The sequence below is a fragment of the Streptomyces sp. NPDC057253 genome (genome assembly GCF_042669125.1).
Classification (GTDB): Bacteria; Actinomycetota; Actinomycetes; order Streptomycetales; family Streptomycetaceae; genus Streptomyces.
The window spans coordinates 1-110,310 of the sequence record NZ_JBHUXV010000023.1 but is presented as its reverse complement, the minus strand read 5'-3'; the positions used below and the strand labels follow the sequence as shown (position 1 = coordinate 110,310).

Here is a 110,310-nt window from a genome sequence, read left to right as displayed (position 1 = left end):
CCCAGACCCCCATCGGCCCGAAGGGCCTCGTCCTCAAACGCCGGACGGGCTGGATCCAACTCCCGTCGTCGCCGTCGCCGGCGGACCCGCCTTCACCTTCTCCTACGCCGAGCACTCCGAGCTGCTCGCCGCCGCCGGTGCCGAGGTCGTCGTCTTCGACCCCCTCCGGGACGAGCAACTGCCCGACGGGACCGCAGGGTTGGTCATCGGCGGTGGTTTCCCCGAGGTCTACGCCGCCGAGCTGTCCGCCAACGAACCCCTCCGCAAAGCCGTCTCCGCCCTCGCGGAGACCGGCGCTCCCGTCGCCGCCGAGTGTGCCGGTCTGCTGTATCTGTGCCGGGAGCTGGACGGGCAGCCCATGGCCGGGGTCCTCGATGCCGACGCGCGGATGACGGACGCGCTCACGCTCGGGTACCGCGACGCCGTGGCCGTCAGTGACAGTTCGCTCGCCGTGGCCGGGACCCGGATGCGGGGGCACGAGTTCCACCGGACCGTGGTGGAGCCCGGCGCCGGGGACGTCGCCGCCTGGGGCGTGCGCACGCCTCAACGGCGGCTCGAAGGATTCGTACAGCGCGGTGTGCACGCGAGCTATCTGCACACGCACTGGGCCTCGGAGCCCGGTGTCGCCCGTCGGTTCGTGGAGAGGTGCCGGACGTCATGAGCAGCAGCAGGTTGATCGGGGTCGGGGTCGGGCCCGGGGATCCGGAGCTGGTGACCGTCAAGGGGGTCAACGCCCTGCGCGCCGCCGACGTGGTCGTCGTACCCGTCATGGCTGCATCTGATGGAAAAGACGGCGGGGAGCGGGGGCGGGCCGAGGCCACCGTGCTGCACTACGTGCCGCGGGAGAAGGTCCTCCGGGTCGTCTTCGCCCTCAACGAGCGCAGCGACCACGGCCGGCGCGAGGCCGCCTGGGACGCCGCCGGAGAGCGGGTCGCCGAGCTGCTGCGGGCCCACGGCCGCGTCGCCTTCGCCACCATCGGCGACCCCAACGTGTACTCCACCTTCACCTATCTCGCGCACACCATCGGCGAGCTGGTCCCCGACGTGGTCGTCGAGACCGTGCCCGGCATCACCGCCATGCAGGATCTCGCGGCCCGCTCGGGTGCCGTGCTGACCGAGGGCACCGAGCCGCTCACGCTGGTGCCGGTCACCGCGGGGGCCGCCGTGCTGAAGGACGCGCTCAACGGTCCGGGGACCGTCGTCGCCTACAAGTTCGGGCGGCAGGCCGCCGAGGTGGCCGAGGCGCTGCGGCAGACCGGGCGGATCGAGGACGCCGTATGGGGATCGGCGCTGGGGCTGGACGGCGAGTCCATCCGGTCGGCCGCCGAGCTCGACGGGGCTCCCCTGCCGTATCTCTCCACGCTCATCGCGCCCGCCCGGCGCGACGGCACCCGGGGTGGGAAATTGTGATCCCCCTCAGAGTCCCGGCGTCAGCCCGCCAGGCCCACCACCAACCAGATGAAGCCCACCCCCGCGACCGTGCACAGCAGGGTCGAGCGGGCGGGGTGTTCGTGGTGGGCCTCCGGGAGGATCTCGGCCGCGGCGAGGTAGAGGAGCGCGCCGCCGAAGAGGCCGAGATAGCAGCCGAGCAAGGTCTCCGGGATGGTCACGAAGGTGGTGGAGGCCGCGCCCAGCACCGGGGCCACCGCGTCCGCGAACAGCATGATCAGGGCTTTGCGGCGGGCGTTCCCGTACAGGCTCGTGATCGTGTACGTGTTGAAGCCGTCCGCGAAGTCGTGGGCGACGACGGCCAGCGCGACCGCCGTGCCCATGCCGCCGCCCACCTGGAAGGCGGCGCCGATCGCCACGCCGTCCATCGCGCTGTGGCCGACCATCGCGGCGGCGGCCGTCAGCCCCACCTCGGGGACCCGGCCGTCGTGCTCGTCGCCGCCGTGCGCGGCCTGGCGGGCGGCCAGCAGACGTTCCACCAGATGGGCCAGCAGGAAGCCGGCCACGAACAGCAGCAGGGCCGCGGGCACGCCGAAGACCTCGTCGCCGGCCGCGTGCAGCGCCTCCGGCAGCAGGTCCAGGCCGACCACACCGAGCATCAGTCCGCCGGCCAGGCCCAGGACCAGGTGACGGCGGTCGGTCACCCGCTGTGCCGTCCAGCCGCCGGCCAGCGTCATCAGGAACGCGCCGAGCGCTACGAAGACCGCCATAGGGCCTTGGTATCCGATCAACCCCCGTTCGCGCACATCCGGCCACCGCGCCGACCGCAGCCGTAAGACCTTTCCCGACCTTTTGTGATGAGAGGACCGATTTCCATGGCCGATGCCCCCACCGGCAAGGTGACCTTCGTCGGTGCCGGCCCCGGCGCCGCCGACCTGCTGACGTTCCGTGCCGCGCGCGCCATCGCCGAGGCCGACGTCGTGATCTGGGCCGCGAGCCTGGTGCAGGCGGAGGTCCTCGAACACGCCCGCGAGGACGCGGAGATCCTCGACTCGGCGACCATGTCGCTGGAGGACGTCGTCGCGGTCTACGAGCGGGCCCACGGGGCCGGGCTCAAGGTGGCGCGCATCCACTCCGGCGACCCCGCCCTGTGGGGCGGCACGCAGGAGCAGCTCGACCGGTGCGCTGCGATCGGCGTGGCGACCGAGGTCGTGCCCGGGGTCTCCGCCTTCTCGGCCGTGGCCGCGCTCGCGCAGCGGGAGCTGACCATCCCCGAGGTCGCGCAGTCCGTCGTGCTCACCCGGCTCGGCGGCGGCAAGACGCCGATGCCGCCCGGCGAGGAGGTGCGGGAGTTCGCCAAGCACGGCACCACGATGGCCGTCTTCCTGTCCGCCGCGCGCAGCGGGCAGCTGGTGCGGGAGCTGCTGGAGGGCGGCTATCCGACCTCCACCCCGGTCGTGGTGGCCTACCAGGCGACCTGGCCGGAGGAGCTGATGGTGCGCTGCACGATCGGCACGCTGGAGGAGACGGTCAAGGAGCACAAGCTCTGGAAGCACACGCTGTTCCTGGTGGGCCCGGCGCTGGACGCCGAGGGGACGCGGTCGCACCTCTACCACCCCGGGCACTTCCACGGGTACCGCAAGGCCGACCCGGAGGCGCGGCGGGCGTTGCGGGCGGCGAAGGGTGCCGGCACGTGATCACGATCGTGGGTACGGGGGTGTCGGCGGCGCCCGCGGAGGCGCTCGCCGGGGCCGGGCTGGTCGTGGGCGGGCGGCGGCATCTGGACGCGGCGGCGATTCCCGCGGAGGCCGAGCGGGTCGTTCTCGGGCCGCTGGCACCGGCGTTGGACGTCATCGAACGGCATTTCGACAAGGGGAGCCGGGTCGTCGTGCTGGCTTCCGGTGATCCCGGGTTCTTCGGGATCGTGCGGGTGCTGGCGGAGCGGTTCGGTTCCGGTGCGTTGGATGTGCGGCCGGGGGTGTCCTCCGTGGCCGCGGCGTTCGCTCGGGTGGGGGTGCCCTGGGATGACGCGGTGGTGGTCAGTGCGCATGGGCGGGATATGCGGACGGCGGTGAATGTGTGCCGGGCGCGGGGGAAGGTGGCGGTGCTTACGGGGCCGGGGGCCGGGCCTGCGGAGCTGGGTGCCGCGTTGGGTGATCGGGCGGGTGCGGCGCCGTTGGGGCTGGTCGCGCAGTTCCCCGCGCCCCTGAAGCGCGTTCTCGTGGTCGCCTCCGACCTTGGTACCGGCGATGAACGGGTCGAACGGGTCAGCCCTGCTGAAGCTGCCGCTCGGGACTGGGGTTCCGGTGTGAGTGTCGTTCTCTGTCTCGACGAGTCTCGGGCTCTCGGCGGTGTGCGCACCGTCGCCGGGCCTCCCCCAGCCCCCTCTCAATGGGCCCTGGAAGAAGGTGAGTTCGCTCACCGTGACTCCATGATCACCAAGTTCGAGGTGCGGGCGCTCGCGCTGGCCCGGCTGGGGCCCCGGCTCGGTGAGCTCGTCTGGGACGTCGGGGCCGGGTCCGGGTCCGTGGCTGTGGAGTGTGCGCGGCTGGGGGCCGCCGTCGTCGCCGTCGAGAAGGCCGCCGACGGAGTCGAGCGCATCCGGGCCAACGCGGCCGCGCACGGGGTCGACGTACAGGTCGTCCACGGGTCGGCGCCGGACGCGCTCGCCGAACTCGACGACCCCGACGCCGTGTTCATCGGCGGTGGCGGGCGCGAACTGCCCGGGATCGTCGCCGTGTGCGCGCGGCGGGCTCGGCGCAGTGTCGTCGTCGCCATGGCCGCGCTCGACCGGGTGCCGGCCGTGCGCGCGGCCCTCACCGACACCGGGTTCGACTGCGAGGGTGTCCTGTTGCAGTCGTCCCGGCTCGCGCCGCTGCCGGGTGACGTGACCCGGCTCGCCGCGACCAATCCGGTTTTCCTGCTGTGGGGCGTCAGAAACCCCGCGTATCGAGAGGGAGTTGCTCAGTGATCGGCCTTATTTCCGCCACCGCGGCGGGGGCGGCGGCGTGCGACCGGCTGGCCGCGGCCTGGCCGGACCGCACGCGCGGGTACGACGGACCCGTGGGGGACGCCGTGCGCCGGGCGTTCGCGGAGTGCGAGCAGCTGGTGTGTTTCCTGGCGACGGGAGCGGTCGTCCGGCTGATCGCGCCGCTGCTCGGCGACAAGGTGTCCGACCCGGGTGTGGTGTGTGTCGACGAGGGCGGCCGGTTCGCCGTGTCCCTGGTCGGCGGACATGGCGGCGGTGCCAATGAACTCGCCCGCGAGGTCGGTGGGTTGCTGGGTGCCGAGCCCGTGGTGACGACGGCGACCGACGCGGTGGGGGTGCCGGGGCTGGACACCCTCGGACTGCCCGTGGAGGGCGCGGTGGCGGCAGTGTCGCGGGCTCTCCTGGACGGCGACCCGGTCGCCCTGCACAACGAGTCGGGCTGGCCGCTGCCTCCCCTGCCGGTCACCGGGGAGGGCGCGTACGGCATCCGCGTCACGGACCGGCTCGTCGAGCCCTCCGAGCGGGAGGTCGTGCTGCGTCCGCCCACCCTCGTGGTCGGCGTCGGCGCCTCCAAGGGCGCGCCCGCCGAGGAGGTGCTGGAGCTGATCGAGGGCGCGTTGCGCGAGGCCGGGCTGTCCGCCCGTAGTGTCGCCGCACTCGCCACCGTGGACGCCAAGGCCGAGGAGCCGGGGATCGTGGCGGCGGCCGAACGGCTCGGGGTGCCTCTGGTCACCCACTCCGCCGAGGAGTTGGCGGCCGTCGAGGTCCCGAACCCGTCCGAGGCGCCCCTCGCCGCCGTGGGCACTCCCTCGGTAGCGGAGGCCTCGGCGCTCGTGGGGGGCGGTGAACTCCTCGTCCCCAAGCGGAAGTCCGTCCGCGCGGACGGGGCGCCCGCCATGGCGACCTGTGCGGTCGTACGGCGTCCCGCGCGCGGGCGGCTCGCGGTCGTCGGGCTCGGTCCCGGCGCCCGGGACCTGCTGACGCCCCGCGCGAAGGCGGAACTCCGGCGCGCTGCCGTGCTGGTGGGGCTCGACCAGTACGTCGACCAGATCCGCGATCTGCTGCGGCCCGGCACCCGGGTCCTGGAGTCGGGGCTCGGCGCCGAGGAGGAGCGGGCGCGCACGGCTGTCGAGGAGGCCCGCAAGGGTCAGGCGGTCGCGCTCATCGGCAGCGGGGACGCGGGGGTGTACGCGATGGCCTCGCCCGCGCTCGCCGAGGCCTCCGACGACATCGACGTGATCGGCGTCCCGGGGGTGACCGCGGCGCTCGCGGCGGCCGCGATCCTGGGGGCCCCGCTGGGCCACGACCACGTGTCCATCAGCCTGTCCGACCTGCACACCCCCTGGGAGGTCATCGAGCGGCGGGTGCGGGCGGCGGCCGAGGCGGACATCGTGGTCACCTTCTACAACCCCCGCTCCCGGGGCCGGGACTGGCAGCTGCCAAAGGCGCTGGCGATCATCGCCGGGCACCGGGAGCCGGCCACGCCGGTCGGTGTCGTACGGAACGCGTCGCGGCCGGACGAGTCCGCGCGGCTGACGACCCTGGCCGCGCTCGACCCGGCGACGGTCGACATGATGACGGTCGTGACCGTGGGCAACACGGCGACCCGTGACATCGCGGGGCGCATGGTGACCCCACGCGGCTACCGCTGGCAGGAGGGCACCAAGTGAACCGTGTCGTCCACCCGATCGAGGTGGAGTCCTACCGGCGGCTGCGCGCCCGTCTGGACACCTCGCACTTCCCGCCGCTGACCCGGGCGGTGGTGGAGCGGGTCATCCACTCCGCCGCGGATCTGGAGTACGCCACCGATCTCGTCATGGACGAGGGCGAGTTGGAGAAGGCGCATGCCGCGCTGCACGCCGGCGCGCCCGTCGTCACGGACGTGGAGATGGTCGCGGCCGGGATCACCCGCCGGGAGACCGTCTGCCGTCTGAAGGACGCCAAGTCCGGCCCGGGGCTGACCCGTTCGGCCCACGCCATCCGGCTGGCCCACGAGCAGGTCGGCCCGGGGGCGATCTGGGTGATCGGCAACGCCCCCACCGCGCTGGAGGAGTTGCTGACCCTGGACGCGGCCCCGGCGCTCGTCATCGGGCTGCCCGTCGGCTTCGTCGGCGCGGTCGAGTCCAAGGCCGCGCTGCGCGCGAGCGGGCTGCCCGCCGTGAGCAACGTGTCCGAGAAGGGCGGTTCGGCGGTCGCCTCGGCCGCGCTCAACGCCCTGCTGTACCACCCCACCCACCCCTCTGAGGAGACATCGTGACCACCCCGCCGCCCGCCCTGCTCATCGCCGGTCATGGCACCCGGGACGACGCCGGGGCCGAGGCGTTCCGCGACTTCGTCCGGCAGCTGGGGGACCGCCGTCCCGATCTGCCCGTCGCGGGCGGCTTCATCGAGCTGTCCCCGCCGCCGCTCACCGAGGCGGTGGGCGAGCTGGTGGAGCGCGGGGTCCGCCGGTTCGCCGCGGTACCGCTGATGCTGGTGTCCGCCGGACACGCCAAGGGGGACATCCCCGCCGCGCTGGCCCGCGAGAAGGAGCGGCACCCCGGGATCTCGTACACCTACGGCCGTCCGCTGGGCCCGCACCCGGCGCTGCTGAACGTGCTGGAGCGCCGCCTCGACGACGCGCTGGGCGCCCCCGGGGGCCGCGCGCCCGGCGACCGGGCGGAGGTGACCGTGCTGCTCGTCGGCCGCGGCTCCACGGATCCCGACGCCAACGCCGAGGTGTACAAGGCGGCCCGGCTGCTGTGGGAGGGGCGCGGATACGCGGGCGTGGAGACGGCGTTCGTGTCGCTGGCCGCGCCGGACGTGCCGAGCGGGCTCGACCGGTGTGCGGCGCTGGGCGCGAAGCGGATCGTGGTGCTCCCCTACTTCCTGTTCACCGGGATCCTGCCGGACCGAGTGAAGCAGCAGACCGAGGGGTGGGCGGCCGCGCACCCGGAGGTCGAGGTGCGCTCGGCGGAGGTGATCGGTCCGGAGCCGGAGCTGCTCGACCTGGTGCTGGAGCGGTACGAGGAGGCCGTCAAGGGCGACCTCCGGATGAACTGCGACACGTGCGTGTACCGCATCGCGCTGCCCGGGTTCGAGGACAAGGTGGGTATGCCGCAGCAGCCGCACTTCCACCCGGACGACGACGGCCACCATCACCACCACGGACACCACCACGGCGCGCACACCCATGCGCACTGACCGGACCGGGGGGCCCGACCTGCGGCACCACGGCGACGCCGAGGTCCGTGACGACGGGGCCCGGCTCACGGACCTCGCCGTGAACGTCCGTGCGGACACTCCCCCGGCGTGGCTGCGGGAGCGCATCGCCGGGGCGCTGGCCGGGCTGGCCGCGTATCCCGACGGGCGTGAGGCGCGGGCGGCGGTGGCGGCCCGGCACGAGGTGCCGGTGGAGCGGGTGCTGCTGACCGCGGGGGCCGCCGAGGCGTTCGTGCTGCTCGCCCGCGGCCTGACGATCCGTCACGCGGTCGTGGTGCACCCGCAGTTCACCGAGCCGGAGGCGGCGCTGCGGGACGCCGGGCACGCGGTCGAGCGGGTGCTGCTGCGGGAGGAGGACGGCTTCCGGCTCGATCCGGCGGCCGTCCCCGAGGACGCCGACCTGGTGGTCGTGGGCAACCCGACCAATCCCACGTCGGTCCTGCACCCGGCCGCCACGATCGCCGAACTGGCGCGTCCTGGGCGGACGTTGGTGGTGGACGAGGCGTTCCTGGACGCGGTGCCGGGTGAGCGCGAGGCGCTGGCCGGGCGGACGGACGTGCCCGGTCTGGTCGTCCTGCGCAGCCTGACGAAGACCTGGGGTCTGGCCGGTCTCCGGATCGGTTACGTCCTCGCCGACCCGGAGACCGTCGCCGCCCTGGAGCGGGCCCAGCCCCTGTGGCCGGTCTCCACCCCGGCCCTCGCCGCTGCCCGGGCCTGCATGGAGCCGCGGGCCCTGGCGGAGGCCGCCCACGCGGCCCACCGCGTCGCCACCGACCGGGCCCATCTCGTCGCCGGGCTAAGGGAGTTCGCCCCGGACGGGCTCCGGGTGACCGAGCCGGCGGCGGGCCCCTTCGTCCTCGTACGACTGCCCGGGGCGGTGGCCGTACGACGGCATCTGCGCGATCTGGGTTTCGCGGTGCGGCGCGGAGACACGTTCCCGGGGCTCGGCGAGGAGTGGCTGCGGCTCGCGGTGCGGGACCGGGCGACGGTGAACCGGTTCCTACAGGCGCTGGACCAGGCGGTGACGCTGAGCAAGGGCTGAGGGCGGGGGTCTCAGGAGCTCACCGGCTGCTGAGGGCAGGGGCCTCAGGAGCCTGCCGGTACCGCCCGGCACCCTTCGTGGTCAGCCCCGGCGCCGGGCCACGGCCACCGCTCCCCCGCCTGCCACCAGCAGGGCGACCGCGCCGCCCGCCAGGTACGGGGTCAGGGAGTCGCCGCCGGTCTGGGCCAGGCCTGCCTCCTTGACGGGGCCGCCCTGGGGCTTGACCTCGTCCGGGGAAGCCGCCGACCCGGCGGGTGCCTCCGATGCCGCGGCTGCCGCCGGGGCCTCGCACGTGGCCTTCGCGAGGGTGAGGGTGCCCTCCACCTCGGCTACGCCCAGCTTCAACGGGTTGACCCAGACGCGGAGTTGGAGTGCCGTGGCGGCGGCCGCGTGCGACGTGGTCGCGCTCGTGGACAGGTCGAGGCGGACCTCGCCGACGCCCGGGACCTTGACGTCGGTCGGACCGCCCGCGGTCACCGTGACCTTCTTGCCGAGCACCGTCACCGCACCGAGGACGTTCGTGGAGGCGGTCGGGGTCCTTCCGGCCTCGCAGGTCGCCTTGGAGGTGACGCCCTCGATCTCGACGAGGGACAGCAGCGGCAGACCGGGGACGTGCACCTTCGCGTGGGCGAGCTCGGTGGTGGCCTCGGCCTTCTGGTCGGTGACCGTGGCCTTCGCGTCGGCGGTCTCGGCGGCGAGCACGCTGAACGGCCGGCCGCCGTCCACTCCGTCCAACGTGGCGGTGAGGGCGGTCTCCTGGGCGCTCCGGGGTGCCTGGACCTCGTTCAGGGCGACCGCGAGCGGGACGTTCACGGTCTTGTCGAGCAGGGAGACGTCCAGCCCGGTACGCAGGACGACGGCGCTCGCCCGCCCCTGCTCGCCGGTCGCGTGCGCGGCGCTCGCGCCCCCCAGCGCCGCGGGACCGGCGGCCAGGGCGGTGGCCGCCGCCACGGTGGCGAGACGGCGTGCGGGCATGCGGAAGTTGGTGCTGTTCAAGGTGGTGGGACCCCCAGAGAGAACTGGCTCGGGACCTCGAAAGGATGTCGCACCGCCCGTCGTTCGACAGCGTTCCCACCGGAGTTCACACGATCGTGGCGCATCCGTGCACGCTTTCGATCACGCCTTCACCGTCCTGGGCGCTACCCCACCACCCGGCCGTTCAGCACGATCCGCGCCGGGTCCGCCAGCACGCGTACGTCGGCGCGGGGGTCCTGTCCGTACACCACCAGGTCCGCCGGTGCGCCCTCGGTGAGGCCGGGGCGGCCGAGCCAGGCGCGGGCGCTCCAGGTGGTCGCGGCCAGGGCGTCCGGCGCGGGGATCCCGGCCGTGACCAGTTCCGCGACCTCCGCCGCGACCAGGCCGTGCGGGAGCGTGCCGCCGGCGTCGGTGCCGACGAAGACCGGGATGCCGGCGTCGTAGGCGCTCCGGACGGTGTCGTAGCGGCGTTCGTGGAGCCGGCGCATATGGGCCGACCAGCGGGGGAACTTCGACTCGCCGCCGTCGGCCAGCTTGGGGAAGGTCGCGATGTTGACCAGGGTGGGGACGATCGCGACGCCTCGGGAGGCGAAGAGGGGGATCAGGTCCTCGGTGAGGCCCGTCGCGTGCTCGACGCAGTCGATGCCCGCCTCCACCAGGTCCTTCAGGGAGTTCTCGGCGAAGCAGTGCGCGGTGACGCGGGCGCCGAGGCGGTGGGCCTCCGCGATGGCCGGCTCGACCGCCTCGCGCGGCCAGCTGGGGGCCAGGTCGCCCACCTCGCGGTCGATCCAGTCGCCGACCAGCTTCACCCAGCCGTCGCCGCGCCGGGCCTCCTGGGCGACGTACGCGACGAGCTCCTCGGGCTCGATCTCCCAGGCGAAGTTCCTGATGTAGCGGCGGGTGCGGGCGATGTGCCGGCCCGCCCTGATGATCTTCGGGAGGTCCTCGCGGTCGTCGACCCAGCGGGTGTCGGAGGGCGAACCGGCGTCGCGGATCAGCAGGGTGCCGGCCTCCCGGTCGGCCAGGGCCTGCTTCTCGGCCACGTCCTGGTCGACCGGGCCGTGCGGGCCGAGGCCCACATGGCAGTGGGCGTCGACGAGGCCGGGCAGCGCCCAGCCCGACACCGTGCGGACGTCACGGGCGGCGACGGGACGGTCGTAGGAGATCCGCCCGTCGACCACCCACAGCTCGTCCCGGACCTCCTCGGGGCCGACCAGGATCCGGCCCTTCACGTGCAGCACCGTGTGATCGTTCATGGACCGCACCCTAGTCAGCCGGAGGCCGGGTCTCCCAGGGCGGTGGGCCGTCGAAGGCGAGCTGGTGCACGTCGAAGAGGACCGCCGCCTCGACGCCCAGGGCGGGGCCGCCCCGGCGGGCCGCCCAGGTCAGAAAGGGGCGTGGTTCGAAGGCTCCCGCGCCGAGGCCCTTGGTGTACTCGGCGTGCGCGGCCAGGGAGGCGATGCCGCGCTCCAGGGGTTCGCCGGTGACGTCGACGCCGTGGGTGGGGCGGTCGGTGCCGGCGACGGCCACGAAGCGCACCCCGCCCCAGGGTTCGAGGCCCTCCGCGGCGAGTTCGGGGAAGATCCACCGGTTGCCCGCGTCGCGGGCCGCGTCCAGCGCGGCCAGGCCCACCACGCGGTGGTCGGCCTGGTTGACCACCCCGGCCACCATCCGCACGGTGTACGCCCCGGTCACCACCACCTCGGGCCGGTGCCTGCGGATCGCCCGCACGATGTCGCGGCGCAGGGCCGGGCCCTCCTCGATCATCCCGTCGCGGTGGTCGAGGAACTCGACGGTGTCCACGCCCACTTCCCGTGCCCCGGCCCGCTCCTCGGCCTCCCTGAGCGGGCCCGCCTCGTCCGGGTGCAGCCCGTCGATGCCGGCCTCGCCGCGGGTGACCAGCAGGTAGGTGACCCGCTTGCCCTGGGTGGTCCAGCGGAACACCGCGGACGCCGTCCCGTACTCGATGTCGTCGGGATGCGCGGCCACGGCCAGACATCGCTCCCAGTCCTCCGGCAGCGGGGGCAGTGCGGTGCCGCCCATGTCATGGAGAGTCGTCATGTCCCGAATGATGCAGGTCCGCACCCCCTTGCCGACAGAGGAACGTATGTCCCCGCTTCAGCCGTCTTCGCCCACCTGGTCCGAGGTCTCCTCCTCCACGTCGGCCATGGCCGGGTCCAGCAAGCGGGACAGGAAGTGACGCGTGCGCTCGTGCGACGGGCTGCCGATGACCCGGGCCGGGGTGCCGTCCTCGACGATCACCCCGTCGTCCATGAAGACGACCCGGTCGGCGACCTCGCGGGCGAAGGTCATCTCATGGGTGACGACCATCATCGTCATGCCCTCCTGGGCGAGCATCCGCATGACCGCGAGGACGTCGCCGACCAGTTCCGGGTCGAGGGCCGAGGTCGGCTCGTCGAAGAGCATCACCTCGGGGCCCATGGACAACGACCGTGCGATGGCGACCCGTTGCTGCTGGCCGCCGGAGAGGGAGGCGGGGTAGGCGTCGGCCTTCTCGGCGAGGCCGACCCGCTCCAGGTTCTCGGCGGCCACCTTCGCCGCCTTCGCCTTGTCCCGCCTCAGGACCCGGCGCTGCGGCAGCGTGAGGTTCTCGGTCACCGTGAGGTGCGGGAAGAGGTTGAACTGCTGGAAGACCATGCCGATACGGCGGCGTGCGGCGTCGATGTCGACGTCGGGATCGGTGAGTTCGGTGCCGCCGACGAAGACCTGGCCCTTCGTCGGCTCCTCCAGCAGGTTCACGCACCTGAGCAGCGTGGACTTGCCCGACCCCGAGGGGCCGATCACACAGACGACCTCGCCCTGGCCGATCTCCAGGTCGATGCCCTTGAGGACCTCGTTGGCGCCGAACGACTTGTACAGGCCCCGTACTTCGATCTCCGGGCGGCTCGCGTCAGGGCTCATCTCACGGCCTCCTGGGCCTTCGCCTCCATACGGCGGACCACGAATCCGAGCGGGATCGTCACCAGCAGGTAGCACAGGCCGGCGACGAGGATCGGCGTGGAGTTGGCGGTCGTACTGGCCAGGTCGCGGCCGTACTTGGACAGTTCGCGCTCCTCCAGGGTGACACCGAGGAACAGCACCAGCGAGGAGTCCTTGAAGAGCAGGACCAACTCGTTGGTGAGCGGCGGGAGGATGATCCGGAACGCCTGCGGGATGATGATCGAGATCATCGCGCGGGCCGGGGAGAAGCCGAGTGAACGGGCCGCCTCCATCTGGCCCTTGGGGACGGCCTGGATGCCCGCGCGGATCGTCTCCGCCATGTAGGCGGCCGCGACCAGGCCGAGGGCGAGGGCGACCTTGCCGTAGGTGCCGCCGACGATCTCCGTGCCGGGGAACGCGAGCGGTACGGCGACGCCGATGAAGATGAAGATCAGCAGGGCGGGCAGGCCGCGGAAGATCTCGATGTAGACACCGGCGAACCAGCGGTAGGGGCCGACCGACGACAGCCGCATCAGCGCGATGACCATGCCGAGCACGAGTCCGACGGCGAAGCCGGACAGCGTGTAGAGCACGGTGTTCTTCAGCGCCAGGGTGATGACGTCCGGGAACATCTGCCGGGCGATGTCCCCTTGCGCGAACTGGTTCTTCAGCCGTCCCCAGTCCGCCGAGACCGCGAAGGCGATCACGACGGCCACGAAGAGGACGTACTGGATTCCGCGCGAGACGCTGCGCTTCTGACGCCGGGTCAGGCCCTTCCTGCGGGGCTGGACCGGCGTGTCGGCGGCGGTCATGAGGCGGACGGGGACGCCGCGGACTCGTCGTAGGGACCGATCCACTTCTCGTAGAGCTTCTTGTACGTGCCGTCGGCCTTGGCGTCCGCGATCGCCTTGTTGATGGCGGCGAGCAGCTTGGTGTTGCCCTTCTTCACCGTGAAGCCGTACTGCTCACCGGTGTTGATGTTGTCGGCCACCTGGAAGGCGTCGGCGTTGGCCTTGTTCTTCAGCCAGCCCTGGACGACCGGGTAGTCGATGACGACGGCCTTGACCTGGCCGGAGCGCAGGCCGCTCAGGACGGCGTCGGAGGACTCGAAGGAGACCGGGTCGAAGCCCTGGCTCTTGGCGTAGTCCTCGCCGGTGGTCTGCGCCTGGGCGCCGAGCTTGATCTTCTTGGCCTTGGCGTCGGCCAGCGAGGTGATCCCGCTGCCCTTGTCGACCAGGAGGGCCTGCGTGGCGTCGAAGTAGGGGTCGGAGAAGTCGACGTTCTTCTTGCGTTCCTCGGTGATGGTCATGCCGGCGGCGGCCAGGTCGCACTCGCCGGAGTTGAGGAAGGCGCCGGTCTTGAAGTTCTCGAAGGGGGTGTCGAGGATCTCCTGCTTCACGCCGAGGTCCTTGGCTACCAGGTCGATCAGCGAGACGTCGAAGCCCTGGACCTTGCCGTCGATCTCCGACTGGAAGGGCGGGTAGGGCAGGTGGGTGCAGGTGGTGAGCTGTCCGGCCTTGACCAGTTCGACCCCGCCGGCGGCGGTCTTGGAGCCGCTGCCGCCGTCGTCGGTGGAGGTACAGGCGGTCAGGAGCAGCAGTCCGGCCGTGGCGGTGGTGGCGGCCAGGAGACGGGCCGTGGTGTGGGCTCTGCGGCCGGGGACGGTGTGCACGAGGACCTCCGGTGGGGCGGACGATGTGGTCGCCGGTCGGGTTGGGGCGCCGGTTACTCTCGTCACCTCTACCCCATCCGAGAAAAAGGCACCGCCGTGACACACCCGCTCCTGGACCTGGCCCCGCTGAGCGCAGCCCGCTTCGCCGAGATCGAGGACCGGGTGGCGCGTCTGCTGGACACCCGGCAGGACGTCGTGATCATGCAGGGCGAGGCGCTGCTGCCGCTGGAGGGGGCGATCCGGGGGACCGCCGGTCCGGGGACGACCGCGCTGAACGTCATCACCGGTCCGTACGGGCAGACCTTCGGGAACTGGCTGCGGGACTGCGGGGCGAGGGTGATCGACCTGGCGGTGCCGTTCCGCACGGCGGTGACGGCCGAGGAGATCGCCGCGGCGTTCGAGGAGCACCCGGAGATCGACTTCGTGTCGCTGGTGCACGCGGAGGCGGCGACCGGCAACACGAACCCGGTCGCGGAGATCGGAGAGGTCGTACGGCGGCGGGGTGCCCTGTTCTACCTGGACGCGGTCGCCTCCGTGGGCGCGGAGCCGGTGCTGCCGGACGCGTGGGGTGTGGACCTGTGCGTGATCGGGGCGCAGAAGGCGATGGGCGGGCCGGCGGGGGTGTCGGCGGTGTCGGTGAGCCCGCGGGCGTGGGAGCGGATGGCCGCGAACCCGGGGGCGCCGAGGCGCTCCTACCTGTCTCTCCTTGACTGGAAGGAGCGCTGGATCGACGGCGGCCGTCGGGTGCTGCTGCACGCGCCGGCGCAGTTGGAGATGCTGGCGCTGGAGGCGTGCGTCGAGCGGATCGAGGCGGACGGACTGGAGACCGTGATGGCCCGGCACCGGGGTGCGGCGGCGGCGACGCGGGCGGGGGTACGGGCTCTGGGCGGGGGCCTCGAACCGTACGTCCACGAGGACCGGGCGGCGGCCCCGGTCGCCACGACGCTGCGTACGCCGACGGGCGTCGTGGCCTCGGACCTGGTGTCCCGGGCGCTCTCCCTCGACCCCGCGCTGCCGCTGGCCGCGGGCGGGGGTGCGCTGGCCGCGGAGATGATCCGGGTCAACCACTACGGGGTGGACGCGACGCGGGAGGCCGTACGGGCCTGTCTGACGGCGGTGGGGGCGGCACTGGCGGAGACGGGTGCGGCGGTGGACGTGGAGCGTGCGCTGCGCGCCGCGGAAGAGGCTTGGCGCTGAGGGCTTCGCGATTGCGCAGTTCCCCGCGCCCCTTTAGGTGGGTAATCTTCAGGGTAATTCACGAGTTTATCCGAGCGTAGCTTCCCGTATTCTTCTGCCCGGTTTTTCTTGGGCTAAACGCAAAGATTATGCGAACACCCGGGGGCTGAATTCGGGGAGATCTCGTGGGGGTTACACGGCTGTGACGCGTTACACATCTTGATCAATTTGCCCCCTTATTTGCGGGGCGTAATGGTTTATATCGGGCATCTCTCGCGCGGTGGTGCGCGCACGCGTGATAACACATGGGGCGGCCGTCCGTAACCCCACCCGGCGATGCGATTTCGAATTTCGCTGGGTAAATTCAATTCGCATGACTGCCGCACAAGCAGACCTGCAAATCGACCGACCGACGGTCGCGGACGGAGCCGCGCTGTGGCGGATCGCCCGCGACTCCGAGGTCCTCGACCTGAACTCGTCGTACAGCTATCTGCTGTGGTGCCGCGACTTCGCCGCCACCTCGGCCGTCGCACGGAACGACAGCGGGGAGCCGGTCGGCTTCGTCACCGGGTACGTCCGCCCGGATCGGCCCGGCACCCTGCTGGTCTGGCAGGTGGCGGTGGACTCCGCGTACCGCGGCCGCGGTCTCGCCGCCGCCCTGCTGGACGGCCTCACCGCCCGGCTCACCGCCGAGCGCGGGCTGACCACCGTCGAGACCACCATCACCCCGGGCAACACCGCCTCCGAACGGCTGTTCACCTCGTTCGCCGAACGCCGTGGCGCCGCCCTGGAGCGCGAGGTGCTGTTCGACACGAGCCTGTTCCCCGACGGGCCGCACGACCCCGAGGTCCTCTACCGCATCGGCCCCCTCGCCCCCTGACAGCGGCCGGACCACCGAACGCAGACCGACCACCCCGCACGTCCCTCCCCCACGCACCCGAGGAGCGATTCGTCGTGACCATCACCCAGCCCGACCTCAGCGTCTTCGAGACCCTCGAGTCCGAGGTGCGCAGCTACTGCCGCGGCTGGCCCACCGTCTTCGACCGCGCGCAGGGCAGCCGTATGTACGACGAGGACGGCCACGCGTACCTGGACTTCTTCGCCGGCGCCGGCTCGCTCAACTACGGCCACAACAACCCGGTCCTGAAACGCGCGTTGATCGACTACCTGGAGCGGGACGGCGTCACGCACGGGCTCGACATGTCGACCACCGCCAAGCGCGCCTTCCTCCAGACCTTCCAGGACCTGGTGCTGCGCCCGCGCGACCTGCCGTACAAGGTCATGTTCCCGGGCCCGACGGGGACGAACGCCGTGGAGTCCGCGCTGAAGCTGGCGCGGAAGGTGAAGGGCCGCGAGGCGATCGTGTCGTTCACCAACGCCTTCCACGGGATGTCACTCGGGTCGCTGGCCGTCACCGGCAACGCCTTCAAGCGGGCCGGCGCCGGGATCCCGCTCGTCCACGGCACCCCCATGCCGTTCGACAACTACTTCGACGGCACTGTCGAGGACTTCCTGTGGTTCGAGCGGCTCCTGGAGGACCAGGGCTCCGGGCTCAACAAGCCCGCCGCCGTGATCGTGGAGACCGTGCAGGGCGAGGGCGGCATCAACGTGGCCCGCAAGGAGTGGCTCAAGGCGCTCGCCGACCTGTGCGAGCGGCAGGACATGCTGCTCATCGTCGACGACATCCAGATGGGCTGCGGACGGACGGGCGCCTTCTTCTCCTTCGAGGAGGCGGGCATCACCCCCGACATCGTCACCGTCTCCAAGTCCATCAGCGGCTACGGCCTCCCCATGTCCCTGTGCCTGTTCAAGCCCGAGCTGGACATCTGGGAGCCGGGCGAGCACAACGGCACCTTCCGCGGCAACAACCCGGCCTTCGTCACGGCCACCGCCACCCTGGAGCAGTACTGGGCGGACGGTTCCGCGATGGAGAAGCAGACCCGCCAGCGCGGTGAGCAGGTCGAGCAGGGGCTCATCTCCATCACGGAGGAGAACCTGGCCGACATCAAGGAGTACCGCGGCCGCGGGCTGGTGTGGGGCCTGGAGTTCCACGACAAGGAGCGCGCCGGCAAGGTGGCGCACCGGGCCTTCGAACTCGGGCTGCTCATCGAGACGTCGGGCCCCGAGAGCGAGGTCGTGAAGCTGCTTCCGGCGCTCACGATCACCCCGGCGGAACTGGACGAGGGGCTGAGCATCCTCGCCCGCGCCGTACGAGAGACCGTCTGATCTAGGAGGCATCGCAACACCGTGATCGTCCGTTCGTTCAAGGACATCGAAGGCACCGACCGGCATGTGAAGGCCGCGTCCGGGACGTGGGAGAGCAAACGCATCGTCCTCGCCAAGGAGCGGGTCGGCTTCTCCGTGCACGAGACGATTCTCTACGCGGGCACGGAGACGTCGATGTGGTACGCGAACCACATCGAGGCCGTCGTGTGCGTCGAGGGCGAGGCCGAACTCACCGACGACGAGACCGGGCGGAAGTACACGATCACGCCCGGGACCATGTACCTCCTCGACGGGCACGAGCGGCACACGATGCGGATCAAGGAGGACTTCCGCTGCATCTGTGTCTTCAACCCGCCCGTGACCGGACGGGAGGACCACGACGAGAACGGCGTCTATCCCCTGCTGACGGAGGAGGGCTGACCATGGGCACCACCATCACGGACCTGTACCCGAGCCGCGGCACCACCGAGGTGTCGACGCCCCGCAAGGACCCGGTCGTCTGGTCGGCCCCCGGTGCGCCGGGACCGATCGCCACGGCCGAGCTGGAGTCGTTCGAGCGCGACGGCTTCCTCGCCGTCGACCAGATCATCGGACCCGACGAAGTCCCGGTTTACCAGCGTGAGTTGGAGCGGCTCGTCACGGACCCGGCGATCCGCGCGGACGAGCGCTCGATCGTCGAGCCGAAGTCCAAGGAGATCCGCTCGGTCTTCGAGGTGCACAAGATCAGCGAGGTCTTCGCGAACCTGGTGCGCGACGAGCGGGTCGTCGGCCGGGCCCGGCAGATCCTCGGCTCGGACGTCTACGTCCACCAGTCGCGGATCAACGTCAAGCCCGGTTTCGGGGCGAGCGGCTTCTACTGGCACTCCGACTTCGAGACCTGGCACGCCGAGGACGGCCTGCCGAACATGCGCACGGTGTCCGTCTCGATCGCGCTGACCGAGAACTACGACACCAACGGCGGGCTCATGATCATGCCGGGGTCGCACCGCACCTTCCTCGGGTGCGCGGGGGCCACGCCGAAGGACAACTACAAGCAGTCCCTCCAGATGCAGGACGCGGGCACGCCCTCGGACGAGGCGCTGACCGCGATGGCCTCCGAGTACGGCATCAAGCTGTTCACGGGCAAGGCCGGTTCGGCGACCTGGTTCGACTGCAACTGCATGCACGGCTCCGGCGACAACATCACGCCGTTCCCGCGCAGCAACGTGTTCATCGTGTTCAACAGCGTGGAGAACCAGGCCGTGGAGCCGTTCGCGGCTCCGATCCGGCGGCCGGAGTTCATCGGCGCGAGGGACTTCACGCCGGTGAAGTGACGTCACAGCCACGACAGCGACGCGGTCCGCTCCAGTACGTTCCGTACGGCGGCCGCGTCGCCTGTCGCGTTCCGGGGCACCGCGTCCGGGGTGTACCGCCCGCCTACCAGCAGGCAGAAGTCCACGGGATCCAGGGTGAGTTCGGCGGTCACCGGGTCGCTCTGCGAGCCCAGGACCCACTCCTCGCCGCCCTCGACCGCGAACAGCACCGGCGGCGCGTCGGCCCCGAGGGCGCCCCCGAGAATCCGCACGGCCAGCCGCACCAGCTGCCACAGGTGCTCCTCGGGCGGCGGCGGGACGGCGATCCCCAGGGCGCGGCCGAGGTCGTCGGTGTGGATCCACGCCTCGAAGCCGCGCACCAGGAAGTGCTCGGTGACCGGCAGCCTGACGCCCATCGACAGCGAGGTCCCGGCGGCGAGTTCGGGGTCCCGGGCGTAGGGGGTGGCGAGCAGGTCGGACGCCTGCGCGGACCAGGCGGCCACGGTCTCCTCGGGCGTACGGCCGTACTCGTGGGCGATCACCTCGGCGGTCCGCCGCTCCCAGGCGGCCCCCCACTCCGCGTCCTCGTCGATCCGCGCCCCCGGCACCCTGGCCCCGACACCGAGCCGCAGGGCCAAGTGCTCGTCCGCGGCGAGGAGATGGGCGACGGTCGCGTGCACGTCCCAGTCGTGCACCACGGGCGTGGACCAGCGCCCCGCCAACTCGGGCAGCAACGCCCCGAGCCCGGCGACGGCGGCCGCGTAGGGAGCGGCGTGCCGGGCCACGGACGCCGCCGCGGAACGGGTGCCCCGGGCGCGGGTGAGGAGGGCGTCGAGGGGGGACACCACGACGCCGTTGCCCGCAGCCTCCGCCGGTTCCAGTGGTGGGGCGTCCAGCAGACGTACGGTCGCGCGCAGGCGTGCCGCCTCTGTCGCGCAGCTCTCGCAGGCCGCCAGGTGTGGTCGGACCGTCTGTTCCTCGGCCGGTTCCAGGGCGCCGAAGGCCCAGGCGGCCAGCAGGTCTCGTACGTCGTCGTGATCGGTCACCGGATGCCCCCTTTCCCTGTGTTCCCCTGTCGCCGCCCCGCCACGGGCGGCGTCATGCGTGTGGAGCCCTCATGCGTGTGCTGCCATCATGCGCCTCTCTCCAGGGCCGGATCCGGTGGGTCGGCCAAAGTCTCCGCCAAGGTGCGCAGCGCGGTCCGCAGCCGGGTCTTCGCGGTGCCCTCGGGGATGCCGAGTTCGACCGCGGCCTGTCGGTAGGTGCGGCCGGCGAAGTAGGCGAGGTGCACCACCTCCCGCTGCGGCTGCGGGAGTTCGGCGAGGGCGGTGTGCAGCCGCAGGGAGCGCTCCCGGTCGACGACCGCCTCGGCGGGGCCCGGCGAGGCGTCCGGGATGGCGTGCAGCGCGAGGTCGTCGGCTAGGGCGTCCTTGCGGTGCCGGGCCTCGCTGCGCACCCAGTCGACGGCCCGCCGGTGGGCGAGCAGCGACAGCCAGGTGCGCAGGCTGCCCCGGCCCGCGTCGAAGGCGTACGGCCTGCTCCACAGGTGCGCGAAGACCTCCTGCGCCACGTCCTCGGCCGCGGCCCCGCTGCGGGTCACGCGCACCGCGACGGCCCGCACCAGCCCGCTGTACACCCCGTACGCCTCGGCCAGCGCCGACTCGTCGCCGTACACCAGTCGCCGGTGCAGCTCCGCGTCGGCGGATCGCTGTACGGACGTCGTCCCGTCCGTGGACTCCACGGCACCACCACCCCTTGGTGCCTTTCCTAGCGTCCCGGGCGGCCCGGCGCCAGCGGTTCTGGAAGACAGACGTTCGGTCGCCCGGGGCTTCAGGGGGTCAGGGCCGCGAGGAGCCGGTCGACATCGGCGGCGGTGTTGTAGAGGTGGAAGGAGGCGCGCAGATTGCCCGCGCGGTCGGAGACCTCGATGCCGGCGGCGCTCAACTCGCGCTGCCGGTGGCCGAGTCCCGGCACCGACACGATCGGCGAGCCGGGCGCGGGCAGCGGGGCGTGGCCGAGATCCGCGAGCCCTGAGCGGAAGCGGTCCGCGAGGGCGAGGTCGTGGGCGCGCACGGCGTCCACACCGAGCTCCTCCAGGAGTTCGAGGGAACGGCGTGTTCCCGCGTAGGTGAACAGGGCCGGACTGACGTCGAACCGCCGGGCGGAGTGGGCCAGTTCGGCGACCGGGCCGTAGCAGCTGTCCCACGGCACCTCCCCCGCGACCCAGCCCGCGAGCACGGGCTTGAGATCGCCGAAGCCCTCGGGCTCCGGCGGCACCACGAGGAAGGCGGCGCCGTGCGGGCCGAGCAGCCACTTGAAGGTGGTGGAGACGGTGTAGTCGTACGACTCGGCGTCCACCGGGAGCCAGCCCGCGGCCTGCGAGAAGTCGACGTAGGTGCGGGCACCGTGGGCCCGCGCCGCCTCCCGCAGGGCGGGCAGGTCGGCGATCCGGCCGTCGGCGGACTGGGCGGCGCTGACCGCGACGAGGGCGGTGCCGGGGCGGACGGACTCGGCGAGCCGCTCCAGCGGCACGATCCGCACCTTGAGGTCGCCGCGGGTGTGGAAGGGGTTCACGACGGAGGTGAAGTCGTCCTCGGCGGTGAGGACCTCGGCGCCCGGCGGCAGCGAGGCGGCGACCAGACCGGAGCAGGTGGACACGGACGGGCCGGCCGCGACCCGGGTCACCGGGACACCGGCGAGCCGGGCGAAGGCGGCGCGGGACGCCTCGACGTCCTGGAACAGCGGGTCCAGGGGCCGGCCCTCGGCGCGGATCAGCGCGGCCTCCTGGAGGGCGGTCACGGTACGGGCCGGGAGCAGACCGCTGCTCGCGGTGTTGAGGAAGGTGTTCTTCGGGGCGAACTCGGCGCGGACGAGGCTCTCGAAGGTCTCCATGGGTCCACTGTGGGGCCGGGAGACCTGTCGGTCCATTGCGATTCTTTACGTGGTTCCGCTAAGGAACGCTTATACGTCCGCGCCGACCTGCGCCTTTGTCAGTGCTGCGGTACGGCGCACCCGTCGGGGCCGCAGGCCTCCGCGTCCGGGGCGCCCTGGTCGATCAGCTGGAGAGGGGAGCGCTCGCCCCAGGCCTGGGTGAGTGCCTGGGTGAAGACCTCGGCGGGCTGGGCGCCGGAGACGCCGTACTTGCGGTCCAGGACGAAGAAGGGGACGCCGTTCGCGCCGAGCTCGGCGGCCTCGCGCTCGTCGGCGCGGACCTCGTCGGCGTAGGCGGTGGGGTCGGCGAGGACCTTGCGGACCTCGCCGGCGTCGAGACCGGCCTCGACGGCGAGCTCCACGAGCCGCTCGTCGCCCTCGCTGAACAGGGACCGCTCCTCGGCGAAGTTGGCCCGGTAGAAGATCTGGACGAGCTCGTCCTGCTTGCCCTGCTCCTTGGCGAGGTGCAGGAGGCGGTGCAGGTCGAAGGTGTTGCCGTGGTCGCGGTCACGGGTGCGGTAGTCGAGGCCCTCGGCGGCGGCCTGGGCCCCCAGGTTGTCCTCGCCGGCCTGGGCCTGGGCCTGGCTCATGCCGTACTTCTTGCTGAGCATGGCGAGCACGGGCTGCACGTCGCCCTTGGCCCGCCCGGGGTCCAGCTCGAACGACCGGTGCACCACCTCGACCCCGTCACGGTGCGGGAAGGCCTCCAGCGCCTTCTCGAAGCGGGCCTTGCCCACGTAGCACCAGGGGCAGGCGATGTCGCTCCAGATCTCGACGCGCATGTCTACGGCTCTCTCCAGGTCGGACGGATACGGAGACTCCCTCCGCTCAGTGGGTGAACATTCAAGCAGCGGGTCTCATTCCCGGGTGAGATCAACTTCCGTCACGGAGGTCGGCCGGCCAGTCCGGGCGGTACTCGAGGTGGTCGTACGTCACCACACACCCCTCCCCCATCGGCGACTGGGCCATGAAGCCGACCAGGGCCGCGCCGGTCTCCTTCTCGTCACCCAGGGTGAACAGGCGGACGAAGATCCAGTGCTTGCCGTCGCGGGAGGCGTGGAAGGCGAAGGCGCGGCCGGTGCGACTGATCCGGAGCCAGACGGAACTGCCGTCCACGGTGAAGGAGTTGCAGTCGTCGGAGTGGCCGCGGGTGACGACCGTGCAGACGGTGGGCACGTCCGGGGAGTTCTCCAGGCAGAGCTTGGCCCAGGCCCGCTCGCCGACATGGACGTACAGCACCCCCGCGTCGAAGGATCCGTTGAAGCCCACGGTGACGCGGGCTATCAGCTGGAAGTCCCCCTCGGGCGCGCCGAGCAGCCGGGGCGCGTCGGCGGCGGGGTCGAGGGACTCCCCGGTGGGCGGCACGAAGCGGTCCTGCCGGGGGCCGGCCCAGCCGGAGAGTATGCCGTCCTCGTACGCCCAGTGTCCGTCGGGGCCGTAGGTGCGGAGAGGGAAGGGGAGTTGGGGGAGTTCGACGTCCATCCTCAGAGTTTTCCAGTTCCCTCTCCGCGGGTGACCCTCGGGTCCTAGCGCTCGAGAGTGTTGTTGAAACGGCGGGGCAGACCCAGCGGGTTGTCGTCCCTCAGCTCGGGCGGCAGCAGGGCCTCCGGCGCGTTCTGGTACGCCACCGGCCGCAGCCAGCGCTCGATCGCCGTGCCGCCCACCGACGTCGACGTGGAGGTGGTCGCCGGGTAGGGGCCGCCGTGGTGCTGGGCGGGGGCCACCGCGACACCGGTCGGCCAGCCGTTCACGAGGACCCGGCCGGCCAGCGGGGTCAGCTCCGCCAGGATCTCCGCGCCGCGGCCCTGGCCCGCCGCCTCCGCGTCGGACAGGTGGACCGTGGCCGTGAGGTTGCCGGGCAGCCGGGACAGCACGGTGCGCGCCTGGGCGTCGTCGTCGTAGCGGACCACCACGGTCACCGGGCCGAAGCACTCCTCCAGGAGCAGGTCGTACGCCCCCTCCTCGGTCAGCTTCTCCGCCGGCACCGTGAGGAAGCCGGGGCTGACCGTGTGCTCGCCGCCCGCTCCGGGCGTCACGGGCGACTCGACCTCGGGAAGCCGCACGCGCTCGGCGACCCCGGCGACGAAGTTGTCCCGCATGCGGTGGTCGAGGAGGACGCCCGCGTCGGTGTCGCTGACGGCGTCGGTCAGAGACTTCACCAGGCCGTCGCCCGCCGCGCCGGACGGCACCAGGACCAGGCCCGGCTTCACGCAGAACTGGCCGACGCCGAGGGTCATGGAGCCGGCGAGCCCGGCACCGATGGCCTCCGCGCGCTCGGCGGCCGCCTCCTCGGTGATCACGACGGGGTTCAGCGAGCCCAGCTCGCCGTGGAACGGGATCGGCACCGGACGCGCGGCCGCCGCGTCGAACAGGGCGCGGCCGCCCTTCACGGAGCCGGTGAAGCCCGCGGCGGCGATCAGCGGGTGCTTGATCAGCTCGATGCCCGCCTCGAAGCCGTGGACGAGGCCGAGGACGCCCGCGGGGATGTCGTGCCGGGCGGCGGCCCGGCGCAGCACGGACGCGACCAGCTCGGACAGGGCCGGGTGGTCGGGGTGGGCCTTGACGACGACCGGGTTGCCGGCCGCGAGGGCGCTGGCGGTGTCGCCGCCGGCCACCGAGAAGGCGAAGGGGAAGTTCGAGGCGGAGTAGACGGCCACGACGCCCAGCGGGACCTTGTAGCGGCGCAGGTCCGGGATCGGCGGGGTCGCGGTGTCGTCGGGGTGGTTGATCACCACACCGAGGAACTCGCCCTCGTCGACGATGTCGGCGAAGGCCCGCAGCTGGTAGCTGGTGCGGGCGAGTTCACCGGTGAGCCGGACCGGGCCGAGCGCGGTCTCGGCGTCGGCGGCCTCGACGAGGTGGTCCTTGGAGTCCTGGAGCAGGTCGGCGGCGGTGCGCAGGAAGGCGGCGCGGACGGTGCGGTCGGCGAGGGAGGCGCGCGCGTCGTACGCGGCGCGGACGGTGGCGTCCACCTCCTGGGCTGTGGCCTCCACCGCAACCTGTTCGCGCTGCTTCCCGGTTCGGGGGTCGACACTCCAGACTGGTGCTGCTGCCACCGCAGGTCCCTCCACGTGTATCTGGGTCATTCACCAGGTTCGTTCGATATACTGAACGCTGTCTCTGATGGTGAACGTACTGTCGGAGACTATAACTCTGGTTCTCGTCCAACGAAGGGGTCAAGGGCGATGTCGGCAGGCGAGACGGGCGGCGGGGCACAGGTCAAGTCCGCGGTACGGACGGTTGAACTGCTCGAGTACTTCGCCGGGCGCCCCGGCATGCACTCCCTGGCGGCCGTCCAGGAGGCCGTCGGTTACCCCAAGTCCAGCCTCTACATGCTGCTGCGCACGCTGGTGGAGCTGGGCTGGGTGGAGACGGACGCGACGGGCACGCGGTACGGCATCGGGGTGCGGGCGCTGCTCGTCGGCACCTCCTACATCGACGGCGACGAGGTGGTCGCGGCGGCCCGGCCCACCCTGGACCGGCTCTCCGACGACACCACCGAGACCATTCACCTGGCCCGCCTGGACGGCACGAACGTGGTGTACCTCGCCACCCGGCAGTCCCAGCACTACCTGCGCCCCTTCACGAGGGTCGGCCGGCGTCTGCCGGCGCACTCCACCTCCCTCGGCAAGGCGCTGCTGAGCACCTACTCCGACGAGCAGGTCCGCAAGATGCTGCCGGAGACCCTGCCCGCGCTGACCGAGCACACCATCACCGACCGCGAGAAGCTGATCGAGGAACTGCACCAGATCCGCGAGCAGGGCTTCTCGGTCGACCGCGAGGAGAACACCCTGGGGCTGCGCTGCTTCGGCGTGGCGATCCCCTACCGCACGCCCGCGCGGGACGCGATCAGCTGCTCGGTGCCGGTCGCCCGCCTGACCCCGGCCCACGAACAGCTGGTGAAGGACGCCCTGTTCGACGCCCGGGACCGGCTGACCCTGGCAACTCGCAGACTCTGACCCACCGGCCCCCTAGGCTCGGGGTATGCAGATCGTTCTCCGCGAAGTCCATGACAGCGATCTGCCGGTCTTCTTCCGGCAGATGAACGACCCCGAGGCCGTGCACATGGCGGCCTTCACCCCGAAGGACCCGACCGACCGGGACGCCTTCGACGCCCACTGGAAACGGATCCTGGCCTCGGACGCCGTGAACCGCACGGTCCTGGCCGACGGGGACGTGGTGGGCAGCGCGGCGGTGTACGGCGATCCCGGCGAGCGCGAGGTGACGTACTGGATCGACCGCGCCTACTGGGGACGCGGGATCGCCACCGCGGCCCTGCGGGAGCTGATCGCCCAGGTGCCCGATCGCCCCCTGTACGCCCGGGCCGCCGCCGACAACGCCGGTTCCCTGCGGGTGCTGGAGAAGTGCGGTTTCCGGGTGACCGCCCACGCGTCCGGATTCGCCCACGCGCGCGGGGCGGAGATCGACGAGGTCGTGCTCACGCTGGACGCCTGAGGCCGCCGTAGCAGCGGCGTTGTATGAGCGTCCGATGAGAAAACCGGCCGTTCGGGAACGACTCGCTCGCGTCTGATCGTCTTCTGGGTGGGATGAACAAGACGATCAGGCGCGCATCGGTCTTCGCGCTGCTCCTGGTGTTCGCTCTGCTGATTCGGGCGACCTGGGTGCAGTTCTACGACGGCCAGGCACTCGCGGACGACAACGACAACCGGCGGAACGCGATCGAGACGTACTCCTCGCCGCTCGGGAACATCATCGTGGCCGGAAAGGCGGTCACGGGGTCCGAGCGGACGACGGACAGCGACCTCGCGTACAAGCGGACGTACACGAACGGCAAGCTGTACGCGGCGGTGACGGGCTACGCCTCGCAGTCCTACGCCCCGACCCAGCTGGAGGGCATCTACGCCGATCTCCTCAACGGCACGGACAGCCGGCTGAAGACCGTCATGGACACCATCACCAACCAGCGGGCCGAGCCCGGTGATGTGATCACGACGATCGACCCGGCCGTGCAGAAGGCGGCCTACGACACGCTCGGCGACAAGAAGGGCGCGGCCGTCGCGATCGACCCGACGACCGGCAAGATCCTGGCGGTGGTGTCGACACCGTCGTACGACCCGTCCTCGCTGACGGACGCCAACACCGCGGGCAGCGCCTGGAAGCAGCTCAACGCCGACTCCGACAAACCGCTCACCAACCGCGCGCTGCGCCAGCCGCTGCCGCCCGGTTCGACGTTCAAGCTGGTGGTGGCCGCGGCCGCGCTGGAGGACGGCCTCTACTCCTCGGTGGACGACAAGACCCGCAGCCCGGACCCGTACACCCTGCCGGGCACGGTGACGCCGCTGGGGAACGAGAACTCCTCGGCGCCCTGCAAGGACGCCTCGATCCGGGTGGCGCTGGAGTACTCCTGCAACACCGTCTTCGCGAAGATGGCCGTCGACCTCGGCCAGGACAAGGTGCGGGCGATGGCCGAGAAGTTCGGCTTCAACAACGCCTCGCAGGACATCCCGGTACGGGCCTACGAGAGCGTCTACCCCTCCGACATGAACAAGTCCTCGACGGCTCTGACCGGCATCGGCCAGTACGACGTCACCGCGACCCCGCTCCAGATGGCCATGGTCTCCGCGGCCATAGCCAACGACGGCAAGCTGGTGACGCCCCACATGGTCTCGACGATCACCGACAACGGCGGCGACGTCCTGAAGAACTACGACGACGAGGCGAGCACCACGCGGATCGTCAGCTCCCGGACGGCGGAGCAACTCCAGTCGGCCATGCAGTCGGTGGTGACGGACGGCACCGCCACCAACGCCAGGATCGACGGCGTCACGGTGGGCGGCAAGACGGGCACCGCCCAGCACGGCGAGAACAACAGCCAGACGCCGTACGCCTGGTTCACGTCGTACGCGAAGGCCGGTGACAAGGAGGTCGCGGTGGCGGTCGTGGTGGAGCAGTCGAACGCGGCCCGCTCGGAGGTCAGCGGCAACGGTCTGGCCGCCCCCGTGGCCAAGGCCATGATGGAGGCGGCCGTCAGGAACTGACCCGTCCCGGTGGTTACTTGGCCCCGAGCACCTGCTCGATGGGGTCGATCGCGAAGTAGATCAGGAACAGCGCCGAGGTCCCCCACAGCAGCCAGTGGATGTCCTTGGCCCGTCCGAGCACCGCCTTGATCACCACGTAGGCCAGGAAGCCCGCCCCGATGCCGTTGGTGATCGAGTAGGTGAACGGCATCACCGCGATGGTCAGGAACGCCGGGATCGCGATCTCGTACTTGTCCCAGTCGATGTGCTTGACCTGCGTCATCATCAGGAAGCCCACGGCGACCAGGGCGGGCGCGGCGGCCTGGAGCGGCACGATGGTCAAAAGCGGCGTCAGGAACAGCGCGAGGCCGAACAACCCACCGGTGATCAGGTTCGAGAAGCCGGTGCGCGAGCCCTCACCGACCCCCGCCGCCGACTCGATGTACGACGTGGCGGAGGACGCGGACGCGGCGCCGCCGGCCACCGCCGCCGCCCCGTCGATGAGGAGCACCCGGCCCAGGTTGGGCACCTTGCCCTCCTCGTCGAGCAGCCCCGCCTCCGCGCTGATGCCGACGACCGTGCCCATCGTGTCGAAGAAGTCGGACAGGATCAGCGTGAAGATCAGCAGGACGACGGTGATCACACCCACACCGGGCGCGCTGAAGGAGCCGAACAGACTGAAGTGACCGATCAGTCCGAAGTCGGGGGTGTCGACGATCTTGTCGGGCCAGGCCGGGGTCGTCAGCCCCCAGGTCTTGATGTCGGCGATCGAGTTGATGATCATCGCGAGGACCGTCATGGTCACGATGCTGATCAGGATCGCGCCCTTGACCTTGCGCGCGAGCAGCGCGATGGTCAGCAGCACGCCGAGACAGAACACCAGGATCGGCCAGCCGCTGAGGGCGCCGGTGCCGCCGAGCTGCACCGGCACGGTGGTGTTCGCCGCGTCGGGGATCCGGCTGACGAATCCCGCGTCCACGAAGCCGATGAACGCGATGAACAGCCCGATGCCGACGCTGATCGCCTGCTTGAGCGGTTGCGGGATCGCCCGCATGACGGCCTCCCGCAGGCCGGTGACCACGAGGACGCAGATCAACAGCCCTTCCAGGACGACCAGTCCCATCGCGTCGTCCCAGCTCATCAGCGGGGCGATCTGGAAGGCGACCACGGCGTTCAGCCCGAGTCCGGCGGCGAGCGCGAGCGGCAGGTTGCCGCCCACGCCCATGATGACGGTCATCACCGCGGCCACCAGGGCCGTAGCGGTGGTCAGTTGGACCGCGTCCAGCTGGTGCCCGAACTTGTCCTTCGCGCTGCCGAGGATGATCGGGTTCAGGACAAGGATGTAGGCCATCGTGAAGAACGTGGCGAATCCGCCTCGTATCTCCCGGGTGAAGGTGGACCCCCGTTCGGAGATCCTGAAGTACTGGTCGACCGACATGCCGGCTGCTCCCTGATGCCTGAATGATCTGTGTGCGGATGCTCGCTGGATTGTCCTCGCGTCGAACCCGGTTCGGGTGTTCCCCGTGTTACGGAATCGGACCCGAGGAACCGGACCTCGTTCGAAGACCCGTACGAGACCTGCACACCATCCACTGCTACGCTTCCGGATCTCACACCGGCCCGCCCGGAACAACCACATGTCATTCACATGACACGCACCGTGAGCGAGGTAGTCCGTGGGCACAGTCGTCGACGACGACGCCTCCGTGGAGTTCCATGCCTTCTTCGAGCGCCATCACGCCGAACTGTCCCGTCTCGCCCATCTGCTGACCGGCGACGCGGACGCCGCCGACGATCTGGCGGCGGACGCCCTGCTGGCGCTGTGGCACCGCTGGGACCGGGTGCGCGCGGCCGACCACCCGGCGGCCTACGCACGCGGGGTGGTCGCCAACCTGGCCCGCACCCGCATCCGCAGCGCGGTCCGCGAGCGCCGCCGGATCGCCCTGTTCTGGTCCCAACGCGAGGAGAAGGTCGAGAACCCGGATGTGGCGGGCGTGGTCGATGTCCAGGAGGCGCTGCGCAGGCTGCCGTTCCGCAAGCGGGCGTGTGTCGTGCTGCGGCACGCGTTCGATCTCTCCGAGAAGGACACCGCGCTGGCCCTCGGTGTGTCGGTCGGTACGGTGAAGAGCCAGACCTCGAAAGGGATGGCCGAGTTGCAGCGGCTGCTCGGCACCCGGCACGCCCCGCTGAAGGTGCGTGCCGCCATGGCACGCACCGGTGAGGCCGGAGGAAGGAACCGATGACCATGCAGCGGGACGCGCACGGCGACCTGCGCGCCCGGCTGCGGGACGCGGCCGGGCAGCACGAGCCGAACCGCGAGCGGATCCTCGCCCGCGTGGAGCGCGGTATGGCGGAGCAGAGCCGCCCCGACCACCGGGCGACCCGGCCGCCGGTGTACAGCTGGGTGCGGGTGGCCGGCGCCACCGCGGCGGTCGCCTGCGTGCTGGGGCTCGGCGGTTACGCGGTGGCGTCCGCGGTCAAGGACGAGCCGACCGCGCAGAAGACGGTCGCCGCCACGGACACGCCCACCCCGTCACCCGACGCGACGAGCCGCCCGCCCGCCCCGCCGGCGGATCCGACACCGCGTTCCACCCCCACCCGGAAGACCGGCACGCCGAGCGGTACGCCCTCGCACACACCGAGCGCCTCCCCCCGGGTACAGGCCTCCGGTGCGCAGGACGGCCCGCTGTGGTCGGACGGCTCGGTGGACCAGCACAGCAACGAGTTCTGGGCACAGAGCAATCTGACCCTCAAGACCACCGAGCAACTGACCGCGCTCACGGTCGAGTTGCGGGTCGCGCAGACCGGCGGTGTCACCGACACCGGCGCCTGGCGCTCGCTGTCCGAGGACGACTTCACGCTCACGGTCGCCGAGAAGGACGGCTTCCTCGTCTACACCTGGGTGCTCAAGGACGGCCGTACGGTCCCGAAGGGCGAGTGGGTGTTCGCCGCGCAGTACAACCACGCGCGCGGCGGCCGGAACGCGAAGGACGACGACTACACGGCGACGGCGACGACCAAGTCCGGCGACCTCGCGGTGAAGGGCGGTTTCGCGGCGACGGACACCGGTTCGGCGGGCTGAGGGGGCCCGCAGGTGTCCTTCGGTGAACGAAGGGGACTCACGGGTGTCCTTCTGCGACTGAAGTGACACAACCTCACGTTCGTTTCGGGCGTCTTTTCCAGTGCAGGGACCTGTCGACCTGAGCCCCCCTCGGTCGGCAGCTGCCGGCTGGAGCCCCCCTCGGGCCGGCACGAGGAACGCCCCGCCTGTGACGACAGGCGGGGCGTTTCGTCGCGAAACCCCCCACACTCGCCCACTGGAGAGGATCAGGCCGCTGCGGAAGTGAGCCTCAGCTGACGAAGTACGTCGGGTTCGGCAGCTTGTACGTCCGGTCGGCGTAGCCGCCGTCGAGGTCGGAGTACTGGTCGCCGAAGTTGGCGATGATCTCGTACCCGAGGTCGTTCTCGATGTGCGCGCGGGTGCCGGACTTGTACTGCACGGTGGTGCAGGTCCAGGTGCCCGGCGTGGCGCAGGCGCTCAGATAGGACGGCGGGTTCGCCTTGTCCTTGAGGAACACGTGGTCGGCGTCGAGGTTCACGTCGGCGCCGATCTTCTTCAGGTTCGCGACCGCGGCGGAGCGCTGGGCCTCGCTCAGACCGGAGTTGTAGAAGACCTCGACACCCTTCTTCGCGGCGTACTGCACGAGTTCGGGGCTGCCGAAGACGGCCGGGCGGTCGGCCTTGTTGACGTAGTCGGCCCAAGTGGTCGAGTTGTAGGTGTAGTTGTAGCGCTTCTCGTAGTCGAGGCTGAGCAGCAGCGTGTCGTCGATGTCGAAGACGACCGCGGGCTTCTCGCCCCGGTGGTGGGCCTTGCGGGCGGCCTGGTCGATGTACTTCGTCGCGGCCTTGTCGATGGCGGCGAGGTCCTTGGCGTACGGGCTCGTGGGCGAGGCCTGGTAGACGCCGTTCGCGTCGGCCGCGGTGCCGTAGTAGGTGTCGATGTCCTTGACCAGGAGCCCGATGTTGTAGGGCTCGTGCGTGGAGTTCGCCGTGGACTGGCCGGCGGTGGCCGCACCGGCGCCGTAGAGGGCACCGCCGGTGAGGGCACACGCCGCGGTGACGGCTGCGATACGCAGTGACTTATGCATGACAGAGGTTCTACGCGCGTCACCATGTCGGGCGCGAGACCCGCCCGGTAAAAAACGGGTCAAGCACCCCGACATGCGGGTGGTCGGGCCGTGGTCGGGCCCTGGTCGGGTCAGTTCATCGTCGCCCCGATGGTGGTGCTGCCCGTCGTCAGGAAGGTGGTGGCGGGCAGAGTGCCGCCGGCGGAGCGGGCGTTGTACGTCGTGGAGGCGTCCGTCGACCGGAAGGCGGGGGTGCTGATCCCGCTGTCCCAGTTGTTGCCGGACGAGGTGACCTTGGAGCCCTTGTTGACCGCGCCGCCGCCGTTGCTCACCGCGAGGTTCTTGCCGAGCTTCGCGGAGCTGGTGGCGAAGTAGTAGCCCCACTTGCTGTTGGCGTAGGCGGTGGTGCGGTTGATGACGAGGGCGCCGGTGTTGGAGTTCTCGGTGAAGCCGTTGCCCGCGTTGCCCCAGGCGGCGGAGTTGTTGATGACGTGCGCGACGACCTCTCCGTCACCGCCCAGTTTGTAGCCGTTGCCGTCGCCCGCGAAGGCCGAGTCGGACCAGCGGTTGACGCCGTTGCCCATGGACCAGGTGTGCTCGACGGTGACGGGCGAGGAGAACGACCAGAAGTCGATACCGTCGTCCGAGTTGTTGTAGAGGCGGGCTCCGGTGATGAGGTTGCCGGTGCCGGAGCCGAACTTCACGGCGATGCCGTCGGCGTTCTCGCCGTGGTTCGCGGCGTCGTAGTTGCCGTAACTGTCGATGTTCTTCACGGTGTTGCCCACCGTGCCGTCACCGGTGAGCGTGAAGCCGGAGTCGCCGCCGTTGATGGTCTTGATGTTGTTCCAGACCGTGCCGGTGCAGGACTGGCAGACCACCGCGCTGTCCGGGGAGTTCTGGAAGGTCAGGTTGGAGACGTTCCAGTAGTCGGCGGTCAGCTTGAAGATCCAGTCGCCGTCGGGCAGGGACGACCCGTCGATCTTCACGGTCTCCGAGCCGTACGCGGTGAGCGTGACCGGCGCGGAGGAGCTGCCGTTGGCCGTGGACTGGAGGGTGGCCGTCGGGTAGTAGGTGCCGCCGCGGACCTGGATCACGGTGCCGGCGGTGGCGTTCTTGATGGCGTTGGACAGGTCGGTCGCGTTGCTGACGACCACGGTGGCGGCCTGCGCCTGGGTGGGGAGGACGGCGAGGCCGACGCCCAGGGACAGGGCCGACAAGAGAGTGAGGGCGGTACGACGAGACATGGGAGCGGGTCCCTTCGGGTGCGGGTGGGGGGGGGATGGTTCACGGAGCGGTGGTTCACGGAGCGGTGTTCACAGCACGTGGTCGAGCCAGCTGAAGACCTCGTCCTGCATGCGGTCGAGGAAGACGTGGCCCAGGTCGGGCCAGGTTCTGAGGTGCAACCGCTCCTCGGCGTGGCGGGAGTGCCAGACGGCGCGCAGCCGCTCGTACGCCACACGGACGCCGTCGGCGGGGAACAGCGGGTCGAGGCCGCCGTTGAAGAAGAGCATCGGCCTGGGTGCGGCGATGCTCGCCACGTCGGGGAAGTCGAGGAACCGGGGCAGGCCCGGGTGGAGCATGTAGTAACTGGACTGCCCGCGCAGGGTGTTGTTGCCGGGGACCATCATGTCCTTGAGGCCGGTCATCCAGCAGACGGACGCGGTGGCCGCGATGTGGTCGGTGAGCGCGGCCGTCTGCCAAGCCCGGTAGGCACCCATGGAGAACCCGACGGCGGCGATCCTGCCGACGTCCACCTTCCTGAGTCCGGCCAGGAACCCGGCGGCGCGGGCGTCCTCACGGGCCATGAGACCGGCGAGCGAGGAGCCCAGGTTGGAGAAGTTGGAGGCCAGGGCCTGCTGTTGGTCGTAGGTGACCGGGCCGCGGTCACCCCAGCCGAGCGCGTCCGCGCACAGCACGACATAGCCGCGCCGGGCCAGCTCGTCGCCGACGAACCGGCCGCTGAAGTACTGGTCCGCCCAGGCCTCGGCAGAGGCGAGCCGGGTGTCGTCGTACCAGGGCCGGACCAGCTTCTCCTTGCCGATGTCGAACCTCGCCCCGTGGTCGTGGAGCAGCAGCACGGCGGGGAACGGTCCGGGGCCGTGCGGGGTGAGCAGGGCGGCGCGGACGCGTTCGTATCGGGTGAGGGAGAGGGTGACCAACTCCCGCGTGTATCCCGCGCCTTGCGACACCTCTGCGCGTTCCGGTGCGTACGGCGTCCCGTCCTGGCTCGGGACGAGGAGGTGATCCTCGACCACGGTCCTGGCTTTCCGACGCCAGGTGCCGAAGTCACGCACCGGTGAAGTCCCCCAGGCGAGCGGGAAGTTCAGCTCGGCCTTGAGCGCCGGGTGGAAGCCGGGCAGCGGGCCGTCCACGATCCCCGCCGCCGGGCTCACCGCTCCCCTGGCCGGCGCGGCCGATCCGGTGACGGCGGCGGCCCTATGCACGGGGGCGCCAGTCGCCGAGGTAGGCGCGCTTGGTGTGGAAAGCGGCCTCCTCGGCGGTGAGTTGGGGGCGGTTCTCGGGGACGGTGATCACCGCGCCGGGGCCGGAGTTGCCGTACTCCCTGAAGCGCATGGTCTGCCAGGGGTACTGCTCGCGCATGTTCGTGTAGGGCGCGAGCGGGTCGATGCCGGGCCCGATCCAGGAGTCCCGCACGACCAGCGACGGCCAGGCGGTCGTCTCGTACGACGGCACCCAGGGCCGGGCCAGCTTGTACGCCCCGTCCTCGGCGCCGGAGGTGATGCGGGAGCGGACCGCGAGGATGCCGTACGGGTTGGCACGGGCGGTGGAGGGCGCGAAGACCATGCCCTTGGGGGTGAAGGACACGTCCCGCTGGAGGGTGTGGAAGTGGCACTCCTCGAAGACGGCGGTGGCCCGGCCGAAGACGAAGTCGACGTCTCCCTCGATGTGGCAGCGGCGGAAGTACTGCCGGTCGAAGGAGGTGAGGGCGGTCGTCTCGACGAAGAGGGTGTCCTGGTGGGCCAGGAGGCGGACGTTGTCGAAGTGGGTGCGGTCGCCGTAGGTGCAGGCCGCGACCGCCTGGGTGCCGGTGATGTCGGGATGGTCGGCGCGCAGCCAGTCGTTGGCGAGGGTGAGGTCGCGGACGGTGAGGCCGGGGGCGGCGGAGGTGAAGGTGGCGGAGCCGGCGGTGCCGTAGGTGGTGCCGTCGGGCTTCTTCGTGCCGTTGGCGTTGTCGTGGACGATGACGGCGGCACGTGGGTCGCGGACGGCGCCCCGCACGGTCAACTCGGCTGCGGCGGCTGGGACGTTGACGACCTCGCGGTAGGTCCCCGGGTGCACGACGATCGTCCAGCCGGGGCCGGTGACCGCGTCGACGGCGGCCTGGACGGAGTCGCCGGGGCGGACGTGGAGGACGTGGCGGCCGCGGTGGCCGTTGTCGGCGTTGTGGGCGTTGTGGGCGTTGTGGCTTTCGGTGGCGGAGGCGGGGGTCGTTCCGGACGCGGCGAGTCCGAGGCCGGCCGCGAGAAGGGTGCGCCTGCGCATCAGCACGTCTCCTTCCACGGCTGCCAGTCGCCGAGGTAGCTCTCGCGGGTCGCCGACTGGGCCTGTTCGCGGGTGAGTCGGGGCCGGTTCTCCGGGACGGTGATCCGGGCGCCCGGACCCGTGTTGCGGTACTCGGCGAAGCGCTGGTTCTGCCAGGGGAAGGCGTCCGACATGTTGGTGTAGGGGGCGACCGCGTCGATGCCGGGGCCGAGCCAGGTGTCCCGGACGGTGAGGCTCGGCCGGGCGGTGGGGTCGGAGCTGGGGACCCACGGACGGGCCAGCTTGTAGGCGGCGTCCGGGGCTTCGCTGCTCACCCGGCTGTGTGTCACCAGGTAGCCGCGCGGGTTGGCGCCCGCCGTCGAGGGCGCGAACACGAAGCCGTACGGCGCCGCCGCCAGGTCGGTGCGGTTCAGCGTGCGGAAGTGGCAGTGCTCGTGGACGGCGGTGGCCCGGCCGAAGACGAAGTCGACGTCTCCCTCGGCGTAGCAGTGCGCGAAGTACTGGCGGGCGAAGGAGGTGAGGGCGATCGAGTCGGCGTACAGGGTGTCCTGGTGACCGAGGAAGCGGCAGTGGTGGAAGGCGGAGCGGTCGCCCTGGACCTTGAGGGCGACGGCCTGGGTGCCGGTGATGTCGGGGTGGTCGGCGCGCAGCCAGTCGTTGGCGAAGGTGATCCAGCGGGCGGTGAAGCCGTCGGCCTGCACGGTCGTGGTGGCCGATCCGGTGGTGCCGTAGGTACCGCCGCCGGGCTTGGGGGTGCCGGCCGCGTTGTCGTGGACGATGACGACGTCCCGGGGGTCCTCGGAGGCTCCGATCCAGGTGGTCTCGGTGCGCGTGATGTCGACGGCGACGGTCTCCCGGTAGGTGCCGGGGGCCAGGACCAGGGTCCAGCCGCTGCCGGTGGCGGCGGTGACGGCGGCCTTGACGGTGGTGTGGTCGCCTCGGCCGTCGGGGTCGACGTAGAGGGTCTGCGGGGTGAGGCGGGCGGTCGGGGACCCGAAGCGACCGAACGGGCGCAGGCCGTTGCCGACAGCCTGGGCGGGCTCCGCCGCGAGGGCGAGCGCGGCTGCCGCTCCGGTGCTCGCGAGCAGGAAACCCCTTCTGGACAGGGGGAGTTGGGCGAGGTGCGAGGACATGCGGGTGCTCCTTGGGAACGCGGCTCTGTGGTGGGGTGCCTCGCGTGGGGGGTGAGGTGGGGGGCCGGGACGGCCGCTGGAGTCCGCCCCGGCCGGTCATGGGGTGACGTGGATCGGTGACGCGGATCGGTGACGCGGATCAGCAGATGCGCCCGGCGCCCGCGCCGCGGTCGACGATGCCCGGGACCTTCTTCGGGGGATCGACCTTCGTGCGCAGGGTCGGTGTCCAGCCCGCGCCGGACTCCAGGGTCTCGGCGGGGATCTCCGCGTTGTGGACGGCGATCAGGTCGGTGAGCGTGCCGTTGACGTAGTTGTCGGCGGCGGTGAGCGGAGAGACGTTCCACCGCTTGAGCACCTTGGCCGCGCTGATCCCGGCCGGCAGGGTGAACGCGTTGTGCTCGGCGACCAGTTGGGACTCCTTGCCGATGCCGAAGCTGTAGCCGTAGTCGCCGTCGGCCACGAAGTGGTTGTTGTAGGAGTCGACCTGCCCGAAGCGGACGCGCGGCGCACGCTCGACGAGGTTCGAGAACAGGTTGTGGTGGAAGGTGACCTTGAGCTTGCCCCGGTCCCCCGCCGCCGTGGACTCGCTGTCGCTGTTGCCGATGAGGATCGTCTTGTCGTGCTCGGTGAAGACGTTCCAGGAGGCGGTGACGTAGTTCGAGCCGCGGACGACGTCCAGCTCACCGTCGTGCTGCTGGTAGAGCATCCCGAAGTAGGTCGGGGCGGCGCTGTCGGGGTGGGAGCCGTCGGTGAAGGTGTTGTGGTCCAGCCAGACGTGGCTGGAGCCGTAGACGACGGCGGTGTCGTACTCGCTGTTCCAGTTGCCGGTGGAGCCGTCGGTCGGGTCCCACTGCGGGAAGCAGTCGATCGGGCTCTCGAAGGTGAGGTTGCGGACGATCACGTTGTCGACGGCCTTGATCTGGAGGCTCGCGCCCTTGAACCCGGCGTCGCGGCCGACACCGATGATGGTGGTGTTGGCCGGGACGTTCGCCTTGATCGTCTGGTCCTGGTGGGCCGCCGAGGCGCGGCGCAGGCCCTCCGGGCTGTCGTCGGGCTCGGCGCTCAGGTCGGTGTCCAGGCCCCAGGCCTCGGGCGAGTACTTCGCCAGATAGGCGTCGAAGTCGTAGCCGGGGGCGGCGAGCGAGTCGCACCCTTCGGACACGGCGTCGATGGTGCCCTTCACCTTGATGATCTTCGGTGCGCTGCCGCCCGCGGCGAGGGCCGCCTTGAAGCCGGCCCAGTCGGTGACGGTGTACACATGGGCGGCGTCGGCGGCCGCGCCTCCGGTGGTACCGGTGCCGTAGGAGGCCCAGCCGTCCCCGGCGGCGAGGGTCTCGCGGGCGGTGTCGTGGGCCTTGGCCTGGGCGGTGGTCCCGGTGACCGCGAGGACGAGGGCGGCACAACCCGCCACCGCTATCACCTTGCTGATGGCATGATCATGACATGCGCGTGCGTTCATTGTGCGGCTCTCTTTCGATGGTCGGGAGGGTCAGGCGGTGGCCGGCGACGGCCAGGTGATCCAGGACTCCGGGATCTCCGCGTCGAGCCGGCGCACGTCCCGGGGCGCCAGCACGCGACACCGCAGCAGCTGCCGGGCCACCAGGCGCGCCACGGCAATGGCGCCGGGCGGATTGAAGTGCGTGTTGTCCTGCTCGGTGTCGGTCCAGTTGAAGTACCGCTTGGTCTCCTCGACCCCGAGCTCCTGCCACAGGGCGAGCGACAGGGCCTGGATGTCGAGCAGTGCGACACCTTCCTCGGCGGCGAGCGCCCGTAAGGCGGCCGGGTACTCCTTGTGGGTCGGCACGGCGTTGCCGCTTGCGTCGAACTTCCGCCGCTCGACCGACGTGGCCAGCACGGGTCGCGCGCCCCGGGCCCGAGCGCCCTCGACGTACAGCCGCAGGTAGTCCTGATACGTCGACCACGGCTCGGTGTACCGGGTCGGGTCCTCGGACTTCTCGTCGTTGTGCCCGAACTGGACGAGCAGGAGGTCACCGGGCTTGATCAGCCCGAGGATCGCGTCCAGTCGCCCCTCGTCGACGAAGGACTTCGAACTGCGCCCGTTCACCGCGTGATTGGCGACGGAGAGGCCCTTGCCGAGAAAGAAGGGAAGAGCCATGCCCCACCCGGTCTCGGGAGCGGCGTCGGAGTATTTCTGGGCGGCGGTGGAGTCACCGGCGATGAAAAGGGTGCGAGACCTTCGAGGAGTGGCCTGGGCAGTGCCGGTCGCACCCCATGCGAACGGCGCGGCGGAAAGCGCTGCGACGGTGACTTGTCTACGAGTGAGTGACAACGTACGTGACCTTTCCAAGTCAGGGGCGCGGGGAACTGCGCGACCAGCCACGACGGACCCGCGGCTCCCCACGACCACAACCACCCGTGCTGTCAGCCGTTCTGTTCCTTCCACTCCGCCTGAGCCTTGTTCAACTGGTCGGCCATCGTGTCCAGGAACTCCTTCGCACTCATGTCACCCAGCAGCACCTTCTGGAAGTTCGGCTCGTTGTCGGCCTTGGAGATGGTGTTCCAGTCGGGCAGGTAGTACGGCAGCTGAACGATCGACGTGGAACCGTCGGTCAACGCGGCGGCGGCAAGCTTCGTGGGCTCGGCCTCGGAGATCCACGAGTCCTTCGCGGCGTCGTTGTTCGACGGCACCTGCCCGGCCGCCTTGTTGAACTTCGAGTTCTCCGCGTGCGAGGTCGCGAACTCGATGAACTTCCATGCCGCGTCCTTGTTCTTCGAGCTCTTGAACACCCCGAGCCCGTCGACGGGGTTGGACACCTGCACCCGCTTGCCGCTCGCGCCGATCGGCTGCGGAATTCCCCGGAACTTGTCGACGCCGAGCGCCTTCACATGGTCCTGGTAGGAGCCCAGGTTGTGGTTGAGCATGCCGATCGTGCCGGAGTCCCACTGCGCGACCATCTTGGTGAAGTCGTTGTTGAGGTCGGCCGCCGGAGTGTCCTTCTTGTACAGCGCCGCGTACTTTTCCAGCGCCGCCACGTTCTTCGGGTCGTTGACCGTGGTCTTGTCGCCGTTCCAGAACGAGGTGATCCCGCTCTGCCCGTACGCGGCGTCCAGCGCCTGGGCGATGGACCCGGCGCCACCGCGGATGGTGTAACCGAACTCGTTCTTCTTGGCGTTGGTGAGTTTGGCGGCGGCCTCGTAGAACTTGTCCCAGGTCGTCGGCTCGTCCAGGCCGGCCTTCTTGAACAGGTCGGTCCGGTAGTACAGCACACCGTTGTTGGCGGAGGTCGGGATCGAGTACAGGGTCCCGTCCCCGCCGCCCGCCGCCTTCAGTACGCCGACCATGTCCTCGTTGAGCTTGCCGTTCAGGGACGACTGGGCCAGCCGGTCGTCGAGCGGCTCCAGCGCGTTCTGCGCGGAGAACCCGGCGAGCATGGCCGCGCCGACCCCGCCGACGTCCGGCAGGCCACCGCCCTGGATGGCGGTGTCGACCTTCGACTGGTACTCGGTGGAGGCGATCCCGACGTACTCGACCTTGATGTCGGGGTTCGCCTTCTGGAAGTCGGCGATGATCTCCTTCCAGATGTCGGTGCGCACACCGCCGTTGTTGTCCCAGAAGACGATCTTGCCCTTGCCGCTGCCCTCTTCGCCCTTGTCGCCGCCGGCCCCGCTGCCGTCGTCACCGCAGGCGGTGGCGGTCAGCGCCAGGACGGACCCGAGGGCGACGGCTACGGCAGCGCGCCTGCTTCTGCGAATGCTGATCTTCATGGTTCGGCTCTCTTCTTCTTCTGATTCCAGCGGAGGTGTGAAGTCGTGGGCGGAGTCAGTGACGGGCCCGCGGCGCCCGGCCGTCGGTGCCCGTGAGGTGGTTCGCGACGGTGCACGCCCACGCGTCCACGCAGGGACGGGAGTTGCGGTACTCGACGAACCGGGCGTGCTTCCACGAGCTCGTGGCGGTCCACGAGGCGGACTTCACGGCGGCCGGCCCCGGTCTTGGCAAGCGCTTGCTACGAAGGTGCTGCGTCATTGCGGCTCCCAACAGGCTTACGGGTGCGGTGCGTTACAGGTGGTCGATCCTGAAGTGCGAGAACGTTGCCGCCCCGGCGTGTCCACCGCCGACGGGCGCGAGCGCGAAGAGTCCGAGCAGCGCGCCGACCCAGCGCCAGGGGGTGGCGGCGAAGACGGGTCCGGAGGGCCGCGGGCCGTCGCCGAGGTCGTGGAAGAAGCGGCAGCGCGCGCCGGTGCCGATCTCGATCCGCAGCCGCACCCGTCCCGTGGGCGCGAGCCGCGGACGGTCGGCGTCCCGCTCCCGCTCGGCGACGCCCTCCGCGAACCGGTGCACGAGACGGACGACGCCGTCGGTCCCGCGCTCCAGTCCGATCCAGCTGAAGGCGTCCCCGAGGACGGCGAGACCGGCCCGCGCGCCCGGTGCCTCGCTGTGCAGCTCCAGCTCGACCTCGACGGCCGAGGGGGTGCCGGGCAGCCGCTGGGTGAGGACGTTCGGGAGTGTGCGCAGGTCGTGCGCGTCGGCCGAGCGGACACAGGTGAGCCGCAGGCCGTCCCCGGAGTGGTGGGTGGCCCAGCCGTGCTGCGGATTGGCGGTCCACTGCCACTGACGGCCGAAGCGTCCGCCGGGGAAGTCGTCGTCGGTGGCGGGCGCCGCGTCCGGCTGCGGCGGCAGGTCGGGCCTTTCGTGTACGGCGACGGGGGCGCCCGCGTCGCCCAGCACCGGCCAGCCTCCCCCACTCTCGGCTTCGCTCGAGCGGGAGGTACCCCCATCGCCCCAGCTCATCGGCTGGAGGTGGACGACCCTGCCGTAGGCGCCCTTCTGCTGGAAGTGCAGGAACCAGTCCTGGCCGGACGGGGTGCGCACCCAGGCGCCCTGGTGGGGGCCGTTGACGTCGGTGTCCTGCTGCTCCAGGACGACCTTCTCCTCGTACGGGCCGAAGAACCCGCGCGAGCGGAAGGCGCCCTGCCAGCCGGTCTCGACTCCCCCCGCCGGGGCGAAGATCCAGAACCAGCCGTCGTGCCGGTAGAGCTTGGGGCCCTCCAGGGTGAACCAGCCGGGGATACGGTCGCCGTCGACGATCAGCTTGCCCCCGTCGAAGAGTTCGCGGCCGTCGGGGCTCATCCGGTGGCCGGTGAGACGGTTCTTGACGCCGGAGCGGGACTTGGCCCAGGCGTGCACGAGGTAGGCCTCGCCGGTCTCCTCGTCCCACAGGGGGCAGGGGTCGATCAGGCCCTTGCCCGACTTGAGGAGGTGCGGGCGGGTCCAAGGGCCCCTGATCCCGGGGGCGTTGATCTGGAAGATGCCCTGGTCGGGGTCGCCCCAGAAGATCCAGAAGCGTTCGTCGTGGTGGCGGAGGGAAGGGGCCCAGACCCCGCCGTCGTGCCGGGGCTTGGTGAACTCCCCCGTGGGTTCCAGGCGTTCGAGGGCGTGGCCGATCAGGGTCCAGTTGACGAGGTCGCGGGAGTGCAGCAGGGGAAGACCCGGGACGCGACCGAAGCTGGAGGCGGTGAGGTAGAAGTCGTCACCCACGCGCACCACATCGGGGTCGGACCAGTCGGCGTTGAGGACCGGGTTCGTGTACGTCACCGGCGGGCCCGGGTTCGTGTATGTCACCGGCGGGCCCGGCGTCGGGTGGGGCACCGGCTGGGTCGGGTGGGTCACCGGCTGACCGCCTTCCGCACCAGGGCCGCCGCTTCGAGCCTGGGCAGGCGTCCGTCGGCCACCACGGTGACGATCCGCCGTACGACGGTCTCGCCGGGCGGCACCGGCAGCCGCGCCTCGGAGGCCAACGACGAGCCCACGCCCGGGTATTCGCCGGCGCGCACGAACCAGGGATCGCGTCGGGTCAGGTCGGTGGCCCCGGCGAAGACGAGCGTCCAGGTGCCGCCGGTAAGGGCGACCCAGTCGGCGCGGGTGCCGTGGACGGCGTCCTCTCCCGCGCGGTCGACGGTGAACACCTCGGGTGCCGTGGCCTCCTTGCGGGCCCGCCAGAAGAAACCGCCGTAGGCCGCGCCGGGGCGGCCGTTGGTGGCGGGGCTGCCGATCGAGAGGGGGTCCCGGGTGACGTTGGTGAGGGAGAAGGTGAAGTCCAACGCCCAGGCGCTCGCGGTCAGTTCGGTGGCCGCGACGGTACGGCGCTCGCGCAGCAGCTCGGTTCCGGAGGCGACCCAGCGCAGCTCCTCCACGAAGCCGTCGGGGTCACGCAGTGGGAAGGAGCTGTGGCGCTGGGCGCCGTGGTTGTCGAGTTCGGTCGGGCCCCGGTCGCGGACGTAGGTGCGGCCGCCCCAGAAGTTGTGCCCCTCGACGTCGGGAACGGCGACACCGACGCCGAGGTGGTGGATGTGGTCGGCGGGGCTCAGTTCGGTGACCGCCGTGCCGGCCAGGGTGGAGACGGGGTGCAGATAGGGGCGCGGGGAGAGCCGGGCGGGCAGCTCGGGCCGGGTGACGTAGCGGCCGACGGGGCGGCCCGCGACACGCAGGACCGGGGTGTCGGGGGTCGTCATGTGCTCACCTCGTTCGCTTCGTGTGGCCGGGCCCAGTCGGCGCCCAGCTCGGAGTACAGGGCGAGGCTGTCCGCGGCGGCCGCCACGAGCCCGTCGATGCCGGGGACGACCCGGCGCCCCTCGTCGGGCAGCAGGTGCCAGGCGGAGGCCGGCAGCGGGGCCGGGTCGGGGGCCAGCCGAATGGCCTCGACGACCTTCATGAAGGCGCCCGTCATCTCGGGGGCGACCAGCAGCTCGTCGCCGTCGGTGACGTGGTCGACCAGGTTCTCCAGCAGGTCGGTGCGGCCGTACTCGTACTCCTCGGGGCCGTGCCCGGCCCGCTGGAGGAGAACGCGGTCCAGCTTGTACCAGTAGGTGATCCGGCCGCGGTCGCCGTGCACGACGACGTACGGCTCGTCGGGGTCCTCGGCGCACAGGGTCACGGCGACGGTCACCTTGAGGCCGGTCGCGGTGGTGACGCGGACGCAGGAGGTGTCGTCGGACTCGATGTCGTTGGCGCGCTGGAGCTCGGTCTCGATGCGGGTGACGTCCTCGGCGCGGCTCGCCTCGCCGAGCGCGAGGGCGGTGGCGACGGCGTGCGCGAGGGGGTTGGTCAGGGCGCCGTCGATCACGTCGACGCCGTTCATCCGCCGCTTGCCCGCCCAGGGCGCACGCCGGTAGTACGACTCCGCGCGCGCCCAGGCACCGGCCCCGCCGATGCCGGTGACCTCGCCGATCGCGCCCTCCTCGACGAGCTCGCGGATCGCGGGCACGGCGTGCGAGCCGAGCGACTGGAAGCCGATCTGGCAGGCGACCCCGGCCGCGGCGACGCCGTCGGCCATGCGGCGGAACTCGGCGTACGACGGCGCCGGGGGCTTCTCCAGCAGGATGTGCACGCCCCGCGCGGCCGCCGCGAGCGCCAGGTCGGTGTGGGTCGGGATCGGGGTGCAGATGACCGCGATCCGGGCGCCGGTGGAGTCGAGGAGCGCACCGAAGTCGGCGGACTGCTCGGGCGTGCCCAGCCCTTCGGGGATCTCCTCGCCGGTCAGCGGGGTCAGCTCGCAGATCCCCGCCAGTCGTACGATCCCCTTGTCCTGGAGCCGGCGGATGTTCTCCAGGTGCCAGCGGCCGTGGCCGCGCGCGCCCGCCAGGACGATGTCCACGGTGCCCGTGGTGCCTTTGGTGTTCATTGCGTTCTCCCTGCGGCGCTGTCGATCTTTGTGTGCAGGGTAGGCGTCCGGCCGACGTCCGCCGCGAGATCACGCTCGCTGCCGGAGGTGCGATGGTGCGGGGTGACCCGGAGTTCGCCGCGGTCGCCGGTGGCCGAGTCGCTGTTGCCGCCGGGCATCGGCTTGTCGTGGCCGGTGAAGCGGCTCCAGGAGACGGTGACCAGGTCGGAGCCGTCGGTGATGTGGAGCAGGCCGTCGTGGCGGAGGTCGATGACCGCCCTCACGGCCGACTCGATGCCGGCCCGGCCGAGGGCCATCCCGGCGGCCGACTCGATGCCGACCCGGCCGAGGGCCATCCCGGCGGCCGCCTCGGTGCCGGCCGAGCCGACAGCCACCCTCGCCGCCGACCAGGCGCCGACCCGGCTGACCGCACCCCCCGCCGCCGACCGGGCGCCGACCCGGCCGACCGCACCCCCCGCCACCAACCCACCGCCAACCCGACCGACAGCCACCCTCGCCGCCCCCTCACCCCCACCCCGGCAACCGCCGGCCGCCGCACCCGGCGTGGACACCGCGTCGCTCCTCCCCAGCAGCACACGACCCACCGCACGCCCCTCGGCCCGGACGACGACACTCACCAGGCCCAACACCACACCCCCCACTGCGATCCGACGGAGTCTCATCCCTTCACCGCCCCCGCGCTGAAGCCCGTGATCAGCCACTTCTGGATGAAGGCGAACACGATCACCACGGGGACCGCCGCGATGATGCCGCCCGCGGCCAGCGCGCCGAGGTCGACGCTGTCCGCGCTCATCAGGGTGTTGAGGCCGACCGGGATCGTCTGCTTGTCCTGGTTGTTGAGGAACATCAGGGCGAACAGGAAGTGGTTCCAGGAGTGCACGAAGGCGAAGGAACCCACGGCGATCAGACCCGGCCTGAGCAGCGGGAGCACGACGATCCTGAACGCCGTCATCCGGTTGCAGCCGTCCACCCAGGCCGCCTCCTCCAGGGAGTACGGCACGTTCTTGATGAAGTTGCTGATCAGGATCATCGACAGCGGCAACTGGAACACCGTCTCGGCGATGATCACGCTGCCCAGCGAGTTGATCATCTTCAGCTCGGCGAAGATCTCGAACAGCGGCACCAGCAGCAGCGCGCCCGGCACGAACTGGGAGCACAGCAGGGCCAGCATGAACGCGTTCTTGATCTTGAAGTCGAACCGCGCGAGGGCATAGCCGCCGGCCAGGGCGACCAGCGTCGTCATCACCAGCGTCGCGAGACCGACGTACACGCTGTTCTCGAAGTAGGTGCCGAAGGACCGCTCGGTCCACACCTTCTCGAAGTGGTCGAAGGTGATCGGCCAGGGCACCAGCGAGGTCGAGCCGGCAGGGCGCAGCGCGAACAGCAGGATCCAGTAGAAGGGGATCAGGGTGAAGACGAGGTAGATCGACAGCGGCGTGTAGATCTGCCAGCGGGGCACCTCGTCCCAGGAGCGGCGCTGCTTCACCGGACGGGTCGCTTCGGGTGCCTGCGGCACGGGAGCGGGTGCGACCTCCGTGGCCTCCTTGGTGATCACTTGGAACCGCCTCCGAACTTGCTCAGCCGCAGATAGACCATCGAGCAGAAGAGCAGGATCACGAACGCGACCGTGGTCAGGGCGGACGCGTAGCCGAAGTTGTGGGCGTCGACGCTGGTGTTGGCGATGTACAGAGGCAGGGTCGTCGTCTCGCCCGCGGGCCCGCCGCCGGTCAGCGTGTAGAGCAGGTCGACGTTGTTGAACTCCCACACCGCCCGCAGCAGCGTGGACAGGATGATCGCGTCCTTCAGGTGCGGCAGCGTGATGTGCCAGAACTGCTTGATCCGGCCGGCCCCGTCGACCTCGGCGGCCTCGTACAGGTCCTTCGAGACGGACTGGAGGTCGGCGAGGATGAGGATCGCGAAGAAGGGCACACCGCGCCACAGGTCGGCCACGACCGCCGCCGAGAACACGGTCGAGGTGTCCGACAGCCAGCTGGTGCCGTAGGAGCCGATGCCCATGTCGGCGAGGTAACGGGTGATGCCCGTCTGGGAGTTGTAGAGCAGCACCCAGATCGCGGAGGTCAGCACACCGGAGACGGCCCACGGGGAGAAGACCAGCGCGCGACCCAACCCCCGGCCCACGAAGGTCTGGTTGACGATCAGCGCGAGCGCAAGACCGAACAGCAGCTGGAGTCCGACCTCGACGAAGACCCACTTGGCGCTGAAGGTCAGCGTGTCCCAGAACTGCGGGTCCTCGGTGAAGATCTGGACGAAGTTGTCGAAGCCCGCGTACCCGTTCCGCCACGGCTTCGTGGGGTTGTAGTGCTGGAGGCTGTAGTAGAAGACGCTGATCACCGGGTAGGCGATGAAGCCCAGCATCAGCAGGGCGGCCGGTGCGATCAGCAGGTACGGGAGCCTGCGGGGCGTGGCGGAGGTACGGCGCCGCCGCCGGGGTGGCGCGGGCGGTTTCGCCACGGCTGCGGCTTGGGCCATGACAGGGTCTCCGTTCTGGGTGCGGCTTGCGTTCGTGGTGCGGTAAGCGCTTTCTCGCTGTGCGTGCGGGTGCCACGTCATGTTGTGTGGCGCGTGCGGGTCCGCTGTGGCTGGTCGCGCAGTTCCCCGCGCCCCTTGGGTGGGTACAGTCAGCCTGCGTACGGGTCTGGGACCTTGCCTTGCCTGGCCAGGAACTCGAAGTCGCAGCCGGTGTTCGCTTGCGTGATCTGGTCGTTGTAGAGGGCGCCGTAGCCGCGTTCGTAGCGGGTGGGCGGGGGCGTCCAGTCCTTGCGGCGGCGCTCCAACTCGGCTTCGTCCACGTCCAGTCGGAGAGTGCGCGCCTCGACGTCGAGGGTGATGCTGTCGCCCGTGCGGACCAGGGCCAGCGGGCCTCCGACGTACGACTCCGGGGCCACATGGAGCACGCACGCGCCGTAGCTCGTGCCGCTCATGCGGGCGTCGGAGATGCGGACCATGTCGCGCACGCCTTGCTTGAGCAGGTGGTCCGGGATCGGGAGCATGCCGTACTCGGGCATGCCCGGGCCGCCCTTGGGGCCGGCGTTGCGCAGCACCAGGACGCTGTCCGCGGTGATGCCCGACTCCGGGTCGTCGATGGTGCGTTGCATGGACTTGTAGTCGTCGAAGACGACCGCGGGTCCGGTGTGCTTGAGCAGGTGGCGCTCGGCGGAGATGTGCTTGATGACGGCGCCGTCCGGGCAGAGGTTGCCGCGCAGGACGGCGACCCCGCCCTCGCTCGCGACCGGGTTGTCCCGGGTGCGGATGACGTCGTCGTTGTGCACGACCGCACCCGCCAACTGCTCGCCCAGGGTGCCGTTCACGGTCGGCCGGTCCAGGTGGAGCAGGTCGGTGATCCGGGAGAGGAAGGCGGGCAGGCCGCCGGCGAAGTGGAAGTCCTCCATGAGGTACGTCCGTCCACCGGGCCGTACGTTCGCCAGTACCGGGACCGTGCGGGCGATGCGGTCGAAGTCGTCCAGGGTGAGTTCGATCCCCGCCCGGCCGGCCATGGCGATCAGATGGATGACCGCGTTGGTGGAGCCGCCCAGCCCGAGGACCGTGGTGACGGCGTCCTCGAAGGCGTCCCGGGTGAGGATCTCGGACGGCTTGAGCCCGGTCCAGGCGAGCTCCACCGCCCGGCGTCCGGAGGCGGCCGCCATCCGCTCGTGGGCGGAGTCGACGGCCGGGATCGAGGACGCACCCGGCAGGGTCATGCCAAGGGTTTCGGCGGCCGCGGTCATCGTGGACGCCGTCCCCATGGTCATGCAGTGACCCGGCGAACGCGCCAACCCGCCCTGCAGCTCCCGCAGTTCGCAGTCGGTGAGGTTACCCGCGCGGTGCTCGTCCCAGTACTTCCACATGTCGGTGCCGGAGCCGAGGGTCTCCCCGCGCCAGTGGCCCGGCAGCATCGGCCCAGCGGGCACGAAGATCGAGGCCACGTCCGCCGAGGTCGCCCCCATGAGCAGCGCCGGCGTCGACTTGTCGCAGCCGCCGAGCAGCACCGCCGCGTCGATCGGGTACGACCGCAGCAGCTCCTCGGTCTCCATGGCGAGGAGATTGCGGTAGAGCATCGGGGTGGGCTTCTGGTAGGTCTCCGAGAGCGTGGCGACCGGGAACTCCAGCGGGAAGCCGCCCGCCTGCCACACCCCCCGCTTGACCGCCTCGGCCCGCTCGCGCAGATGGACGTGGCAGGGGTTGATGTCGGACCAGGTGTTGAGCACGGCGATCACCGGGCGGCCCCGGTACTCCTCGGCCTCGTAACCGAGCTGGTGCATCCGGGCGTTGTGCGACCAGGTACGCAACTGGCCCTCGGTGCCGTACCACTGGTGGCTGCGCAGTTCCTCCGGCTTCAGTCGCTCTCTGTCGGTCATACCGACCACCCGGCGGCTATCGCGGCGACCTCGGCACGCTCGGACTCGGGCAACTCTCGGCTCGGCGGCCGCACTTCGCGGCGGCACAGGCCCAGGGAGGCGAGAGCCTCCTTGACGACGGTGACGTTGTCGGCGGAGCCGTTGGCCGCGCGGAGCTCCTCGAAGCGGCGGATCTGCTCCCAGACCTTCATGGCGGCCGGGTAGTCGCCCGATCGAAGCGCTTCGATCATGTTCAGCGAGACAGCCGGGGCCACGTTCACCAGGCCCGAGGTGAAGCCGGTGGCGCCCGCCGAGAAGTAGGAGGGGGCGTAGGGCTCGGCGAGCCCGGCCACCCACACGAAGCGTTCGAGCCCCGCGTCCCGGGCGAAGGCGGCGAACCTGGCCGCGTCCGGGACGGCGTACTTCACCCCGATCACGTTCGGGCACGCCTCGGCGAGTTCGGCGAGGCGCTCCCCGCCGAGCTGGGCGTTGCGGATGTAGGGGACCACCCCCAGCTCCGGGACGGCCTCGGCGATCGCGCGGTGGTAGTCGACCCAGCCGCTCTGCGAGACGTACGGGTGGACGGGCTGGTGGACCATGACCATGCCCGCGCCGAGCCCCCGGGCGTGCCGGGCGGAGGCGACCGCGGTGGGCACGTCGTGCCCGACGCCGACGAGGATGTCGGCCCGGTCGCCTGCCTCGTCGACGGTCAACTCCGTGACCAGGCGGCGCTCTTCGGGGGCGAGGGCGTAGAACTCGCCGGTGTTGCCGTTGGGGGTGAGGGTGGTGACGCCTCCGTCGAGCAGCCGACGCAGCAGGGCCCGGTGGGCGTCCTGGTCGACGGTGCCGTCCTCGGAGAACGGCGTCACCGGGATCGCCACCACGTCGGCCAGGGCCGCCCGCTGGGTCGCATACGCCTCGCTGCTCATTCCTGGCCTTCCTGGTCCTGGTCCAGCACTCCGGGGAACGCTCGCTCGACGAAGGACGCGATGTGGGCGTGCAGGGCGCGGCCCGCGCCGTCCGCGTCGCCGGCCAGGGCGAGCCGCAGGATCTCCCGGTGCTCGCCGGCCTCCCGCTCCCAGGAGGGCGAGGCCGCCCAGGCGACGGCGGAGACCAGCGCGGCCTGGTCGCGGACCTCGTCGAGCATCCGGCCGAGCAGCGGATTGCCGCAGGGCAGATACAGGGCGCGGTGGAACTCCCGGTTGGCCAGGGAGCGTTCGGCGGTGTCGGTGGCGTCGTCGGCCCGGGTCAGGGCTTCCCGGGCGGCGTCGAGCGAGGCCCCCCGCCGCACCGACCGCTTCAGCGCCTCGGGTTCGAGGAGCAGGCGGACGTCGTACACCTCGCGCGCCATGTCCGCGTCCACCATGCGCACCGTGACGCCCTTGTACTGGCTCATCACGACCAGCCCGGTCCCGGCCAGGGTCTTGAGCGCCTCGCGCACCGGGGTCTTGGACACCCCGAACTGTGCGGCGAGTTCGGTCTCCACCAGGGCCTGACCAGGCGTCAGGCGCCCGGTGAGGATGCGGCGTTTGATCTCCTCCTGCACGTACTGCGTGCGGGAGGGGATCGGCGTGGGCACAGAGGTCATGCGCGCCTCTCGGATCTCGCGTGTCGGATCTCGCGTATCGGATCTTGCGTATCTGATCTCGCGTATCGCGTCTCATATATGACGTACGAAGTACGACGCGTTGAAGGTAGGAGGACGGTGTTGTTTCGTCAATGCTTCCGGCAAAGGAAGTTGAAGTTGCGTGAGGCGCGTCAGACGAGCCGGGTGGCGCCCTCGAAGGCGGTCGAGGCGCGTCCGGCGAAGGCGACGGCGGCTCGGGCGGTCGCGATGTCCCTGGTGAGCGTGGGTCCGACATGGGTGACGATCAGCTCGCGCGCCCCTGCCTTGCGGGCGATGTCGCCGGTGTCCTCCGGGGTCAGATGGACCTGTTCGCCTTCGCCGTGCCGGTCGAGGTCCGCCTCGCACAGGAACACGTCCGATTCCGCGGCGAGTTCGACGAGGGCCGTGCAGGGGCCGCTGTCCCCGGAGTACGCGAGGACCCGTCCCGCGCACTCGGCGCGCAGCCCGTACGCCTCGACGTCGTGGACGACGGCACGGGAGGCGAGCCTCAGGTTCCAGTGCCGGACCTCGTGCCCGTCGTACAGGGGCTGGAAGTCGAGGACACCGCTGAGGAACCGGGTGTCGGCCCGGCCGAAGAACCCGGCGAGCCGGTGGGCGGCGCCGGGTGGGGCGTACACCGGGATCGGGGCGGGCGGGGTGAGTCCGCCGAACGCGAAGGCGTAGACGGCGGCGAGGAGGTCGGCGCTGTGGTCGGCGTGCAGATGGGAGATCCAGATCGCCGTGAGCCGGGCGGGGTTCGTGTGCCGCTGCAACTCGGCGAAGGTGCCGGGTCCGGCGTCCACCCACACCTCGGCGCCCCCGCCGCGCAGCAGATACCCGGAGCAGGGGCGGCCGGGTCCCGGGTGCGGGGAGGCGGTGCCGAGGACGGTGAGGCTGAGGGGCGGCATGGTGGGGAGCGTACGGTCCGGGCGGGCCGCCCGCCGCCGGTTTCCGTGCGACTACGGCACGGTCGTACGCGCGTCTACGCCGTCCAGTCCGGGTTCCGCCCGCTGAGGCCCAGGGCCCGGTCGAGGAGGGGCGCGTCCTGGGGCACCGGGACGATCGGGCCGAAGATGGCGTCCCGGCTCGGGTCCTCGGCGGAGGCCCGCAGGAAACCGTACGCGGCCTGGAGCGCGGCCGGGTCCGGCTCGTAGGGGTGGCCGGTGGCCACGGCCAAGTCCCAGCCGTGGACGAGGAGTTCGTCGACGGCGACGGCGGCGGCGATCTCGCCGGGCAGGTCCACGCCGCCCGCGCGGGTCATTCCGGTCCAGGCGGCCGGGTCCCGCCAGGCCTCGGCGAGCTCGTCGAGGACCTTGGGGAGCTCCTCGCGCCAGCCGGGGCCGATGTCCGGGACGGAGTCGGTCGGCGGGGTGTCGGTGGTGGCGCCCAGGTCCTTGCGGCCGGCGTCGCGGAAGGCGACGGAGAGGCCGAGCAGATGGCCGAGCATGTTGCGCACCGGGTACCGCGGACACGGTGTGGCGTTCCCCAGCTGCTCATCGGTGACGCGCTCGGCCAGCAGGGCGATGACGCGGGTCTGCGGTCCGAGGTCCAGGGGCGGGACGGTCATGCGGCACTCCTCAGGGTTCGCGATGTCGTGAAGGGTGGACCGGCCCCGCTTCGAAAACTCATCGCTCACGCATCCAGGGCACCTGCCTCATCCCGTCCCCGGGGCCTTAGATCCACGCTTTCCCCCTATGACGACGACATGGGCCGTGCTCCGGGATCGGGACGCACGGCTGTATCTCACCGGAGTGCTCGTCTCCGGCTTCGGCACCTCGGCCCTGTGGCTGGCCGCCGGGGTCTGGGTCAAGGACCTCACCGGCTCGGACGGCCTGGCCGCGCTGTGCATGCTCGCGATGTGGGCACCGACCCTCGCGGGCCCGCTGCTCGGCGCCCTCGCCGACCGCGTCCGCCGCAAGCCGCTGCTGATCGGCGCCAACCTGCTGCTCGCGGCCCTCCTGCCGGCCCTCCTCACCGGCCGCGTCCCGGTCATCCTCACGGTCCTCCTCGTCTACGGCGCCGTGGGCGTGGTCCATGACGCGGCGGAGTCGGCCCTGGTCGCCGGAACGGTCACCCCGTCCCTGCTGGGCGACTTCAACGGCCTGCGGATGGCGATCACGGAGGGCATGAAGGTGGTCGCCCCGTTGGCGGGCGCGGGCCTGTACGCGCTCCACGGCGGCCCGGCCGTGGCCCTCCTGGACGCCGTGACGTTCGTGGTGGCGGCGGGGGTGTACGCGGGGCTACGCGCCCGGGAGGCCGGTGGCGGACGCGAGACCGTCCCCGGCCCCTCCCACCCCACCCCCTTCACCGAAGGCGCCCGCCACATATGGGCCCACCCCACACTCCGGCCCCTGGTCCTGGTCGGCGGCACCACCATGTGCTGCGCCGGGCTCAACGGTGCCCTGCTCTACGCCGTGATCGACTCCCTCGGCCGCTCCCCCGCGTACGCCGGTGTGCTGTACGCCGTCCAAGGCGCCGGATCCGTGGTCGTGGGGCTGTGCTCCGGGCCCGCCCTGCGGCGCCTGGGCGGGCGCCGGTTCGCCGCGTACGGCATCGCTCTCACCGCCGTGGCCGCCGGGCTGCGCGCGGTCCCCTCCGTGCCGCTGGCCCTGGCGTGCAGCGCGGCGATCGGCGTGGGCCTGCCCTGTGTGCTGATCGCCGCGCTCACCGCAGTGCAGCGGGAGACGCCGGACGCGCTCCTGGGACGTACCGTCGCCACGGCCAACACCCTGGTGTTCGCGCCGAACGCACTCGGTCTCGCCGCGGGCGCGGCCCTGGTCGAACTGGTCGATCAGCGGCCGCTGTCCGTCGCCCTCGGCGTGGTGTGGCTGGCCACCGCCGTGCCCCTGCTTCAGAGGCCGGCCAGCGCCGAACGGATCGCCTCCAGGTCGCCGTCCGACGCCAACCCGGCGTGATACAGCCGGACTTCGGTCGCCCCGAGCTCACGCGCCCGCGCCACGTCCGCCGCCAGGGTGCCCGGGCTGCCGCCCATCCCCGCGACGACGGGGAAGTTGGCGGCGATCACGGCGTCCTTCCGGGTCCCGGCGAACGGCGCGAGCAGGCCCGGCCCGCCCGCGCAGGGCACGACCACACCGTCCGCGACGGACAGGATGTGCTCGGGGTCGACCCCCGGGTTGGCGCCCACGTGATAGGTCACCGGGTCGGCGTGCAGCAGGATCTGGAAGCCTTCGGGAGCGGCGGCACGCACCGCCCGCACCGCCGTCTCCTGGAGCGTGCGGGCCGTCTCGTCACGCCACGCGCGCGTGGCCGCCGCCGGCTCGGCGCCGAGCAGCTTCTCGACCCCGGCCCAGCCCCCGTCGTCCGGCGCCCCCTGCCACAGCGGCTCCAGAGCGGCACGCACGGCCGCCGCCAACTCGTCGGGATCGGCGCCCTGTTCGCCGTACCCCTCACGGCACGTCCCGCAGAAGCAGAGCGCCATGAGGTACGTCCCGGCGTCGCCGAGCGGGACCCCGCCGGTCTTGTCGTGGGCGTGCAGGTGCTGGAGGCCGTACCAGCCGAGGGACTCCAGTTCGGTGCCGGCCGCGCCGGGGCGGACGGCCGCCTCCACGGCGAGGTCGACGAGGTACGCGCGCGTGGCGGGCTGGGCGATGCACGGGGCCCACGGGTAGCGGTCGCCGTAGGCGTTGACGACGGAGGTGCTCGGATGGTCGGCGCCCATCCGGGAGTTGTGCGCGAGGACGACCCAGGTGTGCACCTCCAGACCGGCCCCGGCGAGCTCGGCACAGGCCTGTCCGAAGGCGTCTCCGGGAGCCCAGTCACCGGCCGCGTACGGCCGCAGCTCCCGTCCTTCCCAGCGCGAGTCCGTCGGGTACAGCACCGCCGCGTGCTCGGCGGTCACGATGCGGTGGCGGGGGTGGCGAGGGGTCAGCGCGCGCGTGGAGTGGTACGCGGCGGCGAGGGTCGCCTGGCGCACGCCGAGCCCGGCGATGCGGGCCGCGGCCTCCGGGTCCCCGTTGACGTCCCAGGGGTAGACGAACGTCGACGCCTTCACTGTGCCTCCTCCAGGAGCGCGTACCCGCGCTCGACGATCTCCGCGAGCTGCTTGACATGATCCTCGCCGGGCTCGTGCAGCGGCGGGCGGACCTCGCCCACGTCGAGGCCCCGCAGCCGGACGCCGGCCTTGACCAGGGAGACGGCGTACCCGCGGCCACGCGCGCGCAGTTCGACGAAGGGGCGGTAGAAGCCGTCGAGCAGGAGGTCGGCCGTGGCCCGGTCGCCGTCGACGAGCGCGCGGTGGAAGGCGAGGGCGATCTCGGGAGCGAAGCAGAAGACGGCCGAGGAGTACAGGGGGACGCCGATGGCCTGATAGGCGAGCTGGGTCTGCTCGGCGGTCGGCAGACCGTTGAAGTAGAGGAAGTCACCGGGGACGTCGGTGCGTACGGCGCTGACGATCCGCTGCATCAGGTCGAGGTCGCCGAGGCCGTCCTTGAGGCCGACGACCCCCTCGGTGCGGGCGAGCTCGACGACGGTCTCGGGAGTGAACACGGCGTTGTCGCGCTGGTAGACGATCACCGGGAGCGCGGTCGCGGCGGCCAGCTCGCGGTAGTGCCGCAGCAGTCCCTCCTGCCCGGCGACCACCAGATAGGGCGGCATGGCGAGCAGCCCGTCGGCGCCGGCCTCGGCGGCCAGCCGCGCGTACCGTACGGCGAGCGCGGTGCCGTATCCGGCGCCCGCGACCACCGGCACCCGCCCCGCCGTCTCCGCCACGGCCGCCCGGACGCAGTCCTGGAACTCCTCGGGTGTGAGCGCGTGGAACTCCCCGGTGCCGCAGCACGCGAACACGGCCGCGGCCCCCGCGTCCACGCCCTGGCGTATGTGCGCGCGATACACATCGAGGTCGACGGATCCGTCCGGGCCGTAGGCGGTGACGGGGAAGAACAGCGGCCCGCTGGGGATGCCGAGGCGATGGGCGAGGTCGGCGGACGACGTCACAGGCTCTCCCTAGAATCGCATGCAGAATGCTGATCAGAGTTTATATTTCTGAACAGGCATCCCGCTACCCTTGACTAAGCCAAGACCCAATCCCTAACTTGTCCACGAATGTGAATGCTGTGCACTCATGAGGCCGTTCAAGGAGACCCGAGGATGCCCGCTCCCCGCACCGTCCTGCTCACCGGCGCCGCCGGCGGCCTCGGAACCCTGATGCGGGACCTCCTGCCCCAGTACGGCTACCAGCTGCGGCTGCTCGATCTGCGCCCGATCGAGGGCGAGCCGGACGCGATCGTGGCGGACCTCGCCGACAAGGACGCCGTACGCGAGGCCGTGCGCGGCGTCGACGCGATCATCCACCTCGCGGGCATCTCCCTGGAAGCCCCGTTCGAGAAGATCCTCAAGGCGAACATCGAGGGCACCTACCACCTGTACGAGGCCGCGCACGCGGAGGGCGTCTCCCGGATCGTCTTCGCCTCCTCCAACCACGCGGTCGGCTACACCCCGCGCCCCCAGGGCCAGGACCCGCTGATCCCGATCGACACCCCGCGCCGCCCGGACACCTTCTACGGCCTGTCCAAGTCCTTCGGCGAGGACCTCGCGCAGTTCTACTGGGACAAGTACGGCCTGGAGACCGTCACCGTCCGCATCGGCTCCTGCTTCCCCGAGCCGACCAGCGTGCGCATGCTCTCCCTGTGGATGAGCCCCGCCGACGGCGCACGCCTCTTCCACTCCGCCCTGACCGCCGAGGACGTCGGCCACACCGTGGTCTACGGCTCCTCCGCCAACACCCGCCTGTGGTGGGACCTGACCACCGCGCGGGCCCTCGGCTACGACCCCCAGGACGACTCCGAGCCCTACGCCGAGAAGCTCATCGCGGAACAGGGCGAACTCCAGGAGGGCGTGGAGGCCCACGCCTACCTGGGCGGCCAGTTCGTGACGGACCCGCCGATCTGGCCGCACTGACGACCGGCGGGCAAGGAACGGGCCGGCCCACACCTGCATCCGGGCACGGACGGCAGCCTGAGTGCAGGCGCGGCAGCGCCGCACTCAGGGGCGCGGGGAACTGCGCGACCAGCCACAACGAACCCGCAGTCGCCGCACAACCGCACCCTCCACCCCAGCAGGCGCGGCCCCGCCCGAACGGGCACACACGGACAGGATCCCTCCAGCAACAGACCTGGTCACCACCCCCCACCCGCTGTACAACTTCCTCCAGACGGCCCGAACGGGCACCGCACGACAGGAAGGCGGGTGACCGAATGACCAGTACCGCGGAAGAACGCCAGCGGGAGATCGTCCGCACCGCCCGCACCACAGGCGCCGTCGACGTCAACACCCTCGCCGCCCAGCTCGGCGTCGCCAAGGAGACCGTACGAAGGGATCTCCGCGCCCTGGAGGACCACGGCCTGGTCCGCCGCACCCACGGCGGCGCCTACCCCGTGGAGAGCGCCGGTTTCGAGACCACCCTCGCCTTCCGCGCCACCAGCCACGTGCCCGAGAAGCGCAGGATCGCGACCGCCGCGGCCGAGCTGCTCGGGGACGCCGAGACCGTCTTCGTCGACGAGGGCTTCACCCCGCAGCTCATCGCCGAGGCGCTGCCCAGGGACCGGCCGCTGACCGTGGTCACTGCGTCCCTGCCGGTCGCGGGCGCCCTCGCGGAGGCCGAGCACACCTCCGTCCTGCTGCTCGGCGGCCGGGTCCGCCCCGGCACCCTGGCGACCGTCGACCACTGGACGACGAAGATGCTGGCCGGCTTCGTCCTCGACCTGGCCTTCATCGGCGCCAACGGCATCTCCCGCGAACACGGCCTCACCACCCCCGACCCCGCGGTCAGCGAGGTCAAGGCGCAGGCGATCCGGGCCGCGCGCCGCACGGTGTTCGCGGGCGTGCACACCAAGTTCGGCGCGGTCAGCTTCTGCCGGTTCGCGGAGATCGGCGCGCTGGAGACGATCGTGACCAGCACGCTGCTGCCGTCGGCGGAGGCCCACCGGTACTCCCTGCTGGGCCCGCAGGTCATCAGGGTCTGACATTCGAACTGACCTCTTCATAGGGCCACTTACGGAAACCGGTGCCCCTTATATCCCTCTATGTCTATGTCCAGGAGCGATCCATGCGAACCCAGAGCCGACGACGGCCACCGCGAGCCACGCTCGCCCTGGCCGCCGTAGGGACGCTGCTCGCCCCGCTGCTCTCCGGCTGCTGGGTCGGAGCGGGCGGGACGGGGTCGGGAGGCAACTCCATCAACGTCCTGATGGTCAACAACTCCCAGATGACGGAACTCCAGAAGCTCGCCCCGCGCTTCACCGAGGAGACCGGCATCAAGGTCAACTTCACCGTCCTGCCCGAGAACGACGTCCGCGACAAGATCAGCCAGGACTTCGCCAACCAGGCCGGCCAGTACGACGTGGCGACCCTGTCCAACTACGAGATCCCCATCTACGCCCGCAACGGCTGGCTGCACGAGATGAACTCGTACGTCGCCAAGGACCCGTCGTACGACGAACAGGACGTGCTCAAGCCGATGCGCCAGTCCCTGACCGGCGACGACGGCAAGCTCTACGGCCAGCCCTTCTACGGCGAGTCGTCCTTCCTGATGTACCGAAAGGACGTCTTCGCGAAGGAGGGCCTGACCATGCCGGCCCGTCCCACCTGGACCCAGGTCGCCGACCTGGCCGCCGAGGTGGACGGCGCCGAGTCCGGCATGAAGGGCATCTGCCTGCGCGGACTGCCCGGCTGGGGCGAGATCATGGCCCCGCTCACCACGGTCGTGAACACCTTCGGCGGCACCTGGTTCGACAAGAGCTGGAAGGCTCGACTGGACTCCCCCGCCTTCGAGAAGGCGACCAAGTTCTACGTCGACCTGGTGCGCGAGCACGGCGAGTCCGGCGCCGCCCAGTCCGGCTTCGCCGAGTGCCTCAACAACATGACCCAGGGCAAGGTCGCCATGTGGTACGACGCCACCAGCGCCGCGGGACTGCTGGAGGCGTCCGACTCCCCGGTCAAGGGCAAGCTCGGCTACGCCCCTGCCCCCGTCGAGAAGACCGAGTCCTCCGGCTGGCTCTACACCTGGGCCTGGGGCATCCAGAACGCCTCCCGCAACCCCGACAACGCCTGGAAGTTCGTCTCCTGGGCGTCCAGCAAGCAGTACGAGCAGCTGGTCGGCGACGAGATCGGCTGGTCCAACGTCCCGGCGGGCAAGCGCGCCTCGACGTACACGAACCCGGAGTACCGCAAGTCGGCCGCCTCCTTCCAGGAGATGACCAAGGAGGCCATCGAGCAGGCGCGGCCGAACGATCCCGGGGTGCAGCCGCGTCCCGCGCCCGGCATCCAGTTCGTCGGCATCCCCGAGTTCACCGATCTCGGCACCAGGGTCTCCCAGGAGATCAGCGCGGCCATCGCCGGACGCCAGTCCGTCGAGTCGGCCCTGAGGAAGTCCCAGCAGCTCGCCGAGAAGATCTCCGAGGAGTACGAGGGACGATGACCGCGACCACGACGGCCCCACCGGCCACCCTGACCGTACGCACCGCGCCGGGGCCCTCGAACCGGCTGCGCGCCTGGGCCACCCGGGCCCCGCTGCTCCCCGCCCTGATCTTCATGATCGTGGTCACCCAACTGCCGTTCGTGGCCACCGTGGTGATCTCGTTCTTCGACTGGAACTCCCTCTATCCCAAGGCCCGTCACTTCACCGGAGTCGACAACTACAAGGAGGTCCTCACCGACGCGGACCTGCGCCACTCGGTGTGGACGACGGTCCTGCTGACGGTGACGGTGGTGCTGGTCAGCCTGGTGCTCGGCCTGGTCCTGGCGCTGCTCCTCGACCGTCGGTTCAAGGGCCGGGGCGTGGTGCGCACCCTGCTGATCGCGCCCTTCCTGGTGGTCCCGGTGGCGGCGGCCCTGCTCTGGAAGCATGTGCTCTACAACCCTGAATACGGCCTCTTCAATGGGCTGTTGCACTATGTGGGCGGCCCACAGCCGGACTGGATCTCCAACACCCCGCTGCTCGCGGTGGAGGCCTCCCTGATCTGGCAGTGGACGCCGTTCATGATGCTCATCCTGCTGGCCGGCCTCCAGAGCCGCGACCAGCAGCAGATGGAGGCCGCGCGGGTGGACGGCGCGAGCGACTGGCAGATCTTCCGCTATCTGACGCTCCCGCACCTGCGCCGCTACCTGGAGCTGGGCGCCCTGCTCGGCTCGATCTACATCGTCCAGAACTTCGACGCGGTCTTCACGATCACGTCCGGCGGCCTCGGGACCGCCAACCTCCCCTACACCGTCTACCAGAGCTTCTACCAGGCCCACGAGAACGGCCTCGCCTCGGCGGCCGGTGTCCTGGTCGTCATCGGATCGATCATCATCGCGACCTTCGCCCTGCGCGTGGTGTCGTCCCTGTTCCGTGAGGAGGCGGGCCGGGCATGACCGTCATACGCCGTAACGGGCTGGGCCTTGTGGCCTGGCTGCTGGGAATCCTGTTCTTCCTCCCGATCGCGTGGATGGCCCTGACGTCCTTCCACTCGGAGGCGGACGCGGCCACCAACCCGCCGTCCTTCGGCGCCGCCCTGACCCTGGACGGCTACCGGGAGTTCTTCGGCACGGGCGGCGGCGCCAGCCCCTGGCCGGCGCTCATCAACTCCACGGTCGCGTCCCTGGCCTCGACCCTGTTCGTCCTGCTCCTGGCGCTCCCCGCGGCCTACGCGCTCTCGATCCGCCGGGTCCGCAAGTGGACGGACGTCCTGTTCTTCTTCCTGTCGACGAAGATGCTGCCGGTGGTGGCGGGCCTGCTCCCCATCTACCTGTTCGCGAAGAACACCGACATGCTCGACAACATCTGGCTGCTGGTCATCCTCTACACGTCGATGAACCTGCCGATCGCGGTCTGGATGATGCAGTCCTTCCTCGCCGAGGTCCCGGTCGCGGTGATCGAGGCCGCGCGGGTGGACGGCGCGCGGCTTCCGACGATCCTCGCGCGCGTGGTGGCCCCCATCGCCCTGCCCGGGATCGCCGCCACGGCCCTGATCTGCTTCATCTTCAGCTGGAACGAACTGCTCTTCGCGAGGGTGCTCACCGGCGTGGTCGCCGAGACCGCCCCCGTCTTCCTGACCGGCTTCATCACCAGCCAGGGCCTGTTCCTGGCGAAGGTGTGCGCCGCGTCGCTCGTGATCTCCCTGCCGGTGCTCGCCGCGGGGTTCGCCGCCCAGGACAAGCTGGTCCAGGGCCTCTCCCTTGGAGCCGTGAAATGAAGGCCGCCGTCATCGAGTCCGTGGGCAAGGCCGTCGTCACCGAGGTCCCGGACCCGACGCCGGGCCCGCGCGAGGTCGTCGTCGAGGTCGCCGCGTGCGGACTGTGCGGGACCGATCTGCACATCCTCCAGGGCGAGTTCGCCCCGAAGCTGCCGATCGTGCCGGGCCACGAGTTCGCGGGCGAGGTGGTCGGGGTCGGCGCCCAGGTCACCGAGTTGGCGGTCGGCGACCGGGTGGCCGTCGACCCGTCCCTGTACTGCCACGAGTGCCGGTACTGCCGTACGGGCCACAACAACCTCTGCGAACGCTGGGCCGCGATCGGCGTGACCACGGCGGGAGGCGCGGCGCAGTTCGCCGTCGCCCCCGTGGCGAACTGCGTACGGCTGCCCGAGCACGTCCGCACCCAGGACGCGGCGCTGGTGGAGCCGCTCTCCTGCGCGGTCCGGGGCTACGACGTCCTGAAGTCCCGCCTCGGCGCCCATGTCCTGGTCTACGGCTCGGGGACGATGGGCCTGATGATGCTGGAACTGGCCAAGCGGACCGGCGCGGCGAGCGTGGACGTGGTGGACGTGAACCCGACCCGTCTGGAGACGGCCCGCAAGCTCGGTGTCTCGGCCTCGGCGGCCAACCCCGACGAGCTGGACCGCCCGCAGGGCTGGGACCTGGTGATCGACGCGACGGGCAACGCGGCGGCCATCCAGGACGGCCTGGAGAGGGTGGCGAAGGCGGGCACCTTCCTCCAGTTCGGCGTGGCCGACTACGCGACGCGGGTGACGATCGACCCGTACCGCATCTACAACCAGGAGATCACCATCACCGGCTCCATGGCCGTCCTGCACAGCTTCGAGCGGGCGGCGGAGCTGTTCGCGAACGGGGTCCTGGACCCGGAGATCTTCATCAGCGACCGGATCCCGCTGGAGCGGTATCCGCAGGCCCTGGAGCAGTTCGCGGCGGGGGTGGGACGCAAGATCGTGGTGGTGCCGTAGGCCGGTGGGGTGCCGTAGGAGATTAAGGGAACGGTAAAGCGCCGTCGCTCGTTCACCGGGCATGACAGCTATGACCCCGGGCTCGAACATCCCCCTCCCCGTCACCCGTGTGACGGTGGACGTCTCCGCTCCCGTGCGGCTCGACGTGTCGGGCCTGCTGCTCACCACCGACGGCAAGGTGCGCTCCGACGACGACTTCATCTTCTACAACCAGCCGTCCGGGCCGGGCGTGACCTACCGCTCGGGCGGCGGCACCTCCCCCGACGCGATCACCGTCGACACGGCGGCCGTACCGCCCGGCATCGAGAAGATCGTCGTCACCGCGAGCCCGGACGCGGCGGGCCAGAGCTTCCAGGGCATCGAGCCGACGGCCACGATCCGCAACGCGGACGACGCGTCCGTCCTGGCCACCTTCACGCCGCCGCAGCTCGGCACCGAGACCGCGCTGGTGGTCGTGGAGATCTACCTGCGCAACGGCGCCTGGAAGGCCCGGGCGGTCGGACAGGGGTACGCCAACGGGCTGGCGGGCATCGCGACGGACTTCGGCGTGACGGTGGAGGAGCCGGCCCCGGCACCGGTGGCTCCGCCGCAGCCGGTCGCTCCGCCGCAGCCGGTGGCTCCGCCGCCCGCGCCGACCGTGCATACCCCGGTGACCCCGCCGCCTCCGGCCCCGCCCGCTCCCGCTCCGGGGTCCGGGAAGATCAACCTCGACAAGGGGCGGGTCAGCCTCCAGAAGAACCAGACCGTGTCCCTGGTCAAGGGCGGCCGGCCGCTCCTCTCGCAGGTCAAGATGGGGCTCGGCTGGGAGCCGGCGTACCGGGGCAAGGACATCGACCTCGACGCGTCGGTCATCGCCTACGGGCCGCAGCGCAACCACATCGACAGCTGCTACTTCGGCAAGCTGTCCATCGTCGGCGGCGCGATCAAGCACTCCGGCGACAACCTCACGGGTGAGGGGGGCGGCGACGACGAGGTGATCGTCGTGGACCTCGGCCGGCTCCCGCAGGAGGTCACCGGCCTCGTCTTCACCGTCAACTCCTTCTCCGGCCAGAAGTTCACCGAGGTCGCCAAGGCGTACTGCCGCCTCATCGACGCGGCGAGCGGAGAGGAACTGGTCCGCTTCGACCTCACCAACGCGGAGGCGCAGACGGGCGTGATGATGGCCAAGCTGATCAAGCAGTTCTCCGGCGAGTGGGAGATGACGGCGATGGGCGACTTCGTGAAGTCCCGCACGGTGAGGGGGATGGTGAAGCCGGCGGCCCAGGCGCTCTGAGCAGCTCCGGGTAGTGGTTCGGCTGCGGCCCGGCGGGGGCTGGTCGCGCAGTTCCCCGCGCCCCTGAGTGGGGACAGTCGGGCATACCTTGACTGCACCCACCTAGGGGCGCGGGGAACTGCGCGACCAGCCACGACGCACCCGCACCCGCCAGACAACCCAGCGAGGCACCCCCTTAGGCCCTACCCTCGCAACCCCTCCGTCAGCAGCGTCAGATACCGCCGAACAGCCACCCCCCCCCCGTCCGCCAACTCCGCCGCCCCCGCCACCCCATGAGCCAGCCGAAGCAACTCCACCGGCTCCACATCCCCCCGCAACGCCCCTACCTCCCGCGCCGCCGACACCAACCGCTCCGCCGCCCCCCGCACATGCGCCCCGCACACCGTAGGCGTGACACCCCTCCCGTCCGTCATCGCGGACCCCAGCAGCGCGCCCAGCCCCCGCACCTGGATCGTCCCGACGCACAGCTCGTACAGCCACTCCGTCAGCGCCTCCCCCGGCGGCAGCTCGGCCGCGAGCGCGTCGGCACGCCGGGCGAACCCCTCGACCCGGTCCATGTACGCCGCCTCCAGCAGGGCCCGCCGCGTCGGGAAGTGCCGGTAGAGCGTCCCCGATCCGACCCCCGCCCGCTTGGCGATGTCGTCGAGGGACGCGCCCTCCCCATGCTCGGCGAACGCCTCCGCGGCCACCTTCAGCAGCCGCTCGTAGTTGCGCCGAGCATCCGCGCGCATGGGCCTGACCTGCGTCATCCAGATACTCCTCGCGAACCGGGGGCTCTCTCCGCATGCTAGTGCGTGCCGGGCGCCGAGGGATGGCGGCGAACTCCGTCCGGGCCGGGGACGCCTCAGGCCGAGGCGCGTACGACCAGTTCGGGCACCACCCACGCGTCCGGGCCGGTCAGCGGCTCCTCGCCCGCCCGCAGCCGGGCGACCTGCTCGACGGCCAGCCGGCCCAGCCGGCGCTTGTCGAGGTGGAGGGTGGTGAGGGCGGGCTCCACGAGCTCGCTCAGGGAGAGCCCGTCGAAGCCCAGCACGGCCAGATCCTCGGGCACCCGCCGACCCCGGCGCCGGGCGGCCCGTACCGCCCCTACGGCGATCAGGTCGTTGAAGCCGAACACCGCCGTCAACTGGGGTCGTTCGTCGAGGAGTTGCTCCATGGCCGCCTCACCGCCGGCCACGCTGTGCTCGGCGGACATCGCGATCCAGCCCTCGTCGACCGGCAGACCGTGGCGCCGGACCTCGGCCAGGAAGGCCTCCCGGCGCGGCCCGGGGGTGAACCGGTCGCCGTCCAGCATGCCGATCCTCCGGTGCCCCGCCCGGACCAGGTGGGCGATGCCCTGCTCAAGACCGGCGGCGGCGTCGATGCCCACGGCGGCGAACCGGGTCTGCTGCGGACCGCGTTCCAGCAGCACGAGGGGCATACCGCCGAGGTGGCGGGCGAGGACCTCGTCGTCGTTCTGGAAGTAGCCCACCACCGCGTCCGCCTGGTGGGAGAGCACATCGAGCGCCTCCCGCTCCTTGGCACCGTCGGTGCGGGTGTCCCACACCACCACCTGCCAGCCGCGCTGCTCGGCGGCCTCCAGGACACCCGCGGCGACCTCGGGGAAGTACGGGTTCATCAGGTCCGGGATGACCAGCCCCGCGGTGACCGTCCCCTTGCGGACCAGACCGCGCGCGAACCGGCTCGGCCGGTAGTCCAGCATCCGCGCGGCCTCAAGGACCCGCGCCTTGGTGTCCGGATCGATCTCCCCCTTGTCGTTGACCGCCCGCGAGACCGTCTGCCGGGACACCCCCGCCAGCTTCGCCACGTCGTGGATCGTGGCCCGGCGACGAGGTCCCTCCGACACGTGGGCGCCCGGATTCCCCTGCTGTTCGTCGGTCCACATGCGGTGCACTGTATCCAGCCATCCCGGGAAGGCACCCGGCGCTGCGACCTAGAAGTAGCCCTTCTCCCCGTCGAGCAGCTCTCTCACGATGTCCGCGTGCCCCGCGTGCCGTCCGGTCTCCTCGACGAGATGGATGAGCATCCAGCGGAGGTCGGCCTTGGCGGAGCGGTAGTCGGGATGGCGGCCGACGTCGTCCAGGGATGCCCCGGCCACGATCTCGTTGCTCCGGGCGCACTGGGCCTCGTAGTCCGCGAGCAGCTGCTTCAGCGAGCTGCCGTCGGTACGCCAGTCCGCGTCCTCGTCGGTCTCGGAGAAGGAGGGGTTCGGCGTCTTGTCGCCACCCAGGAACAGCACCTCCAGCCAGGTGTGCTCGACCCACCGCATATGGCTGATGAGCCCGGCCATCGTCATCGCCGGCGAGGTGGGGACGACGGAGCGGTGCGCGTCGGTCTCGCTCAGGCCCTCGCACTTCCATCTCAGGATCTGCCGTTGCAGATCCAGCCAGCCGACGAGCGCGGTGCGTTCGTCGGCCTGCAAGGGGGGACGCTCAAGTGAAGGTGACATGCCTGCACGGTAGGGCGCCGGGTCTCGGGACGCCGCCTGATTTTCCTCCCGGCTCCCGGCCGAAACGCTCAGAACAGCGCGCTGTACCCGTTCAGCGCCGGCTGGCCGCCGAGGTGGGCGTAGAGAACCGTGGAGTCGGCGGCGATCTCCCCGCGTTCCACCAGGTCGATCATCCCGGCCATCGACTTGCCCTCGTAGACCGGGTCGGTGACCATTCCCTCGGTGCGGGCGGCGAGGCGCATCGCGTCGAGGGTGGTGTCGTCGGGGATGCCGTAGACGCCGGCGTGGTACCGCTCGTCGAGTTCGACGTCCGCCTGCGTCAACTCCTTCTCCACACCGATGAGTTGGCCCGTGTGGTGGGCGATCCGCGCGATCTGCTCCCGGGTGGCCACCGGCTTCGCGGAGGCGTCGATGCCGAGGACCCGGCGGGGGCGGCCGCCGGCCTCCTCCAGCGCGCGGAACCCCGCGACCATGCCCGCCTGGGTGGAGCCGGTCACCGAGCAGACCACCACCGTGTCGAAGAAGACGCCCAGCTCCCGCTCCTGGTCGGCCACTTCGTACGCCCACCCGGCGAAGCCGAGTCCGCCGAGCGGGTGGTCGGAGGCACCGGCCGGGATGGCGTACGGCTTCCCGCCCGACTCCTCGACATCCCTGAGCGCCTGCTCCCAGCTCTCCTTGAACCCGATCCCGAACCCGGCCTTCACCAGCCGTACGTCGGCCCCGGCGAGCCGGCTGATCAGGATGTTGCCGACCTTGTCGTAGACGGCGTCCGGCCAGTCCACCCAACTCTCCTGCACAAGCACGCACTTGAGCCCCGCCCGGGCGGCGACGGCGGCCACCTGACGGGTGTGGTTGGACTGGACGCCGCCGATCGAGACGAGGGTGTCGCAGCCCTGGGCGAGGGCGTCGGCGACCAGGTACTCCAGCTTGCGGGTCTTGTTGCCGCCGTACGCGATCCCGGAGTTGCAGTCCTCCCGCTTGGCCCACAGCGCGGCGCCGCCGAGGTGCGCGGTGAGGCGCTCCAGCGGGTGCACCGGGGACGGTCCGAAGAGCAGCGGGTAACGGTCGTACGAGGCAAGGGACTTGCGTGCCATGGGGTCCTCCCGGGTCAGTCGCTGTCGGCGAGCTCGGCCAGCCCTCGCCAGATCTCCGCCGTGACGTCGACGGCCTCGTCGACGTTTCCCGCCGCGCAGGCCTCGATCAGCCGGTCGTGCAGGCCCGCCGAGCGGCAGTTGCCGCCCTCGCCGAAGCGGCGGCGCTCCAGGCGGCGGATGAGGGGGGTGTAGCGGGCGGCGGTGGCGGCGGCCGCGCGGTTGCCGCTGACACGGACGAGGACGTCGTGCAGGTCGTCGTCGGCGTGCAGGGCCTCGTCCACGTCACCGGCGGCGACGGCGGCCGCGAACCGTTCGTTGGCCGCGCGCATGGTCTCCAGGTCGGCGGCGAACAGACGCGGCACGGCGACCCGGGTGACCAGTTCGTGCATGGCGCCGACCACGGCGGCGGCGTCACGCACCTCGGCGGCGTCGACCTGGGTCACCCGGGTGTAGCTCTGCGGCTTGCTCTCCAGCAGCCCCTCGTCGACCAGCCGTGCGAAGGCCTCCCGCACCGGCGCCCGCGACAGCCCGAGCCGCTCGGCGAGCTCACCGTCCCGCACCACCGCACCGGGCTCGATCTCGCCGGCCACGATGGCGTCCCGGATGGATGCGTAGGCCCGGTCCCGCAGCAGGGTGCGGGCGAGCGGTCGTATGGCCTTCATGAACTGAAATGTTAGATGTCAGTACCTGGCCCGGGCAAGGGCACGGGTGTGGCCCGCACCCCCGTGAAGTGCGGGCCACGCTCAGGGCTCAGGCCGCCCAGGGCCAGTCGGCGTCCTGGGCCGCCTCGAGCAGCGGAACCATCCGGAAGGCCGCGTCCGAGAGACCTCCGAAGGTGTGCCGGTTGCCGGTGCCGGAGGGGCCGTGGCCCGCCCGGTAGCCGGCGAGGTTCCAGGTGTAGACCGGCACGTCGGCGGGGACCTGCTCGGTCGGGCCGCCGTGGCGGTGGTACGTGTACTGCTCGTCGGTGACGATCAGCACCCGGTCCTGGCCCCGGTAGTGCGCGCGGATCGCCGAGGTGGTGTCGGTGCCGCCCAGGTCGCCGAAGCGGCCGAGGATCTTCAGCACCGACTCGCCCCGCCCGATCGCCAGCCGCCGGTTCGTGGTGCCGAACTCGACCAGGTCCGCGTCCTCCGCGCGCAGCGCGAGCGCCGTGCCGAAGATCGCGGCCGCGTCCGCCCGGTTGAGCTGCGAGCGGTCGGACAGCCGCGCCCACATCGAGCCCGAGCGGTCGACCAGGACCAGGGTCCGGCCGGGCAGCGCGGGCACATTGGCCAGCGAGTGGCCGAGCGCCCGCTCCAGCGGGTGGGACCAGCGCAGCGAGGGCGCGTGCTGGTACGCGGCGAGGTACCGGAACGGGAACTGCCGCGACCGTGCGACCTCCGCCGGGTCGCTGATCTTCGCCGCGACCTGTGCGGCGACCTCGTCCGACACACCGGCCTCGTCGAAGTTCCGGAGGTTCCTGACCAGCGCCATCGCCCCCATGGACGGGATCACGGCCTCCCAGGCCACCTTGTCCATCGGGCCCTGGAGCCAGCCCGCCAGCGCCTCCCACGTCATTCCGGCCGCGGCCAGCCGCTCGGCCCCGCCCTCGGACGTGACCACGGCCCGCCGCGCCTCGACCGGCAGCGCCATCAGCTCGCGGTGCGCGGTCAGAAGCCGGCTCGACCCGGGCGGTACGGCGGTGTCCGGGTTGTGCCGGCGGTCGAGGGCGTACTGGAACAGCTCGCCCTGCCACGGCTTGTCCGGGTCCGGGGCCGCGTGCACGAGGTTGAGGATGTCGCCGAACCGGTAGCCCTTGGACGCGGTGTCGTACTTCAGCAGCGACTTGCCGCTGTAGAGGCGTCGTACGGCGTCGGCGATGCCCCGCTTGACGGGCTTCGGGACGCTACGGCCGTAGCGCGAGGTCCAGTACCCGAGGAACTCGCCGGGCTCGTCGGGCCGCTGGAGCACCGAGGCCACGACCTGCCGGTTCGAGGGGCCCTCGGTGACGCCCGCGTCGAGACGCGCCTTGACGTACTCGGCGGCGCCCACGAGGGAGGCGGTACGGAGGTTGCCCTCGCCGCGCAGCCAGCCGAGCAGGCCGGCCGTCCAGGTGGAGTCGGTGACGGCGAGCTCGCGCACGAGACGCGCGAACCGGTCGTCGCGGTCGGCGCCGCACTCGTAAAAGGTCTGCTGGGAGACGAAGTTGGAGACCGCGAGCAGAAAGAGCTCGGAGCGCGCGTCCCTCTCATGACCCCGGCCGCCCTCGTAGGTCCGCAGAACGCGTCCCGTCGAGGTGACCCGGGAAGCGGGTCGGGCTCGTGCCGTCTTCTTGTTGAATCGCGCCATGGTGAATTCCCCCGAATTCATTTCCGTTTCGGAGGGAGGCGCAGCAAAAGGAGGGTGTCCGAGGTCGAAGTCGGCCGCGGTGCTTATCAACAGGCGCGTCTTCCGTTCCGCCACATCGACCCTGAGTCGATGACGGGATTCGAACCCGCACGAGGGATTTCCCTCACCAGTTCCCGAAGTATCCGCTGCCTGCGCACCGGGCACCCACCATGAGCTGCGCCTCCCGAGATCACATTGCTCGCACCGGGAGGTGCATGAAGTTGTGGTGTCCAGAGTTCAGGTCGGCGGAACCGACATCAGGTGCTCTAACCCCTGAGCTACACCGGCGAGTTGTACCGGTGGCGGGACTCGAACCCGCGGCCGCCCCATTATGAGTGGAAGTAGGTCCTGCCTTCGCACCTGGACGTTCATCACTCTAGGAGGCGTGCCGCGGGCCGGGCGAGCGAATTAAGGTCAGCCGCGCTTCTGGCGCTTCCAGGGCCCCGTGATCGCCAGCATGATCCCCGGTGTCTGGATGTTGGCGTACAGCGTCCTTCCGTCGGGCGAGAAGGTGACGCCGGTGAACTCGCTGTACTCGGGCGCCTCTTCGGTGCCGATGTTCAGCTCGTTGCGGGCGATCGGGTAGGTGCGGCCGCTCTCGGTGGCGCCGAACAGGTGCTGGACGCCCTCGCCGTCCTCGGCGATGACGAGGCCGCCGTACGGGGAGACGGTGATGTTGTCGGGGCCGTCGAAGGCGCCGTCCTCGGCCGGGTTCGGGTTCACGCCGAGGAGGACCTTCAGGGTCAGGGTGCGGCGCTTGGGGTCGTAGAACCAGACCGCTCCGTCGTGCTGGACGGGGCTCTCGGTGCGGGCGTACGAGGAGACGATGTAGGTGCCGCCGTCGCCCCACCACATGCCTTCGAGCTTGCGGGCGCGGGTGACCTGGCCGGCGGTGAACTGCTTGCGGACGGAGGTGGTCTTCGCGTCACGGTCGGGGACGTCCACCCAGTCCACGCCGTACACCGTGCCGATCTTCGTGGCGCGGGAGAGGTCGTCGACGAACTGGCCGCCGGAGTCGAAGCACTTGAAGGCCTGGAGGGTGCCCGCGTCCTCGGCGAGGGTGCGCAGCTTGCCGTGGCCGTGGCAGAAGCCCTCGGGCGGGGTCCAGCGGTACAGCAGGCCGTTGGGGTTGGAGGCGTCCTCGGTGAGGTAGAGGTGGCCGCGCCTGGGGTCGACGACGACGGCCTCGTGGGCGTAACGGCCCAGTGCCTTGATGGGCTTGGGGTCCTTGTTGGCGCGGCGGTCGGAGGGGTCGACCTCGAAGACGTAGCCGTGGTCCTTGGTGAAGCCGTTGGTGCCGGCCTTGTCCTCGGTCTCCTCGCAGGTGAGCCAGGTGCCCCAAGGGGTGTTGCCGCCCGCGCAGTTGGTGGCGGTGCCGGCGATGCCGACCCACTCGGCGACCTTGCCGCCGGGGCGGACCTCGACGACCGTGCAGCCGCCGGCCGCGGCCGGGTCGTAGACGAGGCCCTCGGTGAGCGGCACCGGGTAGGGCCACTTGGCGCGGGCGCCGGCCAGCTCGTGGTTGTTGACGAGGAGGGTGGTGCCGCGCGGGCCGTCGAAGGTGGACGTGCCGTCGTGGTTGGAGGGGGTGAACTCGCCCGACTCCAGCTTGGTCTTGCCGCTGTAGGTGATGACCTTGTACCGGAAGCCGGCAGGCAGCGCGAGCAGGCCCTCGGGGTCGGGGATCAGCGGCCCGTAGCCGACACCGTGGTGGGCGCCTGCGGCCTCCGCCTCCGCGCTCTCGACGTCGGTGGCGGCGAGGGCGTTCGGCGCGGTGGCGAGGGCGCCGACACTGCCCGCCAGCGCGACCCCGGCCCCGGTGAGCGCGGTTCTGCTGGCGAAGTCCCTGCGGGTGAGCGACATGGTGTCTCCTGAGACGGTGGGTAAACGCCGTGGAGGGTGGCGGACCTCGGTTCGGCGCAACAGTCCCGTCCATGCCTGAACGCAGGTTGAACGGCGTGAGACTTCGGTGGAGCCACTTGAAGGAATCGACACGGGGTCATGGGAAACCCTTTAGGGGCGCGGGGAACCGCGCGGCCGGCCCCCCACGCGCCCGCAGCCGCCTCCCGACCGTCAACCCCCGTGCTGCGAACGGGCCTTGAACGCGGCCTTGCGGGCCTCCTTGGCCACCTTCTTGTCCGGATGCAGCCGCCCCATCGCCTCCAGCACATCCGCCGTGGCCGGGTGATCCACCCGCCAGGCCGCCGCGAAGAACCCCCCGTGCTGCTGGGCCAGCCCCTCCACCAGCCCCTGAAGCTCCTCGGAGTTGCCCTCCGCGGCCAGCTGCGCGGCGATCGTGTCGACCGTCAGCCAGAACACCATGTCCTGGGAGGGCGGGGGCACGTCCTCGAACCCGCGCTCGACCAGCCAGACCCGGGCGAGCCCGCCCAGTTCGGGGTCGTCGAGCACCTCCCGCAGCGCGGGCTCCGCGACGGTGCCGACGAGCGACAGGGCCTGCTGACACCGCAGCCGGCGCAGCGGCGCGCCCTGGTCGCCGCCCCGAGCGGCACCCAGCAACTCCCGTGCCGCCGTGAGGGGTTCGCGTCGGTCCAGCCACTGCTCGGTCTCGGCCTGCGCGGCCGAGGGCGGAAACCCGGCGGTGCCGTCGAGGAGCGCGTCCGCCCCCTTGTCGGCGAGGTCACCGACGGCGGGTGCCGCGATCCCCGCCTCCAGCAGCCGCGAGCGCAGGCCGTACAGGCCGAGGGGGGTGAGCCGGACCATGCCGTAGCGGGAGACGTCGGTCTCGTCGACGGCCGCGGCGGGCTCCTCGTCGGTGTCCGCCATCAGGGCCTCGTCCACGGGCTGGTACTCCACCAGGCCGACCGGCTCCAGGATCCGGAACTGGTCGTCGAGCCGCATCATCGCGTCGGAGACCTGCTCCAGGACGTCGTTGGTGGGCTCGCCCATGTCGCTGGGCACGATCATCGAGGCGGCGAGGGCCGGCAGGGGTACGGTGCCGTCGGCGGGCCCGTCCTCGCCGACCGTGAGCAGGTAGAGGTTGCCGAGCACCCCGTCCAGGAACTCCTGCTCGGCCTGCGGGTCCCAGTCCAGGGCGTCGAGGTCGACCTCGCCTCCCTCGTCCAGGGCGTCGACCAGATCGTCCAGGTCGGGCACGCTCGCGTCGGCCAGCACCGTCTCCAGCGCGGTCAGCCAGACCCCGAGCACGTCCTGCGGGGACCCGGTGAGCAGGGCCAGGTCGGCGCCCGGGGCGACGGTGCCCTCCTCCTCGTCGACGATCTCCACGAGCCCGGTGTCGACGGCGACGCGCCAGGCCTCGCTCGCGTACGCCGCCGCGTCGTCGCCGGTGAGGCCGAGTTCCGCGGCCGCCGCGGGCAGCTGCTCCTCGACGAGTCCGCCCCCGGCGTCGACACGGGTGTCCTCGCCGGCCCAGCGGGCGAGCCGGGCGGCCCGGGTGAGCAGCGGCGTGGACAGGGCGTCGCGCGCCAGCTCCGCTTCGAGGTGCAGCCGCACCGGCGGCAGGGGGGAGCTGTCTGACATCGGCTGTTTCTCCTAGGACGCGTCGTGCCACTCAGCCGCTCAGCGTAGACGGATATCCACCCATGCCGCCCGGTTCATCTCCCGGACAGGTGCCGTCCATGGCTGAAACCTTGACAACTGGCCTGACCAGGTTGGAGATTGACGCGCGTAGAAACCCGGCGGACACCTGTTCACTGTATTTTTGCGCACGGTGTTCTCTACGCGCGTCGCAACCGCCCCCACAGGTCGCGGCTCCCACCGTTCCACGTCCACCCTCGTCCCGGCGCCTACGTTCGTCCCCGGAGGGATCCCGTTGCCGAGCAAGAAGTCCGCGCGTCTCGCCGCGCTCACCGTCGCCGCCGCGTCCGCGGCCTCCGCCATCGTCCTCGTCTCGCCGGCGCACGCGGCCGGCGTGAGCATCCACGACATCCAGGGCGCGACCCGGATATCCCCGTACGCCGGTCAGAAGGTCACGGATGTGGCCGGAATCGTCACCGGGGTGCGCACCTACGGCTCCTCCAGAGGTTTCTGGATCCAGGACCCGAACCCCGATGACAACCCGGCGACCAGTGAGGGCGTCTTCGTCTTCACCAGCTCGACGCCGAAGGTCGCCGTCGGTGACGCCGTCACGGTCACCGGCACCGTCTCGGAGTACGTCCCGGGCGGCACCTCCTCCGGCAACCAGTCGGTGACCGAGATCACCAAGCCGACGGTCACGGTCGTCTCCAGCGGCAACGCGGTCCCGGCCCCCGTCGTGGTCGACGCGAAGTCGGTGCCCGCCGCGTACGCCCCGGCCGGCGACTCGGCCGCGGCGAACTCGATCAACGGTCTGACGCTTCGGCCGAACCAGTACGCCCTGGACTACTACGAGTCCCTGGAGGGCATGAACGTCCAGGTCAAGGACGTCCGCGTGGTGGGCGCGACCGACCCGTACACCGAGCTGTGGGTGACGGTGAAGCCGCGCGAGAACGCCACGCGGCGCGGCGGCACGCTCTACGGCTCCTACGACTCCCAGAACACCGGCCGGCTCCAGATCCAGTCGCTGGGCTCGACCGCCGCCTTCCCGGTCGCGAACGTCGGTGACGTCCTCACCGGCAGCACCACGGGCCCGCTGGACTACAACCAGTTCGGCGGCTACACCCTGGTCGCGGGCGAGATCGGCACGCTCAAGAGCGCAGGTCTCCAGCGGGAGTCGACGCAGAAGCAGTCGCGGGGCGAGCTCGCGGTCGCGACCTACAACGTCGAGAACCTCGACCCGTCCGACGCCACCTTCGAGGAGCACGCCTCCGCGATCGTGAACAACCTGAAGTCGCCCGACATCGTGTCCCTGGAGGAGATCCAGGACAACAACGGCGCGAAGGACGACGGCACCACCGCCGCCGACGTGACGGTGACCAAGCTGATCGACGCGATCGTGGCGGCGGGCGGCCCGACGTACGACTGGCGCTCGATCGACCCGACCAACGACACCGACGGCGGCGAGCCGGGCGGCAACATCCGCCAGGTGTTCCTGTTCAACCCGGAGCGGGTCTCCTTCACGGACCGCGCGGGCGGCGACGCCACCACCGCGGTCGGTGTCACCAAGGTGCACGGCAAGGCGCAGCTGACGGTCTCCCCCGGCCGTATCGACCCGACGAACGACGCCTGGAAGTCCAGCCGCAAGCCGCTGGCCGGCGAGTTCGTCTTCCGTGGCCGCACGGTCTTCGTGATCGCCAACCACTTCAACTCCAAGGGCGGCGACTACGGGCTGACCTCGGCGACCCAGCCGGTGCCGCGCAGCTCCGAGATCCAGCGCCACCAGCAGGCCACCCTGGTGAACGGCTTCGTCAAGGACATCCTCGACACCCAGAAGAACGCGGACGTCATCGCCCTCGGTGACATCAACGACTTCGAGTTCTCCGACACCGCGAAGATCCTGGAGGGTGACGGCGAGCTCTGGTCGGCGATCAAGTCGCTGCCGAGGAGCGAGCGTTACACCTACGACTACCAGGGCAACCAGCAGGTCCTGGACCAGATCCTGGTCAGCCCGTCGATCCGGCGGAGCTGCGACTTCGAGTACGACAGCGTGCACATCAACTCGGAGTTCCACGACCAGATCAGCGACCACGACCCGCAGGTGCTGCGCTTCAAGCCGTAACTCCGGCCGGCTCAGGGCTGGTTGAACACCTCGCTCAGCTGAACACCTCGCTCAGCTGAACACGCCGTTCAGCCAGCCCTGCCACTCGCCCTCGCACTCCTTGATGTCGGAGTCGGGGGCGAAGTCGTGCAGCGAGACGCCGACCGGGTGGCCCCAGTGGTTGCGCCCGAAGATCCGGGTGAGGCCCCGGTCGGTGCGCAGCCCGATGAAGTACTCGTTGCGGAAGTCGACCACGGCCTCGAAGGTGTCCGGGCCGTGGACGGTCAGCCGGCTGCCCGCGGCCACGTCCTCGCCGACCCCGAGCGCCCGCGCCACGACGGCGAGGGCGTCCGGCGCCTTGGACGCCTCGGGTCCGTCGAAGGTCGCGAAGGCGGCGGGCCGGGGCGCGAAGTGGACCAGGTACTCGCGCAGGGTGTGCAGGTAGAAGTCGGTGTGCTTGGCGGCGCCGTCGTACTGGTTGTCCCAGTCGTCGACGAAGATCCCGCTGTGCACATACCGCACCCAGGCCCGCCGGCCCTCGTCCCGCGGCTCGATGGTGTAGTCGAGCTGGTTGAGGGTCTGCTCGGAGATGCCGTCGACGTTCTCGACACGGTTGGTGTAGCGGTGCGGCGGGTCCCAGGCGGTGACCTGGGAGCCGAAGGGCCCCTTTCCGCCCACGCGGGGCTCGGGCGGCTCCATGGGCCACAGATAGCCGTCGGTGCCGGTGGTGACCGCCGCCCAGACCTGCTCGGGGGTGGCGTCGACCTCGAACTCGCGGGCGATCTCGAACTCTTTGGACATGATCTACTCCAACTCGGTCTTCTTGAGCGTGGGATGGACGGCCACCACGATCCGGTGGTCCCTGCCGCCCTCGGTGTCCGGGGCGTCGTACTTGCGGATCAGCGCGCCGACCCCGGCCGTCAACTCCTCGATGAACGCGGCTCGTTCGGCGGCGGAGGCGAACCGCACCTCGCCGTCGAGCGCGTAGGTCGCGAGCCTCTGGCGGGCCTTCGCGGCGCCGGTGATCAGTTGGCCCACGTCCCGCACCAGCCGGGCGCCCAGCGCCAGCAGCCAGCGCGCGGAGAGCTGGTCACGGAAGCGGTCCGGGTCCGGCGCCACGGCGGCGAGGGCCAGCGGTGAGATCACGTACGACGCGGCGGTCGCCCGCATCAGCCGCTCGGTGACGTTTCCCTTGCGGCGCTCCCCGGCGAGCTCGACCAGGCCGTGCCGCTCCAGTGCCTTGAGGTGGTAGTTCACCTTCTGGCGGGGCAGCCCGACCTGACCGGCCAGCATGGCGGCCGAGGCGGGTCCGGCCGCCAGTTCGGCCAGCAGCCTCGCCCTTATGGGGTCCAGGGAGACGGCTGCCGCCTCGGGGTCCTCGATCACGGTGACGTCCAGCATGGGTCCACCGTCTCACCGAAAACTTTTTTTGTCCAGGAGAGAGATGTGTTCGGTGAGAGGCGCCCGGACGACCGGGCCGGCCGGCTCGCGTGGGTTCGACCGGCGGTTTCGGGAGACCCGCCGGTTCATGGACGAGCAGGCCGAGAAATCCGCCCCGGAAAGCCCCTCGGAGTTGCCCCGGCGGTCCTGGGCCGCCGTCACGAAGCGCACGTTCAAGGAGCTGCTGGACGACGAACTAGCCGACCGTGCGGCCGCGTTGACGTACTACGGCGTGCTCTCGCTGTTCCCGGCCCTGCTGGTCCTGGTCTCCCTGCTGGGGGTGGTGGGACAGCGCGCGACGGACCGGCTCCTCGACAACATCGGCGGCCTCGCGCCCGGCCCGGCCCGGCCCGGGACATCCTGCGGGACGCGGTGGTCCAGCTCGGCGACTGCGGGGGCACGGGAAGCGTCCTGGCGATCCTCGGACTGCTCGCCGCGCTGTGGTCCGCGTCCGGCTATGTCGCCGCGTTCATCCGTACCTCCAACGCGGTGTACGACCTGCCGGAGGGCCGCCCGGTGTGGAAGCTGACGCCGCTGCGGCTGGCGCTGACCGTGACGCTCATGCTGATGCTGGCGGCGAGCGCGCTGATCGTGGTCTTCACAGGCCCGCTCGCCGAACGGGCGGGCCGGGCGGTGGGGTTCGGCCACGCGGCGATCACGTTCTGGGGCATCGCCAAGTGGCCGGTGCTGCTGCTCCTCGTCGTCGGGATGATCGCCCTGCTCTACTGGGCGGCCCCCAACGTCCGTGGCCGCGGCTTCCGTTGGATCTCCCCCGGCAGCGTCCTCGCCACGCTGCTCTGGCTCGCCGCGTCCGGCGGCTTCGCGCTCTACGCCGCCAACTTCGGTTCCTACAACAAGACGTACGGCACCCTCGCGGGCGCCGTCGTGTTCCTCGTCTGGCTCTGGCTGACCAACCTGGCGATCCTGCTGGGCCTGGAGTTCGACGCGGAGCTCGCCCGGGAACGGGCGATCGCCTCCGGCGAGCACGAGCCGACGGAGGAGCCCTATGTGGAGCCGCGGGACACCCGGGCGTGGCCGGCGAGGCTGCGGGCGGCCAGGGCACGGAAGAGGTGACACCGGGCCGTCCGGCCCGATGCCCCGCGGCAGCGGAACTCCCCGTCAGCGCGTCCGGCCGACGGGGAGCTCTGGGATACAGCGGCCTTCCTCAGACAGCGCCGCAGGTACCGCCGCTCACTTCTTCGGGTACCGCCAAGCCACCACCGCGACCGCGACCACGGCCGCGCCGACGAGCAGCGCCGGCCGCGGATGCCGTATCGCCGCCAGGACCACGGGTCGCACCGGCATGGGCACGCTGTGCTCCGCCCTGCGCTCCAGCTCCTGTCCGGTCCGGGCGGCCCCGCCCTTCGCGGTGTCACCCGCCTGGAGCGTCCGGTCCTGGACCTTGTGCCCGGCCTCCACGGCACGGTCCTGCACCTTGTGCCCGGCCTGGACCGCCCGGTCCTGGACCTTGTGGCCCGCCTGGGTGGCCTTGTCCTGCACGGTGTGCCCGGCATGCGCGGCCGTGCTGCGCAGCTGCACGGTCAGCGCGCCCGCCTTGTCCCTGAGATCTGCCGCCCGGGCCCGGGCGCGGCCCTTCACGTCCATCTTTCCTGCCAACTCCTCCACCGTGTCGCCCAGTTCACTGCGGGTCCGCTCGATCTGGCGCCGCAGTTCATCGGGGCCCTTGGCCCCTGAAGGGGCGTGGTCGCCGGTCGTCCTGTCCGTCATCGGTGCGCCCTTTCCCTGATCTCCTCGACATCGGCCTTGACACTGTCGAGCGCCGCCTCGGGCGTGGGGGGCGTGGCGCCGCGCAGCTGGGCACGGCCGGTCGCGGCGAGCACGCCGGCGATCACGAACAGCACGCCGGTCACGATCAGCGCCGCGGCCCAGACCGACAGCACCAGCGACAGCGCGGCGATGCCCGTCCCGGCGAGCGCGAGCAGTCCCGCGTAGGCGAAGGCGCCCGCGGCGCCGAGCATCCCGCCGCCGCGCCCGGCCCGCCGGCCTTTGGCGGTCAACTCCTCCTTCGCGAGGGCGACTTCCTGCCGCACCAGCCGCGAGAGCTGTTCGGTGGCCTGCCCGACGAGTTCGCCCACCGAATGGTGTTCGTCGTGGGCCGGCCTGGGGGCCGTGGTTCCGGTCACGGTGTTCCGCCTCCTCTCGGTCGGAACCCCCGGGTACCCGGCCGGGCCCCCGCTACCCCTGCGGTCCGCCGTCCGGGCCGCGCTCGCCGAGGCGGGCCAGCTGGCTCTGGAACCAGTCGAGCCGGGCCTGCAACAGGGCGGCCTCGGCGGCGAGTTCGGGCACGCCGAGCCCCTCGGGTGCGTCGAGGCCGGCCACGACAGGACCGGCCGGGCCCGCGATCACCCGCAGCCCCTCCCCGGCCAGCCGGGCGAACCCGGCGAGCGAGACGGCCGTACGGCCTCGAAGGCAGGCCGCGCACGAGGGGGCGAGCGCCCGCCAGCCGGGCCGGCCCCAGCCGGCGTCGGCGAGCGCGGCCGCGACCGTGCCGCAGGCACACGCTCCGACGGTGGCGGTCCGCACCCGCTGGCGGGCGTAGCGGAAGCCGAGCTCGAAGCGGAGGTAGCGGCCGAGGACCAGGACGTCGAGGAGGACGGCCGTGCGGTGCTCGGCCGTGCACAGCAGCGCCTCGGCCGCGGCGCGGTCGTGCACGCAGTGGAAGCCGCAGTCGCAGCGGCGGTTCGGCGCCCGGTGCCGCAGGCCGTAGACGCAGGACGCGTCGGCCAGGACGCCGTACGGCAGCGCGCCGCCGAGCGACACACCGGTGAACCCGGCCCGGGTGCCGTCCTGGGACAGCACCGGGTGGGCGATCTTGTATCCGGTCGGCGGCTCCGCGGGGCGTTCCTCCGGAAGCCGCAGCCTCATCGGGCCGCCGGAACCTCTTCGGGAGCCTTCAGTTCCTTGATCTCCTCGGGAAGGTCGAGTTCGTCGTCCTGGATCTGCGGCCGCTCTTCGGCGACTCCGGTGGCCAGTGCCTTGCCGAGCTTCATGACGCCTCCCACGCTCAGGGGTCCCTTCTCGCCATGGTGACCCATGCGGGCCGTAATGGACATAGGGCCTAGGACCGTATGGTGAAGCTTCTCTTACCGGTACTCCGCAGAAGAATTAAGTGGAGCTTCACTGTCGGCGGGCCGAGACTACCCCCATGACGACTACGCCTGCTCCCTTCGGCCGCGCGCTGTGCGCCATGGTCACCCCCTTCACCGCGGAGGGCGCGCTCGATCTCGACGGCGCCCAGCGCCTGGCCGCGCACCTGGTCGCGCACGGCTGCGACGGCCTCGTCCTGTCCGGCACCACGGGCGAGTCGCCGACGACCACGGACGCGGAGAAGTCGGCGCTGGTGACGGCGGTCCGGGAGGCGGTGGGCGAGCAGGCGTCGGTGGTGGCGGGCGTGGGCACCTCGGACACCCGGCACACCGTCGAGCTCGCCCTGGCGGCCGAGAAGGCGGGTGCGGACGGGGTGCTGGTGGTCAGCCCCTACTACAGCAGGCCACCGCAGGACGCGCTGGAGGCGCACTTCCGGGCGGTCGCGGACGCCTCGGGTCTGCCCGTCATGCTGTACGACATCCCGGGCCGCACCGGCACCCGCATCGAGCCGGAGACCATGATCCGGCTCGCCGAGCACCCCCGGATCGTCGCGGTCAAGGACTGCTCCTACGACCTCCTCGGCACCCAGAAGGTCCTGCACCGCACGGAGCTCGCGTACTACGCGGGCTGCGACGAGCAGATCCTCGCGCTGTACGCGGTGGGCGGGGCGGGATACGTCAGCACCGTGGCCAACGTGGTCCCGGACCGGCTCCGGGCGATCCTGGACCTGTTCGAGGCGGGCGACACCCCCGTGTCCGCCCGCCTCCAACAGAGGGCCGTTCCGCTGATCGAGGCGATGATGGCGGCGGGCCTGCCCGGCACGGTCACTGCCAAGGCCCTCCTCAACGCGCTCGGCCTGCCCGCCGGCCCGGTCCGTGCACCGCTGCGGCCCGCCGACCGGGAGACGGCCGACGGGCTGCTGGCGGAGTACGAACGGTTCGTGGCCGCCTGACGGTCCGGTCAGGGCTGGGCGAAGAGCGGCTCCCAGCGTCCGGCGTCGCCGTCGTTGCCCGCGCGGAAGCCGCTGAGCGGGGTTTCCTTGTCGCTGCCGATGGTGACGAGCACCAGCCGCTGGTGGAACTCGTTCTTGTCGTTCTTGCCGATGTCCCAGGCGATGAGCTGCTTGTTGCCCACCCAGGCGAGCAGCTGCTGACCGCGCACCTCGGTCTTCGCACCGGTCTCGGCGTCGAGGACGTACGAGGACGTCTTCCACTTCTTGCCCGCGAAGTCACCGGCGACGAGCTTGCCGTCGGGTGACGTGCCGGCGTCGACGAACCACGACAGGTACTGGTAACCCGCCGGCGCGGGGACCTCCTTGCCCGAGAGGTCGTAGAACGCATAGCCCGGTTCCATGGGGCGGCCCTCCCAGACGTACCTGCCGTCGTCGGTGAGGGCGAAGTCCTGGCGGCTGTTGAGCATGGTGCCGCTCATGGGGTCGTCGGAGTCGCCCGCGAGCTTGATCTCGGTCCAGGCGCCGGCCCCGGAGGCCACGTCGAGGACGAAGTAGCCGGTTCGGCTCGACGTCCACGGCTGGCCCCACTCGACGTTGCCCTCCGTCTTGACCAGCCGGTCGGGGTTCTGGCTGTACGTCGTCGCGACCAGCTTGCGGCCGTCGCGGGAGAACGTGACCCCGCCGACGCGGTGGTCGACCTGGATCCACCGCTCGACCTTGCCGGTGGTCAGGTCGAGCAGACCGATCCGGGGGACGGGCAGCTCTCGTTCGAGGACGGCTGCGGTCCTCCCTCCGGGGGCGACGGCGACCCAGGACCAGTTCGCGGCCTTGGCGTAGGTGCCGGTCTTCGGGTCCAGCAGGTAGTAGGTGCGCCGGCGGACGGCGCTGTCCGCGCTCTTCTCGACCGTCTCCGAGAGGGAGTACCCCGCAAGGCTCGTGCCCCCGACGGAGATCTCCTCGCGCGGCGGCGACTGGTCGGGGTGGGCCTTCGTCTTCTTCTCCACCACGATTCCACCGCCGCCGCCCGAGGGCCGTACGTCGTCCTTGCCGGAGTCCAGCAGCGGTACGGCCACCGCCACGGTGACCGCGGCGACCGTGGCCGCGGCGGCGAGCGCGATCCTGCGACTGCGGCGGCGGCGCCGCACGGCGAGCACCCGGTCGGCGAACCCCGCCGCGGCCGGGGGCTGTTCGGCAGCCTGCTCGCGCAGCGCGTCGCGCACGATGTCGTCGACGTTCACGGACGCACCTCCACGGGCGAGTAGTCACGGGACGCGATGCGCTCGGCGTCGGCGGGCCCGAGGGCGGCCAGTTCGGGTGCGAGCGAGCGCAGCCGGGCCAGCGAGCGGTGGGTGGTGGACCGCACGGTGCCGACCGAGCAGCCGAGCAGCCGGGCCACGTCGGCCTCGGGCAGGTCCTCGAAGTAGCGCAGCACCAGGACGGTGCGCTGGCGTGCGGTGAGCCGGGACAGGGCCTGGCGCATCACGAGGCGCAGTTCGGTGGCGGCGGCGGTGTCGGCCGGGGTCCCTCCGGTGCCCGCCGGTTCGGGCGGCTCGGCGACGCTGAGCTCCCGGCGCGGCCATTTCAGCCGCCAGCGGCTGACCTGCTGGCGGTAGAGGACCTGCCGTACGTAGGCCTCGGGTTCGTCGATCTTCTGCCAGCGCCCGGCCGCCCGGACCAGGGCGTTCTGGAGCAGGTCCTCACCGGCGTGCTGGTCTCCCCCGCACAGGAGGACGGCGGTCTTCAGCAGGGCGGACGACCTGCTGTCCACGAAGTCCCGGAAACTCTCCAGCCCTTCGGCATTCATCGTCACCTTCTCTTCCCCGGCGGCGCCGGTGCGCCGTCCCTCCGCCCCTTGTGACGCCTGCGGGCCTCCCCCGCTATGCCGCGGACATGAAAAAAGTCGCCGCAGAGGCGAATCCTCTACGGCGACCTCGGCGCGGGTCAGTTCCAGGAGTACCCGTCGCCGATCAGCAGCAGGTGCTCGAGGACGTCCTCCATCGGGTCGTCCACCTGGCCGATGTTGACCAGGCCGACCCGGGGGCCATTATGGGAGCCGGTGTTGGTCTCGTCTGCGCTCGCGGTGCCGGCCGACATCCCGCAGGACGCCCCCGCCAGGAGCAGCGCCCCGGCCCATGCCCGCCTGTTCTTCATTGTTCCGCCCCTGTTTCGTCGTCTCGGCCTCTGATCGGACTCTGCGTCCACCCGTTCATCTGCCGAAACGCCCGCGAGGTCACGCCTGGTAACCCGTAAGTGATCTTCGAGGCGGCGGAAGCACCTCAGTTGTGGCTGTGCAGGATGTCGTTGAGGCCGCCCCAGACCGCGTTGTTCGGGCGGGCCTCGACGGTGCCGGTGACCGAGTTGCGGCGGAAGAGGATGTTGGAGGCGCCGTTCAGCTCGCGGGCCTTGACGATCTGGCCGTCGGGCATGGTGACCCGGGTGCCCGCGGTGACGTAGAGACCGGCCTCGACGACGCACTCGTCGCCGAGCGCGATGCCCACGCCCGCCTCGGCGCCGATCAGGCAGCGCTCGCCGATGGTGATGCGGACGTTGCCGCCGCCGGAGAGCGTGCCCATGGTGGAGGCGCCGCCGCCGATGTCCGAGCCGTCGCCGACCACGACACCGGCGGAGATCCGGCCCTCGACCATCGACGTGCCGAGCGTGCCGGCGTTGAAGTTGACGAAGCCCTCGTGCATCACGGTGGTGCCCGCGGCGAGGTGCGCGCCGAGCCGCACCCGGTCGGCGTCGGCGATGCGGACGCCCTTGGGGGCCACGTAGTCCGTCATGCGCGGGAACTTGTCGACGCTCGTCACGGCGAGGTGCAGGCCCTCGGCGCGGGCGTTCAGGCGCACCTTCTCGACGTCGTCGACGGCGACCGGGCCGAGCGAGGTCCAGGCCACGTTGGGGAGCAGGCCGAAGATGCCGTCCAGGCTCTGGCCGTGCGGCTGGACCAGGCGGTGCGAGAGGAGGTGCAGGCGCAGGTAGGCGTCGTGGGTGTCGAGCGGCTTCTCGTCCAGGGAGGCGATGACCGTGCGGACCGCGACCACCTCGACACCGCGCCGGGCGTCCGGACCGATCGCCTTCGCGGCACCCTCGCCGAGCAGCTCCACGGCCCGCTCGGCGGACAGCCGCTCGGTGCCTGCGGGACCCGGCTCGGCGGCCAGCTCGGGAGCGGGGAACCAGGTGTCGAGAACGGTGCCGTCGGCGGCGACGGTGGCGAGGCCTGCGGCGATGGCGCCGGTGATACGCGGAGCAGTCGTGTCGGTCATGAGGGCAACCTAACCGCCGGGGGGCGCACGAGGCGAACCCGCACGCGGGCCGTCTCAGAAGCCGGGCGGTACGACCTGCCTTCCGGTGCCCCGGACTCCCCACGTGGTGCGGGGCACCGGCCCCAACAGGACCGAAGCGGCTGTCGGCCGGGTCAAGGCTCCTCGGGGCCGTGTCGGCGGGGCCCTGGATCCTCACCGGTGCGCGCCAGGGCCCGCCCGATGGACGACGAAGAGTTCACGGACCCCGGCGAGGATCAGGGAATCACCCGCGCCAGCATCTCCCGCGCATACCTCTCGTCGTACGGCACCCCCGTCAGCAGCACCTGGAGGCAGATCCCGTCGGTCAGCGCGACCAGGGCCCGTGCCGTGACCGGGTCCGTGCGGTGCGCGAGGCGGGCGGCGAGGTCGTCGGCCCATTCGGCGGCGACGGGGCGCAGCGCGGGCCTGCGCAGCGCGGCGAGGTAGAGCTCGTACTCCAGCTCGACGCCGGTACGGTCGCCGCCGAGCCACTCGCCGAGGACGCGGGCGAGGTCGGCGGCGAGGTCCCCGCCGGGACCGTCCAGCGCTCCGTGCGCGGCGACCGCCTTGGCGAAGCCCTCGCTGGCCTGGCGCAGCGCGGCGACCATCAGCTCGTCCAGGCTCTTGAAGTGGTACGTCGTCGAGCCGAGCGGCACATCGGCCTCGGCGGCGGCACTGCGGTGGCTGAGCCCCGCGAGGCCCTTCTCGCCGACGACCCGGATGGCCGCGTCGATGATCCGCTGCCGGCGCTCGGGGTCGTAGCGCCGGGCCATCAGTGCGCCCCGCCCAGGTTCAGCACCACGACCCCGACGATGATCAGCGCGATCCCGGCGGCCTTGGTGACCGTCATCCCCTCCCCGAGGAAGAGCATCCCGATGGTGGCGATGGTCGCGGTGCCCACGCCGGCCCAGATCGCGTAGGCGGTGCCGACGGACACCGTCTTCAGGGTCTGGGCGAGCAGGGCGAAGGACAGGACGTAGCCGAGCACGGTCAGCAGTGAGGGGCCGAGCCGGCTGAAGCCCTCGGTGTACTTCATGGCCGTGGTCGCCGCGACCTCGGCTGCGATGGCTCCGGCGAGGAGCAGATATCCCATGTGTACAAGCGTACATAACGGCGGACATGAACGCCGGACGGACTGCTTGGGCAGGGAATGTGGAAACCGTTCGATTCAAAGGGCTGCTGACAACCCCCGGTAACCACTACTGTTCCCTCCGGAACCACTGTGTTTCACCTTTCACATACCGCGCCACCACAGCAGCGGCCGTCGCACACCTGCGCCGCGCCGGAGGAATCGCGCATGCCCGAAGAGAAGTCCCGGCCGCCTCAGGACCGCCCCTGGGAGAACGGCTGGACACTGGACACCGCCCGCACACCCGGCACCCGACGGCTTTATCTCGCCGGTGCGCTGGCGGTGGCCACGATCGTCGCCTGTGTGGCGGCGATAGCCGCGACCGACAACGAGGACGCCAGGACGGCGAAGACCGCGCGGGACGAGGGATCCGGTCTGATCTCCTTCTCCTCGCAGCCGGCGACGACCCTCCCCCCGGAGGGCGACAGCGGTCTCTCGTCGGTGTCCCCCACTCCCCGGAGCCCCCGCCAGCAGGGTCCCGGCCCCACCGCCACGGTGACGGCCACGCCGAAGCCGCCCAAGTCCACCCCGTCCAAGAGCGCTTCGTCGAAGCCGAAGCCCTCGGTGACGTACCGCTCGGTCCGCGCGGTCAACTACCCCGACCGCTACTGGCATGTGACGGAGTACTACGTGGCCCTGGACCCGGTCCGCGGCTCGGAATCCCGCGAGGACTCGACCTTCAAGCAGGTCAAGGGCCTGGCGAACGCCTCCTGTTACTCCTTCGTCACGCACGACGGCAAGTACCTGCGCCACAGCAACTTCGTCCTGCGTGCCGCCCGCGACGACGGCTCGTCGCTCTTCGAGCAGGACGCGACGTTCTGCCCCCGGGACTCCTCGTACGCCCCGGGCGCCGTGATGCTGGAGTCGGTCAACTACCCCGGCTACTTCCTCCGTCACAAGAACTTCGTGGTCCGCCTGGACCGCTTCGAGTACAGCTCCCAGTATCTGGCGGACTCCTCGTTCCAGTTGGTGGGCGGGCTGTCCTGAGCATGCGAAAGGGGCCGCGGCACCTGGCCACGGCCCCTTCGAACCACCGGTCGGACTCGCTCAGACGTTGAAGCCGAGCGCCCGAAGCTGCTCCCGCCCGTCGTCCGTGATCTTGTCCGGGCCCCACGGCGGCATCCACACCCAGTTGATGCGCAGTTCGCTGACGAGGCCGTCCGTGGCGGACTTGGCCTGGTCCTCGATGACGTCCGTCAGCGGACAGGCCGCCGAGGTCAGCGTCATGTCGAGGGTCGCGATGTTCGCGTCGTCGATGTGGATGCCGTAGATCAGGCCGAGGTTGACCACGTCGATGCCCAACTCGGGGTCGACGACGTCGTACAGCGCCTCGCGGATCTCTTCCTCGGAGGCCGGCTTCATCTCAATGGTCTCGCTCATGCCGTCTTCCTTTCGGCGTCGGCGTCCAGCGCCTGGGCCGTCGCGTCCTTCCACGCCATCCAGCTGAGGAGGGCGCACTTGACCCGGGCCGGGTACTTGGAGACACCGGCGAACGCGACCGCGTCCTCCAGCACCTCCTCCATCGCGTCGTCGGGCTCGATCTTTCCCTTGGACTGCATCAGCTCCAGGAAGGTCTCCTGGATCTTCTGCGCCTCCGCCAGGTCCTTGCCGACCAGCAGATCGTTCAGCACGGAGGCCGAGGCCTGGCTGATCGAGCAGCCCTGGCCCTCGTACGAGACGTCCTCGATCCTCGTGCCGTCGTACTTCACGCGGAGGGTGATCTCGTCACCGCACGTGGGGTTCACGTGGTGCACCTCGGCGTCGCCGTCCCTCAGACCACGCCCGTGCGGGTGCTTGTAGTGGTCCAGGATGACTTCCTGGTACATCGAGTCCAGCTTCACGACAGCCTCTCAGCCGAAGAAGTTCCGTACGTGCTCCAGCCCGTCGACCAGTGCGTCGATCTCGGCGGGCGTGGAGTACAGATAGAACGACGCTCGCGTGGTCGCAGGAATTCCGTACCGCAGGCAGACCGGCCGCGCGCAGTGGTGGCCGACCCGGACCGCGATGCCCTCCTCGTCGAGGACCTGGCCCACGTCATGGGGGTGGATGTCGCCCAGGGTGAAGGAGATCGCCGCGCCCCGGTCCTCGGCCGTGGTCGGGCCGATGATCCTGAGGCCCGGGACCTCGGTGAGGCGCTGGACCGCGTACTCGGTCAGCGCGTGCTCATGGGCGAGGATCTTGTCCATGCCGATCGACTGGAGGTAGTCGATCGCCGCACCGAGCCCGACCGCCTGCGCGATCGGGGGCGTGCCCGCCTCGAACTTGTGCGGGGCGGGAGCGTAGGTCGACGAGTGCATCGACACGGTCTCGATCATCTCGCCGCCGCCGAGGAACGGGGGCAGGTCCTCCAGGAGTTCCTGCCGGCCCCACAGCACTCCGATACCGGTCGGACCGCACATCTTGTGGCCCGTGAAGGCCACGAAGTCGGCCTGGAGGGCCTGCACGTCTATCGGCATGTGCGGCGCCGCCTGCGAGGCGTCGATGCAGACCAGCGCGCCGACCTCCTGCGCCCGGCGGATGATCGTCTCGACCGGGTTGACCGTGCCCAGGATGTTGGACACCAGCACGAAGGAGACGATCTTCGTCTTCTCGGTGATGATCTCCTCGATGTTGGACAGGTCGAGCCGGCCGTCGTCGGTCAGGCCGAACCACTTCAGCTTCGCGCCGGTGCGCTGCGAGAGCAGCTGCCACGGCACGATGTTGGAGTGGTGCTCCATCTCGGTGATGACGATCTCGGTCTCGGAGTCCACGCGGTAGGGCTCGTCGGCCCAACCGAGCATGTTCGCCACGAGGTTGAGCGACTCGGAGGCGTTCTTGGTGAAGATCACCTCGTCGCGCGAGGGCGCGTTGATGAAGGAGGCGACCTTGTCGCGCGCTCCCTCGTACAGCGCCGTGGCCTCCTCGGCGAGCACATGCACACCGCGGTGGACGTTGGCGTTGTAGCGCTCGTAGTACTCGCTCAGGGCGTCCAGCACCTGGCGCGGCTTCTGCGAGGTCGCCGCGTTGTCCAGGTACACGAGCTTCCGGCCGTCGTGGACCTGACGGTCCAGGATCGGGAAGTCCTTGCGGATCGCCTCGGTGTCGAGGAGGCCCGGCAACTGCGTCACTCGGATGCGCCACCCTTCGTGTAAGCCTCGTAGCCCTCGTTCTCCAGCTTGTCCGCGAGCTCGGCGCCGCCGGACTCGACGATCTTGCCGCCGGCGAACACGTGCACGTGGTCGGGCTTGATGTAGCGCAGGATGCGCGTGTAGTGCGTGATCAGCAGGGTGCCGACCTCGCCGGTCTCACGGACGCGGTTGACGCCCTCGGAGACGACGCGCAGGGCGTCGACGTCCAGGCCGGAGTCGGTCTCGTCGAGGATCGCGATCTTCGGCTTGAGGAGCTCCAGCTGGAGGATCTCGTGGCGCTTCTTCTCACCGCCGGAGAAGCCCTCGTTGACATTGCGCTCGGCGAAGGAGGGGTCCATGTTGAGGCGCTCCATGGCCTCCTTGACCTCCTTCACCCAGGTGCGCAGCTTGGGGGCCTCGCCGCGGATGGCGGTGGCGGAGGTGCGCAGGAAGTTGGAGACCGAGACGCCGGGGACCTCGACGGGGTACTGCATCGCCAGGAACAGGCCCGCGCGGGCGCGCTCGTCGACCTCCATCTCCAGGACGTCCTCGCCGTCGAGGGTGACGGTGCCGCCGGTGATGGTGTACTTCGGGTGACCCGCGAGGGAGTAGGCGAGGGTCGACTTGCCGGAGCCGTTGGGGCCCATGATGGCGTGCGTCTCGCCCTGCTTCACGGTGAGGTCGACGCCCTTGAGGATCTCCTTCGTGGCGTTGTCGGCCTCGACGGTGACGTGCAGGTCGCGGATTTCAAGCGTTGCCATGGATTGCCTCAGGACTCCTGGTTGAGGGAGACGAGCACGTCGTCCCCTTCGATCTTTACGGGGTATACGGGGACGGGGCGCGTCGCGGGAAGGCCGGACGGCTTGCCGGTGCGCAGGTCGAAGCTGGAGCCGTGCAGCCAGCACTCGATCTGGCAGTCCTCCACCTCGCCCTCGGAGAGCGAGACGTTCGCGTGCGAGCAGATGTCGTGGATGGCGAACACCTCCCCCTCGGTCTGCACGACGGAGACCGGCGTGCCGTCGAGTTCCACCCGCTTCGGGGTGTCCTCCTCCAGCTCGCTCAGGCCGCAGGCACGTACGTAGGCCATCAGACGGTGGCCTCCAGCTCCTCGTCGATCTTCGCGAGGAGGCGCTCTTCGATGTCGTCGACACCGATCTGCTGGACCAGCTCGGCGAAGAAGCCGCGGACCACCAGTCGGCGGGCCTCGTCGGCCGGGATACCGCGGGCCATCAGGTAGAAGAGCTGCTCGTCGTCGAAGCGGCCGGTGGCGCTGGCGTGGCCGGCGCCGACGATCTCGCCGGTCTCGATCTCCAGGTTCGGCACGGAGTCGACCCGGGCGCCGTCGGTGAGGACGAGGTTCCGGTTCATCTCGTAGGTGTCGGTGCCCTCGGCCTTGGCCTCGATGAGCACGTCACCGATCCACACCGCGTGCGCGTCGTCGCCCTGGAGCGCGCCCTTGTAGACGACGTTGGACTTGCAGTGCGGGGTGTTGTGGTCGACCAGGAGGCGGTGCTCCTGGTGCTGGCCCTTGTCGGTGAAGTAGAGCCCGAACAGCTCGGCCTCGCCGCCGGTGCCGGCGTAGGAGACGCGCGGGTGCAGCCGTACGACGTCGCCGCCGAAGGTGACCACGACCGACTTGAAGGACGCGTCCCGGCCGATGAGCGCGTTGTGCTGGGCCACGTGGACGGCCTTGTCGTCCCAGTCCTGGACGGAGACGACGGTCAGCTTGGCGCCGTCACCGAGGACGTAGTCGACGTTGGCCGCGAGGACGGCGTCACCGGTGTGGTCGATGACGACGACGGCCTCGGCGAAGGCGCCCAGCTCGATGACCTGGTGGCCGAAGCGGGTGCCGCCCTCGCCGTGCACGGCGATGCGGATCGGCTCGGTGAGCACGGTCTCCTTGGGGACGGTGACCACGCCGGCCTGCTCGAACGCGGAGTACGCCTGGGCGGCGACGCGGTCCACCGGGGTGCCCGCCCGGCCGAGGCGCGCGTCGTCACGGCCGACGGTCTCGACGGTGACGCCCGCGGGAGCCTGCACGTCGACCTTCACGCCCTCGCCGGTGGCGACCGCGGTGCCGTCGTGCAGCCCGCGCAGGCGCTCCAGCGGGGTGAACCGCCACTCCTCCTCACGGCCGTGCGGGACGGGGAAGTCCTGCACGTCGAAGGAGGGGGGCGCGCTCATGCGCGTGGCGACGGTCGACTCGGCGGCCACCGCGATCGAGCCGGCGGTGGTGGACCCCACCGGGATGTTCTGAGCCTCAGCCATGGCTGTCGGTCTGCTCTCTTCCTGCGTAAGTGACTGGATGGACGGCGATCGCTTAGCCGACCGCGCCTTCCATCTGGAGCTCGATCAGCCGGTTGAGTTCCAGCGCGTACTCCATCGGCAGCTCCTTCGCGATGGGCTCGACGAAGCCGCGCACGATCATGGCCATCGCCTCGAACTCGGAGAGACCGCGGCTCATCAGGTAGAAGAGCTGGTCCTCGGAGACCTTGGAGACGGTCGCCTCGTGGCCCATGGACACGTCGTCCTCGCGGACGTCCACGTAGGGGTACGTGTCGGAGCGGGAGATGGTGTCGACGAGCAGCGCGTCGCACAGCACGTTCGACTTGGATCCGGCGGCGCCCTCACCGATCTCGACGAGACCGCGGTAGGACGTACGACCGCCACCGCGCGCCACCGACTTGGAGACGATGTTCGACGACGTGTTCGGCGCCATGTGGACCATCTTGGAGCCGGCGTCCTGGTGCTGGCCCTCGCCCGCGAAGGCGATGGACAGGGTCTCGCCCTTGGCGTGCTCGCCCATCAGGTAGACGGCCGGGTACTTCATGGTGACCTTGGAGCCGATGTTGCCGTCGATCCACTCCATGGTCGCGCCCTCGTACGCCACGGCGCGCTTGGTGACCAGGTTGTAGACGTTGTTCGACCAGTTCTGGATGGTCGTGTAGCGGCAGCGGGCGCCCTTCTTCACGATGATCTCGACCACCGCGGAGTGCAGGGAGTCCGACTTGTAGATCGGCGCCGTACAGCCCTCGACGTAGTGGACGTAGGCGTCCTCGTCGACGATGATCAGCGTCCGCTCGAACTGGCCCATGTTCTCGGTGTTGATCCGGAAGTAGGCCTGGAGCGGGATCTCCACGTGCACGCCCTTCGGCACGTAGATGAAGGAGCCGCCGGACCACACCGCGGTGTTCAGCGACGCGAACTTGTTGTCGCCGACCGGGATGACGGTGCCGAAGTACTCCTTGAAGAGCTCCGGGTGCTCCTTGAGGGCGGTGTCGGTGTCGAGGAAGATGACGCCCTGCTCCTCCAGGTCCTCACGGATCTGGTGGTAGACGACCTCGGACTCGTACTGGGCCGCGACACCGGCGACGAGGCGCTGCTTCTCCGCCTCCGGGATGCCGAGCTTGTCGTACGTGTTCTTGATGTCCTCGGGAAGGTCCTCCCAGGACTCCGCCTGCTTCTCCGTGGAGCGCACGAAGTACTTGATGTTGTCGAAGTCGATGCCGGAGAGGTCCGAGCCCCAGTTCGGCATGGGCTTCTTGTCGAACAGGCGCAGACCCTTGAGGCGGAGCTTGGTCATCCACTCCGGCTCGTTCTTCTTCGCGGAGATGTCGCGTACGACTTCCTCGCTCAGACCGCGCTTCGCAGAGGCGCCGGCTTCGTCGGAGTCGGCCCAGCCGTATTCGTACTTGCCCAGGCCCTCGAGCTCAGGGTGGGCAGTCTCCGTGGGGAGAGTCATGCGGGGTTCCTCCCGGCCGTGCTTGCAGATGCGTGATCAGACATGTGGGAAATCTTGGGGATGAACGTCGTGCAGACGCCGTCGCCGTGCGCGATGGTCGCCAGTCGCTGGACGTGCGTGCCGAGCAGCTGGGAGAAGATCTCCGTCTCGGCGTCGCACAGCTGCGGGAACTTCTCCGCGACATGGGCCACCGGGCAGTGGTGCTGGCAGAGCTGCTCGCCGACCGGTGCGCTCCGCGCCGTAGCAGCGTACCCGTCCGCGCTCAGGGCCTTGGCCAGGGCTTCGGTGCGCTCCTCGGGGGCGGCGGACTCGACGGCCTTGCGGTACTCCTCGGCCTGCGCGGCGATCCTCGCGCGCGCGAAGGCGACGATCGCCTCGTCCCCGCCGAACCGCTCCTGGATCCAGCGCAGGGCGTCCGCGGCGAGCTTGTCGTAGGACTGGTCGAAGGCGTCCCGGCCGCAGTCGGTGAGCGCGAAGACCTTGGCGGGCCGGCCGCGCGTCCGCGCCCCGTACACCCGCTGCTCCCGCGCCTCGACGACCTCGTCGCCCACCAGAGCGTCCAGATGACGCCGTACGGCCGCGGGGGTGAGCCCCAGCCGCCCGGCCAGCTCGGTGACGGTCGACGGCCCGTGGTCCAGGATGGATCGCGCGACGCGGTTGCGGGTGGACCGCTCACCGGTCGCGAGCTCCTCCTGAGGGGCCCCCGTGGGGGTCTCCCGAGCCTCGCCGACGTTTTTCACAACGCCATTGTTGCGTAATTCCTCAGGACCGGGCAAGCCGCGCCCGCCCCGGAGGACGGTGCCCTGCATCACTTAGGCATCCCTAACCTGACCTGCGGAAACGATCTTTGATCGATCAATCGGGTGGCGCGCGGCGGTTCTGTCAGGGACACTCCCGAACCATGCCGACACCACCTCCCACCGGCCCACTTGTCACCCGCGACTCCCTCGCCGGGCAGTTGCGCGAGCTGGGTGTCCGCACCGGCGAGACCCTCCTCGTGCACTCCTCCCTCAGCTCTCTCGGCTGGGTCTGCGGAGGCTCCGTCGCGGTGGTCCAGGGCCTCCTCGACGCCCTCGGCCCGGACGGCACCCTCGTGGTCCCCACCCAGACCGGCGACCTCTCGGACCCGGCGGTGTGGAGCAACCCGCCGGTGCCCGAGGACTGGTGGGAGACCATCCGCGCGACCATGCCCGCCTACGACCCCCTCGTCACGCCCTCGCGCGGGGTGGGCGTGGTCCCGGAGACCGTGCGCACCTGGTCCGGCGCGCTCAGGAGCGCGCACCCGCAGACCTCGTTCGCGGCGATCGGCCCACGCGCGCGTGCCGTCCTGGACGGCCACGCCCCCGACTGCCGCCTGGGCGAGCGCAGCCCCCTGGCCCGCCTGGAGGCCCTCCACGCGCGCGTGCTGCTTCTCGGCGCCGGCTACGACACCTGCACGAGCTTCCACCTCGCCGAGTACCGCATACCGACCCCGCGGGTGAAGGTCGGCCGCCCGGGACCGGCCGGCTGGGAGGTGGTCACGGAGGTCTCGATCACCTCGGACCGCTTCGACGAACTGGGCTACGACTTCGAGCGGGACACCGGGGTCGTCGTACGGGGAAGGGTGGGCGGGGCCGACGTACGGCTGTTCCCGGTGGCGGACGCGGTGGCGTACGCCGAGCGCTGGCTGCCGCTGCACCGCTCCCGCGAGGACGTGCCCGGGAGTGCGCCGGGTGGAGATCCTGCACCCGCCCACCGGCCGCGCGGGCCGCGAACCTAGACTCGGGCCCATGCGAAGTGAGCCCGTGGTCCAGGTCCACGCCCTGGTGAAGCGGTACGGCACGAAGGCCGCCGTGGACGGCCTCGACCTGGTGGCCCGGGCGGGCGTGACCGCCGTACTCGGGCCCAACGGCGCGGGCAAGACGACGACCGTCGAGACCTGCGAGGGCTACCGGAAGCCGGACTCCGGCACGGTACGGGTCCTGGGCCTCGACCCGGTGCGACAGGCGCGTGAGCTGCACCCGAGGATCGGCGTGATGCTCCAGTCCGGGGGCGTGTACTCGGGTGCCCGGGCCGACGAGATGCTCCGGCACGTGGCCCGGCTGCACGCGCACCCGCTGGACGTGGACGCGCTGATCGAGCGCCTGGGCCTGGGCGGTTGCGGCAGGACGACGTACCGCAGGCTGTCGGGCGGCCAGCAGCAGCGCCTGGCGCTCGCGATGGCCGTGGTCGGCCGCCCGGAGCTGGTCTTTCTGGACGAGCCGACGGCGGGCCTCGACCCGCAGGCCCGCCGCGCGACCTGGGACCTGGTCCGCGACCTGCGCGCCGACGGCGTCTCGGTCATCCTCACCACGCACTACATGGACGAGGCCGAACAGCTCGCCGACGACGTGGCGATCATCGACGGCGGCCGGGTGATCGCCCAGGGCACCCCCGAGGAGTTGTGCCGGGGCGGCGCCGAGAACACCCTGCGCTTCACCGGCCGCCCCGGCCTGGACGTCGGCTCCCTCCTGAAGGCCCTGCCGGCCGACTGCACGGCGGCGGAACTGACCCCCGGCTCCTACCGGGTCGTCGGCAAGGTCAACCCGCAGCTCCTGGCGACGGTGACCTCCTGGTGCGCCCAGCACGGCGTCATGCCGGAGAAAATCTCGGTGGAACGACACACCCTGGAAGACGTCTTCCTGGAGCTCACGGGTAAGGAACTGCGCGCATGACGGCCACCGGCACCTACACCCCGAAGCCGGGCGCCGCGCCCCTGGGACGCATGATCGCGACGCAGGCCGCCCTGGAGACGAAGATGCTGCTCCGCAACGGCGAACAGCTGTTGCTGACGGTGGTGATCCCCACCCTGATCCTGGTCCTGTTCAGTTCGGTGGACATCGTCGACACGGGCCAGGACAAGGCGGTGGACTTCCTCGCCCCTGGCGTCCTCGCCCTCGCGGTCATGTCCACGGCCTTCACCGGCCAGGCCATCGCCACGGGATTCGAGCGCCGCTACGGCGTCCTGAAGCGCCTGGCCTCCTCCCCGCTCCCCCGCTGGGCCCTGATGACGGCGAAGACGGCGTCGGTCCTGGTGACGGAGATCCTGCAAGTGGCGCTGCTCACGGTCATCGCCCTGGCCCTGGGCTGGTCCCCGCACGGCAACCCCCTCACCGTCGCGCTGCTCCTGCTCCTCGGCACAGCGGCCTTCTCCGGCCTGGGCCTCCTGATGGCCGGCACCCTGAAGGCGGAAGCCACCCTGGCCGCCGCCAACCTGGTCTTCCTGCTCCTGCTGGTCAGCGGCGGCGTCATCGTCCCGCTCGACCGGTTCTCCGAGGGCACCCAGGACGTCCTGAGCCTGCTGCCGATCACCGCTCTCTCGGACGGCCTGCGGGACGTACTGCTGCACGGGGCCGGGGTGCCGTGGGGCGACCTGGGGATCCTCGCGGTGTGGGGGGTCGTGGGACTGGCCGCGGCGGGACGCTTCTTCCGCTGGGAGTGAGTCCGCTCAGCGGACCCACATCTGGGAGACGAGTGGTCCGGAGGCCGATGTGCTCTGGTAGTTGCCGAGACGGGCGGAGGCGAAGGCCACCTGCTTGAAGTTGACGACGGGCAGCCACAGCGCCTCGTCGATGACCTTCCGGTCGATCCGCGCCCACGACTCCCGCGCCCTGCCTGGATCGGACCGCTCGACGTCCTGGGCGGTGGCGACGAGCCGGTCGAAGGACGGGGAGCAGTACCCGGCGTAGTTCAGGGTGCCGGGACCGTCGGCAGGTCGGAAACCGTCACAGGTGAGCAGAGGCGTGAAGAAGGTGCCCGAGGACGGGTAATCCGGCACCCACCCCTGGAACACCAACTGGGCCCGTGTCCGTGAGTCCCCCACCGTGTTCCAGTAGCGGTCGTCCTCGGGGAGGACGTGCAGGGTCGCCCGATAGCCGAGTTCGCCCAGGAGGTCCACGAGGTAGGCGGCGACGCGGCGCGCCGACTCCATGCCCCAGGTCCACACCCCGATCGACATTCCTCGGGTGCCCGATTCCGCGATCAGCTTCCTGGCCCTGGCGAGATCAGGGCCCTGCCAGGTGCCGTCCGCTCGCGGTTCCCGGGTGTAGGGGCAATAGGGCCGGTAGCCCGGAAACCCCTTGGGCAGGGACTGACAGGTGGAGGACACGATCTCCGGCCCGCCCATCAGGTCCACCATCCGGTCACGGTCCACTGCATACGACAGGGCCTGCCTGACCCGCCTGTCGTCGAAGGGCGGCACCCTCGTGTTGAACGTCTCGTACACCGTGAAGAACGACGGGCTGGTGTGCAGCCGCGTCGGATACCGCACAGCCAGCTGCCGCAGGTAGGACGGTTCGGGATGGGTGTTCAGCTGGATCGCCAGATCGGCCCGCCCGGCGTTCACCTCCGCCACCTGCTGCAGCGTCGAACCGACCGTCCGCCAGCGGATGACGTCGGGATAGCCAGCCGGCTGGGCCACCCGGGACCACTCTCGGAAGTATGGGTTCCGCTTCAGGCTGAGCTGCTTGCCCTTCTGGTAGCCGGCGACCTGGTAGGGACCGGTCGCGGGCAGGGGAACGGACCCGACGGGACCGTCCGGTACGCCCGGCGGCGTCGGCACCACGAACATCGAGAGCTTGTCGAGGAAGGCAGGGTCCGCCGCGGTGAGGTGGAAGGTCACGGTGTGCGTGGCGTCGTCGGTGGTGATCCCACGCGAGAGATCGCACCGCTGGGGACGGGCCAGGCACGCGGCACCTCCGACGATCTTCGTGAAGTACCTGGGATTGCCTCCCCCGACGGTCAGAGCCCGCCGCGCCCCGCGCCGGAAGTCCGCCGGTACGACTCGGCGACCGTCGGAGTAACGCAGCCCCCGCCGCAGTGTGAACGTGTAGGTACGCCCGCCGTCCGTGGGCCGTGGCAGCTCGGTGGCCAGGTTCGGCACCAGGGTGAGTTCCGATCCACCGGGTGACTGGCGCAAGCCCACGAGGTGGTCGTAGACGACGCTCAGCGCCAGGGCGGCCTCCGCGTTGTAGACGACCGCCGGATCGATGCCGTAGTCGGAAGCGCCTCCCCACCCCAGCACGGTCAGCGTGCCGCCCCGATGCCCCGGCGCCGCCAGGGCGCGTCCCGCCGCCCACACCGCCCTCTCCGCAATGGCCAGCCCCCTTGGCGCACTCCCGGTCCGGATCGTCCGCACCACCCGCCCCGTACCGGCATCGAGCCGGACGACCGTCGCGTCGTACTCGTTGCTCACCCAGACCCCGTCCGGGCCCGCCACCACGGAACGGGGGCCGTCGCCCACCCCGTGCGTGGTGACCACACCGGTGCGGGTGTCGATGCGGGAGACGGTGAGCGAGAGACCGTTGGCGACCCACACCGCCTCGTCGGTGACGGCGACGCCCTGCGGGCCGGTGCCCACAAGGACCGGTCCGCGGGCCTGGCCGGTGGCGGCGTCGACCGGGGTCACCGTGCCGTCGAGACTGTTGGCCACCCAGACGGTCCGCTCACCCACTCCGATCCCGGCGGGGCCGCCGCCCACCACGACGGGCGGCCCGACCCGCCCGGACTCCGGGTCGATCCGCCGAATCGCGTTGTCGCCGCTCAGCGCGACCCACACCCCGGCGGGGCCGACCGCGACGGCCGAGGGCAGGTTCCCCACCGGCAGGACGTCGACGACCCGGTCGGCGGTCGCGTTGATCCGCGAGACCGTGCCGTCCCCGCTGTTGGCCACCCACACGTCGTCGCCGCTCACCGCGACCGCCACGGGGTCCGAGCCGACGGGGATGAGCTGCACGGCACGGGTCCGCGGGTCGATACGGCTGACGGAGTCGTCACCGTTGTTGGCCGCCCAGACCGAACCGGCCCCGTACGCCAGCCCGTCCGGACTCTGCCCGACCCGCACCGGCGGACCGCTGCCACCGGACAGCGCACCGACGCTGTTGGCGGCCAGCTCGGGGACGACCGATCGGGGAGCACTCGCCCCGGAGACGAGACCGGCGCACAGCAGGGCGATCGCAGTGAGGGAGCCGACCGCGGCCGGGAAACGCCGGTGGCGCGGTGATCCCGGCATCGTCCTGCGGGGTGGAGAAGCGGCGACCGGATCGTGCGCCAGGATGGCCTGGTGGACCCGCCGCACCGATTCGTCCGGGTCCAGGCCCAGTTCGTCGCGCAGTCTTTCCCGTAGGCGTTGGTAGCAGGCCAGGGCCTCGGCCTGTCTGCCGCACCGGTACAGGGCCAGCATCAGCTGGGCCGAGAACCGCTCGCGCAGCGGATGTGCGGCGAGCAGTTGCTCCAGTTCGCCCACGACGGCCGTATGCCGCCCGAGCGCCAGATCCGCCTCGATCCGGGCTTCCAGTGCCGCCAGCCGCAGCTCCGTCAGCCGGCCGGCCTCCCTCCGTACAAAACCGTGCTCGCCCAGGTCCTCCAGTACGTCGCCCCGCCACAGCGCGAGAGCGGTCCGAAGTGTCCTGCACGCCTCGGTGTAGCGGCCGGCCTCCAGTGCCTCCCGCCCCTCCCGCAGCCCGGCCTCGAAGCGAGCGGCGTCGGTGGCCAGGGGATCGGCCTTGAGCAGGTAGCCGCGGTTGCGGCTGACGAGCAGCTCGGCCGGGGCGCCGCGGGCCCGCTCCGGCTCCAGCACCCGGCGCAGATGGAAGACGTACGTCTGCACCGAGGTGACAGCGCCGTCGGGCGGGTCGCCGTCCCACACCTCGTCGATCAGCCGGTCCGTCGGGACCGTCTGGTTCAGCTCAACGACCAGCAGGGCGAGCACGGCGCGCTGCCGCGGTCCGCCCAACGGGAGGACCGCGCCGGAGCGGAGGACCCGCAGGGGGCCGAGGATGCCGAACTCCGTGGCCGACATGGCACACCGCCCCCGTTCCAAGCCGATGCCAAGGCCCTCCAAGCGCCCATCAAGGAGCGTAGCGACGCGGCGCGCTGAAGTATGCCCCAGTTCACACAAATGCCGCTCATCGACGGGATGGTGCGGCGGGAGAGAAAGAGGTGCCATGAACACACGACAGCGCCGTACGCTCCTCGGGCTCACCGCGGTGGCGACGGGGATGGGTCTGTTCACCACGGCGGCACAGGCGGCGGTCCCTCCCCCGGAGGCACCGCAGGCGCCCGTCGCCGGGTACACCATCGTGTCCAGGGCCGGCGTTCACAACTCCAGCAGGACGCACTCCGTCCTTGCCCGCTGCCCTGCGGGCAAGGTGGCGCTCGGAGGCGGTGTCCGGATCGTGGGCGGCCAGAACCGCGTCCTGCTGCGAGGGTCATACCCGCAGCGCAACGGATGGGTGGCCGTGGCGCAGGAACTGGTGCCGCGGGACCCCGGCAGCGGCATGCGGGCGGCGTGGCACGTGGTGGCCCACGCGGTGTGCGCCAAGGCGCCGGCCGGGCTCACGTACGAGGCGCGGACATCGGCGTCCACGTCGGGCCCCTGGAAGACGGCGCAGGTGTTCTGCCCCGCGGGCAAGAGGCTTCTCGCTGCCGGAGGGCGGATGAACGGCGCCGACTTCAAAGCCGGCCTGAACTCCGTCGCCGCCGACTCGCGGCTGAGGTCCGCCACCGTGCGCGGCGGTGAGGCAACGCCGACCTCTGCCCTCTGGTCGGTGACGGCCTACGGCGTGTGCACCGGTCCGCTCGGCCAGACCCTCCGCGAGAGCGTCTGGCAGGCGGTCAGCGGCGCGGCACAGTCAGGGACGGCCTTCGCCGCCTGCCCGCGCGGCACCCGTGCCTTCGGTGCCGGTGTGCGCCTGTCCGGGAACGCCGGGGTCCTCAACCGGCTGGTCCCCGTGGAGCTCCGTTCGACCGTGCGTCCGCCCGGAGCTCGGACGACCGTGTCCGAACTGGGTTCCGGACTGGCCGCCACCTGGCACCTCAAGGCCCAGGTGATCTGCGCCCCTTGACCCTCCGGCGCCTGGATACGGAGGAACGGGAGCGGGGCACCGGCAGCGATGTCCCGCTCCTTCCCGCCCCCTCGTGAACGCGTGCACAAGCGGCCCCCTACGATGGACGGCGTGCCAAACGTGACCCGCGCCGACGCCGTAGCGGCCGTCCGCAACCCGCTCGCCTTCATCGCCGCACGCTGGACCCCGACTCCCCGGACGGTTCGGCGGGCGGCTCTCGCCGCGCTCGTGATGTCGGTGGTCATCGTGGTCACCGGTGGGGCCGTGCGGCTGACCGGGTCGGGGCTCGGGTGCCCGACCTGGCCCAAGTGCACGGACGACTCGCTGACCGCGACCAGCGCGATGGGGGTGCACGGGGCCATCGAGTTCGGCAACCGGATGCTCACCTACGTGCTGTGCGCGGCCGTCGGCTGGGCCATCATCGCGGCCCGCAGCGAGAAGCCCCGCCGCCGCAGCCTCACCCGGCTGGGCTGGGCGCAGTTCTGGATCGTGATGAGCAACGCGATCCTCGGCGGCATCGTCGTGCTGGTGGGGCTCAACCCCTACACCGTCGCCGCCCACTTCGTCGCGACCACCGCCCTGATCACCGTCGCCACCGTGATGTGGCAGCGCACCCGCGAGGGCGACACGGCACCCCGCCCGCTGGTCGGCAAGCCGGTGCAGCAGCTGGTCTGGTTCATGGTCGCGGCCGCCGCCCTGCTGATCCTGGTCGGCACCGTCGTCACCGGCGCCGGACCGCACGCCGGTGACTCCAGCGAGGTCGAGCGGATGCCGCTGGACTGGGAGACGGTGGCCAAGGTGCACGCGGTCCTCGCCTGGATCGTGGTGTCCCTGACCTTCGCCCTGTGGTTCATCCTCAAGGCGGTCGACGCCCCCAAGGGCCCCCTGCACCGCACCCGGGACCTCTTCCTGGTCCTGCTCTCGCAGGGCGTCATCGGCTACGTCCAGTACTTCACCGACCTGCCCGAGTTCCTGGTCGGCCTGCACATGCTCGGCTCGGCCCTGGTGTGGATCGCCGTCCTGCGCGTCCTGCTGGCCCTGCGGGAGCGCCCCGGGGGCGAGCTGCCCGAGGTCCCGGCTCAGCCGTACGCCGCCACGAGCTCGTCGATCGCCGGGCCCAGGTAGTTCCGGGTCAGCGCGGCCCGGTCGGGGACGGGGGGTCCGGGATCGCCGTAGCGGCGCCGCCGGATGTCCTCGACGACCGACACCGGTGCCCCTAGGCCGGGCAGCAAGTCCAGCGCCTCACGCTTCGAGATCAGTCGGCCCTCCCGCACGGTCACGGTCGCGCGGGCGAAGGTCACCAGTCCCAGGTCGACCCACACGTCCCGGGTCCACAGCGGGGCGTTGTCGAGGGCCGGGCGCCAGAAGTCGCGCTGGTCGCGGACGACGAAGTCGGCCAGTTCCCGGTCCGTCACCGGGGGCAGCAGGCCCGTCGGCGGTTTCCCGTGCAGGACGCGCCCGAAGTCGTGCAGCTCCCGACGGGTCACCGGGGTGACCGGCCGCTTGAAGAGCTGCTGGTGGGCCCAGGTGAGGTGGCGCCGGCCGGGGTCGGCCGACGGTGTCAGGTACGTGCAGTGGAGCTGACCGGCCAGCGGTTCCGCCCGCAGTCGCGCGTGCAGCTTCGCCAGCCGCCACACCGTGCGGGGCGGGAGCGCGGGCAGTACGGCGATCAGGTCCAGGTCGCTGCGGCCCTCCTGGTAGTCACCCCCGGCCAGCGAGCCGTGGGCCCAGACGGCGACGGGGTCGAGCGGCTCCAGCCCGGCGAGGAAGCGGTCCAGTAACGCCTCTGTCTGCTGCATGAGGCCATCCTGTACACCTCACTCCAGTCCGTACACCCTCCGCGCGTTCCCCGCCGCGATCAGTCCCGCCACCCGCTGCGCGTCCGTCAGCGACCAGGAGCCCTCGGCGACCCAGCCGCCCAGCACCCGGGCCAGCGCCTCCCGGAACAGGCGGGCGCCCACGACATGCAGTTCGGGCAGGCTGTGCGCGCCGCTGGAGAAGACGATCTTGCCGAAGGGGGCCAGCTCCAGGATCTCCGCGAGGACGGTCGCCGCGCGGGCGCCGGTGCGCACCAGGGCGGCGCCGGAGTCGGCGTAGACGTGCGGGAAGACCCCGGCGAGGTGGGCGGCGTGCCGGTGGTACGGGTAGCTGTGCAGCAGGACGAGGTCGGTTCCGAGGCCCGCGGTGGCCCGGACGAAGTCGGTGAGCAGGACCGGGTCGGTGCGGTCGATGCGCAGGCCGGGCTCGCCGAGCCCGGCGTGCAGTTGGAGGGGCAGCCCGGAGGCGACCGCGATCCACAGCAGGTGCCGTAGCAGCACGGGATCGGAGAGTTCGCCGCCCACCCGGCGGCCCGTCAGCCACCGGCCCGCGGCGCCCCGCACCTCGCCGGGGCCCGGCGGCTCGGGAGCGAGCGCGAGACCGTGCCGTACGCCCGCCACCGAGGTGAAGGCGACCGCGCTCGCGGCGGCTCCGTGCACGGACTCGGCGAGGTTGGCGAGGAAGGACTCGACGGTGCCGGAGGTGTCGGCGACCTGTTCGGCGAGCAGTTCCAGGCGGACGATCTCGCGGGTCTCGGCGGCGGCGGTGGAGGCCAGCTCGGTGGGGCCGGTGAGGTCGCCGGGCAGTCCGGTGTCGACCAGATAGGTCGTGATGCCGCTGCCCCTGAGCAGCCTGCGGCCCGATTCCAGGACGCCGAGCTCACGGCGCCGGGCCAGATAACGCGCGGGCGGGCAGTGCGGTTCCAGGCCCAGTAAGGGCGGGCACCAGCGTCGTACGGCGAAGCCCGTCTGGGTGTCGAACAGCGTGGTCCCCGGTGCGGGCGGGCCCTCGGTGCGGGCCAGCTGGGCCTCGAAGGTGCCGAGGCCCAGCTCTGTTCTCAGTACGCCGTGGCAGTACTGGTCCACGAGGGACGGCGTTTCGATCATCCGGACTCCCCGTGTCTGGACCGTGTGGGCTACTCACAGGTCCTAACGGGTGAACCGGGTGTCAGGTGTTGGGGACGCACACCCCATGTGAAAGGGCGAGAGATCTCAGCCGTTCGAGGGACCGCCGACCTGGATGCCCGCCATGCGGCTCCACTCGTACGGCCCCGTCCTGACCTTGGCCGCGAACTCGCCGTCGAAGTTCTCGTGGACGGTGATGCCGGCCTTCTCGACGGCCTTCTCGGCGATGTCGTACGAGGGGGCCACCAGGTCGCCCCAGCCGCCGTCCTCGCCGACGAGGACGATCCGGGTGCCGCGCTCGCCGATGTAGGCCAGCTGGCCCTCGGCGCCGCCGTGCTCCTTGGAGAAGGCGCTGATCTGCTTGGCGAGCCGGGCGACCCTGCGCTCGGCCTTCGCGTCCACCTGCTGCGTGTCTGCCATGCCCAGGATGCTACCGACCGGTAAAGGGGGCGGCGACGTGACCCTCGCCTCAGTGGCGCCTAGCGCAGGAAGGGGTCCACCGCGACCGCGAGGAACAGGATCGACACATAGGTGATCGACCAGTGGAACAGCCGCATCTCCTTGAGCTTCCCGCCCGTCACCTCGGCCTTGGCGCGGTTCTGGAGGCCGTGCGCCTCCCACAGCCAGAAGCCGCCCGCGAGCAGCGCGACCGCCGTGTAGAACCAGCCGGTGTAGCCGAGCGGGGTGAGCAGCAGCGAGACCCCGACCATCACCCAGCTGTAGATGACGATCTGCTTGGCGACGACCTTGTTGGAGGCGACCACCGGCAGCATCGGCACGCCCACGCGCGCGTAGTCCTCGCGGACCTTCATGGACAGCGGCCAGTAGTGCGGCGGCGTCCAGAAGAACATGACGAGGAAGAGGATGACCGGCGCCCACGACATGGAGTTCGTGACCGACGACCAGCCGATCAGGACCGGCAGACAGCCGGCGATGCCGCCCCACACGATGTTCTGCGAGGTACGCCGCTTGAGGATCATCGTGTAGACGACGACGTAGAAGAGCAGCGCTCCGAGCGACAGCCAGGCGGACAGCCAGTTGACGGTCAGGCCGAACAGCAGCGTCGAGACGACCGCCAGCGTGATGCCGAAGGCCAGGCACTCCCGCGGCGAGACCATGCCGGTCACCAGTGGACGCTGCGAGGTGCGGTCCATGAGCGCGTCGATGTCGCGGTCGATGTACATGTTGAGCGCGTTGGCGCCGCCCGCGGAGAGGTAGCCGCCGACACAGGTCAGCAGCACCAGCGTCAGGTCCGGCACCCCCTGCTGCGCCAGGAACATCACCGGAACGGTGGTGATGAGCAGCAGCTCGATGATCCGCGGCTTGGTCAGCGCCACGAACGCCTTGGCCCGGGCCCCGAACGGCCGGTGACTCGAGCTCTTGCTCTCCCCCAGCACACCGGCTGGACGGGATTCGACGGCCGTCACGCACACCCCTACAGAGACATCCCAGCAAGCCTCAGCCGTGTGAAGTCCCGGTAAAGGCTCGCGCGTACCACGCCACTGTAGACGTTGCCCATACCCCGATATTCGCGGGGGTCGGGTCGTGTCCGAGGACGCCCCCGGAAGAGCCCGGCGTCACTCGGTTGAGCACTCGTACGAGCGGCTGCGTATTCACTTGCCGAACACGATCCGGGCCAGTCGGGAGGCGGATCCCCGCACGGCCCGGCAGTCTGGAATGACTCGAAAAAACGCACGTACTTGCGGGGGTAGGCTCGACAACGGCCGGGGCTTCCCGTGCACCGGCATTCGACATGCGTGACATGTGGAGAGGAGCCCTGACCCAGGGTGAGCACCAAGCCGACCACCACAGACCTCGAGTGGACCGAGTTGGACCAGCGGGCCGTCGACACCGCCCGCGTCCTGGCCGCCGACGCCGTACAGAAGGTCGGAAACGGCCATCCGGGTACGGCGATGAGCCTGGCTCCCGCCGCTTACACCCTCTTCCAGAAGGTGATGCGGCACGACCCCGCCGACCCCGACTGGGTCGGACGCGACCGCTTCGTGCTGTCCGCCGGCCACTCGTCCCTGACCCTCTACACCCAGCTCTACCTGGCCGGTTTCGGCCTGGAGCTGGACGACCTCAAGTCCTTCCGCACCTGGGGCTCCAAGACCCCGGGTCACCCGGAGTACGGCCACACCAAGGGCGTCGAGACCACCACCGGTCCGCTCGGCCAGGGTGTCGCCAACGCGGTGGGCATGGCGATGGCCGCCCGCTACGAGCGCGGCCTGTTCGACCCGGAGGCCGCCCAGGGCACCTCCCCCTTCGACCACTACATCTTCGCCATCGCCGGTGACGGCTGCCTCCAGGAGGGCATCTCCGCCGAGGCGTCCTCGATGGCCGGTCACCAGCAGCTCGGCAACCTCATCCTGCTGTGGGACGACAACCACATCTCGATCGAGGGCGACACCGAGACGGCCGTCTCCGAGGACACCCCCAAGCGGTACGAGGCGTACGGCTGGCACGTGCAGCGCGTCGAGCCGCAGGCCAACGGCGACCTGGACCCGGCCGCGATCTTCGAGGCGATCCAGAAGGCCAAGGCGGTCACCGACCGGCCGTCCTTCATCGCGATGCGCTCGATCATCGCCTGGCCCGCCCCGAACGCCCAGAACACCGAGGCGGCGCACGGCTCGGCGCTCGGCGACGACGAGGTCGCGGCCACCAAGCGGGTGCTGGGCTTCGACCCGGAGAAGAGCTTCGAGGTCTCCGACGAGGTCATCGCGCACACCCGGCAGGCGCTGGAGCGCGGCCGGCAGGCCAAGGCCGAGTGGGAGAAGTCCTTCCAGGAGTGGCGGAACAACAACCCCGAGCGCGCGGCCGAGTTCGACCGCATCGCCGCGGGTGAGCTGCCCAAGGACTGGGAGTCCGCGATCCCGGTGTTCGAGCCCGGCAAGGGTGTGGCCACGCGCGCCGCGTCCGGCAAGGTGCTCCAGGCCCTCGGTGCCGTGGTCCCCGAGCTGTGGGGCGGCTCCGCCGACCTCGCCGGCTCGAACAACACCACGATTGACAAGAACAGTTCGTTCCTCCCGGCGGACAACCCGCTGCCGGAGGCGAACCCGTACGGCCGCACGATCCACTTCGGCATCCGCGAGCACTCCATGGCCGCGGAGATGAACGGCATCGCGCTGCACGGCAACACCCGTATCTACGGCGGCACGTTCCTCGTCTTCTCCGACTACATGCGCAACGCCGTCCGGCTCTCGGCGCTGATGCACCTGCCGGTGACGTACGTGTGGACGCACGACTCCATCGGTCTCGGCGAGGACGGCCCGACGCACCAGCCGGTCGAGCACCTGGCCTCGCTGCGCGCGATCCCCGGCCTCAACGTGGTCCGTCCCGCGGACGCCAACGAGACCGCGATCGCCTGGCGCGAGATCCTGGCGCGGTACACCAAGGAGTTCGGCAAGGGCGCCCCGCACGGTCTCGCGCTGACCCGTCAGGGCGTGCCGACGTACGAGCCCAACGAGGACGCGGCCAAGGGCGGTTACGTCCTGTTCGAGGCCTCCACCGGAGCGCCCGAGGTGATTCTCATCGCCACCGGTTCCGAGGTGCACGTCGCCGTGGACGCGCGCGAGCGGCTCGAAGCCGACGGTGTGCCGACCCGCGTCGTCTCCATGCCGTCCGTGGAGTGGTTCGAGGAGCAGGACCAGGGGTACCGGGACAGCGTCCTGCCCCCGTCCGTGCGGGCCCGCGTCGCGGTCGAGGCCGGTATCGGTCTCACCTGGCACAAGTACGTCGGGGACGCCGGCCGCATCGTTTCCCTGGAGCACTTCGGTGCTTCCGCGGACGGCAAGCTGCTCTTCCAGGAGTTCGGCTTCACTGGCGAGAACGTGGCCGCGAAGGCGCGGGAATCCCTAGCCGCCGCCCAGCGCTGACGCTCACATACGACACGTAGGAGATGTAATTCCATGACAGACGCACTCAAGCGCCTCTCCGAAGAAGGCGTGGCGATCTGGCTGGACGACCTGTCGCGCAAGCGGATCACGTCCGGCAACCTCGCCGAGCTGATCGACCAGCAGCACGTCGTGGGCGTCACCACCAACCCCTCGATCTTCCAGAAGGCGATCTCCGAGGGCGACGGCTACGACGCGCAGGTCTCCGACCTGGCGTTCCGCAAGGTCACGGTCGAAGAGGCCATCCGCATGATCACCACGGCGGACGTCCGCGACGCCGCCGACATCCTGCGCCCGGTCTTCGACGCCACCGGCGGCCAGGACGGCCGCGTGTCGATCGAGGTCGACCCGCGTCTGGCGCACAACGAGAAGGCGACCGTCGCCGAGGCCAAGCAGCTCGCCTGGCTCGTCGACCGCCCCAACACCCTCATCAAGATCCCGGCCACCCGCGCGGGCATCCCGGCGATCACCGACGTCATCGGCCTCGGGATCAGCGTCAACGTCACGCTGATCTTCTCGCTGGAGCGCTACCGCGAGGTCATGGACGCCTACCTGGCGGGCCTGGAGAAGGCCAAGGAGCGCGGCCTGGACCTGTCGAAGATCCACTCCGTGGCGTCCTTCTTCGTGTCCCGCGTGGACACCGAGATCGACAAGCGGATCGACGCGCTCGGCACCGAGGAGGCCAAGGCCGCCCGCGGCAAGGCCGGCGTGGCCAACGCGCGCCTCGCCTACCAGGCGTACGAGGAGGTCTTCGCGGGCGAGCGCTGGTCCAGGCTGGAGAACGCCGGCGCGAACAAGCAGCGTCCGCTGTGGGCCTCGACCGGCGTCAAGGACCCGGCGTACAAGAAGACCATGTACGTCGAGGAACTGGTCGCGCCGAACACGGTGAACACCATGCCGGAGGCGACCCTGTTCGCCACCGAGGAGCAGGGCGAGATCCGCGGCAACACGATCGCCGGTACGTACGAGCAGGCCCGCGCCGACCTCGACGCGGTCGAGAAGCTCGGGATCTCGTACGACGAGGTGGTGCAGCTCCTGGAGGACGAGGGCGTCGAGAAGTTCGAGGCGTCCTGGAACGACCTGCTCAAGTCGACTGAGGCGGAGCTTCAGCGCCTCGCCCCCTCGGAGGGCTGAAACCTTGTCGAGCAGCAACCCGCTGCGTGACCCCGCCGACCGACGGCTCCCGCGTATCGCGGGGCCGTCGGGCCTGGTCATCTTCGGCGTCACGGGCGATTTGTCCCGAAAGAAGCTGATGCCCGCGGTGTACGACCTCGCCAACCGGGGTCTGCTGCCGCCGGGCTTCTCACTGGTCGGCTTCGCCCGACGGGACTGGGAGCACGAGGACTTCGCGGAGGTCGTCCACGACGCCGTGAAGGAGCACGCCCGGACGCCGTTCCGCGAGGAGGTCTGGCAGCAGCTCATCCAGGGGATGCGCTTCGTCCAGGGCACCTTCGACGACGACGACTCGTTCGAGCGGCTGCGCGACACCATCGAGGAACTCGACAAGGCGCAGGGCACCGGCGGCAACTTCGCCTTCTACCTGTCCGTGCCGCCGTCCGCCTTCCCCGTGGTCATCCAGCAGCTGAAGAAGCACCGGCTGGCGGACCAGGCGAGGGGCTCCTGGCGCCGCGCGGTCATCGAGAAGCCCTTCGGCCACGACCTCAAGTCGGCCGAGGAGCTCAACGCGACCGTCGAGGAGGTCTTCGCCCCGGACCAGGTCTTCCGCATCGACCACTACCTGGGCAAGGAGACGGTCCAGAACATCCTGGCGCTGCGCTTCGCCAACACCATGTTCGAGCCGATCTGGAACCGGTCCTTCGTGGACCACGTGCAGATCACCATGGCCGAGGACATCGGCATCGGCGGCCGGGCCGGGTACTACGACGGCATCGGCGCCGCCCGTGACGTCATCCAGAACCACCTGCTCCAGCTCATGGCCCTCACCGCCATGGAGGAGCCCGCCTCCTTCGACGCGGACGCGCTGGCCGCCGAGAAGACCAAGGTGCTCGGCGCGGTGAAGCTGCCGAAGGACCTGGGCCGGGACACCGTGCGCGGACAGTACGCCGAGGGCTGGCAGGGCGGCGAGAAGGCGGTCGGCTACCTCCAGGAGGAGGGCATCGACCCCAACTCCAAGACCGACACCTACGCGGCCATCAAGGTGGAGATCGACAACCGCCGCTGGGCGGGCGTCCCCTTCTACCTGCGCACCGGCAAGCGGCTGGGCCGCCGGGTCACCGAGATCGCGGTGGTCTTCCAGCGGGCGCCGCACTCCCCCTTCGACACGACGGCCACCGAGGAGCTCGGCTCCAACGCGATCGTCATCCGCGTCCAGCCCGACGAGGGCGTCACCGTCCGCTTCGGCTCCAAGGTGCCGGGCACCTCGATGGAGATCCGGGACGTGTCCATGGACTTCGCCTACGGCGAGTCGTTCACGGAGTCCTCGCCCGAGGCGTACGAGCGTCTGATCCTCGACGTGCTGCTCGGCGACTCGAACCTCTTCCCCCGCACAGAAGAGGTCGAGCTGTCCTGGAAGATCCTCGACCCGATCGAGGAGTACTGGGACACGCACGGCAAGCCCGCCCAGTACCCCTCGGGGACCTGGGGTCCGGTCGAGGCGGACGAGATGCTCGCACGAGAGGGACGGAGCTGGCGCCGGCCATGAAGACAGACCTCACGGACACCACCGCCAGCAAGATCAACAAGGCGCTGGTCAAGGGCCGCCGGGCCATCGGCACACCGGCCGTCGGCATGGTGCTCACGCTCGTCATCGTCACGGACGAGGAGAACGCCTACGACGCCCTGAAGGCCGCCAACGACGCGTCCCGCGAGCACCCCTCGCGCACGCTCGTGGTCATCAAGCGGGTGTCGCGCAGCCCCCGCGACCGCACCCAGTCCCGCCTCGACGCCGAGGTCCGGGTCGGCGCGGACGCGGGCACCGGCGAGACGGTCATCCTCCGGCTCTACGGCGAGATCGTCGACCACGCCCAGTCGGTCGTCCTGCCGCTGCTGCTGCCGGACGCGCCGGTCGTCGTGTGGTGGCCGGTCGACGCGCCGCTCGACCCGGCCGGGGACCCGCTCGGGGCGCTCGCCCAGCGCCGGGTCACCGACACGTACTCCTCCGAGCAGCCGGTGCGCGAGCTGACGGAACGCGCCGGGACCTACACCCCGGGCGACACCGACCTGTCCTGGACCCGGATCACACCGTGGCGCTCGATGCTGGCGGCGGCCCTGGACCAGGTCAGCGTCGAGGTCAAGGCGGTCGAGGTGGAGGGCGAGGAGTTCAACCCGAGCTGCGAGCTCCTCGCGATGTGGCTCGCGGACCGGCTCGACGTGCCGGTACGGCGTTCGCTGTCCTCCGGGCCCGGGCTGACCGCGGTCCGCATGGAGACCAGCAACGGCCCGATCACCCTGGACCGCGCCGACGGCTCCCTGGCCACGCTGTCCATCGACGGCCAGCCCGACCGTGCGGTGGCGCTCAAGCGCCGGGACACGGCGGAGCTGATCGCGGAGGAGCTGCGCAGGCTGGACCCGGACGACACGTACGCCTCCGCGCTGCGGTTCGGCGTGCATCGGCTGAACGTGTCGAACGGGAGCGCGGACGCAGCGGTGCGGCAGGAGCAGCCGGTCGCGCCGCCTGTGGAGGCTTCCTCGGACGTCGAGGCTTCCTCGGACGTCGAGGCTTCCTCGGACGTCAAGGCTTCCTCGGACGTCAAGGCTGCTGCGGACGTCAAGGCTGATTCGGACGTCAAGGCTGATTCGGACGTCGAGGCTGCCCCGGAGGGACCGTCGGCCAAAGGAGAACCGGTCGTCGGCAAGGCTGCTGCGGAAGCTCCCGCACCGGAAGCGGCGGAGCCGCCGGCGCTGAAACCGGTCCCCTCCGGCCTGACCGGGAAGGCGGCGAAGTGAGCACCCCGCAGCTGGTCGTGCACCGCGACAAGGAGCTGATGGCCGAGGCCGCCGCGGCCCGTCTGATCACGAAGATCGTGGACGCGCAGGCCTCCCGGGGCTCGGCGTCGGTGGTCCTCACGGGCGGCCGCAACGGCAACGGCCTGCTGGCCGCCCTGGCCGCGGCGCCCGCCCGGGACGCCATCGACTGGGGCCGCCTGGACCTGTGGTGGGGCGACGAGCGCTATCTGCCCGAGGGCGACCCGGAGCGCAATGTCACGCAGGCCCGCGAGGCCCTCCTGGACGCGGTACCGCTGGACCCGAAGCGCGTGCACGCCATGCCCGCGTCGGACGGCCCGCACGGTGACGACGTCGAGGCCGCGGCGGCGTCGTACGCCGAGGAGCTGGCCCGTGCGGCCGGTCCCGAGAACCACGGCGCGGTGCCGACCTTCGACGTCCTGATGCTGGGCGTCGGCCCGGACACGCATGTGGCGTCCCTGTTCCCGGAGCTGCCCGCAGTGCGGGAGACCGAGCGCACGGTCGTCGGGGTCCACGGCGCCCCCAAGCCCCCGCCCACCCGGGTCACCCTCACCCTGCCCGCCATCCGCGCGGCCCGTGAGGTCTGGCTCCTGGCGGCCGGCGAGGACAAGGCACAGGCGGCGGCGATCGCCCTGTCCGGCGCGGGCGAGATCCAGGCCCCGGCAGCGGGCGCCCGCGGCCGGGCCCGCACGCTGTGGCTGCTGGACTCGGCGGCGGCGTCCCAGCTGCCGCGGTCGCTGTACCCGCCGGCCACGCCGTAACTCCCGCCTTCAGACGCCGGGCCCCTCTCAGGAGG

At 71.0% G+C, this 110,310-nt stretch carries 105 protein-coding genes and 3 pseudogenes; 40 read left to right on the top strand and 68 right to left on the bottom strand.

Annotated features, from left to right (window positions below):
* Together ACFULQ_RS15805 and cobI are read left to right on the top strand one after the other, a co-directional pair.
* Nucleotides 1-661: pseudogene (locus ACFULQ_RS15805) on the top strand (cobyrinic acid a,c-diamide synthase); the annotation flags it as partial.
* Nucleotides 658-1,410: a precorrin-2 C(20)-methyltransferase gene (gene cobI, locus ACFULQ_RS15800; RefSeq protein ID WP_383543577.1), complete on the top strand. Its 753-nt coding sequence runs from the start codon at nucleotides 658-660 to the stop codon at nucleotides 1,408-1,410. The pseudogene ACFULQ_RS15805 and the gene cobI, both read left to right, overlap by 4 nt.
* Nucleotides 1,411-1,430: 20 nt before the next feature.
* Here the strand turns inward: cobI and ACFULQ_RS15795 are convergent, their stop codons facing one another.
* Nucleotides 1,431-2,159 (bottom strand): ZIP family metal transporter, encoded by a 729-nt coding sequence (locus ACFULQ_RS15795; protein WP_383543574.1) that lies wholly within the window; start codon nucleotides 2,157-2,159, stop codon nucleotides 1,431-1,433.
* Nucleotides 2,160-2,264: 105 nt separating this feature from the next.
* On the opposite strand from ACFULQ_RS15795, the gene cobM reads away from it, so the two are divergent.
* From cobM to cobC, 6 genes are read left to right on the top strand one after another with little or no spacing between them, the layout of a single operon-like run.
* A complete protein-coding gene (gene cobM, locus ACFULQ_RS15790) occupies nucleotides 2,265-3,086 on the top strand; it encodes a precorrin-4 C(11)-methyltransferase (protein WP_383543572.1) in 822 nt (273 codons plus the stop codon).
* On the top strand, nucleotides 3,083-4,360 hold the full coding sequence (gene cbiE / locus ACFULQ_RS15785; protein WP_383543569.1) for a precorrin-6y C5,15-methyltransferase (decarboxylating) subunit CbiE: 1,278 nt from the start codon (nucleotides 3,083-3,085) through the stop codon (nucleotides 4,358-4,360). The genes cobM and cbiE overlap by 4 nt, the downstream gene beginning before the upstream one ends.
* Nucleotides 4,357-6,048 (top strand): precorrin-3B C(17)-methyltransferase, encoded by a 1,692-nt coding sequence (gene cobJ / locus ACFULQ_RS15780; protein ID WP_383543566.1) that lies wholly within the window; start codon nucleotides 4,357-4,359, stop codon nucleotides 6,046-6,048. The genes cbiE and cobJ overlap by 4 nt, the downstream gene beginning before the upstream one ends.
* Nucleotides 6,045-6,635, top strand: a complete 591-nt coding sequence (locus ACFULQ_RS15775) for a precorrin-8X methylmutase (RefSeq protein WP_383543564.1) — start codon at nucleotides 6,045-6,047, stop codon at nucleotides 6,633-6,635. The genes cobJ and ACFULQ_RS15775 overlap by 4 nt, the downstream gene beginning before the upstream one ends.
* Complete coding sequence (locus ACFULQ_RS15770) at nucleotides 6,632-7,561, top strand: sirohydrochlorin chelatase (RefSeq protein WP_383543561.1); 930 nt, start codon at nucleotides 6,632-6,634, stop codon at nucleotides 7,559-7,561. The genes ACFULQ_RS15775 and ACFULQ_RS15770 overlap by 4 nt, the downstream gene beginning before the upstream one ends.
* Complete coding sequence (gene cobC / locus ACFULQ_RS15765; RefSeq protein ID WP_383543558.1) at nucleotides 7,551-8,621, top strand: Rv2231c family pyridoxal phosphate-dependent protein CobC; 1,071 nt, start codon at nucleotides 7,551-7,553, stop codon at nucleotides 8,619-8,621. Before ACFULQ_RS15770 ends, cobC begins: the two co-directional genes overlap by 11 nt.
* Before the next feature lie 81 nt (nucleotides 8,622-8,702).
* Here the strand turns inward: cobC and ACFULQ_RS15760 are convergent, their stop codons facing one another.
* The 6 genes from ACFULQ_RS15760 to ACFULQ_RS15735 all read right to left on the bottom strand — a co-directional run bounded on the left by ACFULQ_RS15760 (nucleotide 8,703) and on the right by ACFULQ_RS15735 (nucleotide 14,208).
* Nucleotides 8,703-9,617: an SCO1860 family LAETG-anchored protein gene (locus tag ACFULQ_RS15760; protein ID WP_383543556.1), complete on the bottom strand. Its 915-nt coding sequence runs from the start codon at nucleotides 9,615-9,617 to the stop codon at nucleotides 8,703-8,705.
* A gap of 143 nt (nucleotides 9,618-9,760) precedes the next feature.
* A complete protein-coding gene (locus ACFULQ_RS15755) occupies nucleotides 9,761-10,852 on the bottom strand; it encodes an amidohydrolase family protein (RefSeq protein WP_383543553.1) in 1,092 nt (363 codons plus the stop codon).
* Nucleotides 10,853-10,862: 10 nt separating this feature from the next.
* Nucleotides 10,863-11,639, bottom strand: a complete 777-nt coding sequence (locus tag ACFULQ_RS15750) for a PIG-L deacetylase family protein (RefSeq protein WP_383543586.1) — start codon at nucleotides 11,637-11,639, stop codon at nucleotides 10,863-10,865.
* A 75-nt stretch (nucleotides 11,640-11,714) separates the two neighbouring features.
* On the bottom strand, nucleotides 11,715-12,518 hold the full coding sequence (locus ACFULQ_RS15745) for an amino acid ABC transporter ATP-binding protein (protein ID WP_383543550.1): 804 nt from the start codon (nucleotides 12,516-12,518) through the stop codon (nucleotides 11,715-11,717).
* A complete protein-coding gene (locus ACFULQ_RS15740; protein ID WP_383543547.1) occupies nucleotides 12,515-13,348 on the bottom strand; it encodes an amino acid ABC transporter permease in 834 nt (277 codons plus the stop codon). The genes ACFULQ_RS15745 and ACFULQ_RS15740 overlap by 4 nt, the downstream gene beginning before the upstream one ends.
* Nucleotides 13,345-14,208, bottom strand: a complete 864-nt coding sequence (locus tag ACFULQ_RS15735) for a transporter substrate-binding domain-containing protein (RefSeq protein ID WP_383543545.1) — start codon at nucleotides 14,206-14,208, stop codon at nucleotides 13,345-13,347. Before ACFULQ_RS15735 ends, ACFULQ_RS15740 begins: the two co-directional genes overlap by 4 nt.
* A gap of 96 nt (nucleotides 14,209-14,304) precedes the next feature.
* Here ACFULQ_RS15735 and ACFULQ_RS15730 point away from each other — a divergent pair, with 96 nt between their 5' ends.
* The 5 genes from ACFULQ_RS15730 to thpD all read left to right on the top strand — a co-directional run bounded on the left by ACFULQ_RS15730 (nucleotide 14,305) and on the right by thpD (nucleotide 18,923).
* A complete protein-coding gene (locus tag ACFULQ_RS15730; protein WP_383543542.1) occupies nucleotides 14,305-15,405 on the top strand; it encodes a pyridoxal-phosphate-dependent aminotransferase family protein in 1,101 nt (366 codons plus the stop codon).
* Nucleotides 15,406-15,757: 352 nt separating this feature from the next.
* Nucleotides 15,758-16,264, top strand: a complete 507-nt coding sequence (gene ectA / locus ACFULQ_RS15725; protein WP_383543539.1) for a diaminobutyrate acetyltransferase — start codon at nucleotides 15,758-15,760, stop codon at nucleotides 16,262-16,264.
* A gap of 74 nt (nucleotides 16,265-16,338) precedes the next feature.
* Entirely contained in the window at nucleotides 16,339-17,610 is a 1,272-nt protein-coding gene (gene ectB, locus ACFULQ_RS15720; RefSeq protein ID WP_383543537.1) for a diaminobutyrate--2-oxoglutarate transaminase, read from the top strand.
* A gap of 21 nt (nucleotides 17,611-17,631) precedes the next feature.
* On the top strand, nucleotides 17,632-18,030 hold the full coding sequence (locus ACFULQ_RS15715; RefSeq protein ID WP_360924349.1) for an ectoine synthase: 399 nt from the start codon (nucleotides 17,632-17,634) through the stop codon (nucleotides 18,028-18,030).
* Between the two features lie 2 nt (nucleotides 18,031-18,032).
* Nucleotides 18,033-18,923 carry an ectoine hydroxylase gene (thpD, locus tag ACFULQ_RS15710; protein ID WP_383543534.1) on the top strand — a complete coding sequence of 297 codons (891 nt, stop codon included), beginning with the start codon at nucleotides 18,033-18,035 and terminating at the stop codon, nucleotides 18,921-18,923.
* Nucleotides 18,924-18,925: 2 nt separating this feature from the next.
* Here thpD and ACFULQ_RS15705 read toward each other — a convergent pair whose 3' ends face one another.
* From ACFULQ_RS15705 to ACFULQ_RS15680, 6 genes are all read right to left on the bottom strand, one after another.
* On the bottom strand, nucleotides 18,926-19,948 hold the full coding sequence (locus ACFULQ_RS15705; protein ID WP_383543531.1) for a maleylpyruvate isomerase family mycothiol-dependent enzyme: 1,023 nt from the start codon (nucleotides 19,946-19,948) through the stop codon (nucleotides 18,926-18,928).
* Nucleotides 19,949-20,034: 86 nt separating this feature from the next.
* The gene (locus ACFULQ_RS15700; protein ID WP_383543528.1) at nucleotides 20,035-20,643 is read right to left on the bottom strand and encodes an RNA polymerase sigma factor; all 609 of its coding nucleotides are present in this window, start codon (nucleotides 20,641-20,643) and stop codon (nucleotides 20,035-20,037) included.
* Between the two features lie 89 nt (nucleotides 20,644-20,732).
* On the bottom strand, nucleotides 20,733-21,794 hold the full coding sequence (locus ACFULQ_RS15695) for an aminotransferase class V-fold PLP-dependent enzyme (RefSeq protein WP_383543525.1): 1,062 nt from the start codon (nucleotides 21,792-21,794) through the stop codon (nucleotides 20,733-20,735).
* A 98-nt stretch (nucleotides 21,795-21,892) separates the two neighbouring features.
* Nucleotides 21,893-22,615, bottom strand: coding sequence for a DsbA family oxidoreductase (locus ACFULQ_RS15690; protein ID WP_383543522.1), 723 nt, complete (start codon nucleotides 22,613-22,615; stop codon nucleotides 21,893-21,895).
* 91 nt (nucleotides 22,616-22,706) lie between these two features.
* On the bottom strand, nucleotides 22,707-23,315 hold the full coding sequence (locus tag ACFULQ_RS15685) for a DUF1349 domain-containing protein (RefSeq protein ID WP_383543519.1): 609 nt from the start codon (nucleotides 23,313-23,315) through the stop codon (nucleotides 22,707-22,709).
* Nucleotides 23,316-23,359: 44 nt separating this feature from the next.
* Complete coding sequence (locus ACFULQ_RS15680) at nucleotides 23,360-24,889, bottom strand: aldehyde dehydrogenase (NADP(+)) (RefSeq protein ID WP_383543516.1); 1,530 nt, start codon at nucleotides 24,887-24,889, stop codon at nucleotides 23,360-23,362.
* 129 nt (nucleotides 24,890-25,018) lie between these two features.
* On the opposite strand from ACFULQ_RS15680, the gene ACFULQ_RS15675 reads away from it, so the two are divergent.
* From ACFULQ_RS15675 to ACFULQ_RS15665, 3 genes are all read left to right on the top strand, one after another.
* Nucleotides 25,019-25,792 (top strand): IclR family transcriptional regulator, encoded by a 774-nt coding sequence (locus tag ACFULQ_RS15675; protein ID WP_164426520.1) that lies wholly within the window; start codon nucleotides 25,019-25,021, stop codon nucleotides 25,790-25,792.
* Nucleotides 25,793-25,817: 25 nt separating this feature from the next.
* Nucleotides 25,818-26,288 carry a GNAT family N-acetyltransferase gene (locus ACFULQ_RS15670; protein ID WP_383543512.1) on the top strand — a complete coding sequence of 157 codons (471 nt, stop codon included), beginning with the start codon at nucleotides 25,818-25,820 and terminating at the stop codon, nucleotides 26,286-26,288.
* A 92-nt stretch (nucleotides 26,289-26,380) separates the two neighbouring features.
* Nucleotides 26,381-27,832 (top strand): peptidoglycan D,D-transpeptidase FtsI family protein, encoded by a 1,452-nt coding sequence (locus tag ACFULQ_RS15665; protein WP_383543509.1) that lies wholly within the window; start codon nucleotides 26,381-26,383, stop codon nucleotides 27,830-27,832.
* A 13-nt stretch (nucleotides 27,833-27,845) separates the two neighbouring features.
* Here ACFULQ_RS15665 and ACFULQ_RS15660 read toward each other — a convergent pair whose 3' ends face one another.
* Nucleotides 27,846-29,249 (bottom strand): NCS2 family permease, encoded by a 1,404-nt coding sequence (locus tag ACFULQ_RS15660; protein WP_383543506.1) that lies wholly within the window; start codon nucleotides 29,247-29,249, stop codon nucleotides 27,846-27,848.
* A 238-nt stretch (nucleotides 29,250-29,487) separates the two neighbouring features.
* Between ACFULQ_RS15660 and ACFULQ_RS15655 the strand changes: the two genes are divergently transcribed.
* On the top strand, nucleotides 29,488-30,054 hold the full coding sequence (locus ACFULQ_RS15655) for a SigE family RNA polymerase sigma factor (protein WP_383543503.1): 567 nt from the start codon (nucleotides 29,488-29,490) through the stop codon (nucleotides 30,052-30,054).
* The gene (locus ACFULQ_RS15650; RefSeq protein ID WP_383543501.1) at nucleotides 30,051-30,893 is read left to right on the top strand and encodes a hypothetical protein; all 843 of its coding nucleotides are present in this window, start codon (nucleotides 30,051-30,053) and stop codon (nucleotides 30,891-30,893) included. Before ACFULQ_RS15655 ends, ACFULQ_RS15650 begins: the two co-directional genes overlap by 4 nt.
* A 268-nt stretch (nucleotides 30,894-31,161) precedes the next feature.
* On the opposite strand, the gene ACFULQ_RS15645 is transcribed toward ACFULQ_RS15650, so the two are convergent.
* From ACFULQ_RS15645 to ACFULQ_RS15555, 19 genes and pseudogenes are all read right to left on the bottom strand, one after another.
* Entirely contained in the window at nucleotides 31,162-31,959 is a 798-nt protein-coding gene (locus ACFULQ_RS15645; protein WP_383543499.1) for an HAD family acid phosphatase, read from the bottom strand.
* Nucleotides 31,960-32,069: 110 nt separating this feature from the next.
* Complete coding sequence (locus tag ACFULQ_RS15640; RefSeq protein ID WP_383543497.1) at nucleotides 32,070-33,182, bottom strand: chondroitinase-B domain-containing protein; 1,113 nt, start codon at nucleotides 33,180-33,182, stop codon at nucleotides 32,070-32,072.
* A gap of 69 nt (nucleotides 33,183-33,251) precedes the next feature.
* Complete coding sequence (locus tag ACFULQ_RS15635; protein ID WP_383543494.1) at nucleotides 33,252-34,382, bottom strand: dienelactone hydrolase family protein; 1,131 nt, start codon at nucleotides 34,380-34,382, stop codon at nucleotides 33,252-33,254.
* On the bottom strand, nucleotides 34,375-35,442 hold the full coding sequence (locus ACFULQ_RS15630; protein WP_383543491.1) for a pectinesterase family protein: 1,068 nt from the start codon (nucleotides 35,440-35,442) through the stop codon (nucleotides 34,375-34,377). Before ACFULQ_RS15630 ends, ACFULQ_RS15635 begins: the two co-directional genes overlap by 8 nt.
* Nucleotides 35,442-36,575: a pectinesterase family protein gene (locus ACFULQ_RS15625; protein ID WP_383543488.1), complete on the bottom strand. Its 1,134-nt coding sequence runs from the start codon at nucleotides 36,573-36,575 to the stop codon at nucleotides 35,442-35,444. Before ACFULQ_RS15625 ends, ACFULQ_RS15630 begins: the two co-directional genes overlap by 1 nt.
* Nucleotides 36,576-36,714: 139 nt before the next feature.
* Entirely contained in the window at nucleotides 36,715-38,034 is a 1,320-nt protein-coding gene (locus ACFULQ_RS15620; RefSeq protein WP_383543486.1) for a polysaccharide lyase family 1 protein, read from the bottom strand.
* Nucleotides 38,035-38,064: 30 nt separating this feature from the next.
* Nucleotides 38,065-38,865 (bottom strand): rhamnogalacturonan acetylesterase, encoded by an 801-nt coding sequence (locus ACFULQ_RS15615; RefSeq protein ID WP_383543484.1) that lies wholly within the window; start codon nucleotides 38,863-38,865, stop codon nucleotides 38,065-38,067.
* A gap of 92 nt (nucleotides 38,866-38,957) precedes the next feature.
* Nucleotides 38,958-40,301 carry an ABC transporter substrate-binding protein gene (locus ACFULQ_RS15610; RefSeq protein ID WP_383543481.1) on the bottom strand — a complete coding sequence of 448 codons (1,344 nt, stop codon included), beginning with the start codon at nucleotides 40,299-40,301 and terminating at the stop codon, nucleotides 38,958-38,960.
* 292 nt (nucleotides 40,302-40,593) lie between these two features.
* The gene (locus ACFULQ_RS15605; protein ID WP_383543582.1) at nucleotides 40,594-42,129 is read right to left on the bottom strand and encodes a family 43 glycosylhydrolase; all 1,536 of its coding nucleotides are present in this window, start codon (nucleotides 42,127-42,129) and stop codon (nucleotides 40,594-40,596) included.
* A 71-nt stretch (nucleotides 42,130-42,200) separates the two neighbouring features.
* The gene (locus ACFULQ_RS15600; RefSeq protein ID WP_383543478.1) at nucleotides 42,201-43,046 is read right to left on the bottom strand and encodes a PmoA family protein; all 846 of its coding nucleotides are present in this window, start codon (nucleotides 43,044-43,046) and stop codon (nucleotides 42,201-42,203) included.
* Complete coding sequence (locus ACFULQ_RS15595; RefSeq protein WP_383543476.1) at nucleotides 43,043-44,215, bottom strand: Gfo/Idh/MocA family protein; 1,173 nt, start codon at nucleotides 44,213-44,215, stop codon at nucleotides 43,043-43,045. The genes ACFULQ_RS15600 and ACFULQ_RS15595 overlap by 4 nt, the downstream gene beginning before the upstream one ends.
* Nucleotides 44,212-44,460, bottom strand: a pseudogene (locus ACFULQ_RS15590) (hypothetical protein); the annotation flags it as partial. The pseudogene ACFULQ_RS15590 and the gene ACFULQ_RS15595, both read right to left, overlap by 4 nt.
* 413 nt (nucleotides 44,461-44,873) lie before the next feature.
* On the bottom strand, nucleotides 44,874-45,770 hold the full coding sequence (locus tag ACFULQ_RS15585; RefSeq protein ID WP_383543473.1) for a carbohydrate ABC transporter permease: 897 nt from the start codon (nucleotides 45,768-45,770) through the stop codon (nucleotides 44,874-44,876).
* Entirely contained in the window at nucleotides 45,767-46,705 is a 939-nt protein-coding gene (locus ACFULQ_RS15580) for a carbohydrate ABC transporter permease (protein WP_383543470.1), read from the bottom strand. The genes ACFULQ_RS15585 and ACFULQ_RS15580 overlap by 4 nt, the downstream gene beginning before the upstream one ends.
* A 149-nt stretch (nucleotides 46,706-46,854) precedes the next feature.
* Nucleotides 46,855-48,591, bottom strand: a complete 1,737-nt coding sequence (araD, locus tag ACFULQ_RS15575; protein WP_383543467.1) for an L-arabinonate dehydratase — start codon at nucleotides 48,589-48,591, stop codon at nucleotides 46,855-46,857.
* Complete coding sequence (locus ACFULQ_RS15570; protein ID WP_383543465.1) at nucleotides 48,588-49,499, bottom strand: dihydrodipicolinate synthase family protein; 912 nt, start codon at nucleotides 49,497-49,499, stop codon at nucleotides 48,588-48,590. The genes araD and ACFULQ_RS15570 overlap by 4 nt, the downstream gene beginning before the upstream one ends.
* Nucleotides 49,496-50,158, bottom strand: coding sequence for a GntR family transcriptional regulator (locus ACFULQ_RS15565; RefSeq protein ID WP_383543463.1), 663 nt, complete (start codon nucleotides 50,156-50,158; stop codon nucleotides 49,496-49,498). Before ACFULQ_RS15565 ends, ACFULQ_RS15570 begins: the two co-directional genes overlap by 4 nt.
* Before the next feature lie 170 nt (nucleotides 50,159-50,328).
* Nucleotides 50,329-51,084, bottom strand: a complete 756-nt coding sequence (locus tag ACFULQ_RS15560; RefSeq protein WP_383543459.1) for an MBL fold metallo-hydrolase — start codon at nucleotides 51,082-51,084, stop codon at nucleotides 50,329-50,331.
* 74 nt (nucleotides 51,085-51,158) lie between these two features.
* Nucleotides 51,159-51,743: a TIGR03086 family metal-binding protein gene (locus ACFULQ_RS15555; protein ID WP_383543457.1), complete on the bottom strand. Its 585-nt coding sequence runs from the start codon at nucleotides 51,741-51,743 to the stop codon at nucleotides 51,159-51,161.
* Nucleotides 51,744-51,870: 127 nt separating this feature from the next.
* Between ACFULQ_RS15555 and ACFULQ_RS15550 the strand changes: the two genes are divergently transcribed.
* Entirely contained in the window at nucleotides 51,871-53,091 is a 1,221-nt protein-coding gene (locus ACFULQ_RS15550) for an MFS transporter (RefSeq protein ID WP_383543454.1), read from the top strand.
* On the opposite strand, the gene ACFULQ_RS15545 is transcribed toward ACFULQ_RS15550, so the two are convergent.
* Together ACFULQ_RS15545 and ACFULQ_RS15540 are read right to left on the bottom strand one after the other, a co-directional pair.
* Nucleotides 53,028-54,188 carry a hypothetical protein gene (locus ACFULQ_RS15545; protein WP_383543452.1) on the bottom strand — a complete coding sequence of 387 codons (1,161 nt, stop codon included), beginning with the start codon at nucleotides 54,186-54,188 and terminating at the stop codon, nucleotides 53,028-53,030. The two genes, ACFULQ_RS15550 and ACFULQ_RS15545, sit on opposite strands and share 64 nt — an antisense overlap.
* Nucleotides 54,185-55,129, bottom strand: a complete 945-nt coding sequence (locus ACFULQ_RS15540; RefSeq protein ID WP_383543449.1) for a 5-dehydro-4-deoxyglucarate dehydratase — start codon at nucleotides 55,127-55,129, stop codon at nucleotides 54,185-54,187. Before ACFULQ_RS15540 ends, ACFULQ_RS15545 begins: the two co-directional genes overlap by 4 nt.
* 153 nt (nucleotides 55,130-55,282) lie before the next feature.
* Between ACFULQ_RS15540 and ACFULQ_RS15535 the strand changes: the two genes are divergently transcribed.
* The 7 genes from ACFULQ_RS15535 to ACFULQ_RS15505 all read left to right on the top strand — a co-directional run bounded on the left by ACFULQ_RS15535 (nucleotide 55,283) and on the right by ACFULQ_RS15505 (nucleotide 62,625).
* Nucleotides 55,283-56,092, top strand: coding sequence for an NAD-dependent epimerase/dehydratase family protein (locus tag ACFULQ_RS15535; protein WP_383543447.1), 810 nt, complete (start codon nucleotides 55,283-55,285; stop codon nucleotides 56,090-56,092).
* Between the two features lie 296 nt (nucleotides 56,093-56,388).
* Nucleotides 56,389-57,156 carry a DeoR/GlpR family DNA-binding transcription regulator gene (locus ACFULQ_RS15530; RefSeq protein WP_383543444.1) on the top strand — a complete coding sequence of 256 codons (768 nt, stop codon included), beginning with the start codon at nucleotides 56,389-56,391 and terminating at the stop codon, nucleotides 57,154-57,156.
* Between the two features lie 83 nt (nucleotides 57,157-57,239).
* Nucleotides 57,240-58,610, top strand: coding sequence for an ABC transporter substrate-binding protein (locus ACFULQ_RS15525; RefSeq protein WP_383543441.1), 1,371 nt, complete (start codon nucleotides 57,240-57,242; stop codon nucleotides 58,608-58,610).
* Nucleotides 58,607-59,545 (top strand): carbohydrate ABC transporter permease, encoded by a 939-nt coding sequence (locus tag ACFULQ_RS15520; RefSeq protein WP_383543438.1) that lies wholly within the window; start codon nucleotides 58,607-58,609, stop codon nucleotides 59,543-59,545. Before ACFULQ_RS15525 ends, ACFULQ_RS15520 begins: the two co-directional genes overlap by 4 nt.
* A complete protein-coding gene (locus ACFULQ_RS15515) occupies nucleotides 59,542-60,366 on the top strand; it encodes a carbohydrate ABC transporter permease (protein ID WP_383543435.1) in 825 nt (274 codons plus the stop codon). The genes ACFULQ_RS15520 and ACFULQ_RS15515 overlap by 4 nt, the downstream gene beginning before the upstream one ends.
* A complete protein-coding gene (locus ACFULQ_RS15510) occupies nucleotides 60,363-61,352 on the top strand; it encodes a zinc-dependent alcohol dehydrogenase family protein (protein WP_383543432.1) in 990 nt (329 codons plus the stop codon). The genes ACFULQ_RS15515 and ACFULQ_RS15510 overlap by 4 nt, the downstream gene beginning before the upstream one ends.
* A 70-nt stretch (nucleotides 61,353-61,422) precedes the next feature.
* Nucleotides 61,423-62,625, top strand: coding sequence for a TerD family protein (locus ACFULQ_RS15505; RefSeq protein WP_383543579.1), 1,203 nt, complete (start codon nucleotides 61,423-61,425; stop codon nucleotides 62,623-62,625).
* 182 nt (nucleotides 62,626-62,807) lie between these two features.
* Here the strand turns inward: ACFULQ_RS15505 and ACFULQ_RS15500 are convergent, their stop codons facing one another.
* The 8 genes from ACFULQ_RS15500 to ACFULQ_RS15465 all read right to left on the bottom strand — a co-directional run bounded on the left by ACFULQ_RS15500 (nucleotide 62,808) and on the right by ACFULQ_RS15465 (nucleotide 72,036).
* Nucleotides 62,808-63,374: a TetR/AcrR family transcriptional regulator gene (locus ACFULQ_RS15500; RefSeq protein WP_383543429.1), complete on the bottom strand. Its 567-nt coding sequence runs from the start codon at nucleotides 63,372-63,374 to the stop codon at nucleotides 62,808-62,810.
* 95 nt (nucleotides 63,375-63,469) lie between these two features.
* On the bottom strand, nucleotides 63,470-64,510 hold the full coding sequence (locus ACFULQ_RS15495) for a LacI family DNA-binding transcriptional regulator (RefSeq protein WP_383543427.1): 1,041 nt from the start codon (nucleotides 64,508-64,510) through the stop codon (nucleotides 63,470-63,472).
* Nucleotides 64,511-64,558: 48 nt separating this feature from the next.
* Nucleotides 64,559-65,074: a DinB family protein gene (locus ACFULQ_RS15490; protein WP_383543423.1), complete on the bottom strand. Its 516-nt coding sequence runs from the start codon at nucleotides 65,072-65,074 to the stop codon at nucleotides 64,559-64,561.
* Between the two features lie 68 nt (nucleotides 65,075-65,142).
* On the bottom strand, nucleotides 65,143-66,168 hold the full coding sequence (locus ACFULQ_RS15485) for a 1-aminocyclopropane-1-carboxylate deaminase (RefSeq protein WP_383543420.1): 1,026 nt from the start codon (nucleotides 66,166-66,168) through the stop codon (nucleotides 65,143-65,145).
* A 14-nt stretch (nucleotides 66,169-66,182) separates the two neighbouring features.
* The gene (locus ACFULQ_RS15480) at nucleotides 66,183-66,830 is read right to left on the bottom strand and encodes a GntR family transcriptional regulator (RefSeq protein ID WP_383543417.1); all 648 of its coding nucleotides are present in this window, start codon (nucleotides 66,828-66,830) and stop codon (nucleotides 66,183-66,185) included.
* A gap of 88 nt (nucleotides 66,831-66,918) precedes the next feature.
* The gene (locus tag ACFULQ_RS15475) at nucleotides 66,919-68,499 is read right to left on the bottom strand and encodes a TROVE domain-containing protein (protein WP_383543415.1); all 1,581 of its coding nucleotides are present in this window, start codon (nucleotides 68,497-68,499) and stop codon (nucleotides 66,919-66,921) included.
* 453 nt (nucleotides 68,500-68,952) lie between these two features.
* Nucleotides 68,953-70,401, bottom strand: a complete 1,449-nt coding sequence (locus ACFULQ_RS15470; RefSeq protein WP_383543412.1) for an alkaline phosphatase PhoX — start codon at nucleotides 70,399-70,401, stop codon at nucleotides 68,953-68,955.
* 210 nt (nucleotides 70,402-70,611) lie between these two features.
* Complete coding sequence (locus ACFULQ_RS15465) at nucleotides 70,612-72,036, bottom strand: hypothetical protein (protein WP_383543409.1); 1,425 nt, start codon at nucleotides 72,034-72,036, stop codon at nucleotides 70,612-70,614.
* Nucleotides 72,037-72,328: 292 nt separating this feature from the next.
* Here ACFULQ_RS15465 and ACFULQ_RS15460 point away from each other — a divergent pair, with 292 nt between their 5' ends.
* Nucleotides 72,329-74,152, top strand: coding sequence for an endonuclease/exonuclease/phosphatase family protein (locus tag ACFULQ_RS15460; RefSeq protein ID WP_383543406.1), 1,824 nt, complete (start codon nucleotides 72,329-72,331; stop codon nucleotides 74,150-74,152).
* A gap of 51 nt (nucleotides 74,153-74,203) precedes the next feature.
* On the opposite strand, the gene ACFULQ_RS15455 is transcribed toward ACFULQ_RS15460, so the two are convergent.
* Both ACFULQ_RS15455 and ACFULQ_RS15450 read right to left on the bottom strand, forming a co-directional pair.
* Complete coding sequence (locus tag ACFULQ_RS15455) at nucleotides 74,204-74,932, bottom strand: SRPBCC domain-containing protein (RefSeq protein WP_383543403.1); 729 nt, start codon at nucleotides 74,930-74,932, stop codon at nucleotides 74,204-74,206.
* 3 nt (nucleotides 74,933-74,935) lie between these two features.
* A complete protein-coding gene (locus ACFULQ_RS15450) occupies nucleotides 74,936-75,532 on the bottom strand; it encodes an ArsR/SmtB family transcription factor (protein ID WP_383543400.1) in 597 nt (198 codons plus the stop codon).
* A 127-nt stretch (nucleotides 75,533-75,659) separates the two neighbouring features.
* Here ACFULQ_RS15450 and ACFULQ_RS15445 point away from each other — a divergent pair.
* Nucleotides 75,660-76,645: pseudogene (locus tag ACFULQ_RS15445) on the top strand (YihY/virulence factor BrkB family protein).
* A gap of 117 nt (nucleotides 76,646-76,762) precedes the next feature.
* On the opposite strand, the gene ACFULQ_RS15440 reads toward ACFULQ_RS15445, so the two are convergent.
* Genes ACFULQ_RS15440 through ACFULQ_RS15425 form a run of 4 tightly spaced genes read right to left on the bottom strand, consistent with a single transcriptional unit; the run spans nucleotide 76,763 to nucleotide 78,582 of the window.
* Nucleotides 76,763-77,299 (bottom strand): DUF3618 domain-containing protein, encoded by a 537-nt coding sequence (locus tag ACFULQ_RS15440; protein WP_383543397.1) that lies wholly within the window; start codon nucleotides 77,297-77,299, stop codon nucleotides 76,763-76,765.
* Nucleotides 77,296-77,715 carry a phage holin family protein gene (locus tag ACFULQ_RS15435; protein WP_383543394.1) on the bottom strand — a complete coding sequence of 140 codons (420 nt, stop codon included), beginning with the start codon at nucleotides 77,713-77,715 and terminating at the stop codon, nucleotides 77,296-77,298. The genes ACFULQ_RS15440 and ACFULQ_RS15435 overlap by 4 nt, the downstream gene beginning before the upstream one ends.
* Nucleotides 77,716-77,767: 52 nt before the next feature.
* Entirely contained in the window at nucleotides 77,768-78,457 is a 690-nt protein-coding gene (locus ACFULQ_RS15430) for a hypothetical protein (protein WP_383543391.1), read from the bottom strand.
* Nucleotides 78,454-78,582, bottom strand: a complete 129-nt coding sequence (locus ACFULQ_RS15425) for a hypothetical protein (RefSeq protein ID WP_330267722.1) — start codon at nucleotides 78,580-78,582, stop codon at nucleotides 78,454-78,456. The genes ACFULQ_RS15430 and ACFULQ_RS15425 overlap by 4 nt, the downstream gene beginning before the upstream one ends.
* 155 nt (nucleotides 78,583-78,737) lie before the next feature.
* Between ACFULQ_RS15425 and dapA the strand changes: the two genes are divergently transcribed.
* On the top strand, nucleotides 78,738-79,631 hold the full coding sequence (gene dapA, locus ACFULQ_RS15420; RefSeq protein WP_383543388.1) for a 4-hydroxy-tetrahydrodipicolinate synthase: 894 nt from the start codon (nucleotides 78,738-78,740) through the stop codon (nucleotides 79,629-79,631).
* Between the two features lie 8 nt (nucleotides 79,632-79,639).
* On the opposite strand, the gene ACFULQ_RS15415 is transcribed toward dapA, so the two are convergent.
* The 6 genes from ACFULQ_RS15415 to ACFULQ_RS15390 form a co-directional block, all read right to left on the bottom strand.
* A complete protein-coding gene (locus ACFULQ_RS15415) occupies nucleotides 79,640-80,869 on the bottom strand; it encodes a WD40 repeat domain-containing protein (RefSeq protein ID WP_383543385.1) in 1,230 nt (409 codons plus the stop codon).
* Nucleotides 80,866-81,435, bottom strand: a complete 570-nt coding sequence (locus ACFULQ_RS15410) for a SigE family RNA polymerase sigma factor (protein WP_383543383.1) — start codon at nucleotides 81,433-81,435, stop codon at nucleotides 80,866-80,868. The genes ACFULQ_RS15415 and ACFULQ_RS15410 overlap by 4 nt, the downstream gene beginning before the upstream one ends.
* A gap of 137 nt (nucleotides 81,436-81,572) precedes the next feature.
* Nucleotides 81,573-81,782 (bottom strand): hypothetical protein, encoded by a 210-nt coding sequence (locus tag ACFULQ_RS15405; RefSeq protein ID WP_383543380.1) that lies wholly within the window; start codon nucleotides 81,780-81,782, stop codon nucleotides 81,573-81,575.
* Between the two features lie 125 nt (nucleotides 81,783-81,907).
* Complete coding sequence (gene dapD, locus ACFULQ_RS15400) at nucleotides 81,908-82,897, bottom strand: 2,3,4,5-tetrahydropyridine-2,6-dicarboxylate N-succinyltransferase (protein WP_383543378.1); 990 nt, start codon at nucleotides 82,895-82,897, stop codon at nucleotides 81,908-81,910.
* A gap of 254 nt (nucleotides 82,898-83,151) precedes the next feature.
* Nucleotides 83,152-83,688, bottom strand: a complete 537-nt coding sequence (locus ACFULQ_RS15395; RefSeq protein ID WP_383543375.1) for a TetR/AcrR family transcriptional regulator — start codon at nucleotides 83,686-83,688, stop codon at nucleotides 83,152-83,154.
* A complete protein-coding gene (locus ACFULQ_RS15390; RefSeq protein ID WP_383543372.1) occupies nucleotides 83,688-84,008 on the bottom strand; it encodes a DMT family transporter in 321 nt (106 codons plus the stop codon). The genes ACFULQ_RS15395 and ACFULQ_RS15390 overlap by 1 nt, the downstream gene beginning before the upstream one ends.
* Before the next feature lie 204 nt (nucleotides 84,009-84,212).
* On the opposite strand from ACFULQ_RS15390, the gene ACFULQ_RS15385 reads away from it, so the two are divergent.
* Nucleotides 84,213-85,031: an AbfB domain-containing protein gene (locus tag ACFULQ_RS15385; RefSeq protein ID WP_383543369.1), complete on the top strand. Its 819-nt coding sequence runs from the start codon at nucleotides 84,213-84,215 to the stop codon at nucleotides 85,029-85,031.
* A 60-nt stretch (nucleotides 85,032-85,091) separates the two neighbouring features.
* On the opposite strand, the gene ACFULQ_RS15380 is transcribed toward ACFULQ_RS15385, so the two are convergent.
* Genes ACFULQ_RS15380 through ACFULQ_RS15345 form a run of 8 tightly spaced genes read right to left on the bottom strand, consistent with a single transcriptional unit; the run spans nucleotide 85,092 to nucleotide 91,633 of the window.
* Nucleotides 85,092-85,424 (bottom strand): metal-sulfur cluster assembly factor, encoded by a 333-nt coding sequence (locus tag ACFULQ_RS15380; protein WP_123988411.1) that lies wholly within the window; start codon nucleotides 85,422-85,424, stop codon nucleotides 85,092-85,094.
* Complete coding sequence (gene sufU, locus ACFULQ_RS15375) at nucleotides 85,421-85,885, bottom strand: Fe-S cluster assembly sulfur transfer protein SufU (protein ID WP_123759973.1); 465 nt, start codon at nucleotides 85,883-85,885, stop codon at nucleotides 85,421-85,423. The genes ACFULQ_RS15380 and sufU overlap by 4 nt, the downstream gene beginning before the upstream one ends.
* A gap of 9 nt (nucleotides 85,886-85,894) precedes the next feature.
* Complete coding sequence (locus tag ACFULQ_RS15370; RefSeq protein WP_383543364.1) at nucleotides 85,895-87,151, bottom strand: cysteine desulfurase; 1,257 nt, start codon at nucleotides 87,149-87,151, stop codon at nucleotides 85,895-85,897.
* Nucleotides 87,148-87,912 (bottom strand): Fe-S cluster assembly ATPase SufC, encoded by a 765-nt coding sequence (gene sufC / locus ACFULQ_RS15365; RefSeq protein ID WP_053847447.1) that lies wholly within the window; start codon nucleotides 87,910-87,912, stop codon nucleotides 87,148-87,150. Before sufC ends, ACFULQ_RS15370 begins: the two co-directional genes overlap by 4 nt.
* Before the next feature lie 8 nt (nucleotides 87,913-87,920).
* Nucleotides 87,921-88,238: a non-heme iron oxygenase ferredoxin subunit gene (locus ACFULQ_RS15360; protein WP_383543361.1), complete on the bottom strand. Its 318-nt coding sequence runs from the start codon at nucleotides 88,236-88,238 to the stop codon at nucleotides 87,921-87,923.
* Entirely contained in the window at nucleotides 88,238-89,419 is a 1,182-nt protein-coding gene (gene sufD, locus ACFULQ_RS15355; protein ID WP_383543359.1) for a Fe-S cluster assembly protein SufD, read from the bottom strand. The genes ACFULQ_RS15360 and sufD overlap by 1 nt, the downstream gene beginning before the upstream one ends.
* Before the next feature lie 52 nt (nucleotides 89,420-89,471).
* Entirely contained in the window at nucleotides 89,472-90,893 is a 1,422-nt protein-coding gene (gene sufB, locus ACFULQ_RS15350; protein WP_053847444.1) for a Fe-S cluster assembly protein SufB, read from the bottom strand.
* The gene (locus ACFULQ_RS15345) at nucleotides 90,890-91,633 is read right to left on the bottom strand and encodes a helix-turn-helix transcriptional regulator (RefSeq protein ID WP_383543356.1); all 744 of its coding nucleotides are present in this window, start codon (nucleotides 91,631-91,633) and stop codon (nucleotides 90,890-90,892) included. Before ACFULQ_RS15345 ends, sufB begins: the two co-directional genes overlap by 4 nt.
* Nucleotides 91,634-91,794: 161 nt before the next feature.
* Here ACFULQ_RS15345 and ACFULQ_RS15340 point away from each other — a divergent pair, with 161 nt between their 5' ends.
* From ACFULQ_RS15340 to ACFULQ_RS15330, 3 genes are read left to right on the top strand one after another with little or no spacing between them, the layout of a single operon-like run.
* Nucleotides 91,795-92,652: an aminoglycoside N(3)-acetyltransferase gene (locus ACFULQ_RS15340; protein ID WP_383543354.1), complete on the top strand. Its 858-nt coding sequence runs from the start codon at nucleotides 91,795-91,797 to the stop codon at nucleotides 92,650-92,652.
* Between the two features lie 10 nt (nucleotides 92,653-92,662).
* A complete protein-coding gene (locus tag ACFULQ_RS15335) occupies nucleotides 92,663-93,586 on the top strand; it encodes an ABC transporter ATP-binding protein (RefSeq protein WP_383543351.1) in 924 nt (307 codons plus the stop codon).
* A complete protein-coding gene (locus tag ACFULQ_RS15330) occupies nucleotides 93,583-94,353 on the top strand; it encodes an ABC transporter permease (RefSeq protein ID WP_383543349.1) in 771 nt (256 codons plus the stop codon). Before ACFULQ_RS15335 ends, ACFULQ_RS15330 begins: the two co-directional genes overlap by 4 nt.
* Nucleotides 94,354-94,359: 6 nt before the next feature.
* Here ACFULQ_RS15330 and ACFULQ_RS15325 read toward each other — a convergent pair whose 3' ends face one another.
* Nucleotides 94,360-97,710, bottom strand: a complete 3,351-nt coding sequence (locus ACFULQ_RS15325) for an ABC transporter substrate-binding protein (RefSeq protein ID WP_383543346.1) — start codon at nucleotides 97,708-97,710, stop codon at nucleotides 94,360-94,362.
* Nucleotides 97,711-97,855: 145 nt separating this feature from the next.
* On the opposite strand from ACFULQ_RS15325, the gene ACFULQ_RS15320 reads away from it, so the two are divergent.
* Entirely contained in the window at nucleotides 97,856-98,755 is a 900-nt protein-coding gene (locus ACFULQ_RS15320) for a hypothetical protein (RefSeq protein WP_383543344.1), read from the top strand.
* A gap of 102 nt (nucleotides 98,756-98,857) precedes the next feature.
* A complete protein-coding gene (locus ACFULQ_RS15315) occupies nucleotides 98,858-99,880 on the top strand; it encodes a heme A synthase (protein ID WP_383543341.1) in 1,023 nt (340 codons plus the stop codon).
* Here ACFULQ_RS15315 and ACFULQ_RS15310 read toward each other — a convergent pair.
* The 4 genes from ACFULQ_RS15310 to ACFULQ_RS15295 form a co-directional block, all read right to left on the bottom strand.
* Nucleotides 99,835-100,554: a nucleotidyltransferase domain-containing protein gene (locus ACFULQ_RS15310; protein ID WP_383543338.1), complete on the bottom strand. Its 720-nt coding sequence runs from the start codon at nucleotides 100,552-100,554 to the stop codon at nucleotides 99,835-99,837. The two genes, ACFULQ_RS15315 and ACFULQ_RS15310, sit on opposite strands and share 46 nt — an antisense overlap.
* 18 nt (nucleotides 100,555-100,572) lie before the next feature.
* Nucleotides 100,573-101,679 carry an amidohydrolase family protein gene (locus ACFULQ_RS15305; RefSeq protein WP_383543335.1) on the bottom strand — a complete coding sequence of 369 codons (1,107 nt, stop codon included), beginning with the start codon at nucleotides 101,677-101,679 and terminating at the stop codon, nucleotides 100,573-100,575.
* A 105-nt stretch (nucleotides 101,680-101,784) separates the two neighbouring features.
* Nucleotides 101,785-102,117, bottom strand: coding sequence for a hypothetical protein (locus tag ACFULQ_RS15300; RefSeq protein WP_383543332.1), 333 nt, complete (start codon nucleotides 102,115-102,117; stop codon nucleotides 101,785-101,787).
* A gap of 59 nt (nucleotides 102,118-102,176) precedes the next feature.
* Entirely contained in the window at nucleotides 102,177-103,130 is a 954-nt protein-coding gene (locus tag ACFULQ_RS15295; RefSeq protein WP_383543330.1) for a heme o synthase, read from the bottom strand.
* Nucleotides 103,131-103,484: 354 nt separating this feature from the next.
* Here ACFULQ_RS15295 and tkt point away from each other — a divergent pair, with 354 nt between their 5' ends.
* The 5 genes from tkt to pgl are packed head-to-tail and all read left to right on the top strand — an operon-like array spanning nucleotide 103,485 to nucleotide 110,275.
* Nucleotides 103,485-105,572 carry a transketolase gene (tkt, locus tag ACFULQ_RS15290; protein WP_383543327.1) on the top strand — a complete coding sequence of 696 codons (2,088 nt, stop codon included), beginning with the start codon at nucleotides 103,485-103,487 and terminating at the stop codon, nucleotides 105,570-105,572.
* 33 nt (nucleotides 105,573-105,605) lie between these two features.
* Entirely contained in the window at nucleotides 105,606-106,724 is a 1,119-nt protein-coding gene (tal, locus tag ACFULQ_RS15285; protein WP_383543324.1) for a transaldolase, read from the top strand.
* 4 nt (nucleotides 106,725-106,728) lie between these two features.
* Nucleotides 106,729-108,252, top strand: a complete 1,524-nt coding sequence (zwf, locus tag ACFULQ_RS15280) for a glucose-6-phosphate dehydrogenase (RefSeq protein ID WP_383543321.1) — start codon at nucleotides 106,729-106,731, stop codon at nucleotides 108,250-108,252.
* Entirely contained in the window at nucleotides 108,249-109,496 is a 1,248-nt protein-coding gene (gene opcA, locus ACFULQ_RS15275) for a glucose-6-phosphate dehydrogenase assembly protein OpcA (protein WP_383543318.1), read from the top strand. The genes zwf and opcA overlap by 4 nt, the downstream gene beginning before the upstream one ends.
* The gene (gene pgl, locus ACFULQ_RS15270; RefSeq protein ID WP_383543315.1) at nucleotides 109,493-110,275 is read left to right on the top strand and encodes a 6-phosphogluconolactonase; all 783 of its coding nucleotides are present in this window, start codon (nucleotides 109,493-109,495) and stop codon (nucleotides 110,273-110,275) included. The genes opcA and pgl overlap by 4 nt, the downstream gene beginning before the upstream one ends.
* The last annotated feature ends 35 nt before the right edge of the window (nucleotides 110,276-110,310 follow it).

Coding starts and splice junctions, on each gene's coding strand:
- cobI (WP_383543577.1), top strand. CDS start 658: ATGAGCAGCAGCAGGTTGATCGGGGTCGGGGTCGGGCCCGGGGATCCG.
- ACFULQ_RS15795 (WP_383543574.1), bottom strand. CDS start 2,159: ATGGCGGTCTTCGTAGCGCTCGGCGCGTTCCTGATGACGCTGGCCGGC.
- cobM (WP_383543572.1), top strand. CDS start 2,265: ATGGCCGATGCCCCCACCGGCAAGGTGACCTTCGTCGGTGCCGGCCCC.
- cobC (WP_383543558.1), top strand. CDS start 7,551: ATGCGCACTGACCGGACCGGGGGGCCCGACCTGCGGCACCACGGCGAC.
- ACFULQ_RS15755 (WP_383543553.1), bottom strand. CDS start 10,852: ATGAACGATCACACGGTGCTGCACGTGAAGGGCCGGATCCTGGTCGGC.
- ACFULQ_RS15750 (WP_383543586.1), bottom strand. CDS start 11,639: ATGGGCGGCACCGCACTGCCCCCGCTGCCGGAGGACTGGGAGCGATGT.
- ACFULQ_RS15745 (WP_383543550.1), bottom strand. CDS start 12,518: ATGAGCCCTGACGCGAGCCGCCCGGAGATCGAAGTACGGGGCCTGTAC.
- ACFULQ_RS15740 (WP_383543547.1), bottom strand. CDS start 13,348: ATGACCGCCGCCGACACGCCGGTCCAGCCCCGCAGGAAGGGCCTGACC.
- ectA (WP_383543539.1), top strand. CDS start 15,758: ATGACTGCCGCACAAGCAGACCTGCAAATCGACCGACCGACGGTCGCG.
- thpD (WP_383543534.1), top strand. CDS start 18,033: ATGGGCACCACCATCACGGACCTGTACCCGAGCCGCGGCACCACCGAG.
- ACFULQ_RS15695 (WP_383543525.1), bottom strand. CDS start 21,794: ATGGAGACCTTCGAGAGCCTCGTCCGCGCCGAGTTCGCCCCGAAGAAC.
- ACFULQ_RS15690 (WP_383543522.1), bottom strand. CDS start 22,615: ATGCGCGTCGAGATCTGGAGCGACATCGCCTGCCCCTGGTGCTACGTG.
- ACFULQ_RS15685 (WP_383543519.1), bottom strand. CDS start 23,315: ATGGACGTCGAACTCCCCCAACTCCCCTTCCCTCTCCGCACCTACGGC.
- ACFULQ_RS15675 (WP_164426520.1), top strand. CDS start 25,019: ATGTCGGCAGGCGAGACGGGCGGCGGGGCACAGGTCAAGTCCGCGGTA.
- ACFULQ_RS15670 (WP_383543512.1), top strand. CDS start 25,818: ATGCAGATCGTTCTCCGCGAAGTCCATGACAGCGATCTGCCGGTCTTC.
- ACFULQ_RS15665 (WP_383543509.1), top strand. CDS start 26,381: ATGAACAAGACGATCAGGCGCGCATCGGTCTTCGCGCTGCTCCTGGTG.
- ACFULQ_RS15660 (WP_383543506.1), bottom strand. CDS start 29,249: ATGTCGGTCGACCAGTACTTCAGGATCTCCGAACGGGGGTCCACCTTC.
- ACFULQ_RS15650 (WP_383543501.1), top strand. CDS start 30,051: ATGACCATGCAGCGGGACGCGCACGGCGACCTGCGCGCCCGGCTGCGG.
- ACFULQ_RS15645 (WP_383543499.1), bottom strand. CDS start 31,959: ATGCATAAGTCACTGCGTATCGCAGCCGTCACCGCGGCGTGTGCCCTC.
- ACFULQ_RS15640 (WP_383543497.1), bottom strand. CDS start 33,182: ATGTCTCGTCGTACCGCCCTCACTCTCTTGTCGGCCCTGTCCCTGGGC.
- ACFULQ_RS15630 (WP_383543491.1), bottom strand. CDS start 35,442: ATGCGCAGGCGCACCCTTCTCGCGGCCGGCCTCGGACTCGCCGCGTCC.
- ACFULQ_RS15625 (WP_383543488.1), bottom strand. CDS start 36,575: ATGTCCTCGCACCTCGCCCAACTCCCCCTGTCCAGAAGGGGTTTCCTG.
- ACFULQ_RS15620 (WP_383543486.1), bottom strand. CDS start 38,034: ATGAACGCACGCGCATGTCATGATCATGCCATCAGCAAGGTGATAGCG.
- ACFULQ_RS15610 (WP_383543481.1), bottom strand. CDS start 40,301: ATGAAGATCAGCATTCGCAGAAGCAGGCGCGCTGCCGTAGCCGTCGCC.
- ACFULQ_RS15600 (WP_383543478.1), bottom strand. CDS start 43,046: ATGACGACCCCCGACACCCCGGTCCTGCGTGTCGCGGGCCGCCCCGTC.
- ACFULQ_RS15595 (WP_383543476.1), bottom strand. CDS start 44,215: ATGAACACCAAAGGCACCACGGGCACCGTGGACATCGTCCTGGCGGGC.
- ACFULQ_RS15580 (WP_383543470.1), bottom strand. CDS start 46,705: ATGGCCCAAGCCGCAGCCGTGGCGAAACCGCCCGCGCCACCCCGGCGG.
- araD (WP_383543467.1), bottom strand. CDS start 48,591: ATGACCGACAGAGAGCGACTGAAGCCGGAGGAACTGCGCAGCCACCAG.
- ACFULQ_RS15570 (WP_383543465.1), bottom strand. CDS start 49,499: ATGAGCAGCGAGGCGTATGCGACCCAGCGGGCGGCCCTGGCCGACGTG.
- ACFULQ_RS15565 (WP_383543463.1), bottom strand. CDS start 50,158: ATGACCTCTGTGCCCACGCCGATCCCCTCCCGCACGCAGTACGTGCAG.
- ACFULQ_RS15560 (WP_383543459.1), bottom strand. CDS start 51,084: ATGCCGCCCCTCAGCCTCACCGTCCTCGGCACCGCCTCCCCGCACCCG.
- ACFULQ_RS15555 (WP_383543457.1), bottom strand. CDS start 51,743: ATGACCGTCCCGCCCCTGGACCTCGGACCGCAGACCCGCGTCATCGCC.
- ACFULQ_RS15550 (WP_383543454.1), top strand. CDS start 51,871: ATGACGACGACATGGGCCGTGCTCCGGGATCGGGACGCACGGCTGTAT.
- ACFULQ_RS15535 (WP_383543447.1), top strand. CDS start 55,283: ATGCCCGCTCCCCGCACCGTCCTGCTCACCGGCGCCGCCGGCGGCCTC.
- ACFULQ_RS15530 (WP_383543444.1), top strand. CDS start 56,389: ATGACCAGTACCGCGGAAGAACGCCAGCGGGAGATCGTCCGCACCGCC.
- ACFULQ_RS15525 (WP_383543441.1), top strand. CDS start 57,240: ATGCGAACCCAGAGCCGACGACGGCCACCGCGAGCCACGCTCGCCCTG.
- ACFULQ_RS15520 (WP_383543438.1), top strand. CDS start 58,607: ATGACCGCGACCACGACGGCCCCACCGGCCACCCTGACCGTACGCACC.
- ACFULQ_RS15515 (WP_383543435.1), top strand. CDS start 59,542: ATGACCGTCATACGCCGTAACGGGCTGGGCCTTGTGGCCTGGCTGCTG.
- ACFULQ_RS15510 (WP_383543432.1), top strand. CDS start 60,363: ATGAAGGCCGCCGTCATCGAGTCCGTGGGCAAGGCCGTCGTCACCGAG.
- ACFULQ_RS15505 (WP_383543579.1), top strand. CDS start 61,423: ATGACCCCGGGCTCGAACATCCCCCTCCCCGTCACCCGTGTGACGGTG.
- ACFULQ_RS15500 (WP_383543429.1), bottom strand. CDS start 63,374: ATGACGCAGGTCAGGCCCATGCGCGCGGATGCTCGGCGCAACTACGAG.
- ACFULQ_RS15495 (WP_383543427.1), bottom strand. CDS start 64,510: ATGTGGACCGACGAACAGCAGGGGAATCCGGGCGCCCACGTGTCGGAG.
- ACFULQ_RS15490 (WP_383543423.1), bottom strand. CDS start 65,074: ATGTCACCTTCACTTGAGCGTCCCCCCTTGCAGGCCGACGAACGCACC.
- ACFULQ_RS15485 (WP_383543420.1), bottom strand. CDS start 66,168: ATGGCACGCAAGTCCCTTGCCTCGTACGACCGTTACCCGCTGCTCTTC.
- ACFULQ_RS15480 (WP_383543417.1), bottom strand. CDS start 66,830: ATGAAGGCCATACGACCGCTCGCCCGCACCCTGCTGCGGGACCGGGCC.
- ACFULQ_RS15475 (WP_383543415.1), bottom strand. CDS start 68,499: ATGGCGCGATTCAACAAGAAGACGGCACGAGCCCGACCCGCTTCCCGG.
- ACFULQ_RS15470 (WP_383543412.1), bottom strand. CDS start 70,401: ATGTCGCTCACCCGCAGGGACTTCGCCAGCAGAACCGCGCTCACCGGG.
- ACFULQ_RS15465 (WP_383543409.1), bottom strand. CDS start 72,036: ATGTCAGACAGCTCCCCCCTGCCGCCGGTGCGGCTGCACCTCGAAGCG.
- ACFULQ_RS15455 (WP_383543403.1), bottom strand. CDS start 74,932: ATGTCCAAAGAGTTCGAGATCGCCCGCGAGTTCGAGGTCGACGCCACC.
- ACFULQ_RS15450 (WP_383543400.1), bottom strand. CDS start 75,532: ATGCTGGACGTCACCGTGATCGAGGACCCCGAGGCGGCAGCCGTCTCC.
- ACFULQ_RS15440 (WP_383543397.1), bottom strand. CDS start 77,299: ATGACGGACAGGACGACCGGCGACCACGCCCCTTCAGGGGCCAAGGGC.
- ACFULQ_RS15430 (WP_383543391.1), bottom strand. CDS start 78,457: ATGAGGCTGCGGCTTCCGGAGGAACGCCCCGCGGAGCCGCCGACCGGA.
- ACFULQ_RS15425 (WP_330267722.1), bottom strand. CDS start 78,582: ATGAAGCTCGGCAAGGCACTGGCCACCGGAGTCGCCGAAGAGCGGCCG.
- dapA (WP_383543388.1), top strand. CDS start 78,738: ATGACGACTACGCCTGCTCCCTTCGGCCGCGCGCTGTGCGCCATGGTC.
- ACFULQ_RS15410 (WP_383543383.1), bottom strand. CDS start 81,435: ATGAATGCCGAAGGGCTGGAGAGTTTCCGGGACTTCGTGGACAGCAGG.
- ACFULQ_RS15405 (WP_383543380.1), bottom strand. CDS start 81,782: ATGAAGAACAGGCGGGCATGGGCCGGGGCGCTGCTCCTGGCGGGGGCG.
- dapD (WP_383543378.1), bottom strand. CDS start 82,897: ATGACCGACACGACTGCTCCGCGTATCACCGGCGCCATCGCCGCAGGC.
- ACFULQ_RS15395 (WP_383543375.1), bottom strand. CDS start 83,688: ATGGCCCGGCGCTACGACCCCGAGCGCCGGCAGCGGATCATCGACGCG.
- ACFULQ_RS15390 (WP_383543372.1), bottom strand. CDS start 84,008: ATGGGATATCTGCTCCTCGCCGGAGCCATCGCAGCCGAGGTCGCGGCG.
- ACFULQ_RS15385 (WP_383543369.1), top strand. CDS start 84,213: ATGCCCGAAGAGAAGTCCCGGCCGCCTCAGGACCGCCCCTGGGAGAAC.
- ACFULQ_RS15380 (WP_123988411.1), bottom strand. CDS start 85,424: ATGAGCGAGACCATTGAGATGAAGCCGGCCTCCGAGGAAGAGATCCGC.
- sufC (WP_053847447.1), bottom strand. CDS start 87,912: ATGGCAACGCTTGAAATCCGCGACCTGCACGTCACCGTCGAGGCCGAC.
- ACFULQ_RS15360 (WP_383543361.1), bottom strand. CDS start 88,238: ATGGCCTACGTACGTGCCTGCGGCCTGAGCGAGCTGGAGGAGGACACC.
- sufD (WP_383543359.1), bottom strand. CDS start 89,419: ATGGCTGAGGCTCAGAACATCCCGGTGGGGTCCACCACCGCCGGCTCG.
- sufB (WP_053847444.1), bottom strand. CDS start 90,893: ATGACTCTCCCCACGGAGACTGCCCACCCTGAGCTCGAGGGCCTGGGC.
- ACFULQ_RS15340 (WP_383543354.1), top strand. CDS start 91,795: ATGCCGACACCACCTCCCACCGGCCCACTTGTCACCCGCGACTCCCTC.
- ACFULQ_RS15335 (WP_383543351.1), top strand. CDS start 92,663: ATGCGAAGTGAGCCCGTGGTCCAGGTCCACGCCCTGGTGAAGCGGTAC.
- ACFULQ_RS15330 (WP_383543349.1), top strand. CDS start 93,583: ATGACGGCCACCGGCACCTACACCCCGAAGCCGGGCGCCGCGCCCCTG.
- ACFULQ_RS15325 (WP_383543346.1), bottom strand. CDS start 97,710: ATGTCGGCCACGGAGTTCGGCATCCTCGGCCCCCTGCGGGTCCTCCGC.
- ACFULQ_RS15320 (WP_383543344.1), top strand. CDS start 97,856: ATGAACACACGACAGCGCCGTACGCTCCTCGGGCTCACCGCGGTGGCG.
- ACFULQ_RS15315 (WP_383543341.1), top strand. CDS start 98,858: ATGGACGGCGTGCCAAACGTGACCCGCGCCGACGCCGTAGCGGCCGTC.
- ACFULQ_RS15310 (WP_383543338.1), bottom strand. CDS start 100,554: ATGCAGCAGACAGAGGCGTTACTGGACCGCTTCCTCGCCGGGCTGGAG.
- ACFULQ_RS15305 (WP_383543335.1), bottom strand. CDS start 101,679: ATGATCGAAACGCCGTCCCTCGTGGACCAGTACTGCCACGGCGTACTG.
- ACFULQ_RS15300 (WP_383543332.1), bottom strand. CDS start 102,117: ATGGCAGACACGCAGCAGGTGGACGCGAAGGCCGAGCGCAGGGTCGCC.
- tal (WP_383543324.1), top strand. CDS start 105,606: ATGACAGACGCACTCAAGCGCCTCTCCGAAGAAGGCGTGGCGATCTGG.
- opcA (WP_383543318.1), top strand. CDS start 108,249: ATGAAGACAGACCTCACGGACACCACCGCCAGCAAGATCAACAAGGCG.